Annotated in this window: 73 protein-coding genes, 1 tRNA gene and 1 pseudogene (1 of these 75 running past the window's edge); 34 read left to right on the forward strand and 41 right to left on the reverse strand. The window is 34.2% G+C overall.

What is annotated here, in order from left to right; translation table 11 throughout:
* Nucleotides 1-504 carry the 3' portion of a 3-oxoacid CoA-transferase subunit B gene (locus ACGK9U_RS02410; protein WP_394464768.1) on the forward strand. 150 nt of this gene lie to the left of the window's left edge, so only the last 504 of its 654 coding nucleotides appear in the window; its start codon lies beyond the left edge, outside the window; it ends in the stop codon at nucleotides 502-504.
* A gap of 327 nt (nucleotides 505-831) precedes the next feature.
* On the opposite strand, the gene ACGK9U_RS02415 is transcribed toward ACGK9U_RS02410, so the two are convergent.
* From ACGK9U_RS02415 to hemB, 7 genes are all read right to left on the reverse strand, one after another.
* A complete protein-coding gene (locus ACGK9U_RS02415) occupies nucleotides 832-2,511 on the reverse strand; it encodes an ABC transporter ATP-binding protein (protein WP_394464769.1) in 1,680 nt (559 codons plus the stop codon).
* Nucleotides 2,512-2,585: 74 nt separating this feature from the next.
* Nucleotides 2,586-3,299 (reverse strand): 3'-5' exonuclease, encoded by a 714-nt coding sequence (locus tag ACGK9U_RS02420; protein WP_394464770.1) that lies wholly within the window; start codon nucleotides 3,297-3,299, stop codon nucleotides 2,586-2,588.
* Nucleotides 3,296-4,441: a serine hydrolase domain-containing protein gene (locus ACGK9U_RS02425; protein ID WP_394464771.1), complete on the reverse strand. Its 1,146-nt coding sequence runs from the start codon at nucleotides 4,439-4,441 to the stop codon at nucleotides 3,296-3,298. Before ACGK9U_RS02425 ends, ACGK9U_RS02420 begins: the two co-directional genes overlap by 4 nt.
* A gap of 144 nt (nucleotides 4,442-4,585) precedes the next feature.
* Complete coding sequence (locus tag ACGK9U_RS02430; RefSeq protein WP_394464772.1) at nucleotides 4,586-5,059, reverse strand: methylated-DNA--[protein]-cysteine S-methyltransferase; 474 nt, start codon at nucleotides 5,057-5,059, stop codon at nucleotides 4,586-4,588.
* Nucleotides 5,059-6,150, reverse strand: coding sequence for a CNNM domain-containing protein (locus ACGK9U_RS02435; RefSeq protein WP_394464773.1), 1,092 nt, complete (start codon nucleotides 6,148-6,150; stop codon nucleotides 5,059-5,061). Before ACGK9U_RS02435 ends, ACGK9U_RS02430 begins: the two co-directional genes overlap by 1 nt.
* Before the next feature lie 75 nt (nucleotides 6,151-6,225).
* Nucleotides 6,226-6,636, reverse strand: coding sequence for an Lrp/AsnC family transcriptional regulator (locus tag ACGK9U_RS02440; protein WP_394464774.1), 411 nt, complete (start codon nucleotides 6,634-6,636; stop codon nucleotides 6,226-6,228).
* A gap of 86 nt (nucleotides 6,637-6,722) precedes the next feature.
* On the reverse strand, nucleotides 6,723-7,715 hold the full coding sequence (gene hemB / locus ACGK9U_RS02445) for a porphobilinogen synthase (protein WP_394464775.1): 993 nt from the start codon (nucleotides 7,713-7,715) through the stop codon (nucleotides 6,723-6,725).
* 45 nt (nucleotides 7,716-7,760) lie between these two features.
* Here hemB and ACGK9U_RS02450 point away from each other — a divergent pair, with 45 nt between their 5' ends.
* The gene (locus ACGK9U_RS02450) at nucleotides 7,761-10,388 is read left to right on the forward strand and encodes a DEAD/DEAH box helicase family protein (protein ID WP_394464776.1); all 2,628 of its coding nucleotides are present in this window, start codon (nucleotides 7,761-7,763) and stop codon (nucleotides 10,386-10,388) included.
* Between the two features lie 34 nt (nucleotides 10,389-10,422).
* Here ACGK9U_RS02450 and ACGK9U_RS02455 read toward each other — a convergent pair whose 3' ends face one another.
* From ACGK9U_RS02455 to hemA, 9 genes are all read right to left on the reverse strand, one after another.
* Entirely contained in the window at nucleotides 10,423-10,809 is a 387-nt protein-coding gene (locus ACGK9U_RS02455) for a YchJ family protein (RefSeq protein WP_394464777.1), read from the reverse strand.
* Between the two features lies 1 nt (nucleotide 10,810).
* Nucleotides 10,811-11,713 carry an oxygen-dependent coproporphyrinogen oxidase gene (gene hemF / locus ACGK9U_RS02460; RefSeq protein WP_394464856.1) on the reverse strand — a complete coding sequence of 301 codons (903 nt, stop codon included), beginning with the start codon at nucleotides 11,711-11,713 and terminating at the stop codon, nucleotides 10,811-10,813.
* Between the two features lie 730 nt (nucleotides 11,714-12,443).
* Nucleotides 12,444-13,733 (reverse strand): Na+/H+ antiporter NhaA, encoded by a 1,290-nt coding sequence (gene nhaA / locus ACGK9U_RS02465; protein ID WP_394464778.1) that lies wholly within the window; start codon nucleotides 13,731-13,733, stop codon nucleotides 12,444-12,446.
* A gap of 9 nt (nucleotides 13,734-13,742) precedes the next feature.
* Entirely contained in the window at nucleotides 13,743-14,483 is a 741-nt protein-coding gene (locus ACGK9U_RS02470; protein ID WP_394464779.1) for an EI24 domain-containing protein, read from the reverse strand.
* Between the two features lie 92 nt (nucleotides 14,484-14,575).
* Nucleotides 14,576-15,601 carry a uroporphyrinogen decarboxylase gene (gene hemE, locus ACGK9U_RS02475; RefSeq protein ID WP_394464780.1) on the reverse strand — a complete coding sequence of 342 codons (1,026 nt, stop codon included), beginning with the start codon at nucleotides 15,599-15,601 and terminating at the stop codon, nucleotides 14,576-14,578.
* On the reverse strand, nucleotides 15,601-16,317 hold the full coding sequence (locus ACGK9U_RS02480; RefSeq protein WP_394464781.1) for a potassium channel family protein: 717 nt from the start codon (nucleotides 16,315-16,317) through the stop codon (nucleotides 15,601-15,603). The genes hemE and ACGK9U_RS02480 overlap by 1 nt, the downstream gene beginning before the upstream one ends.
* Nucleotides 16,318-16,330: 13 nt before the next feature.
* A complete protein-coding gene (locus ACGK9U_RS02485) occupies nucleotides 16,331-18,073 on the reverse strand; it encodes a TrkH family potassium uptake protein (RefSeq protein WP_394464782.1) in 1,743 nt (580 codons plus the stop codon).
* Between the two features lie 102 nt (nucleotides 18,074-18,175).
* The gene (gene hemC, locus ACGK9U_RS02490; RefSeq protein WP_394464783.1) at nucleotides 18,176-19,753 is read right to left on the reverse strand and encodes a hydroxymethylbilane synthase; all 1,578 of its coding nucleotides are present in this window, start codon (nucleotides 19,751-19,753) and stop codon (nucleotides 18,176-18,178) included.
* Complete coding sequence (gene hemA, locus ACGK9U_RS02495; protein WP_394464784.1) at nucleotides 19,746-21,005, reverse strand: glutamyl-tRNA reductase; 1,260 nt, start codon at nucleotides 21,003-21,005, stop codon at nucleotides 19,746-19,748. Before hemA ends, hemC begins: the two co-directional genes overlap by 8 nt.
* A 184-nt stretch (nucleotides 21,006-21,189) precedes the next feature.
* Between hemA and ACGK9U_RS02500 the strand changes: the two genes are divergently transcribed.
* The 8 genes from ACGK9U_RS02500 (at nucleotide 21,190) to ACGK9U_RS02535 (ending at nucleotide 28,529) form a co-directional block, all read left to right on the forward strand.
* Nucleotides 21,190-22,095, forward strand: a complete 906-nt coding sequence (locus ACGK9U_RS02500; RefSeq protein WP_394464785.1) for a helix-turn-helix transcriptional regulator — start codon at nucleotides 21,190-21,192, stop codon at nucleotides 22,093-22,095.
* A gap of 5 nt (nucleotides 22,096-22,100) precedes the next feature.
* Nucleotides 22,101-22,823: a ThuA domain-containing protein gene (locus ACGK9U_RS02505; RefSeq protein ID WP_394464787.1), complete on the forward strand. Its 723-nt coding sequence runs from the start codon at nucleotides 22,101-22,103 to the stop codon at nucleotides 22,821-22,823.
* Between the two features lie 25 nt (nucleotides 22,824-22,848).
* Nucleotides 22,849-23,010, forward strand: coding sequence for a hypothetical protein (locus ACGK9U_RS02510; protein ID WP_209652542.1), 162 nt, complete (start codon nucleotides 22,849-22,851; stop codon nucleotides 23,008-23,010).
* A 63-nt stretch (nucleotides 23,011-23,073) separates the two neighbouring features.
* Nucleotides 23,074-24,108 carry a ferrochelatase gene (gene hemH / locus ACGK9U_RS02515; protein ID WP_394464788.1) on the forward strand — a complete coding sequence of 345 codons (1,035 nt, stop codon included), beginning with the start codon at nucleotides 23,074-23,076 and terminating at the stop codon, nucleotides 24,106-24,108.
* A complete protein-coding gene (locus ACGK9U_RS02520) occupies nucleotides 24,108-25,460 on the forward strand; it encodes an MATE family efflux transporter (protein WP_394464789.1) in 1,353 nt (450 codons plus the stop codon). Before hemH ends, ACGK9U_RS02520 begins: the two co-directional genes overlap by 1 nt.
* Before the next feature lie 2 nt (nucleotides 25,461-25,462).
* Nucleotides 25,463-26,011 (forward strand): CopD family protein, encoded by a 549-nt coding sequence (locus ACGK9U_RS02525; RefSeq protein ID WP_394464790.1) that lies wholly within the window; start codon nucleotides 25,463-25,465, stop codon nucleotides 26,009-26,011.
* Nucleotides 26,012-26,137: 126 nt separating this feature from the next.
* Nucleotides 26,138-27,595: an ATP-binding protein gene (locus tag ACGK9U_RS02530; RefSeq protein WP_394464791.1), complete on the forward strand. Its 1,458-nt coding sequence runs from the start codon at nucleotides 26,138-26,140 to the stop codon at nucleotides 27,593-27,595.
* A gap of 151 nt (nucleotides 27,596-27,746) precedes the next feature.
* Entirely contained in the window at nucleotides 27,747-28,529 is a 783-nt protein-coding gene (locus ACGK9U_RS02535) for an enoyl-CoA hydratase/isomerase family protein (RefSeq protein ID WP_394464793.1), read from the forward strand.
* 43 nt (nucleotides 28,530-28,572) lie between these two features.
* On the opposite strand, the gene ACGK9U_RS02540 is transcribed toward ACGK9U_RS02535, so the two are convergent.
* Together ACGK9U_RS02540 and ACGK9U_RS02545 are read right to left on the reverse strand one after the other, a co-directional pair.
* Nucleotides 28,573-28,950, reverse strand: a complete 378-nt coding sequence (locus tag ACGK9U_RS02540; protein WP_394464794.1) for a hypothetical protein — start codon at nucleotides 28,948-28,950, stop codon at nucleotides 28,573-28,575.
* 140 nt (nucleotides 28,951-29,090) lie between these two features.
* On the reverse strand, nucleotides 29,091-29,774 hold the full coding sequence (locus tag ACGK9U_RS02545; RefSeq protein WP_394464795.1) for a hypothetical protein: 684 nt from the start codon (nucleotides 29,772-29,774) through the stop codon (nucleotides 29,091-29,093).
* Nucleotides 29,775-30,071: 297 nt separating this feature from the next.
* Between ACGK9U_RS02545 and ACGK9U_RS02550 the strand changes: the two genes are divergently transcribed.
* Complete coding sequence (locus tag ACGK9U_RS02550) at nucleotides 30,072-31,145, forward strand: PA0069 family radical SAM protein (RefSeq protein WP_394464796.1); 1,074 nt, start codon at nucleotides 30,072-30,074, stop codon at nucleotides 31,143-31,145.
* Between the two features lie 60 nt (nucleotides 31,146-31,205).
* On the opposite strand, the gene ACGK9U_RS02555 is transcribed toward ACGK9U_RS02550, so the two are convergent.
* Together ACGK9U_RS02555 and ACGK9U_RS02560 are read right to left on the reverse strand one after the other, a co-directional pair.
* The gene (locus ACGK9U_RS02555) at nucleotides 31,206-31,817 is read right to left on the reverse strand and encodes a hypothetical protein (RefSeq protein ID WP_394464797.1); all 612 of its coding nucleotides are present in this window, start codon (nucleotides 31,815-31,817) and stop codon (nucleotides 31,206-31,208) included.
* A 249-nt stretch (nucleotides 31,818-32,066) separates the two neighbouring features.
* Entirely contained in the window at nucleotides 32,067-32,663 is a 597-nt protein-coding gene (locus ACGK9U_RS02560) for a hypothetical protein (protein ID WP_394464798.1), read from the reverse strand.
* Between the two features lie 572 nt (nucleotides 32,664-33,235).
* On the opposite strand from ACGK9U_RS02560, the gene ACGK9U_RS02565 reads away from it, so the two are divergent.
* The gene (locus tag ACGK9U_RS02565; RefSeq protein WP_394464799.1) at nucleotides 33,236-34,117 is read left to right on the forward strand and encodes an AraC family transcriptional regulator; all 882 of its coding nucleotides are present in this window, start codon (nucleotides 33,236-33,238) and stop codon (nucleotides 34,115-34,117) included.
* Nucleotide 34,118: 1 nt separating this feature from the next.
* Here the strand turns inward: ACGK9U_RS02565 and ACGK9U_RS02570 are convergent, their stop codons facing one another.
* The 5 genes from ACGK9U_RS02570 to ACGK9U_RS02590 all read right to left on the reverse strand — a co-directional run bounded on the left by ACGK9U_RS02570 (nucleotide 34,119) and on the right by ACGK9U_RS02590 (nucleotide 37,513).
* On the reverse strand, nucleotides 34,119-34,772 hold the full coding sequence (locus tag ACGK9U_RS02570) for an HD domain-containing protein (RefSeq protein WP_394464801.1): 654 nt from the start codon (nucleotides 34,770-34,772) through the stop codon (nucleotides 34,119-34,121).
* A 67-nt stretch (nucleotides 34,773-34,839) separates the two neighbouring features.
* Nucleotides 34,840-35,829, reverse strand: a complete 990-nt coding sequence (locus ACGK9U_RS02575; protein ID WP_394464802.1) for an acyl-ACP desaturase — start codon at nucleotides 35,827-35,829, stop codon at nucleotides 34,840-34,842.
* A 10-nt stretch (nucleotides 35,830-35,839) separates the two neighbouring features.
* Nucleotides 35,840-36,577 (reverse strand): lysophospholipid acyltransferase family protein, encoded by a 738-nt coding sequence (locus tag ACGK9U_RS02580; RefSeq protein WP_394464804.1) that lies wholly within the window; start codon nucleotides 36,575-36,577, stop codon nucleotides 35,840-35,842.
* 26 nt (nucleotides 36,578-36,603) lie between these two features.
* Complete coding sequence (locus ACGK9U_RS02585) at nucleotides 36,604-36,993, reverse strand: hypothetical protein (RefSeq protein WP_394464805.1); 390 nt, start codon at nucleotides 36,991-36,993, stop codon at nucleotides 36,604-36,606.
* A 109-nt stretch (nucleotides 36,994-37,102) separates the two neighbouring features.
* The gene (locus ACGK9U_RS02590; RefSeq protein ID WP_394464807.1) at nucleotides 37,103-37,513 is read right to left on the reverse strand and encodes a BrxA/BrxB family bacilliredoxin; all 411 of its coding nucleotides are present in this window, start codon (nucleotides 37,511-37,513) and stop codon (nucleotides 37,103-37,105) included.
* Nucleotides 37,514-37,728: 215 nt separating this feature from the next.
* On the opposite strand from ACGK9U_RS02590, the gene ACGK9U_RS02595 reads away from it, so the two are divergent.
* The gene (locus ACGK9U_RS02595) at nucleotides 37,729-38,469 is read left to right on the forward strand and encodes a TerB family tellurite resistance protein (protein ID WP_394464809.1); all 741 of its coding nucleotides are present in this window, start codon (nucleotides 37,729-37,731) and stop codon (nucleotides 38,467-38,469) included.
* Nucleotides 38,470-38,486: 17 nt separating this feature from the next.
* On the opposite strand, the gene ACGK9U_RS02600 is transcribed toward ACGK9U_RS02595, so the two are convergent.
* Nucleotides 38,487-38,666, reverse strand: coding sequence for a hypothetical protein (locus ACGK9U_RS02600; RefSeq protein ID WP_394464811.1), 180 nt, complete (start codon nucleotides 38,664-38,666; stop codon nucleotides 38,487-38,489).
* A gap of 166 nt (nucleotides 38,667-38,832) precedes the next feature.
* Complete coding sequence (locus tag ACGK9U_RS02605) at nucleotides 38,833-39,072, reverse strand: hypothetical protein (protein ID WP_394464813.1); 240 nt, start codon at nucleotides 39,070-39,072, stop codon at nucleotides 38,833-38,835.
* Nucleotides 39,073-39,259: 187 nt separating this feature from the next.
* Between ACGK9U_RS02605 and ACGK9U_RS02610 the strand changes: the two genes are divergently transcribed.
* Complete coding sequence (locus ACGK9U_RS02610; RefSeq protein WP_394464857.1) at nucleotides 39,260-40,669, forward strand: DUF4403 family protein; 1,410 nt, start codon at nucleotides 39,260-39,262, stop codon at nucleotides 40,667-40,669.
* Nucleotides 40,670-40,808: 139 nt separating this feature from the next.
* Here the strand turns inward: ACGK9U_RS02610 and ACGK9U_RS02615 are convergent, their stop codons facing one another.
* The gene (locus ACGK9U_RS02615) at nucleotides 40,809-41,459 is read right to left on the reverse strand and encodes a porin family protein (RefSeq protein ID WP_394464815.1); all 651 of its coding nucleotides are present in this window, start codon (nucleotides 41,457-41,459) and stop codon (nucleotides 40,809-40,811) included.
* A 139-nt stretch (nucleotides 41,460-41,598) separates the two neighbouring features.
* On the reverse strand, nucleotides 41,599-42,615 hold the full coding sequence (locus tag ACGK9U_RS02620; RefSeq protein WP_394464816.1) for an LD-carboxypeptidase: 1,017 nt from the start codon (nucleotides 42,613-42,615) through the stop codon (nucleotides 41,599-41,601).
* Between the two features lie 175 nt (nucleotides 42,616-42,790).
* On the opposite strand from ACGK9U_RS02620, the gene metG reads away from it, so the two are divergent.
* The 7 genes from metG (at nucleotide 42,791) to ACGK9U_RS02655 (ending at nucleotide 51,365) form a co-directional block, all read left to right on the forward strand.
* Nucleotides 42,791-44,890, forward strand: a complete 2,100-nt coding sequence (gene metG, locus ACGK9U_RS02625; protein WP_394464817.1) for a methionine--tRNA ligase — start codon at nucleotides 42,791-42,793, stop codon at nucleotides 44,888-44,890.
* A 16-nt stretch (nucleotides 44,891-44,906) separates the two neighbouring features.
* Entirely contained in the window at nucleotides 44,907-46,379 is a 1,473-nt protein-coding gene (locus tag ACGK9U_RS02630; protein WP_394464818.1) for a hypothetical protein, read from the forward strand.
* A 118-nt stretch (nucleotides 46,380-46,497) separates the two neighbouring features.
* Nucleotides 46,498-47,016, forward strand: a complete 519-nt coding sequence (locus tag ACGK9U_RS02635; protein WP_394464819.1) for a ferritin — start codon at nucleotides 46,498-46,500, stop codon at nucleotides 47,014-47,016.
* A gap of 345 nt (nucleotides 47,017-47,361) precedes the next feature.
* Entirely contained in the window at nucleotides 47,362-47,796 is a 435-nt protein-coding gene (locus tag ACGK9U_RS02640) for an META domain-containing protein (RefSeq protein WP_394464820.1), read from the forward strand.
* Between the two features lie 169 nt (nucleotides 47,797-47,965).
* Entirely contained in the window at nucleotides 47,966-48,436 is a 471-nt protein-coding gene (locus ACGK9U_RS02645) for a lipocalin family protein (RefSeq protein WP_394464821.1), read from the forward strand.
* Nucleotides 48,437-48,454: 18 nt separating this feature from the next.
* On the forward strand, nucleotides 48,455-49,159 hold the full coding sequence (locus tag ACGK9U_RS02650; RefSeq protein WP_394464822.1) for an OmpA family protein: 705 nt from the start codon (nucleotides 48,455-48,457) through the stop codon (nucleotides 49,157-49,159).
* A 79-nt stretch (nucleotides 49,160-49,238) separates the two neighbouring features.
* Nucleotides 49,239-51,365 (forward strand): Tex family protein, encoded by a 2,127-nt coding sequence (locus ACGK9U_RS02655; RefSeq protein ID WP_394464823.1) that lies wholly within the window; start codon nucleotides 49,239-49,241, stop codon nucleotides 51,363-51,365.
* Nucleotides 51,366-51,469: 104 nt separating this feature from the next.
* Here the strand turns inward: ACGK9U_RS02655 and ACGK9U_RS02660 are convergent, their stop codons facing one another.
* The 3 genes from ACGK9U_RS02660 to ACGK9U_RS02670 form a co-directional block, all read right to left on the reverse strand.
* On the reverse strand, nucleotides 51,470-51,973 hold the full coding sequence (locus ACGK9U_RS02660; RefSeq protein WP_394464824.1) for a hypothetical protein: 504 nt from the start codon (nucleotides 51,971-51,973) through the stop codon (nucleotides 51,470-51,472).
* Nucleotides 51,974-52,069: 96 nt separating this feature from the next.
* Complete coding sequence (locus tag ACGK9U_RS02665) at nucleotides 52,070-52,414, reverse strand: hypothetical protein (RefSeq protein WP_394464825.1); 345 nt, start codon at nucleotides 52,412-52,414, stop codon at nucleotides 52,070-52,072.
* Between the two features lie 120 nt (nucleotides 52,415-52,534).
* The gene (locus ACGK9U_RS02670) at nucleotides 52,535-52,966 is read right to left on the reverse strand and encodes a TerB family tellurite resistance protein (protein ID WP_394464826.1); all 432 of its coding nucleotides are present in this window, start codon (nucleotides 52,964-52,966) and stop codon (nucleotides 52,535-52,537) included.
* A gap of 411 nt (nucleotides 52,967-53,377) precedes the next feature.
* Here ACGK9U_RS02670 and mfd point away from each other — a divergent pair, with 411 nt between their 5' ends.
* The gene (gene mfd / locus ACGK9U_RS02675; protein ID WP_394464827.1) at nucleotides 53,378-56,776 is read left to right on the forward strand and encodes a transcription-repair coupling factor; all 3,399 of its coding nucleotides are present in this window, start codon (nucleotides 53,378-53,380) and stop codon (nucleotides 56,774-56,776) included.
* A gap of 40 nt (nucleotides 56,777-56,816) precedes the next feature.
* On the forward strand, nucleotides 56,817-58,145 hold the full coding sequence (locus ACGK9U_RS02680; RefSeq protein ID WP_394464828.1) for a TlpA family protein disulfide reductase: 1,329 nt from the start codon (nucleotides 56,817-56,819) through the stop codon (nucleotides 58,143-58,145).
* Between the two features lie 10 nt (nucleotides 58,146-58,155).
* Here the strand turns inward: ACGK9U_RS02680 and ACGK9U_RS02685 are convergent, their stop codons facing one another.
* Nucleotides 58,156-58,515 carry a YraN family protein gene (locus ACGK9U_RS02685; protein ID WP_394464829.1) on the reverse strand — a complete coding sequence of 120 codons (360 nt, stop codon included), beginning with the start codon at nucleotides 58,513-58,515 and terminating at the stop codon, nucleotides 58,156-58,158.
* A 145-nt stretch (nucleotides 58,516-58,660) separates the two neighbouring features.
* On the opposite strand from ACGK9U_RS02685, the gene ACGK9U_RS02690 reads away from it, so the two are divergent.
* The 3 genes and pseudogenes from ACGK9U_RS02690 (at nucleotide 58,661) to feoB (ACGK9U_RS02700) (ending at nucleotide 62,535) form a co-directional block, all read left to right on the forward strand.
* On the forward strand, nucleotides 58,661-59,314 hold the full coding sequence (locus ACGK9U_RS02690; RefSeq protein ID WP_394464830.1) for a metal-dependent transcriptional regulator: 654 nt from the start codon (nucleotides 58,661-58,663) through the stop codon (nucleotides 59,312-59,314).
* A 2-nt stretch (nucleotides 59,315-59,316) separates the two neighbouring features.
* A complete protein-coding gene (locus ACGK9U_RS02695) occupies nucleotides 59,317-60,339 on the forward strand; it encodes a DtxR family transcriptional regulator (protein WP_394464831.1) in 1,023 nt (340 codons plus the stop codon).
* Nucleotides 60,340-60,342: 3 nt separating this feature from the next.
* Nucleotides 60,343-62,535: pseudogene (gene feoB / locus ACGK9U_RS02700) on the forward strand (ferrous iron transport protein B).
* Here the strand turns inward: feoB (ACGK9U_RS02700) and ACGK9U_RS02705 are convergent.
* On the reverse strand, nucleotides 62,528-64,789 hold the full coding sequence (locus ACGK9U_RS02705) for a TonB-dependent receptor domain-containing protein (protein WP_394464832.1): 2,262 nt from the start codon (nucleotides 64,787-64,789) through the stop codon (nucleotides 62,528-62,530). The pseudogene feoB (ACGK9U_RS02700) and the gene ACGK9U_RS02705 sit on opposite strands and share 8 nt — an antisense overlap.
* Nucleotides 64,790-64,887: 98 nt before the next feature.
* Between ACGK9U_RS02705 and ACGK9U_RS02710 the strand changes: the two genes are divergently transcribed.
* Nucleotides 64,888-65,541, forward strand: coding sequence for a metal-dependent transcriptional regulator (locus ACGK9U_RS02710; RefSeq protein WP_394464858.1), 654 nt, complete (start codon nucleotides 64,888-64,890; stop codon nucleotides 65,539-65,541).
* Between the two features lie 25 nt (nucleotides 65,542-65,566).
* Here ACGK9U_RS02710 and ACGK9U_RS02715 read toward each other — a convergent pair whose 3' ends face one another.
* The 4 genes from ACGK9U_RS02715 to ACGK9U_RS02730 form a co-directional block, all read right to left on the reverse strand.
* Nucleotides 65,567-65,704, reverse strand: coding sequence for a FeoB-associated Cys-rich membrane protein (locus tag ACGK9U_RS02715; protein WP_394464833.1), 138 nt, complete (start codon nucleotides 65,702-65,704; stop codon nucleotides 65,567-65,569).
* Between the two features lie 62 nt (nucleotides 65,705-65,766).
* Nucleotides 65,767-67,866, reverse strand: a complete 2,100-nt coding sequence (feoB, locus tag ACGK9U_RS02720) for a ferrous iron transport protein B (RefSeq protein WP_394464834.1) — start codon at nucleotides 67,864-67,866, stop codon at nucleotides 65,767-65,769.
* Entirely contained in the window at nucleotides 67,863-68,093 is a 231-nt protein-coding gene (locus ACGK9U_RS02725; RefSeq protein ID WP_394464835.1) for a ferrous iron transport protein A, read from the reverse strand. The genes feoB (ACGK9U_RS02720) and ACGK9U_RS02725 overlap by 4 nt, the downstream gene beginning before the upstream one ends.
* Before the next feature lie 164 nt (nucleotides 68,094-68,257).
* Complete coding sequence (locus tag ACGK9U_RS02730; RefSeq protein WP_394464836.1) at nucleotides 68,258-68,926, reverse strand: SCO family protein; 669 nt, start codon at nucleotides 68,924-68,926, stop codon at nucleotides 68,258-68,260.
* Nucleotides 68,927-69,032: 106 nt separating this feature from the next.
* Here ACGK9U_RS02730 and ACGK9U_RS02735 point away from each other — a divergent pair, with 106 nt between their 5' ends.
* The 3 genes from ACGK9U_RS02735 (at nucleotide 69,033) to ACGK9U_RS02745 (ending at nucleotide 72,523) form a co-directional block, all read left to right on the forward strand.
* A complete protein-coding gene (locus ACGK9U_RS02735) occupies nucleotides 69,033-70,970 on the forward strand; it encodes a M1 family aminopeptidase (protein ID WP_394464837.1) in 1,938 nt (645 codons plus the stop codon).
* A gap of 73 nt (nucleotides 70,971-71,043) precedes the next feature.
* The gene (gene rseP / locus ACGK9U_RS02740; protein WP_394464838.1) at nucleotides 71,044-72,375 is read left to right on the forward strand and encodes an RIP metalloprotease RseP; all 1,332 of its coding nucleotides are present in this window, start codon (nucleotides 71,044-71,046) and stop codon (nucleotides 72,373-72,375) included.
* Nucleotides 72,376-72,449: 74 nt separating this feature from the next.
* Nucleotides 72,450-72,523, forward strand: a tRNA-Asn gene (locus ACGK9U_RS02745).
* 130 nt (nucleotides 72,524-72,653) lie between these two features.
* Here ACGK9U_RS02745 and ACGK9U_RS02750 read toward each other — a convergent pair.
* Together ACGK9U_RS02750 and ACGK9U_RS02755 are read right to left on the reverse strand one after the other, a co-directional pair.
* On the reverse strand, nucleotides 72,654-73,604 hold the full coding sequence (locus ACGK9U_RS02750; protein ID WP_394464839.1) for an NmrA/HSCARG family protein: 951 nt from the start codon (nucleotides 73,602-73,604) through the stop codon (nucleotides 72,654-72,656).
* Between the two features lie 319 nt (nucleotides 73,605-73,923).
* Nucleotides 73,924-74,466 carry a sigma-70 family RNA polymerase sigma factor gene (locus ACGK9U_RS02755; RefSeq protein WP_394464840.1) on the reverse strand — a complete coding sequence of 181 codons (543 nt, stop codon included), beginning with the start codon at nucleotides 74,464-74,466 and terminating at the stop codon, nucleotides 73,924-73,926.
* Between the two features lie 156 nt (nucleotides 74,467-74,622).
* Here ACGK9U_RS02755 and ACGK9U_RS02760 point away from each other — a divergent pair, with 156 nt between their 5' ends.
* From ACGK9U_RS02760 to ACGK9U_RS02775, 4 genes are all read left to right on the forward strand, one after another.
* A complete protein-coding gene (locus ACGK9U_RS02760; RefSeq protein WP_394464841.1) occupies nucleotides 74,623-75,774 on the forward strand; it encodes a FecR family protein in 1,152 nt (383 codons plus the stop codon).
* Between the two features lie 146 nt (nucleotides 75,775-75,920).
* On the forward strand, nucleotides 75,921-78,557 hold the full coding sequence (locus ACGK9U_RS02765; RefSeq protein WP_394464842.1) for a SusC/RagA family TonB-linked outer membrane protein: 2,637 nt from the start codon (nucleotides 75,921-75,923) through the stop codon (nucleotides 78,555-78,557).
* 46 nt (nucleotides 78,558-78,603) lie between these two features.
* Nucleotides 78,604-79,377: a hypothetical protein gene (locus ACGK9U_RS02770; protein ID WP_394464843.1), complete on the forward strand. Its 774-nt coding sequence runs from the start codon at nucleotides 78,604-78,606 to the stop codon at nucleotides 79,375-79,377.
* Nucleotides 79,378-79,390: 13 nt separating this feature from the next.
* A complete protein-coding gene (locus tag ACGK9U_RS02775; protein ID WP_394464844.1) occupies nucleotides 79,391-81,322 on the forward strand; it encodes a RagB/SusD family nutrient uptake outer membrane protein in 1,932 nt (643 codons plus the stop codon).
* Between the two features lie 78 nt (nucleotides 81,323-81,400).
* Here ACGK9U_RS02775 and ACGK9U_RS02780 read toward each other — a convergent pair whose 3' ends face one another.
* On the reverse strand, nucleotides 81,401-81,754 hold the full coding sequence (locus ACGK9U_RS02780) for an arsenate reductase family protein (RefSeq protein WP_394464845.1): 354 nt from the start codon (nucleotides 81,752-81,754) through the stop codon (nucleotides 81,401-81,403).
* Nucleotides 81,755-81,848 lie beyond the last annotated feature (94 nt).

Here is an 81,848-nt window from a genome sequence, read left to right on the forward strand (position 1 = left end):
GGCATGGGGCCTTTTCCTTTTGAAGGGGAAGAAGATGCCGATGTTATCAATGCAGGCAAACAAACCATTACAACACTACCTGGAGCGAGCTTTTTCGACTCCGCTTTAAGCTTTTCAATGATTCGGGGCAAACATGTAGACTTAACTATTTTGGGAGCCATGGAAGTAGCTGAAAATGGCGATATAGCCAATTGGAAAATACCCGGAAAAATGGTTAAAGGCATGGGTGGCGCCATGGATTTAGTGGCCAGTGCAGAAAATATCATTGTTGCCATGATGCACACCAACAAAGCAGGCGAGTCTAAATTGCTTAAAAAATGTACGTTACCATTAACGGGTGTTGGTTGTGTTAAAAAAATTGTCACCAATTTAGCCGTTATTGAAGTGACCAAACAAGGTTTTAAACTATTAGAACGTGCTCCGGGGATTTCGGTAGATGAAATTAAGAAAGCTACCGAAGGTACTTTAATTATTGAAGGCGATATTCCTGAAATGATTATTTAAATTTTTTGTGAAGAGGTGGGCATTTAAAATACTTTACAAGCGATAAAATCCGTTGAAAATCGATTAAATGTTAAAAATTTGAACACTTAATCGATTTTTTGTGTTTTTTAACTGATATATTGAAATTTTATTTCATATTAGCAGTACCCAAAGAAACCAAACAAAATAATAGATTTCCCCAAATCTACCATAAACTTGAAGCCTATGAATTTTGCAACAAATCTACCTGAACAACCTACATTAAATGAAAGTAAATTCAAGGAAACTGTTCGCGAGAATTTACAATTTTTAAGAAGTTTATTGTATTTAACTAAGAAAATTTTTATGCTATAATCCTTTAGGGATGGCGTCAATTAATTTTTTAGTATAGTCTGTTTTGGGCGATGCGTAAATGATATCTGCATCGTCCAATTCTTCTATTTTCCCCTTATTCATTACCAATAATTGGTCACTCATATATTTTACAACTGCCAAATCGTGCGATATAAAAATATAGGTAAAACCAAACGTTTCTTTAAGGGCGTTTAATAAGTTTAAAACCTGCGCCTGCACTGATATATCCAATGCTGACACCGACTCATCACACACTATCAATTTAGGTTGTAGAGCAATGGTTCTAGCTATACCAATACGTTGGCGTTGTCCGCCCGAAAACTCATGCGGATAACGGTTAAAATAATCTTCAGATAAACCTACTTTATTTAAAATTTCAATGGTTTTTTCTTTGCGTTCTGTATCATTATTATAAAGTTTATGTACTATCATGGGTTCCATAATAGCTTCACCCACAGGAATTCTCGGATTTAATGATGAATACGGATCTTGGAAAATAATTTGAATGTCTTTCCTTAGTTTTTTAATTTCTGCTTTTGAAAGCTTTGTGATATCAATACCTTTGTATAAAATTTGTCCAGCGGTGGCTTTATCCAACTGAAGGATGGCATTTCCTAAGGTCGATTTTCCACAACCCGATTCGCCTACCAAGCCCAAGGTTTCGCCTTCATATAATTTAAAACTCACATCGTTAACGGCTTTAAACGATTGTGGTTTTGTAAACCAACCCGATTTTGAAATATATTCTTTTTCAACATTTATAACTTCTAATAAAGGCGGTTTGCTGTATAGTTTTTTGTGATTTAATTGGCGCTCTTCTTGTGTTATAATTTCGTGTTTGGTGGTATTTTCCAAATAATCTTTAATAGTTGGCAATATTTTTAAGCGTGTTTTTAATGATGGACGCGAATTAATAAGTGCCTTCGTATAATTATGTTGAGGTGTTTTAAATATGGTTGAAACAGCGCCTTGTTCTACAATATCACCTTTATACATAACCAATACGCGGTTTGCTATTTCTGATATTAAAGACAAATCGTGGGTAATAAAAATAATGCTCATTTGGGTTTCAACTTGCAGTTCTTTTAGCAATTGAATGATGTTTTTTTGAACCGTAACATCCAAAGCTGTTGTAGGTTCATCGGCAATTAAAATATCGGGTTTGCAGCTAATGGCCATTGCAATCATAACCCGTTGCTTTTGTCCGCCCGAAATTTCATGTGGGTATGCATCGTAAACACGCTTAACATCAGGAAGTTTTACTTTTTCAAAAAGCGAAAGGGTTTCTATTTTTGCTTCTTGTTTTGATAATTTGGTGTGTTGTAATAGTATTTCCTGAACTTGCTTTCCGCAGGTCATGGATGGGTTTAAAGAACTCATGGGTTCCTGAAAAATCATCGCTATTTTTTTGCCTCTTATATTTTGGAATGCTTTTGATGAAAGTGTGGTTAAATCTTCATCCTTATATACAATACTTCCCGAGGTGATTTTTGAAATTTTCTTTGGAAGCAGGCCTAATATGGCGAGTGAAGACACCGATTTTCCAGAGCCCGATTCACCTACAATTCCTAATATTTCATTTTGGTTTAAATGATAGGAAATGTTATGGATCACTTCGTTTTCTCCGAAGGAAATAGAAAGGTTGTTGATCGATAAGATGGTGTTTTGAGGCATTTGCAAATAAATAGTATGGTTGCTTTTTTTATTTTAAGAAGACCTCACAGGTTTTCAAAACCTGTGAGGTCTAATTATATATGAATAATTTCGTCTTCGGTTAAAAGGTCATCACCACGTAAACGTAAAAATATTTGAGCCACGGCAATGGTGTCTTTTTCACAATAAATAATAATGCGGTCAACTTCATTTTCTTCATAATACACCCTATAAACCTCGCTGCCATCAATATCATCTTTTGGTGATGGAATGCCTAACACATTGGTTAATAATTTTAAGGATGTATAAGATTTATAATCGCCAAATTTCCACAATTCTAAGGTGTCTAAATGCGGAATTTCCCAAGGTTTTTTTCCAAAAAGGTTGAGTTTATATGGTAATTCAATGTTATTGATTATCATACGTCGGGCAATGTACGGAAAATCGAATTCCTTACCATTGTGCGCACAAAGTAAATGTTTTGTTTCACTAAAATGCGAAATGAGCAAGTTTTTAAAATCTTTTAAAATTTTAACTTCATCACCATAAAATGAGGTCACTCTAAAGTTCCTCATATCGCCACGTAAGGTAAAATAACCCACCGAAATACATACTATTTTCCCAAATTCAGCCCAAATGCCTGCACGTTCGTAAAAATCTTCGGCCGTTTCATCGTCCTTTCTTTGGTATTTCGATTTGTGTTCCCACAACGCTTGTTTTGTTTCATCTAATTCAGAAAAATATTGAACTTCTGGTACGGTTTCAATATCTAGAAATAAGATGTTTTCTAAATGGAGCTTCGAAATCATTTTTCAAGCATTTTATAAGCTTCTTCAATATAAACTGTAATGTCATTGGTAAATTGCCCCACATCTTGGTCGGGCGATTTTCTATGTCCTAAACGCACAATAATCACGTTATCGTTAGGTTCTACAATAACGTATTGTCCAAGGTGACCGCGCATCATAAAAAAATGTTTGTCACCAATATCTTTTAGCCACCAACCGTAACCGTATTGCGGACTTTCCTTAAAACGTGGTGTGATGGATTTTGCAACAAAGGCCGAATCCAATAATTGTTTACCGTTCCATTTGCCGTGGTCTTTATAGAGTTTCCCAAAGCGCGCAAAATCCCTAGCGTTGCTGGAAATACAGCAAAATGCTTTTGCTAAACGGTGTTTGCCATCATCCAATTGCCAAAGTGCATCCTCGGTAGCACCCATAGGTTCCCAGAAACTTTCAGAAAGGTAATTGGCTAACGATTTCCCCGTTGCTTTTTGAATAACCATTCCCAAAAGCTGTGTGTCGCCACTTAAATATTTAAATTTTTTACCGGGTGTTTCTACTATTTTTTGGTTTAACATGGTTTCAGCTAAATCATCGTCGTAATTAGCTCTAGCAGTAATGGAAAATGGGCCTGTATAATCTTCAACCCAATCTAGACCAGAAGCCATAGAAGCTAAATCGCCCACCGTTGTTTTGGCATCCTTATATTCTGGGTAAAAATCGCTTAAGGGTTGGTCTAAACTTTTAATATAGCCTTCCATAATGGCTTTACCTAGCAAGGAGGTTGTAATGCTTTTTGCCATGGAAAACGAGTTGGTTTTGGAATCATTACTAAATCCATTATAATAATTTTCAAACCAAATACTATCGTTTTTTATAATGAGGTAAGCAATGGTGCCCCAATCTTTATGTACTTCAGAAAGTTTTTTGGTTTCTTTGACACTGTTATATGCTTTGTGGTAAGGCCAAGGATTGGTATGGGTTCCTTTTTTAATGGTATCATTTTCAAAATAGGGGTAATCATCTATAAAAGCCGTATTGTGACCCGTAAAATAAACCACACGAACCCCTTTTAAAATATAGCTATAATCGAAAACATAAAGCAGAATTATAATGACTCCTATTGTAATAAGAAACCATTTAAGGAGTTTTTTTAAGAATTTCATATATTTTTATTGTTTTTTAAGATCATATGGTACATCCAGAGAATCATTTACATTGCTGGAACATGATTTGATCATGGATGTTTTATGTAAGTACGTTTAGTTGAATTAAATATAGGAAATATTTTATGTATTTCTAATTTGCGACTAAAATAAAGATTGTTGCTTAAAAGGGCTTTCATGCTCCAACAACCATTGCTTGCGGTGTAAGCCCCCGGCGTAACCTGTTAAACTACCATCGGTACCAATAACACGGTGGCACGGAACGATAATCCATAACGGATTTTTACCATTGGCACTAGCAACGGCTCGAATGGCTTTTACATCGCCCAATTGTTTAGAAAGTTCTAAATAAGAAATGGTTTTTCCATAAGGAATTTGCTCCAACTGTTTCCACACTTGTTTTTGAAAATCGGTACCTTCAGGATTTAATTTAAGGTCGAATTGTGTGCGAGATCCTTCAAAATATTCGTTAAGTTGAAACACGCAATCTTCCAATTCAACAGGAATGATATCAGTTATTTTTTCTTCGGAATTAAGCACAATCACTGAAGTAATACCTTCCTCATCACCAACGATTTTGGTAAAACCCAAAGGCGATTTGATGATGCAGGTTTCCATTATTTTTGGTCTTCAGATTTAGAATTGTCTTCATCATTAATCATCCCCAGGCGTTTGGCGCGTTGTTCCCAACTTTTTCGGGCTTGCAGTTGTAAGTCTTCCACATTATCACTTTCATCCATAATTTCCAACCCAAGAAGTGTTTCAATAACATCTTCCATGGTTACCAACCCTGATACTGTACCATATTCATCAACCACCAATGCCATGTGGTTTTTACTTTCTACCAATTTCTCAAATAGCGTAGGGAGGGGAAGTTTTCTTTCTACAATAATGATGTTCCTTCTAATATCGGCTAAGGTTCTTTCATCATGATCTAGCGCCATTTCTTTGTAAACATCATCTTTTAAAACCAATCCTGTAATATTATCAGGGTTCTCTGAATAAATGGGTATTCGTGAAACACGTAGGTTTTGATTTTTTTCGAAAAAGGTTTTTACCGAAGTATTTTCATCTTCTGATACCATAATGGTTCTTGGTGTCATGATGTCTTTTGCAAAAATCTTCTTGAAATTGATAAGGTTTTTAATCACCTTGCTTTCCGATTCTTGAAAAACCCCTTCTTCATGGGCAATATCTGCCATAGCTAAAAAACTATCACGACTTACGGTACTTACATGGGCATTTTTTCCACCAATTAATTTTGTTGTTAACTGCAACAACCAAAGAATGCCTGTATATTTTAAAGGAAAGATAAGAACATTGAGCGCTTTTGCCGTAAAGTTTGCCAAACCTTTCCAATAGGTAGCTCCAATGGTTTTAGGGATGATTTCCGAAAGCACCAAAATTAGAAACGTCATAACAGCCGATACAATCATGATGGCATTGTCTCCATTTCCAAAAACTATTTCTGCTTGTACACCAACCAAAATGGCACCAACAGTGTGCGCTATGGTGTTTAGCGTAAGAATGGCAATAAGTGGTTTGTCAACATCCTTTTTTAGGGCATCTAAAGTTGTTGCATAGCCTCTGCCTTCTTTCTTTTTTATGTTAATAAAAGTGGGTGTTACACATAATAAAACTGCTTCCAAAATGGAACAGAGAAATGAAAAAAAGATGGATATAATGGCGTAAATAATAAGAAGCGTCATCTGCGTAAGGTTTTTGCTAATTTAAGAATATTATGTTTTATTCTTTTAAAATTTAAGAAGGGTTGTTGAATATACTTAGGACTCCTCTAATATGATACTCGTATTGGGAACACCATATTGAGAAATTCGTTCAATGAAGGTAACCAAATCTTTATGACCCTTAAAAAAGGCTAAGATTTGTAAGCGGTCTTCACCAGTAATTCTGTCACAGCGTTGTACTTCTTCTAAATTTATGATTTGTTTGTAAGCGGTTCTTAAGGTGCTTGATTGATGGATTTTTAGAACGATATATGCTTTGGTTGTAATGCCAAATTCTTTATAATTTAATTGTAAAGAATAACCTTGAATAATACCTTTTTCTTCCAGTTGTTTAACGCGTTTACCAACTGCAGGAGCTGATAAATCAACGCTTTTTCCAATTGTGGCGAATGCTTCACGAGCATTTTTTTGAAGCATGTCTATGATTTTAATATCAATATCATCCATTTTGAATCGAAAGTATAATTGTATTTATTGGAACTAATCAAAATTAAATATAATAAAACATTTTCGATTAATAACCAAATGATCAATTATTGATTCAGGAGTCTAACAACATCTTTAGCAAAATAACTCGCAATTACATCGGCTCCAGCTCGTTTTATGGAAGTAATTTGTTCCATCATAACGGCATCATGGTCTAGCCAACCTTTTTCGGCAGCGGCTTTTAACATGGCGTATTCACCAGAAACCTGATATACTGCAACGGGAACATCTACTGCGTTTTTAATTTCGCGAACAATGTCTAAATAGCATAAGCCTGGTTTTACCATGACAATATCAGCACCTTCGTCAATATCCATTTCGGTTTCCCGTATGGCTTCAAAACGGTTGGCATAATCCATTTGATAGGTTTTTTTGTCCTTTGGAATATCCATCATATCTACAGGGGCAGAATCTAAAGCATCTCTAAACGGACCATAAAAAGCGGAGGCATATTTAGCCGAATAACTCATAATGCCTGTGTTGATATAGCCTTCATCTTCCAAAGCTTCACGAATGGTTAAAATACGACCGTCCATCATATCGCTAGGTGCTACAAAATCGGCACCAGCTTTGGCATGAGAAATGCTCATTTCTGCTAAAACATCGGCAGTTTCATCGTTCAAAATGATGCCTTTTTCAATGATGCCATCATGTCCATAAATTGAATACGGGTCGAGAGCCACATCGGTCATTACTAACATATCAGGGCACACATTTTTTACGGTTTTAATCGCACGTTGCATGAGTCCTTTTGGGTTTAAGGCTTCTTTTCCTTTATTGTCTTTTAAGTTGTCTGGTACCTTTACAAACAGTAACACCGATTTTAAACCCATGCTCCAAAGTTCCTTAACTTCTTTTTCCAATAAATCTAAACTGTAACGATAGTAATTTGGCATGGAAGGGATTTCATCCTTCACTCCTTTTCCTTCCACTACAAAAAGGGGCACTAAAAAATCGTTTGGAGTAATGATGGTTTCTCGAACTAAACTTCTTATAGATTCGTTGGTTCTTAATCGTCTGTTTCTTCTTAAAGGATACATTGTTTTTCTATATTTGATTAAAAGATAAAAATACTAATTCTTTATATGCCCTTTAAAAAACTAGAATTTATTTTTCCTTGGCGAAGTTATCAAGAAAAATTCATAAATAATATTAATAAGCATATTGATGACAATCATTTGCACGTTGTTGCACCACCTGGTTCTGGAAAAACAATTTTAGGTATTGAAATTATAAGACAAGTTGGAAAAAGGACTTTAGTTTTGGCTCCGACTCTCACGGTTAGAAACCAGTGGGAAAACAGATTGCAAACGTTTTTTATAAAGGATGGATTATTTGTCGACTTTTCCTTTGATATAAATAACCCAAAAGGAGTCACCTTCTGTACTTACCAATCGTTACACTCATTTTTTAAAAAATTTGAAAACAAAGCAGATTATTATGCTTTTTTTGAGCGTGAAAACATTGAAGCTATCGTTTTAGACGAAGCCCATCATTTAAAAAATGAATGGTGGAAATGTTTGATTGAATTAAAACAAATAAATAGTTTAACCATCGTTGCATTAACAGCTACGCCGCCTTACGATAGTGATGCATTAGAAGTTTCAAAATATTTTAATTTATGTGGTGAAATTGATGAAGAAATTGCTGTTCCTGAACTTGTGAAGGAAGGCGATTTATGCCCTCACCAAGATTTTGTTTATTTTTCGAAACCAGAAGATAAAGAGATTAATTTCATTTTTGAATATAGAATGAGAATCTCTGATTTTCTAGATGAATTGAAGCAAAATAGAGTCTTTACAGCATTTTTAAACAATCACCGATTTTTAAAATCAACCGAAACGTGTCTGAATGAAATTTATAGTAATCCTGAATATTTTTCAGCTATTTTAATTTTTTTGAACGCTGTTAATCAAGAAATTTCCAAAGAGAAATTATACATTTTAGGTTTTGAAAAAAAGGAAAAGGTGGAGTTTCCCGTTTTTACAAATGGTTGGGCTGAGGTTTTGTTTCAAAATTTAATTGTCTCAGATAGACTTAATTTAATTAAAAATGAGTTGTTTTTAAATGATTTGGAAACGAAATTAAGACGATTAAATATATTTGAAAACAAGAAAGTGGATTTAGTTGGTGATAATCAATTGTATCGTTCATTATCCAATAGTCCAAGTAAACTTAAAAGCATTGTTGCCATTATTTCAAATGAATATAAAAATTTAAAATCCGATTTACGAGCCGTAGTTTTAACCGATTATATTAAAAAAGAGTTTAAAGCAACAGCAGATAAAGATGTTAATTTAATAGACAGACTTGGTGTTATTCCCATTTTTCAACATCTAAGAACAAATGCGATTCCTAAAAAAGAAATTGCTGTGTTAACGGGAACTTTGGTTATTATTCATAAAAGTACCATTGAAGCCTTTGAGCAGATTGAACCTTTTGAAAAACATAGTTTTATTCCTTTTGAAACCGATTTAGAATATGTAGAAATAGTTCTAAAAGTTGGTGTAAATCATTTAGTGAATACCATTACTAAATTGTTTGAATTAGGAGAAATTAAAATTCTTATTGGCACAAAATCGCTTTTAGGTGAAGGTTGGGATGCGCCTTCCATAAACACATTGGTATTGGCGTCGTTTGTTGGTTCTTATGTGTCTTCTAACCAAATGCGTGGGCGTGCTATTCGAACACAAAAAGGAAATTTACATAAAACAGGAAATATTTGGCATTTGGTGTGTTTAGACCCAACAGATTCTAAAGGAGGGAAAGATATAGAAACTTTAACTAGAAGGTTTGATGCCTTTGTAGGGGTCTCAAATTCTGAAGATGATTATATTGAAAGCGGCATTAGCAGATTGAATTTGCCAACTAATTACGCCGATGTAACTATCGAATCTTTAAATGAACAAACTTTAAGTCAATCTAAAAAGCGCGAAAATTTAAAAAATAAGTGGAAACATGCCATAGGAAAAGGCACAGGTATTTCTAGAGAAATAAAACAAAATTATCTAGGAAAAGAACCGTACGACATTGAAAAAAATCAAGTTTTTAATGATGTGGTACGCTATAGCTTTTTAGAATTATCGGTAGCCCTTTCGTTTTTTTTACCTCAATTTTTAGTGAAAAACCTCAATGTTTTATTAACTAATGGTGTTATGGCTTTCATATATTCCTTATTAACAGCTTTAGGTTTGACTTTTGGATGGAAAACTTATAAATCAATAAAAAATTATATTCAATTTGGTTTGTTGCACAAAGATTTGAATAAGATTTCAAAAGCACTTTTAGACACGATGTATGATTTAAATTTAGTATCAACCAATAAGGATAAAATTTTTCTGAGTACAGATATTTTGCCAAAAGGAGAAGTTGTATGTGCGATTAAGGGTGCAAGTGAAATGGAAAGTGCACTTTTTATAAATTCCATTCAAGAAATTATTGAACCTATTAAAAACCCGAGATACTTAATTGTTAAAACGAATTGGTTTCGAAAAAACTTTGATATTCAAAATTATTATTCAGTTCCAGAATTGTTTGGCGATAAAAAGAAACGATGCGAGGTATTTCTTAAAAACTGGAAAAATCACGTAGGAGATTCAGAAGTTTTCTATACTAGACATCTGGAAGGACGGAAAATATTATTAAAGGCAAGAATGTTTCATCTCTCAAATTCGTTTAATGAAACTACTAAAAAGGCGGTCATTTGGAATTAAGTTAAGTCTCTTATAAATTAATTGGAAACATGATTTATTTACTTAATCCTAAATAGGTCCAATGGCTGTTTTCTTTTATAAAAGCTGATTTTTCATGAATTACTTCTACTTTTCCATGCTCATAAAAATAAGCATTAAATGTAACAGTTCCTTCGGTGTCTTGTGGTTTTCCTTTTGAAGTTTCTAAAACTTCCAGTTTAATCCATTGTACAGATTTTGTCCATTTAACAATAGACTTTTTCTCTTTTATTGGTCTTGTTGATGAATGATGACTTTGCATTAAATAATCGCCATTTACTAATACAAAAGCAGAATATCTGGAACGCATTAATTGTTCTGCGGTTTGTGCTTGATGGATGTCGCGATGAATTTTTTCGCAACATTCTGAATATGGTTTTTTATTTCCGCAGTAGCAATTCATTTTATACCCAATCTTTAGGATTTTTTAATACGTCTATAAGTTTTTCTTCGTCGCTTCCAGCTTTCGGATTGTGGTCGTAAACCCATTGCACGCGCGGTGGTAAACTCATTAATATACTTTCTATACGCCCGTTGGTTTTTAGTCCGAATAAGGTGCCTTTATCATGCACTAAATTAAATTCTACATAGCGTCCACGACGAATTTCCTGCCAATTTCTTTGTTCTTTTGAATAGGGTGAATCTTTGCGTTTTTCAACAATTGGTACGTAGCATTCCAGAAAGCTATTCCCAACTTCGGTTACAAAATTGTACCAGTTTTCCATGGTCATGATTTCGGTGGCTTTGCAATAATCGAAAAACAACCCACCAATGCCTCTCCCTTCATTACGGTGTGCATTGTAGAAGTATTCGTCGCAACGTTTTTTATAAGTTTTGTAAAATTCTGGATGGTGCTTATCGCAGGCGGTTTTGCATACCGCATGAAAATGAATGGCATCATCTTCAAATAGATAATAAGGTGTTAAATCTTGTCCGCCACCAAACCATTGGTCTACAATAGCGCTGTTTTTATCATACATTTCAAAGTAGCGCCAATTGGCATGTACGGTGGGCACCATTGGGTTTTTTGGGTGCAATACTAAACTTAATCCGCAGGCAAAAAAATCGGCATCTTCAACGCCAAAGTATTTTTGCATGCTGTCTGGTAGTTTTCCGTGTACACCAGATATGTTTACGCCTCCTTTTTCAAAAACATGGCCGTTTTCTATAATACGGGTGCGTCCGCCGCCGCCTTCTGGTCGCTCCCAAATGTCTTCTTTAAAAAGGGCTTTACCATCTACAGCTTCTAATTTTGACGTGATGGTGTCTTGTAAATTTTGGATGAATGAATAGAATTTATTTTTCATAGATAAAAGTGGTTGACCCACAAGGTTTTTAGAACCTTGTGGGTCTGAAGTTTTTAAACCTACAAGGTCTTCAAGACCTTGCAGGTTAGACTTAGTGGTGTTTGTGTTTTCTAGACCTGCAAGGTTTTCAAAACCTTGTAGGTCTGATTGATGTGCTAACTCAAAATTTTTTAAATCTTCAAAAAGTGTTAGTATATAATTTCTGTTTTTAGCGATAAGATTCTTAATATCATTACCCAAAAAATAACCTTTATATGATGAAAATTTATAATCTTCAAAATGTTTAACCAATTTATGGTTTTGAGGGTTTTTATGGACGTAAAGTATTAGGTTTTTCAAATAAGTCTCATCCGTTATTTTTTTTCGTTTGAAATGTTTTTCAAACAAGCTTCCCGTTCTATTTTTTTGTTTATTAAATGCTTTTGCATAAGCATTGAAAAGGTTAGAAAAAGCCTGAATAGCGATAGAACCATCTTCAATTATTTTGACAATAAGATGAAAATGGTTATTCATTAAGCAATAAGCAATTATGTCAACCTTTTCTGTTAAATGTTTTTCAATTAGATTTAAGAAATAAGACATGTTACTTTCATTCTGAAAAATAACAGAGTTGTTTATTCCCCGATTGAAAATATGATAGTAATGGTCCTTTTCTATTTTTTCTAATATCATGTTTTTTTATTTAGACCTACAAGGTTTTGAAAACCTTGCAGGTCTTTTTCTTTCATCATTATTTTTTCAAACGCAAAATAATATAGCCCATTAATGCTGCTATAACAGAGCCAATTAAAATGCCAATTTTAGCAGAATCTATATATTTTGGGCTATCGGTAAAAGCTAAACTAGCAATAAAAATAGCCATAGTAAAACCAATACCAGCTAAAAAAGAGACTCCAACAATTTGTTGGTTGCTAATATCATCTGGAACTTCAATAAGCTTTAGCTTTCTAGCAATAAAAATGATTGAGGTTATACCAATACTTTTTCCTAATACTAAACAAATACTAATATTTATTACTAGTGCCATTTCTATATCCATATCACTATTTAATATAACACCAGAATTGGCAAGGGCGAAAAGCGGAATGATGAAATAAGCAACCCAATCGTGTAAATTGTGTTCTAAATGCTGTAGTGGCGATTGGTATTTGTTGGTCCAGTCTTCTAAATCATCAATCTGTTGAATTTGTTCTTTTGATAAAATAGGCTTTTTTGAAACAGAAGCTTGTTTAATATTATTGGTGATAGTTACTAAGTTATCAATAAACTCAGGTGTTTTGATTTTTTGACGGATTGGGACTGAAAAAGCCAGTAAAATTCCCGCTAGCGTAGGGTGGATGCCCGATTTTAAAAATAAGGTCCAAATAATAATGCCTAAAAAAATCATTATAAACTTAGAGTAATAGCCTTTGAATGATAAAACATATAAAACCACCAATAACAATAATGCCATACCCAATAAACCTAATTGAATATTACTGCTATAAAATAAGGCTATCACTAAAACAGCGCCTAAATCGTCAACAATAGCAAAAGCGGTTAAAAATATTTTAAGGCTTAGTGGCACTCGGTTTCCTAGTACTTTTAAAAGTGCTAATGAAAAGGCTATATCGGTTGCCATAGGAATGCCCCAACCTTGAAGCGTTTCGGGGTTTTTATTCAGTATAAAAAAAAATAAAACAGGAACAATAATACCTCCTAAAGCACCAAAAAGCGGAAATGCTAATTTCTTCATGGAATTGAGCTCGCCAATAAGGAATTCGCGTTTAATTTCTAAACCTATTAGGAAGAAAAATATAGCCATTAAACCATCGTTTATCCATAAAATGAGTGGTTTGTTAAGTTCGAAACTTTCAGTAGTAAATCCTACTTTATACTGCCATAGCGATTGATAACTTTCTGAAAAGGGAGAATTTGCCCATATAAGCGCCAAAATAGTCGCCAGCAATAGTAGAATACCACTAAAACTTTCAATTTTAACAAATTTTTGAAAAGGGGATAATATAATTTTTTGAACCATGTTTTATATTTAATTTTTTAATTGAAGCGCCTCAACCGTTTTTACCGAAGCTGCTGTAACCGAAAGCGGCAGCACTAAAATTACCCCAATTACAGGAATTAATAAAAACAACATAAAAACAATACCATTTCCAATAGCTAAACCACGATTTCTTTTAACAAATTGAATGCTTTCATGGTATTTAAAATGGCGCTCTAGGGTATAATCCATATTTCCAAAACCAGCGTAATACGCTTGTACTAAAAACAATAAAACTGTAGAAATAATTCCTATTATCGGTATAAAACCTAAGAGTAAAATGGGAATGGTTAACAATAATTCTAAACTTAAATTTCTGATATTTATTCTAATACCGCGCCACAGTTGCTCGGAAAAATTGGTTTTTCTATGGTTGTGTTTTAAATTGCCTGTTAAATGTGCTTCAATTTTTTCAGAAACGGGACTCATAAAAGGTGCCGATAATGCCATGATGATGTGTTTGAACAGGATAAGCCCTATAAGGATGATAAACAAACCTCCAATGATATTGCCAATGGTTGCAAAAGTGGATTTTCCCCATTCCCAAACCCAAAGTTTGGATATGTAGTATCCAATATTATCGGACAAGCCATACGCCGAAATGCCTATAAGAATTGCTGTTACAAAACTGATTAGCATAGGAATAGCAAAGAATTTCCAGAGTTTTAGTTTGGAAATTAAACTAAAGGCCCCGAAATATGCTTTTATTCCCAAAATAATATTTTTAACCATAAAGTTGGTTTGCGTTAGCGATTGAGCAATTGTTGGAGCACCTCGCAGAGTGCGACTTGCGAAAGCGCGACCCTTGTGGTAACGCCCAAAAATTAAGCTTTATACTCTTTTACTGCATCTATAAAGGCTTGGGCATTTTCTAACGGAATATTAGGTAAAATGCCATGGCCAAGGTTTACAATGTATTTGTCTTTACCAAATTCGTTAATCATTTGATGCACCATTTTCTTGATTTCGGCTGGTGGCGATAACAATCTTGTAGGATCAAAATTTCCTTGAAGCGTGATGTTACCTCCAGTTAAATAACGAGCGTTTCTTGCAGAACAGGTCCAATCTACCCCTAAAGCAGAGGCGCCAGATTTGGCCATGTCGTTTAATGCAAACCAACAACCTTTACCAAAAGCAATTACAGGTGCATCGTCTTTTAAAGCATCGATAATTTGTTGAATGTATTGCCATGAAAACTCTTGATAATCGACTGGTGAAAGCATACCTCCCCAAGAATCGAATACTTGTACCGCATTGCATCCTGCTTTTACTTTTTCTTTTAAATAAGCAATGGTGGTATCGGTTATTTTTTGAAGCAATAAATGTGCAGCTACTGGGTTTGTAAAACAAAACTCTTTAGCTTTATCAAAGGTTTTACTGCCTTGACCTTGTACGCAGTAGCATAAAATGGTCCATGGTGAACCTGCAAAACCAATTAAAGGAATCTCATCATTCAATAATTCTTTAGTGGCTTTTATGGCTTGGTAAACATAGTCCAAAGCCTCTTTAACGTCTGGTACAATAACGTTTTCTACATCTTTAGATGTGCGGATTGGGTTTGGCAAATAAGGCCCAAAATTGGGTTTCATTTGCACCTCAATATTCATGGCTTGTGGAATTACCAAAATATCGCTAAATAGAATAGCGGCATCCATACCGTAACGACGGATGGGTTGCACCGTAATTTCACTGGCAATTTCTGGGGTTTGGCAACGTGTAAAGAAATCGTATTTTTCTCTAAGCACTATAAATTCTGGTAAATAGCGACCTGCTTGACGCATCATCCAAACTGGTGGACGTTGCACGGTTTCTCCTTTTAATGCTCGTAAAAATAAATCGTTTTTTATCATTATATATTCTTGTTTCTTAGATCGTATTCTTCTTCACCCATGCAATAGTTTTCAATATCTTTATTGTTCCCGTAAACCACTAAAATGTCATTGTTTAGAATTACGGTATCGGGTGATGTACGACCAATGGTTTCTTTAACAATGGTTTTCTTTCCTATTAAATTCTTTTTTTCAACTTCCCTAATAATGGTAATTAAAGTGAGGTGGTATTTGTCTATGGAATCCAATTCTTGCAATGTTTTTCCATAAAATTCTTTTTTTGCTTTAACTTCGGAAATGGTATAATTATTATCCAACTGATAGTTTTCTAAGGTGGATTTAAAGTTGATTTGCTTTGTAAGTCTATCGGCCGAATCTTGCTCGGGATGTACAATGCTGTGTATGCCCATGGCTTCCAAAACTGTATCGTGTATGGGTGATAACGCACGACTAATAATCTTAACATTGCACAGTTTTTTAATAATGGCGGCGGTAATAATGGCAGCACCCTCGTTTTCGCCAATGGCAACAATAACTTTATCGGCATCTTTTAATGGAACCGCTTCGTAAGCCAATTCGTTTGTGGAATCCATACAAATGGCGTGCGAAATTTTATCTTTTACAAGATTTATTTTATCCATTTGTTTATCGATGGCTATCACCTCGTTGCCAGTTTCAGTAAGACTAAAACATAACGACATTCCAAAATTTCCAAGTCCGAAAACAATTATTTTCATCTTGTAAAACGTATTAGTTAATTAAAATATTTTCTTTTGGATACTCATAAAATTGGTGGTTTACTTGTCGTAATAAACCAATCATCAAGTTGAGCATTCCTATTCTACCAATAAACATAACGGCTATAATTACGTATTTGCTGGCTTCGGTAAGTGTTGGAGTAAAATTTAAGCTTAAACCAACGGTACTATAAGCCGAAAAACATTCAAAAACAACGGTTAACAGCGGTGTGTCTTTGGGTTCTAAAATTAATAAAGCCATGATTGCTATACCAATTATAATTAAGGAAATACATAAAATGGCAAAAGCTCTGGAAGTTGATTCTGCCGAAAAACGTCTTCCAAAAATTTCAATTCTACTTTTTCCTCTGGCTATGGTAAATATGTTTAACGTAGCCAATGCAAAGGTACTTGTTTTTATACCACCACCGGTTGATGCTGGTGAAGCACCAATCCACATTAAAAATATAATGAATAATAGCGAAGGCACCGTCATTTGCGTATAGTCTACCACATTAAATCCAGCGGTTCTTGGTGTTACCGAATTAAAGGCGGCATTGGTAATTTTCCCAAAAATGGTTGTATGTTCTAAAAGTGTGTTGCTATATTCTGAAATGAACAAGAAAATCCATCCAACAAACAGCAATATAATTGTGGTATAAATAACTATTTTAGAGTTAAGGGTTACAATGGGAACACTTTTATGGATTCGTTTTTTGTTGAACAATTCCAAAACATACGTTTTTAAATACTTAAAAAAGTTGAATATGATGTGATGCCCGAGTCCGCCAAAAACAATAAGGACCATGATAATCCATTGAAAGGAATAATTAAAACGGATACTTTGGTCGAACAATCCCGATGGCACTATAGAAAATCCTGCATTACAAAATGCTGAGATAGAATGAAACAAGGAAAAGAAAAACTTGTTACCTATTGTTGCATTGGTGCTAATTGAAAAATAGATGAATAATGCCCCTATAATTTCTACACCCAATGTAAAAACCACCACGTTTAGTGCCACCCTAAAAACATCTTTCAAGCCTTCCTGAGCTAAAAAATCTTTAGTATTCAAACCTTCTTTAAACGAAGAACTTCCTCTAAAGAAAAAAGCAAAGAACGATGTAAATGTTAAAATACCAATACCACCTAATTGTATCAATGTTAATATAATGGATTGCCCCATTACGGTAAAATCTGTACTGGTATCAACTACCGCTAAACCTGTAACGCATACACTACTGGTAGCTGTAAATAAGGCATTTGTAAAGTTAATTCCGTTGGTAGTGGCACTTGGTAGCATAAGTAAAAATGCACCAGCCAACGCCAAGATTAAAAAACTGCCCACAAAAACAATGGCAGGGTTAAAATACACATCGTAAATATGCCTTACCAAAACAAACAACCTTAAAAGGAAGTATAATATTAAACCACCTTCCAGAATGGGTTTGATTTTTTGTAAAATATGATGGGAATCGTGCTTGATATGAACAAGAGCAATGATAAGTGAAGTTACCAGTAAAACAGAAATAATAATCATGTTTACCAGTGCTACATTTTTACTTTTTTTGATTTTATAAACAAAAAACTTAACAGCATTGAAAAACAGTAAAAAAAATGAAAGAACTATTAAACTAGATACATGTGCCGTGGTAAAATTTTCGGCAAAATCGTAACCAAAATCAAATACAATAAAGAAAAGAACAATAATATCGAAAAAGCGATATAGATAGTTGAGTAACGATTCTCCTTTCATTATAATTTTTTATTTCACTTTAAGTAAAAAATAAAGTTTTAGGTTGAAGATTCTATACTCCTTATTTAAAACTTATAAAAAATATCTAAATAGCAAGCCAATTTAAATATAATGCTCGTTTACTAATTCAATAACACTTTCAACTGTTGGAACTTTAGAAATCCTAACATCGTTAAAGTGTTTTTTTGCTTCATTAGCGGTTGTTTCGCCAATGCAAAAAGCTATAATTTCTGCTTTGTTTTTTTGAACAAAACTTTCAACTGTTGAAGGGCTGTAAAACATAACGCTTTCAACACTGTCCGCTAGTTTTAAACCGTCATATTTGGTTTGGTAAGCTTCAACCTCAGTTACTTTTATGTTGTTTTTTTCTAGAACAGTAGGTAAATCATCCAACCTTAAATCACTACAAAAATAAGTAACCTCTGTTCCTTCCATGTATTCCACTAAATAACTGGCAAGTTTTTTAGCGTTGTTTTCAAAATGTGAAACTTTGCCTATTTTTTGTTCTACCAAGCGTTTGGTACGACGCCCTACACAATAAATATTTTTAAACTGAAGTTCGATGGGAGAAAAGTTGGTAAGTAACGCCTCCACAGCATTTTTACTGGTAATAATAACGTTTTGAATCTCGTTTTTTACGAAACGTGGATGGATTCTATTCAAGCTTATTTTGATGAAATCACTACTTTCAACCGTTACTTTTTCATGGAACAACAAACGCTGTGCTTCTGTAAACGATTTGGTTGAATACACATTTGCTTTTTTATTGGCATTTTTAATGCTGTCCATAAGGCGTTTGCCACCGCGTTCAATAACAAAATTAGCGCAGAAATTGGCAATATCGTGGTGTTCGCCTAATTTTTTTACACGTGTTACATCGATGCGTTTAGAACCATCAACACTTAGCAAAACCCCTTTAAAATTTACTTCTTCATCTTTAATGTAGGCCAAAGCGCCAATGGGTGCAGTACAACCACCTTCCAATTTGTTTAAAAATTCGCGTTCGATGGAGGTGCAAATTTCGGTTTCTTCGTGGTTAAGTCCTTTACATGCTTCAAGAACAAATTCATCTTCAGCCAAAGCGGTAATCATTATGGCACCTTGTGCTGGTGCTGGAATCATCCAATCTAAATTAATGGCTTCTTCAGGTCTAATTCCTATTCTGCCAATACCAGCGGCGGCAAAAATAGCACCGTTCCAATCTTCATTTTCCTCCAGTTTTTGTAAACGGGAATTCACATTACCTCGTAAACCAACAACGGTATGCGTTGGGAAACGGTTAAGCCATTGGGCACGCCTGCGTAAACTTCCTGTGGCAATAATGGCTTCTTTAGAGCCTAAAAACTCTTCGTTGTTTTTAAAAACCAGGGTATCGTTTACGTTGCCACGTTTTAAAACGGCTGCTTGTACAATGCCTTTTGGTAAAACGGTAGGCACATCTTTTAATGAGTGCACCGCAATATCAATATCATGGTTAAGCATGGCTATGTCCAGGGTGCGTGTAAATATGCCAGTGATACCTAATTCATAAAGGGGTTTGTCTAAAACCAAATCGCCTGTAGATTTTACAGGGACCAATTGTGTTTTATAACCTAAATTTTCGAGTAGACTTTGTACTATTTTGGCTTGCCATAACGCTAATTCGCTATCGCGGGTACCAATTCTTATAATTTTAGACATGTATTGTTGTTTCTAACTGAAACACTTTTTTTATGAGTTCCAGACTTTCATCGGTAGGAATGCCATCATCTTTTAAATGATGCGCAAAATGATTTGTAATTTTTTGTATAATGTTGTTGCTTATCAACTCAGCTTGCGCTTCGTTAAAATCACTGTTTTTTTTGCGTTGTGTATCTAGTTCCGCAGTAGCAAAATCTTGCAATTTATCTTTTAAAGCTTTTATGGTTGGTGCAAATTTACGGGTTTCCAACCAATTGTTAAATTCCGCTTTTACTTCCTCAATAATAGCTTCTGCCAGTGGAATATGCGCTTTTCTAGCTTCTAAAGTTTTATCGGTAATTTGAGATAAATGATCTAAATGTACCAGTGTTACGTTATTCAACTCTTCCACATTGGCATCCACGTTTTTTGGAATAGATAAATCTAAAATTAACAATGGTTTATGTGTTTGAATAATGTGTTTATCAATAGTAGGGCGTTGTGCACCTGTAGCAACAATTAAAATATCCGACGTTTGGATTTCTTCTTGTAAATTGGCATAATCTTTAACTACTAAATTGAATTTTCCAGCAATTTGTTCTGCTTTATCTTTCGTTCTGTTAATTAAAGTAATGTGTTCGTTTTTAGTATGTTTTACTAAATTTTCACAAGTGTTTCTTCCTATTTTTCCTGTTCCAAAAAGCAAAATATTTTTGTTTGAAACATTTTCAACGGTATTAAAAATATATTGTACAGAAGCAAAAGAAACAGATGTTGCACCCGATGAAATTTCGGTTTCATTTTTAATACGTTTACTAGCTTGAATAACCGCATTTACCAAACGTTCGGTAAAATGATTTAACAATCCAAGTTTTTTGGAAGTGCGTGCACTTATTTTTAACTGACTGATAATTTCAAAGTCACCAAGAATTTGACTGTCCAAACCAGACCCTACACGAAACATGTGTGCAATAGCATCGCTATTTTTATAAACGTAAGCTACTTTTTGAAATTCTTCAACCGTGCCACGTGTATTATCGCAAAGTAATTGGATGAGTTGGAAAGGGTGTTCTGCAAACCCATAAATTTCGGTGCGGTTACATGTAGAGGTTACTACCAAACTTTCAATATCATTGTCTTTAGCTTGGTTAAGTAGTGCTAGTTTAGCAGCTTCATCCAAACTAAAGTGCCCACGTACGTCCGCATCAGCTTTTTTGTAACTTAGGCCAATGGCATAGAAGTATTTGCTTTTAGATATATTATATTGGTGCATCAGTATCTATGTAATTCAGATAGCAAATGTATGTCTATGATTAATAAAAAAATAACGCTAGAGGAACTTTTAATAACGCTTGTGGTTTTTTAATGTATAATTTGATATTTATATGTTTTTTGTCATATTTTTGCCTGTAAATAAAGAGGTTTTTAAAAATTAATTTAGAACAAATCTAAATAATATGATTGTAAATAACGATAAAAGCTCGCAAAAAAATAACGCTGTAAGTTCTTTTGACGAAACAAAAGTAGACGATGGTTTTTTGGTTTTGGTTTATAAAAATGATGGAAGCGAAACGCAAAGTCTTCTTAAAGAAATATATAGCGATTGTATCCAATTTCATTTTTGTGTAAAGGGTTCAAGCAAATTTGTTTTTAATGAAGGGCGTTATGTGCTGAATATTTTAGAAGAAAACTCATTGTTATTGTACAACCCGCAACGTGATTTGCCAATAAACCTTCAAGTAAGTCCAAATTCTTGGATGGTTTCTGTGCTGATTTCAATTAAAAAATTTCATGGATTGTTTTCACAAGAAGCCGATTATATTTCATTTTTAAATGAAGATAACAAGGATAAAAAATATTATAAAGATGGAGGCATTACGCCTTCTATGGCCATAGTGCTTAATCAATTAATCAATTACAACCTCAATCAATCCATAAAAGATTTATATTTCAAAGGAAAAGCTTATGAACTTTTAAGTTTGTATTTTAACAGAAGCGAAGATGCCAATATTGAACAATGTCCGTTTTTGGTTGATGAAACGAATGTCATTAAAATTAGAAAAGCCAAGGATATCATAATAAACCGAATGGCAGAACCACCAAGTTTACAAGAACTTGCCGATGAAATTGGGTTAAATCTAAAAAAGCTAAAAGAAGGTTTTAAGCAAATTTATGGCGATTCGGTGTTCAGTTTTCTGTTCGATTACAAAATGGAAGTAGCTAGAAAATTGTTAGAATCGGGAGAAAATAACGTGAATGAAGTCGGATTAAAAGTGGGTTACAGTACCGCAAGCCATTTTATTGCGGCTTTTAAAAAGAAATATGGCACAACGCCCAAAAAATATTTAATGTCTTTAAGCTAAATTTCATGATGAATATTTTAATAGTCTTTGTTGTGTTTTTAACACTATCATGCAAAAGCACAAATACGCCTGTTAGCCCTGAAAAGGTTCTTGTTTTTACAAAAACAAGTGGATTTAGGCATCAATCTATCGAAACAGGCGTAAAAACCATGGAAGCATTAAGCAAACAAAATAATTTTGAAATAACACACACCGAAGATGCTACGTTGTTCACCCAAAAAAATTTAAAACAGTACCAACTGGTTATTTTTCTTAACACAACGGGCGATATTTTAAATGCTGAAGAAGAAAAAGCCTTTGAAACCTTTATTAAAAATGGGGGTAGTTTTATGGGTATTCACTCAGCTACCGATACCGAATTCGATTGGGCTTGGTACGGTAAACTTGTGGGAGCTTATTTTTTAAACCACCCAAAACAATCGAGCGCAACCATAACACGCATAAACAGCACGCATCCATCAACAAAACATTTGCAAGAAAAGTGGGTTCATTTCGACGAATGGTATAACTTTAAATCCATCAATCAAGATATTAATGTATTGTTGAATTTAGACGAATCCACTTATGAAGGCGGAAAGAATGGCGCGTTTCATCCCATAGCGTGGTATCATGAGTTTGATGGTGGACGCTCGTTTTACACAGGTTTAGGTCATACCAACGAATCGTATGCAGAGCCAGAATTTAAACAACACCTTTTAGGTGGTATTTTGTATTGTTTAAAGCGGTAATTTTAGAACAATAAAAAATTAACAGATGAAGTATTTAACCCCAGAAATTGAAGCATTATCTAAAAATGCAAACACAAAATCGCTAGTGCGTTCCAGTACTTCTTGCGGTATTTTTCAAGATTGCGATTATACTGAAGAACGCCCAAAACTATACCATCAACAAAAAATTGAAGAGAATAAAGGTTGATTTTGAAAGTAGACCTCACAGGTTTTTAAAACCTGTGAGGTCTGAGAAACAATAAATTTATAAATGAAAAAAGGAATTTTACTAGTAAACCTTGGCTCACCCGATAGCCCAACCCCAAAAGACGTAAAAAAATATTTAGGCGAATTTTTAATGGATGAGCGCGTTATCGATATTCCATTGATAGCTAGAACAGCGCTTGTAAAAGGCATTATATTAAAAACACGCCCAAAACAATCGGCGGCGGCTTATAAAAAAATATGGTGGGAGGAAGGTTCTCCTTTAATTGTTCTTTCTGAAAGGCTTCAAAAGAAAATACAGAAACAGGTTGAAACGCCTGTGGCTCTAGCCATGCGTTATGGCAGTATGACCATTAAAAAAGGGCTTCAAGAATTGGTAGATAAAGGTGTTGATGAGCTGTTGCTGTTTCCGCTATATCCACAATTTGCCATGGCAACTACCGAAACCATTACAGTTTTAGCCGAGGAACTTCGCCAGCAATATTTTCCTAATTTAAAAATTGAATCGGTGCCTGCGTTTTACAACAAACCCGATTATATTGAAGTGCTTTCAGATTCCATAAAAAAACATTTGGAGGGTAAGAATTACGAACATCTATTATTTTCATATCATGGGGTTCCAGAACGGCATATTCGAAAAAGCGATGTTACAAAATCGCATTGTAAAATAGATGGTAGTTGTTGTGCAACACCAAGTAAGGCACATGAGTTTTGTTACCGCCACCAATGTTTAGAGGTTACAAGATTGGTGGCCGAAAAACTTCAATTAAAGGAAGGTTCGTATTCAACATCCTTCCAATCCCGTTTAGGATTTGACCCGTGGTTACAACCTTATACCGATAGAACCATCGAGCGGTTAGGTAAAAAAGGCCTTAAAAGTATGGCCATTGTTACCCCAGCATTTGTAAGCGACTGTTTGGAAACGCTCGAAGAAATAGCCATGGAAGGTCAGGAAATTTTCCATGAAATGGGCGGAAAGGATTTTACAACCGTACCTTGCTTAAATGATGATGATGCATGGGTAGCCTTACTTTCAAAATGGATCAATCATTGGGCAACTGCTGAAACAATAAAAGTGTAATGGCAAAAGTATCATCACAAGATTTAGGCTCGCAACCCATCGGAAAAATTTTGATCAAGCAAGCAGTTCCGGCATCTATTGGTATTTTGGTGATGTCGCTAAACATTTTGGTTGATACTATTTTTGTTGGGCATTGGATAGGCTCTACAGCCATAGCGGCCATCAATGTGGTGTTGCCTGTATCGTTTTTTATAGCAGCTTTGGGTATGGCCATTGGTATAGGTGGTTCTTCTATAATCTCTAGGGCATTGGGCTCTGGAAGTAAAGATAAAGCGCTTAAAACCTTTGGGAATCAAATTACGCTTACTTTATTGCTTACCGTTTCTTTAGTAGTTATCGGACTGTTTTTTTCAGATGCTATCATCCTATCGTTTGGTGGAAAAGGTGCTATTTTTGAACCTGCAAAAATTTACTATACCATTGTGTTGTATGGCGTGCCGTTTTTGGCATTGAGCATGATGGGGAATACGGTAATTAGGGCAGAAGGGAAGCCTAAATTTGCCATGTATGCTATGATGATCCCATCGGTAAGCAACTTACTTTTAGATTATATTTTTATAAATGTATTGGACTTTGGAATGGAAGGTGCTGCTTGGGCAACCTCCATTTCGTATATCATTTGTTTCGTTTTTATTTTTTGGTTTTTCCTTTCTAAAAACTCCGAATTAAAAATTAACGCTTTGCATTTTGGGTTAAGTCCGTCTATAGTTTTAGAAATAGCATCCTTAGGATTTGTAACCTTGGCACGACAAGCTGTAGTGAGTATTACCTATTTGTTTATGAATAATATTTTGTTCGATTTAGGTGGCGAAATCTCTGTAACAGCTTACGCCATTGTGGGGCGTATGCTCATGTTTGCCATGTTTCCGGTTTTGGGTATTACACAAGGTTTTTTGCCCATTGCAGGGTTTAACTATGGGGCTCAAAATTATCATAGGGTGCGTCAAAGCATCAATATTGCCATAAAATATGCAACCATATTATCAACCTGCATATTCATTATTTTAATGTTTTTTCCTGAAGCCATTACCCGTATGTTTACTACCGATATAGAGGTTATAAAACAAACACCAAATGATATGCGTTGGGTATTTGCCGCTACCCCAATTATAGCCATACAGCTTATTGGTGCAGCCTATTTTCAGTCTATTGGGAAAGCAATTCCTGCCTTGTTATTAACTTTAACGCGTCAAGGGTTTTTCTTTATCCCGTTAATTTTAATATTGCCAAAATTTTATGGCGAATTAGGAGTGTGGATATCCTTCCCCATTTCCGATGTACTTTCAACCATAGTAACCGCTTATTTTTTAAATAGAGAAGTAAAAACCACTTTAATCAATCAACCCGTTTAGTTATGGAGTATTACAACTACATAAAATCGTTTCATCTTATTTTTGTAATTACTTGGTTTGCAGGTTTGTTTTACATTCCACGGTTGTTTGTGTACCAAATTGAAGCGTTCCATAAGCCATCACCCGATAAAGAAATTCTAGGGAAACAGCTTAAACTTATGGCAAAACGTTTGTGGTTTATCATCACATGGCCATCGGCTATTTTAGCTACCATTTTTGCCATATGGTTGCTCGTTTTACAACCGTTTTGGTTACAACAACCTTGGATGCACGTAAAATTAGCATTCGTTTTATTGCTTATCATTTATCACCTAAAAACGCATCAATACTACAAGCAACTTCAAAATGATGTGGTAAAAAAAACATCCAGTTTTATGCGTATTTGGAATGAAGGCGCTACGTTTATCCTATTTGCCGTTGTGTTTTTGGTCATTTTAAAAAGTGCCATCAATTGGGTTTGGGGCGTTGTGGGCATTATTGTTTTGGGGGTTTTAATCATGTTAGGGTTTAAGGTTTATAAAAACATCCGAAGTAAAAATCCAGAAGCCTAATTGAAAATCCAATTTTTAAGCACTAAAATCCAATAATGACGCTTGGAATTTGGATTTTATTTATTTGAAATTTTCCCTTGTGGATTTTGGTTTGATTATTGCTATATTTAGAGCATCATTCACAACATGAAACTAAGAAAACTCTCTTTACGAACCCGCATTTTTTTAGCTATGATACTCTTGGTATTATTGGCATCCGTACTTATTTCGGCGGTAGCCATTTACCAATACAACGAACAAAGTGGCGATTACCATAAAGAGCGTTTAGAACGTAAAGAAGAGAACATTCAAACCCATTTAAGACGGGTTTTAAACGGTAGGCAAAACACTTGGGAAGTAAAAACGGAAAACATCCCCATCATTTTTAAAGAAGAAGTTTATAACATTGCCGATATCCATAAACTTCAAATTAATTTATACGATTTAGAAGGCTCTTTATTGATTTCTTCAAAAGCAGGTTTGCAAAATAATGTAGCAGACCAATGTATAGATGCCGAAATTTTAAATGCCCTATCCCATACAGCACACCACCGATATGTTTTTAAGCGAGTAGAAAATGGTGAAACCTTTCAATCATCTTACACTTACCTTGTAGACCAAAAATCTAAATCCATTGCCATATTAAATTTACCCTATTTAGAAAAGGACGATTTTTTAACCAAAGAGCTTTTGGAATTTTTAAAACGTATCGCCTTTGCCTTTATGTTTGTGTTGCTTATGGCCATTGCAATTGCGTTTTTATTATCTAAATACATTACAAAATCGTTAAAAGCCATTAGTGATAAAATCAATACCACCCGACTTGAAAAAAGCAACCAAAAAATTATAGTAAACGATACCAGTGAAGAAATTTCAACGCTAGTGAGTTCGTATAACAGTATGATTGACGAACTGGAGGAAAGTGCCATACAATTGGCACGAAGTGAGCGCGAACAGGCTTGGAGGGAAATGGCAAAACAAGTAGCGCATGAAATTAAAAACCCCTTAACTCCCATGCGATTAACGGTTCAAAACTTCCAACGGAAATTTGATCCTCAAGATGAAAATATCCATTCCAAACTAGATGAATACAGTAAAACGTTAATTCAGCAAATAGATACCATGAGTTCTATAGCATCGGCATTTTCAAATTTTGCAAATATGCCGGCGCAACAAAACGAAACTTTAAATGTGGTCAATATTGTAAGGCTTGCTTTAGAGATATTTAATGAAGATTACATCGATTTTTCAGCGGAGAAAGAAGAAATTATAGCTAAATTAGACCGAACCCAATTAATACGTGTGGTTACCAATTTGGTTAAAAATGCTATTCAATCTATACCAGATACTATAACCCCAAAAATAAGCATTAATGTATCTACCGATGCTAAGGATGTGATTATTACGGTGGCAGATAATGGTTCAGGTATTTTAGAAGAAAACGTAGATAAGGTTTTCGAACCCAAATTCACCACCAAAACCAGTGGTATGGGACTTGGTTTAGCCATGGTTAAAAACATGGTAGAAACCTATAAAGGCACCATTACATTTACAACGGAAAAAGATAAAGGTACCGTGTTTACAGTAACCTTTCCTAAGGAATAAAATGAGTCTGTCTGAAAAGTGCAGTTCTATGTCATATTGAGCTTGTCGAAATATTTCAACTCATTGATAATCAATGTCGGTTTCGACAAGTTCAACCTGACAAATAAAACATTAAACACTTTTCAGACAGCCTCATCTAAATAATATAACAATGGCATACAAAAATATTTTAGTAGAAGAAAACAATGGTATCACTACCATAACCATTAACCGTCCGAACAAATTAAACGCTTTAAACAAAGAAACGATTGAAGAATTGCACGAAGCTTTTAACGATGAGGAAGAAGATGACGACACTAAAGTTGTTATTTTAACCGGAAGCGGCGAAAAAGCCTTTGTTGCCGGTGCCGATATTAGCGAATTTGCCGATTTTAATGTAAATGAAGGCACAAAACTGGCAGCTAAAGGTCAAGAAATGCTGTTTGATTTTGTTGAAAATCTATCAAAACCCGTAATTGCTGCTGTAAATGGTTTTGCGCTTGGCGGTGGCTTGGAATTGGCCATGGCATGCCATTTTAGGGTAGCGAGCGATAATGCTAAAATGGGACTTCCAGAAGTGTCGCTTGGGGTGATTCCCGGGTATGGAGGTACACAGCGTTTGCCTCAATTAATTGGTAAAGGTCGCGCCATGGAAATGATTATGACCGCGAGTATGATTGACGCTAACCAAGCCTTAAATTATGGCTTGGTAAACCACGTAGTACCACAAGAGGAATTGCTTCCGCTTTGCGAAAAAATAGCGAATAAAATCTCAAATAATTCGTTGGTTGCCATAAGTTCTGCTATTCGAGCTATTAACGCCTATTTTGAAGATGGTGTTAATGGTTATGATGTTGAAATAGAAGAATTTGGTAGCTGTTTTGGCACTGATGATTTTACTGAGGGTACTACCGCTTTTTTACAAAAAAGGAAGGCTAATTTTCCTGGGAGGTAGGCTAGAACTAAGAGGTAATTTTAATTGATGCAGGAAAATGTTTTTATTTATAATAATATTTTCCGTTATGTAAAACCTCATATTTAGCTTGTTCGTCATAGGAAACACTCTGTACTTCAATAATCATTTTAGAAGATTTAAAAATAATATTTTCAATAATATCACTTTCTCCACTAGGAAAAGTTAGTTTAAGTTGATTTCCATTTACAATTTCCCATTCCCAAGTATCTGTTCCATCTTCAGGTAGAGTAACAGAACCTGTTCCATTACTATTAAACTTAATAATTTCTCCCTTAACAGCTAGATTTATGTCAGTTTCTATATCGGTTTTATTGTAATTTGAATTACCAGCGTCTATTATGTTTAGCATTTCATAGTGGTCAAATGTCCAAGGGCTTCCTTGAATTAATAACTCTTCCATTGTTGACTTAGGTTCATCATTATTGTCAGATGAGCAAGAAAAAATAGTTAGTGTTATTAAAAGACCTATAAATAAATTCAGTTTTTTCATAATAGAAATTTATTTTTTTAAATTATAATCAACAAGAAATAATAATAATCCTACTCATGAAAAATACTAGACTTCCCTTTTTTCTTTCTGTAAATTTTAATTGAAATAATAATAACCCAAATGACAAATAAACTTAAAAAGAAGTAAGTAGCCAACACGTAGCCGTATCTGTATTTTGGTGCTTTCCCTAAATATTGGCTAATATCGTTCTCGGTATTTATTTTAACGGAGTTGAAAAGTTCGGTTTTAACGTCGGCATTAAACTGCGTGTCGCTGGCATAGAAAAACGTGTATAAATTTTTGTTTAATAAGTAAAATTCAGCTTCGTAGGTAGGGGTTCCTAAATCGTTTTCAAATTTCAAATTATAACCCGTAAAACCATCTTTTTTTACAAGTGTCGTGTTTTTTAAATAATAAGGCACTCTATAGCGCATTCTAGCGATAACACGTTCATATTCATCTATTAAACTTGCATAATCGTAAGGCAACCTAGAAAGACTTGTTTTTTGGTCTTCATTTTCAAAAAGCACTCTTTGCGCAATAAAATCGTAAGTATCGGTTTTAAACCTAATTTGGCGTATTTGTACACCATCTACAATTGTATCAGATTCCACGAAATTTTTTGGAACATCCAAACTAACCACATCATCTAATTTATATGAGAGCATCTCTCTGTTTTGAGCGGTTAAAGTACTGGTAATTAAAACGAAAAGTAATATATAAAGCTTTTTCATAATGGTTTGTTTCTTAAAATCCCTTAATAAAGTTTAAAAAATTTGAACAAGTCTAAAATATGCATTTTTTTAACTCCATAGACAATTTAACACATATTTGATAAAACATTATGGAATCTGTTTTTAAGATCGAATTTGTGCTTATAAACTAAATGGATTTTTTTCTTTTATAAAGATAAGTTTTCTTTCAATACCTTACTTTGTTAATAACCCATAGTTGTTTTAACAGTTTTCAGTAAAAATTATAAGTAATTTTAAAGTGCTACTTTCTGCATACAATCTTTATTTTTATTAAAAATGGACTCAAAATCTACCATAAAAGGCCGTGGCGCCCAGCTTAATGTACCCAATAAATTCTTCGAATTAAGCCACGAAATGCGTGATGATTTTTTAGAATTCTGCCATAAGGAAGGAGAAGAAAGCGATAAAAACAAAACACTTTATCTAGAGGTGTTTCCTAAAACCATAGTCAATAAAGTTGAAAGTCCAGATATTGGTATGGCCTATTCCATGAATACCTACCAAGGTTGCGAACATGGATGTATTTATTGTTATGCGCGTAATAGTCACGAATTTTGGGGTTACAGTGCTGGTTTGGACTTTGAGCGTCGCATTATGGTGAAAAAAGATGCGCCAAAACTTTTAGAAGCCTTATTGAAAAAGAAAAGTTGGCAAGCGCATCCCATTGTAATGTCTGGTAATACCGATTGTTACCAACCTGCCGAAAAGCAATTTGAAATTACCAGACAATGTTTGGAAGTATTTTTAAAATATAAACACCCCGTTGCTATTATTACAAAGAATGCTTTGATTTTGAGGGACTTGGATGTTTTAAAAGAACTTTCAAAAGACAATTTAATAGGGGTTAATGTATCAATTACTTCCCTATCAGAAGAAACCAGACGTGTTTTAGAACCTAGAACTGCTACTATAAAAAGGCGTTTGGAAACCGTAAAAACTTTAAGTGAAAATGGCATTCCTGTAAATGTGATGTTGGCGCCCATAATACCATCTATAAACAGTCATGAAATATTGCCTTTGGCAAAAGCAGCTTCTGAAAATGGTGCTTTAGGCATAGCGCATACTATTGTAAGACTTAATGGTGCCATTGGGGAAATTTTTGCCGATTGGATACATAAAACCATGCCCGATAGAGCAGAAAAAGTGCTGCATCAAATAGAAAGTTGCCACGGCGGAACTTTAAACGATAGTCGTTACGGAACCAGAATGCGTGGTGAAGGTAAAATAGCCGAACAAATAAATAATCTTGTAAAACTGGCAAGACAAAAATATTTTAAAGATAAGGTGATGCCTAAGTTAAACACCAAATTGCATGAGCAGTTTAAAGATGGGCAGTTAAAACTATTTTAAATAAAAAAAAGTGAGCAAAATGCCCACTCTTTTTAAAAAATAATTAGGATTGGTTAGTTATTAAATTTCTTTTGTAAATACTCTACCTTCAGTAGTAAAAACAATTTTGTAGTTGCCTTTATCTTTGCCAGATAGTTTAAAAATTCTGTTAGCATTTTCTGTGTTTTTAACTGTTTCAGAATAAATAAGTTCTGGTGAGTTGTAAGCACTTTCACTAGCAGTAAAATAAATTGCTATTTCCATAGGCGCTTTGTTTAAAGAAAGTCTTGAAACATAAACTACATCACCTTTTATTCTAGTTACTGGTTTAAAAATGGTAGCTTCCATTTCTTTATTAAAAGTAACTGTGTTTACTGATACCGTAAAAGGGATGGTTTGTATTTCTACATCTTTATCAAGCTCAAAAATGTAACCACCGTTTGGAAGCGTGGTTAAATCAAAACCATTTGTGTAAGTTCCAGATTCTTGAATTAGCTCTTTATATAGTACAATACCATTATTATCTTTAATAGATAATAGGTTTCCTTGCTTTACATTGTTTAAAGTAAGAGAGGTCTTTTCAGCATCATTTTTAATGTTAAAAATAGATACTTCATTTGCGAAACTTAACAAGGTAGCAAATAGTGTTACCATTAAGATTCCTTTTTTTGAGTTGTTTAATACGTTTTTCATGATTTGGTTTTTTAACGTTTCACAAGACAAATATAAGGTGCTTTTATAGTTTGTAAAACACTGATATTGACTGATTTATGTGCTATTTTATCTGTTATTTTTACATCAACTTTATGTTAAATTAAAATAGAATATAATGTGGTTAATTGTGTATAAGTGGCTACTTTTTAATAAAGACCTTAAAATTGGACAAAAAAAAAGTGGGCCACCACAGCCCACTTTACCAACTAAACTAAATAAGACATTAAACTAATTATTAATGAATTTTGTGAACTCTTTGTTATTAGAGCTAATTACTATTTTATAATTTCCTTTTTCTAATTTGTAAACGCGTTCTACTGATTGAATACCTTCAATTTTTTCTGAGTGAAGTAATTCATATTCACTATTGTTGTCGGCATAAACACTAATTTTAACAGCTTCTTGGTTTGGAGACAACTTACTAACAAATAGTAAGTTTCCTTTTTGTGACACATAAGGTTTGAAACTTGTAGTTTCTTTACTTCTGTTTATTACAATGTTTTTAAAACTTACTGTAAAAGGAATGGTTTTAGTTTCTAAATCTTTATCCAATTCAAAAACATACTCTCCTTCAGGTAAAGAAGTTAAATCAAAACCTTTAATGTATATTCCAGATTTCTGTATAAGTTCACTATATAATATTTCACCGTTGGCATCCTTAATATATAATAGGTTGCCCGCTTTTACATTACTTAATGTTAGAGCCGTTGTTTTAGCGTCATCTTTAATTGTTGAAAATGATCCTTCATTTGCGAAACTTAACAAGGTAGCAAATAGTGTTACCATTAAGATTCCTTTTTTTGAGTTGTTTAATACGTTTTTCATGATTTGGTTTTTTTAACGTTTCACAAGGCAAAGATAGGGCAGGATTACAAGTAAGAAAACATTGATATTGATGGATTTGTATGCTATTTTATCTGTTAATTTAACATCAACTTTATGTTAAGTTAAAATAGCATATGTTTAGGGTAAAAATGTGCAATTGGGGACAACATGAGAAAACCTTAAAGACACTTAGATAAAAATTAGTCAAAAAAAAAGTGAGCCACCACAGCTCACTTTACCAACTAAACTAAATAAGACATTAAACTAATTATTAATGAATTTTGTGAACTCTTTTTTATCAGAGTTATTTATATGTTTTACTAATTTTTTATATTGCTTTTTTGAAAGTTAAAATCTCTAAATCTTGGAATAGATATTGTGTTAACAATCAACAGGACAAATTTACGGCTGTAGAACAGTTATTAAAACATCAAATTTAACCAATTTATATGCTATATTAACTGTTAATTCTATGTTAAAAGAATGTTGTGTTAAAATAACATACATTTAAGACAATAGAATATATGTTTTGAATTTAATATGTTGTAATTTTGTATTAGAATAAATATGTTATGATTAATAAAAAACCAACTTTTAGGAAGCTGACCCCAAGTTTCGGAAGTTCTATATTAGTTAAACAACATGTAGAAACGATAGATAAAAACGGCGCTTACTGGCATTTTCACCCAGAATTAGAGCTTATTTATATAAACAAAGGGCAAGGAAAAACACATATAGGAAACCATTTATCCTATTTTAACAATAGTCAATTGATTCTTATTGGATCTAATTTGCCGCACAATGGTTTCACAGACCGTTTAACTGCGAATGGTACCGAAACTACCATACAGTTTAAATCTAATTTTTTAGGAGACGATTTTTTGAATGTACCAGAAATGGCAAATATATTATCGTTGTTTGAAAGAGCTAAAAAAGGCATACGATTTAAAGTAGAAACAAAACAGAAAATAGGTCCGAAAATAGAAAAACTATTAGAACACGGAGGTTTAAAACGTGTTTTAAAGTTTTTAGAGGTTTTAGATTATTTGGCTAAAACCGATGATTATACCCTGTTAAATGCAGATGGTTTTGCTTTTGAAACAGAGGCTCAGGATAGTTCAAAAATTGATGTTATTTTTAAATATGTGAACAAAAACTTTCACAATCATATTACTTTAGATGAAATAGCAGATGAAGTTAGTATGACGGTGCCCGCATTTTGTAGATATTTTAAAAAGGCTACTGGAAAAACATTTACACAATTGGTAAATGAGTATCGTGTGGTACATGCTACAAAGCTACTCAACGAAAGTCAAAAAAGTATTGCGGATATTTGTTTTGAGTGCGGGTTCAATAATTTCTCGCATTTCAACAAGCAGTTTAACGAGATTACGGGTAAAAGTGCCTCAAATTATAGAAAAGAAATAAAGTTAATTATACAACAAAAGGAGTAAATTAACTTTCACCTCGCCATTCTTTATAAAACTGGGTAAGATAAGATTCCATAAAAGCGTGTCTGTCTGAAGCAATTTTTCTACCAGTTTTAGTGTTCATCTTGTCCTTTAAAAGCAGCAATTTTTCATAGAAATGATTAATTGTTGGGGCATTCGACGTTTTATATGCTTCTTTACTCATATTAAGATTCGGTTTAATATCGGGGTTATAAAGTTCCCTGTTTTTAAAACCTCCATAATTAAAACAGCGTGCAATACCAATAGCGCCAATGGCATCTAATCTATCGGCATCTTGAACAACATCCAGTTCTACCGATTTAAACTTTTGAGCTTCATTTCCACCTTTAAAAGAGATGTTTTCAATAATATGTACAACATGTTCAATGACTTGAGAATCTACATTTAGGTTAAATAAAAGCTCTCGTGCTATTTTAGGCCCAATGGTTTCATCGCCATTGTGGAATTTACTGTCGGCAATATCATGTAATAAAGCACCTAACGATACCGTAAAAACATCTACAGGCTCGTTTTTTGCTATAAGCAAAGCATTTTTATAGACTCTTTCTGTGTGAAACCAATCGTGTCCACCTTCGGCACCATCAAGTGTTTCTTTTACAAATGCAATGGTTTTATTTATTATTTCTTTTGAGGTCATAAGCGCATAAAAATAAAAATTCCTTTCGGATTAGAAAGGAATTAGTTATAAATTAAAATGCAAAGGTTTACTTAGATACTGCAGGTTCAACCCATTTAAATTGAAATGAGTTTTGTGGTATCTTGATGCGGTCTGATAAACGATACATTCTTGCAGGCAAATTCATTAAATAATCTCTAGCTTTTTCAGCTTCATCATTAAGTCCCGTAATTTTATCTATTTCCCAACGCTTAATTAGTTTGTCCAAAATATCAACATAATCGGTAGATGTGTAAACACCTATACGTTGTGCGGTATTAGAAAACTCTTCAAAAGCAGAACTGATTTTGTTGCCTGATTCTCTTAAAAAGTGCGCTGGCATGGTAATTTTAAGCTTCATCATATCATGAAATGCCATCATCATTTGGTTTGGATCTACCTTAAAAATACGCTCAACAAACTCAGAATAGGCGTGGTGGTGCCTCATTTCATCTCCAGAAATAATTTGGCACATTTTGCCTAATTGCTTGTTGCCACTTTTTTTGGCTATTTTGGCAACCCTGTTGTGCGAGATATAGGTTGCTAACTCTTGGAAGCTAGTATAAACAAAGTTTTTATACGGGTCTCTATCGGTACCAATATCAAAACCATCGGCAATTAAATACTGAGTTGTTTTTTCTATTTCGCGCATATTTACACGCCCCGAAAGGTATAAATACTTGTTAAGTACATCGCCATGGCGGTTTTCTTCTCCTGTCCAATGGCGTACCCATTTAGACCATCCGTTGCGTTCAACCTGCCCAACACCTTCTACATCCATTAACCACGATTCGTAGGTTGGCAACGCTTCTTCGGTAATCATATCGCCTACTAAAACTACCCAAAAATCATATGGTAATTCTTTTGATAATTCTCTTATTTCTCTAACTTCTTCAAAAAAAGTATCACTCTCCGAGTTTGGCAAAAAATCGGTAGGTTGCCATATGCTGTCAATGGGAATTAAATATTTTTGTATTAAAGATTCTACGTCTTTTTCCAAAAACTGCATTACTTCTAATCTTACATTTTTTAACGACATCTTTATATTTTTAATGATTTATACTGTTTTTAATAGTGATTTCAATACTATTAATAAGCTCTTCTTTGTTTACAAAGGTACTAACTTTTAAAGGCTTATGCACGGTAAAAGTTATATGTGTGCCCAAACCCATTGGAAATTTACCATATTTTAACATTTTCCATGAATTGTTTATGGTAATGGGAACCACAAGTGCTGATGGTATTTTTTTAAACAATACTTCTAGGCCTTTGGTTTGGAATGGTTTAGGTTCTCCGTTTTTGCTTCGGGTTCCTTCAGGAAAAATAACAGCAGAACGTTTGTTGGCTTCAATGTATTCGCCAAATTTCATGAGCGCGGGTAATGATTGTCGTGGGTTTTTTCTATCTATTAAGGCAGCGCCACCATGACGTAAATTGTATGATACACTGGGTATGCCTTTGCCTAATTCAATTTTGCTAATGAATTTTGGGTGGTGTTTACGCATATACCAGGTAATTGGGTATATATCGTGTAAACTTTGGTGGTTGGCAACAATTATTAAAGGTTGGTTGGTATCTATATTGTGTGGATTGGTAAATGTAAAACGTGTACCTAAAATATTTGCACAACGCATTAGGCAAAATTGTAAAGCATCCACACTTTTTTTATGAGCCTGATATCCAAATACGTTAAAACAAAACCATTGAATGGGATGAAATACAACCAGTGTTAAAAAAAAACACAGATAATAAATAACACTTAAAGGGTATGATATTAGTTTTTGCATACCCCAAAAATAAACAAAAACGGGTTTTAATAAATAGCTATACAGTTGTTATTTTCGCAATTTACGCTTGTTGGAGGTGTTACGAACATACAATCTGATGCAGCTCCCCATTTTTTATTATAATCGGCTTCATTTTTATTGTGTGTTTCAACCATTTTTTTAAGTTTTTCAGTATCTATTGAAGTTGAATACACCACATAGCCCCATGGACCACCACATGGTTTACTGCCTAAAGCAATAAATTTGCATTCATAAGTATCGTTACATACGGAAGTTGCGGCTAAATCTTCAATTGCTTTTTTAGAAGCAATTAAAGCATTTTGTTCACTTTCTTGCGTTGTAACGTTATCATCTTCACATTGAAATGCCATAAAAAACAAGCAAGTAATAAATAAAAATGGGAGTAACTTTTTCATTTGTTTATTTTATTGTTAGATGAAAGTTCACCAAAAAGGTTGCGTTATAAAACAAAAAAACCACGATTGAGTTTCGTGGTTTTTAATAATTTTATTTTTCGTCTAACGTCTAACAATACTCATTATAAGCATCGGTAAGGTTTTCTGCAATTAATTCTGCAGGTCTGCCTTCAATGTGATGACGCTCTAACATGTGTACCAATTCACCATTTTTAAACAAAGCCATGCTTGGAGAACTTGGAGGAAACGGTACCATATAACCACGAGCTGCATTAACAGCTTCTTTATCAACTCCTGCAAAAACCGTAACAATATGGTCTGGGCGTTTTGCATTTTGTAAACTCATTCTAGCTCCTGGACGTGCATTAGCTGCTGCACAACCACAAACAGAGTTAACCACAACTAGTGTTGTTCCTTCTTTTGCTAAAGCAGCATCAACAGCCTCGGCAGTATGTAATTCTTCAAAACCAACTTTGGTTAAATCTTCACGCATTGGTTTTACTAATTCTGCTGGATACATATTTTTTAAATTTTATAATTAACAATTTTAGACTGCAAAGATACAGAAAAGTATTTAGTAAGTAGTCGCAGTTTACCACCTCAGTTTACAGATGATGATTGAAATTTATCTAATTAGCGAGAAATAACTTAGTGTTTAACATCAAACTAACAAATCGTTATAAAACTCAACTAACATTGGTATATTTGAAACCTATTAAAACAAAAAGATAATACATGAGTTTTTCAAAATGGATTGGAGCAGCTTTAGGATGGTCGTTTGGGGGTCCTATTGGTGCTATTTTAGGGTTGGCATTGGGTAGTGTTTTAGACGGTATGTCTAACGGAAATGGAAATACAGTGTATAGAGAACAACCGCAACAACGCTCACAAACGCAATCGGGCGATTTTGAAGTGAGTTTACTTATTTTAGCGTCTATTGTTATAAAAGCCGATGGTAAACAAGATCAACGGGAATTGGATTTTGTGCGTTTACAGTTTGTAAACATGTATGGTAAAGAGCGCGCAAACCATGCTTTTAAGTTGTTTAAGGAAATAAATAAACAGCAAAATATCTCTACCAGGCAAGTATGTTTTCAAATTAGGCAAATGATGCAACATGCATCGCGCTTGCAACTTATACATTTTCTATTTGGTATTGCCAATGCTGATGGGAAAGTAACCGATGATGAAGCACATCAAATTTTTACCATAGCAGGTTATTTGGGGATTAACCACAACGATTATGAAAGTATAAAAGCCATGTTTTACAAAAGTACAGATAGTGCTTATAAAATACTGGAGATTGAAAAAACTGCAACTAACGATGAGATTAAAAAAGCCTACAGAACTATGGCTAAAAAATACCACCCCGATAAAGTCATCCATTTAGGGCAAGAGCACCAAAAAGGCGCTGAAGAAAAGTTTAAGCAAGTGCAAGATGCTTATGACCAATTACAGAAAGAGCGGGGATTTTAATGCTCTTATTTTTTTAATTATTGAACTTCAAAAAATACACCAGATAAAACTACAGCAGTAATTAATAATATCAAAACAATAACAATAAATAGCCCTGTTTTTTTAGTAATGCCGTCTTTTTGAAAAATGTAATTTTTTTTGTTGTTTTCTGGGTCTTTTACAATTTCAAAATCTTCTTTGCCTTGTTTCTTTTCCATAATATAAAGTTTGTTTTACAAAGATGGTGTAGATTGCATAGATATGCATTACAACATTTTTTATAATTTTTATATTATTTTCATTTGTAGGAAATTAAAATTTGCCCAATAAAAAAGTCAACCAAAACCTTAAGGTTGGTTGACTTTTAAAATTATAAAAAGTAAATTATTTACTTAAATAAACTTTATCATCATTGCCTTTTGAAAAAACGTAAACAAGTTTTTTGTCATCGTTCATGTAAATAGATTTTAATTCCCAACCTTCAATTTTTGAAGCGTCTAAAAGGCATTTACGTACATCTGGATTATAAAGGTTTAAATCTGAATTGATAATGGTGTCTGCATTTACATTTGCAGTTAACAAAAGCATCATTGCTGCAGCTAATAATTGTAATGTTTTCTTCATTTGGAGTCTGTTTTAAGATTATTAAATTCAATAGCAAGATTATAGTATAATATGATAACCCTTAAAAATAATAGACGATTGACTGTTATTAATCGTTAAGGCAATCATTTTTAAGTAAATTAGGCTTCATCATTGTTTTTTAAATAATACAATGTCTTTAATTACATTTGCCGCAAAAAGCATTAAAATGATTAAATGTGTTTTGTTTTTTCTAGGGCTATTGTGTCTTGTTTTTAATACGTCTTGCGCTTCCAAACAACAGCTCATGACACTTAAACCAGAGCCTGAAGAAGCTGTTTCGCCTTTGGTATACGATAATGTTCCATCGTTTATCAATGTTCCTGTAAGTGTTAAGTTGAAAGACATCGAAAACCAGATTAATAGCATATTGAAAGGGTTGATTTATGAAGATAAAACCATAGAAGACGATGATATTGAAATAAAAGTTTGGAAACAAGCCCCTATCACGATTCAACACGATGCTTCTTCGGGCAATAAAATTAAAACCATTCTTCCTTTAAAAGCTATTATAAAGTACCGAATTGGTACACAAACTTTGGGTGTCAATCTATATAAAACCAGCGAATTCAACCTTAATGGTGTGGTTACTTTAAGTAGCGATTTTGGTTTGTCTAACTGGAAACTAAAATCTAAAACACGTATTACAGATTTGGTTTGGAAAGAAAGTCCCTCCATGGTTGTTTATGGAAAAAATTTACCGGTTACCTACCTTGTAAACCCTGCCATAAAAATATTTAGAGCCGATATGGAAAAAAGTATTGATGCAGCCATTGAAGCATCTATGGATTTTAAACCAAACGTTTTGGAGGCCATAGAAAAGTTGACTGTGCCTTTTAAAATGAACGATGATTACGAAAGTTGGTTAAGGATTGTGCCTATTGAAATTTATAGTACCGATGCCCAACTAAAAAACGATAAGGTTTTGCTCGACATGGGAATGAAATGCGATATGGAAACCGTTATTGGGCAGCAACCCGAATCTAAATTTGATGCTAAAAAAATAGTGTTAAAGCCAGTTGCTAAAATGCCAAACCATGTAACATCCAATATTGTTGCCATATCTACTTACCAAGATGCTTCTAAAATAATGACCAAGAATTTTTCAGGTGAAGAATTTGGTTCTGGTTCAAAAAAGGTAACGGTAAAAAAGGTTGATATTTGGCATAAACAAGGAAAAATGGTAATTGCTTTAGATCTTCAAGGATCGGTAAATGGCACGATTTATTTAGAAGGCGTGCCGTTTTATAATAATGTTACCAAAGAATTGTTTTTTGATAATTTAGATTACGTTTTAGATACAAAAAGCCGATTGTTGAAAACCGCAAATTGGTTGGCAAAAGGCACGATTTTAAAACGGATACAAGAAAATTGCAGATATTCCATACAGCCTAATTTAGATGAAGGCAAAAAAACCATGTTAAACTATTTAAATAACTATTCGCCAATGCCTGGGGTTTTTGTAAAAGGTACTATGGAAGATATCGATTTTCAAAGAGTACAGTTAACCAATACTGCTATTTTGGCATTTTTAAAGGTAAAAGGTAATATCAGTGTTACTGTTGATGGTTTGAAGTAAAGTATCATTGCGAACGCAGGGAAGCAATCTGTTTATTTTTCTAAATAATAAAGACTCCAAACAATGAATTTTATTGAAAAAAATTAGTGCCCGTTTATTGACGAGCACTAACCATATATTTTCTATTTTTCACCTGCAATTAGTTTAATTGCAAGGTCAAGTACAAACTAAGGTTGCTGTTTTTTCCATCAGGAATGGTGTAAGTTTGTCCGCCAACGGTACGTTCTTTTCCAACCGTGGACAGTCCGTAATTATATCTTAGGCCAATACCAACTTTATCCAAATCAATCCCAACACCTGCAGCTATACCAGTATCAAATTTATTGAAATCGTCATTATCATAATTCTCTTCAAAATCAAAACTTCCGCTATCCGATTCGTTTGTAATTTGGGCATCTACCAAATAAGCAAAGTAAGGACCTGCATGAATGTTAAGGTTCTTTGCTAAATTAATCTTCAAAAGTACAGGTAATTCAATATAATTTAGTTTGAATTTTGCAGTTCCCGAAGCAAAAGCATTATCATAAACCAATTCAGAGCCTTTTCTGGAGTACAAGAGTTCGGGCTGAATGGCAATGAAATCATTTAAAGGAAACGTGGTGTAAATACCAGCATTAAAACTGGTTAACACATTATTATCGTCTACATCATCGGTATATAAATTTGAGAAGTTAGCACCACCTTTTATTCCAAATTGAGGGGTTTGTGCTTCGGTAACTTGTGCATTAGCTGCTGAGGTTAATCCAAATAATAAAAGCACTGCAACCGAAAATTTTCCTATGTTTTTCATGATTTTTCTGTTTTAAAATTTTACAATACAAAGATGAGGTTGTAATCATCCAAACGTGTTATAATATTTTTTGGATGTATTATAAAATTTCCATTTCACAAAAAATCAATAAAAAAAATGTAAACTTGAATACTTGGGTCTAGTTTTGAAAAACAACTGTAGACTGGTCTTTGCTAACGTTTAGCTGAACCGATCTGCCAAAAATCATGGCACGATTATCTTTTTCATGTCCTGCGGGCATATTAAAAGCTACAGGTATGTTATAATCTGCAAAAACATCAAGAATAAGTTGCTCCACAGAGCTTCCCCATAGGGTGGTGTTCCTTCTTACTTTGGTGATATCGCCAACAATAACACCTTTGCAATTTTCAAAATAACCGGCACGTTTTAAACTTTGCAACATGCGGTCTATATGGTATTCATATTCGCCAATTTCTTCAATAAATAATATGATGCCTGCGGTATCTATGCTGGTTTTAGATCCCAACATGCTGTACAAAATACTTAAATTACCACCAACCAATGGTCCCGAAGTGGTGCCTGTTTTGTTGTATTTTGAACCTTGTAAGGTATAAGATAACGGATTGCCAAAAAGGGCATCCTTAAAGGTAGCAATGGTTTCTTTGATGGTTTCATTATTATCTTGCAAACTGGTACACATCATGGCATGCAAACTTTCAAAACCTTCATTGTGAACTTGATTGTGAATTGCCGTAATATCAGAATACCCAATAATCCATTTAGGCTGTTTTCTAAACTTAGTGTAGTTCAGTTTGTCTAAAATACGCACCGCTCCGTAGCCGCCACGTGCACACCAAATAGCACTGATTTTTGGGTCGTCCATCGCTTTTTGAAAATCTTCAGCACGTTCAGCGTCTGTTCCCGCAAAGTGGTTGTTTTGGTTAAAAAGGTTTTTACCAACAACCACGTGCAAGCCCCAACTTTTAAGCAGGTTTTTTGCTTGTTCAACTTCAGCAGTTCGGTTTCTTAAAATGCCCGATGGTGCAACAATGGCAACAGTATCGCCAGTTTTCAAATAAGGTGGACGTATCAAAGTAGTAGTTTTATTAAAGGTTGTGTTTTGTGCCAAAACAGTTGTTTTTCCGCAGAAAAAAATAGCACAAAGTAGGATTGTAAATAATGTGATTCTAGACATAATGTAAATGTACATTTTTTTTCTAAATCGCAGTCAAATTGTGTACTTTTGCGGCTTATAAAATAACACGTCATTCCGAGCGAAGCGTGGGAATCTGTTTGTTTGAAGTATTAATTTAATAGATGGCTTCGTCGCTTATTCCTCGCCATGACGGTAACATATAATTTTCAGATTGATGAACAAACCAAAAAGATACACCATAACCTCTGCATTACCTTATACCAATGGACCCATTCATATTGGGCATTTAGCAGGTGTTTATGTTCCAGCCGATATTTATGCACGCTATTTACGTTTAACAGGAAACGATGTGGTTTTTATTGGGGGTAGTGATGAACACGGTGTGCCGATTACCATAAAAGCAAAAAACGAAGGTGTTACACCGCAAGATGTTGTAGATAAATACCATGCGATCATCAAGCAATCGTTTGAAGAATTTGGTATTTCGTTTGATAATTACTCACGTACTTCGGCTAAAATTCATCATGAAACAGCTTCAGAATTTTTTAAAACCTTATATGATAAAGGCGATTTTATTGAAGAAATTACCGAGCAGTTGTACGACGAAAAAGCAAACCAATTTTTAGCCGACAGATTTGTAACAGGAACCTGCCCAAAATGTGGTAACGAAGAAGCTTATGGCGACCAATGTGAAAAATGCGGCACGAGTTTAAATGCTACGGATTTAATCAATCCAAAATCAGCTTTAACAGGCAATGTACCTACGCTAAAAGAAACAAAACACTGGTTTTTACCTTTAGATAAACACGAAGCCTTTTTACGCGAGTGGATTTTAGAAGGCCATAAAAAAGATTGGAAACCCAATGTGTACGGACAAGTAAAATCTTGGATAGATGATGGTTTGCGTCCGCGTGCCGTAACCCGCGATTTAGACTGGGGTATTCCAGTACCGGTGCCAGGTGGCGAAGGCAAAGTGCTGTATGTGTGGTTCGATGCGCCTATTGGTTATATTTCATCAACCAAAGAATGGGCACAACGCGAAGGAAAGGATTGGGAACCTTATTGGAAAAGCGACGACACGAAGTTGGTGCACTTTATAGGGAAAGACAATATTGTGTTCCATTGCATCATTTTCCCAGCGATGTTAAAAGCAGAGGGGTCTTATATTTTACCTGAAAATGTGCCAGCAAACGAGTTTTTGAATTTAGAAGGGAATAAATTGTCTACCTCAAAAAATTGGGCAGTTTGGTTGCCAGAATATTTAAAAGAATTTCCAAATCAACAAGATGTGTTGCGTTATGCGCTAACCGCCAATGCGCCAGAAACTAAGGATAACGATTTTACATGGAAAGATTTTCAAGCTAGAAATAATAATGAATTGGTAGCTATTTTTGGAAATTTCATCAACCGTGTTGTGGTATTAACCAATAAATATTATAACGGCATTGTACCTGATCCAGGTACGTTTTCTCAAGTAGATGAAGAAACTTTGGCCGCTGTAAAAGCCTATCCAGAAGTGATTTCAAGTTCTATTGAGCGTTACCGCTTTAGAGAAGCCCAAACAGAACTAATGAATTTGGCTCGACTTGGAAACAAGTATCTTGCCGATGAAGAACCTTGGAAAGTGATAAAAGTAGATGAAGCCCGCACACAAACCATTATGTATGTTGCGCTTCAAATAGCATCCGCTTTAGGAACTTTAAGCGAACCGTTTTTACCGTTTACTTCTGAAAAACTGAAAAGTATTCTTAATTTGAAACTGAATCACAATAATGGAAACGCTAGTCCTGCTGAGCTTGTCGAAGCATCTCAATGGCATGATGTTTCAGTTAAAGACGCATTGCTCCCAGTCGGGCACCAAATAGGAGAAGCCGAATTGCTGTTTTCAAAAATTGAAGATGAAACCATTCAATTTCAACTAGATAAATTGGAAGCTAGCAAAAAAGCTAACGAAGCTGCAAATAAAGCTGTAGAACCTCAAAAACCGACCATTACTTTTGATGATTTTACAAAACTGGACTTTCGTGTGGGTACTATTTTGGAAGCTGAAAAAATGCCAAAAGCTAAAAAACTGTTGGTTTTAAAGGTTGACACAGGTATGGACGTACGCACCATTGTTTCGGGCATTGCAGAAAGTTTTACACCTGAAGAAGTAGTTGGAAAAAAGGTAACGGTTTTAGTAAATTTGGCTCCAAGGGAATTACGAGGAGTTGAAAGCCAAGGTATGATTTTAATGACTGAAAGCGCTGAAGGCAAATTGGTGTTTGTAAACCCTGATGACGCCCATGTGCCAAATGGTTTGTATATAAGTTAAATCAGTATTTTAATATATGAAACATAAGTATTTTTTATTTGGTGTAATTTGTTTATTTGTCAGCACTTTTTTTGCTCAAGAAAAGCTGGTTACATTTAAAAATGATTTAGATGATTCCAAATATTCCATAAAAGAGGTTATACCTGTTGTAAACCAAAATAACGATAATATTTCACTATTCTTTATGAATACCAAACGGGTATATGGATACTTGTTAAATGATAATTTCCAAGTAATTAAAAAACTTAGTTCAGAGGATAGAAGACGAAAATACAATACAATTATTGGTTATAGTGTAACGGACAGTTTAAATTATAACTTGTATCTAACCAATAATAAAAGCAATAAATTTGCTGGCATAAATTTCTCTTTTAACGGAGGAAATTCTTTACTTAATGAATTTGAGTTTCAAAATTCCAACGAAAAATTTGTTCAAACGGTAACAATCAAAAATAGTTGTTATTTAATATCAATACTAAGTGAAAGTTCAGTTTTAAAGATATATAAGTTAGATGGTATTAGTTCGCCAAAACCATATTCTATTGATTTGAAGAATGAATTTTTTTTAGGTAGGGATGATGATAAAGTGCCTCTTTATAGCTTATTTAAAATTAAAAGTAACGGCCTATTTGTTGGAATAGAAACAGATAAAATTGAAGATGATACACCAAACTCCATAGAAGTCGTTTCAGAAGAAAAAAAGCTATATATTATTGATGATAAAATTGTTTTCACTTTTGATAACAATAAAAATGTTACTCAAATTTTAACCATCAATCCTATGGATTATAGTTATGATATAAAATCGTATCAGAAACCATTATTAAAAATTAAACCACACCAGAAAAAGAGTAATTCATTCATCTCTGACGATAAAATATTTACAATCGCATCAACAAATGATTCTTTAGGTTTCATGATTCAAGATTTTAAAACAAGGAAGGTTTTAAAAGAATTTTTGGTAACTAAAGAAGATTCCATAACTTTTAAAAACACACCAATAATTCAAGAAGGAGGTGTTTATGATAAATATAGAGAATTGGAAGGTTCGCGAAAATTTCTAAGAAAATTAACATCTGCCGATTTAGGAATTTCTGCATATAAGCAAAGAGATGATTATTTAATTACAATAGGCAGTAAAAAAGAAATTAAAGTCGGTGGCGGTAGCGGTATGATGATGCCTATGGGAGGTTTTGGTGGTATCCCAATAGCTTCCATTGGTTCTGCAAACATATTCTTCAACCCCACTTTTTATGCCTATAATTCATATTCAACTACAAAATCTGTTCATATAAAATCTTTATTTGATTCGGATTTTAATCATGTTAAAGGAGCTATTAAAGACAATTCTTTTGATAAAATAAAGAACCACTCAGAGCCAGGAAACTTGCTGGGAGGAAAAACTATTTTTAAATATAAAAACTATTTTATTCTTGGTAATTATATTTCAAAGTCTAAATCATATATTTTAAAAAGGTTTAATGATTGATAGTTATTAGATTAAATAGACTTAATCTTATTAAAAATTTGATTTACACAAAATTATTGTGTTAGACCAACTTTGAAGACCTTAAAGAATTCATTAACTTTACAAAAAACGCAAAATTATGTTATCAAAAAATATAGAAAAAGCACTTAATAACCAGATTAAAATAGAAGCAGAATCATCTCAAATATATTTAGCAATGGCATGTTGGGCAGAAGTGAAAGGACTTGAAGGTGTTGCAGGGTTTATGTACAAGCAATCGCAAGAAGAGCGCGACCACATGCTTAAATTGATTAAGTATGTAAACGAACGCGGAGGGCATGCGCAAGTTTCGGCACTTTCAGCACCAAACGTAACGTTTAAATCGTTTAAAGAGATGTTTGAAGAACTTTATAAGCATGAAGTTTTTGTTTCAGAAAGCATCAACGAGTTGGTTCATATCAGTCTACAAGAAAAAGATTATTCTACGCATAACTTTTTACAATGGTATGTTGCTGAGCAAATAGAAGAAGAAGCGATGGCACGTACTATTTTAGACAAGATTAACTTAATTGGCGATGATAAAGGTGGTTTGTACTTGTTTGATAGAGATATACAAAATTTAACGGTTAGCACTGCAGCTTCAACTACGCCAAAGTAATTTTAACATTTAATCTTATTTAGATTTAATTAAAATAACTATTTTTGCCCATCATTTATTTATAAATAAGTCTCTTGGGCAAGAAGAAACAAAAAAAGGCGCTTAAAAAACTTGAAAAAGCTGGGATTAAACTTCCTAGTAAAGTAAAAAGTAGTTGCTGCGAAAAATATAAGAAAGGTGAGAACAAGCGTTGTGGAAAATGCCCTTGCTTCGATTTACTTAAAAAAGTAGCTTAGTTTCCTAAAAGAAGAATCAAACTCATAATGATTAATATAAAGCAGACCATATTTTAAAATATGGTCTGCTTTTTGCTTTATTCAGAAGAATTATTAATCAAAATACCTTATGAAATTAATTACTTTAAACATTTTTGCAATACTTATGCTATTCACAAGTTGTCATACTTCTAAAACAGCAACTGCTACAGCATCAAAAGAAATCACATCTATTGAAAATATTAGATGGAAGCTAGTAACATTAATGGGTAAAGATGTAAGTGATAAAAATGCGTTCATCACATTTTCCAGGGATGATGATAAAGTTTTTGGCAATGGTAGTTGCAACAACTTTAACGGAACGTATCAAATTAAAGAAGGAAACCAAATAACGTTGTCTAAAATAGCAGCTACTTTAATGGCCTGTATTGATATGGACGTTGAAACCCAATTTATTGAAGTTTTAGAAAAAGCAGACAACTATTCACTTAATCGTGGCACAATGACTTTAAACAAAGCAAGAATGGCACCTTTAGCTATTTTTGAAGCTGTTGAAACTGAATAAAATTTTTATACATAAAATTAGATTAATAATCTTTCCTTTTTCATTAAATAGGTTTTCTATACCGATAAACTAAGATAAGTGGAAATTTTATAATCAAAATTGACAATCGTATAACAAAAATGTCAGACTAGTGTTGCATCTTTGTAATGTAATTTAATGTAAAATATTTATGAAAAAGTTAATATTATTATGCTTAGCCATTAGTTTGGTGAGTTGCGGTGCTTCTAAAACCGTTAGAGTATCAAAAAAAGTTATTAAAGGAGATTGGGTTTTAAATTCAGTAACCTATAACCAAGCGGGAAATTATAATGTCACTTTACTTAACGACGCATCAAAAGCATGTTTTGAAGGTAGTACTTGGCAATTTGTACCTAATAACAATACGGGAGTTTACAGCATTAACGATGCTAGTTGTGCAACAGGTGAAAGACATTTTGTATTCACCATTCAAGAAGTAGATGCTGAAACTGGTCTATATGATTTTTTACTTAAACCTACCGATGAAAAGCACAAATCGGAAACCAATCAAGGTTTTAGATTAAAATTGGCTACATTGTCTGATGATACTATGCAGTGGCAACAAACAGTAAGTGTAGCAGGTAGTACGCTTACTTTAAACATGAATTTTTCAAAACAATAAAATAAATACCAAACAAAGATGAAAACAATTATAAATAAAGCAGGAATTTTACTTTTCACATTTGTTCTAGCTATAAGTTTAACAAACTGTAAAGCGATACAAAATGCAAATAACAAACAAAAAGGTGCCGTTATTGGTGCCACTGGTGGTGCTATTTTAGGAGCCATTATAGGAAACAATGTTGGTAAAGGTGGTAATGGCGAATTGGGTGCTGTTATTGGTGGCGTTGTAGGTGGTGGTGCAGGTATTCTTATTGGAAACAAGATGGATAAACAGGCACAAAAAATTGAAGAAGAAATACCAGGGGCACAAGTAGAGCGTATAGATGATGGTATTGTAGTAACTTTTGACGAAGGTAGCGGTGTGTATTTTGACACTAATAAGTATAACATTAACACGGCGTCTCAACAAAGTTTAAATAAGTTAATAAATGTTTTTAAAGAATATCCAGATACCAATATTTTAGTTGTTGGACATACCGATAGCCAAGGTTCAGAAGCGTATAATATGACGCTTTCTAAAAACAGAGCCTATGCAGTAAGTAATTATTTATCAAGTAATGGGATCTCTTCAGGACGTTTAACTACCAATTGGTTTGGAGAAACACAACCATTGCACGACAATGCAACTGCTGAAGGACGCGCCAAAAACAGACGTGTAAACGTTGCTATTTTGCCTAATGAAAAAATGATTCAAGACGCAAAAGCCCAAGCTGGAAATTAATTATTTTCAATATAAATTTGTAAAAATCTCGTTTTCAATGTTACTTTGAAAACGAGATTTTTCATTTAAAATAAAGTTAATGAACCAATTATTACAATACATAATTTCCCATACACAACTTTCCGAAGTTTCTATTAAAAATACAGTTGAATTATTAAATGAAGATTGCACCATTCCGTTCATTTCTCGCTACAGAAAAGAGCGCACAGGAAATTTGGATGAGGTTCAAATAGGTGATATTGTAAAGTTTAAAGAGCAATTTGAAACTTTAGAAAAACGAAAAGTCACTATTTTAAAAGCTTTGGAAGAGCAAGAAGTTTTAACTTCAGAATTAAAACAAAAAATTAAAGCGACCCAAGATTTAACAACGCTTGAAGATTTATATCTACCATTCAAGAAAAGCCGAAAAACAAAGGCTGAAACGGCAAGACAAAACGGATTGGAACCATTGGCGAAAATAATTATGAGCCAAAATGCGAACGATATTGAATCGGTAGCATATAAGTATGTAAAAGGTGAAATTAAGTCGGTTGAAGATGCGTTAGAAGGCGCACGTCATATTATTTCAGAATGGATTAATGAGCGCCCAGATATTCGAAATAATATCCGCCAGCAATTGGAACGTTTTGCTATGATTTCCACGAAAGTGGTAAAAACAAAAGCAGAAGATGAAAATGCTCAAAAATTTAGAGATTATTTTGAATGGGAAGAAGCTTTAAGCAGAATTCCTTCCCACCGATTACTCGCTATTTTAAGAGCTGAAAGCGAAGGTTTTATAAAAGTGAAAATTGAAATTGATGACGAAAAAGCCTTAACAAAAATTGAAGACCGCATCATACGCTCCCACAACGATTGTAGTGAGCAAATTCGAATAGCTATACAAGATGCCTACAAACGTTTATTGTTGCCGTCACTTTCAAACGAAGCATTGCAAAATGCAAAAACCAAAGCCGATGAAGCTGCTATATCAGTTTTTGCAAAAAATTTGAAACAACTTTTGTTAGGGTCGCCATTAGGTGAAAAACGTGTTTTGGCAATCGACCCTGGGTTTCGAACCGGTTGTAAAGTGGTGTGTTTAGATGCGCAAGGAGGTTTGTTGTATAATGAAACCATCTATCCGCATCCGCCAAAAAGCGATACAATGGGCGCTATGAAAAAGTTAAGTTCCTTAACTGAGGCGTATCAAATTGAAGCTATTGCTATTGGAAACGGAACTGCATCTAGAGAAACTGAAGCGGTTATCAGAAAAATTCATTTCAAGAATGATGTACAGGTGTTTGTGGTAAGTGAGGCGGGCGTTAGTATTTATTCGGCATCAAAAATAGCACGTGATGAATTCCCTAATTACGATGTCACTGTTCGTGGTTCGGTATCTATTGGCAGACGCTTGCAAGATCCCTTGGCAGAATTGGTTAAAATTGATGCCAAATCTATTGGCGTTGGGCAGTACCAACACGATGTTGATCAAACCAAACTCAAAAAAGAGTTGGATGTGGTAGTTGAAAGTTGCGTAAATGCCGTTGGTGTAAACTTAAACACCGCAAGTACAAGTTTGTTAAGTTATGTGTCGGGTATTGGGCCAAAACTAGCCGAAAATATTGTAGCATATCGCGATGAAAACGGGGCATTTACTTCTAGAAACGAGATTAAAAAAGTGCCACGTTTGGGCGGAAAAGCGTTCGAACAAGGGGCCGTTTTTTTAAGAATTAAAGAGGCTAAAAACCCGTTAGACGATTCGGCGGTACATCCTGAAAGTTATGCCATAGTTGAAAAAATGGCGAAAGATTTAGGCAAGCATGTATCCGATTTAATTGGAAACAAGGATCAACTTCAAAAAATAGATTTAAAAAAATACTGTACGGAAACCGTTGGGTTACCTACGCTTCAAGATATCATAAACGAACTTGAAAAACCGGGTTTAGATATTCGGGAGCAAGCCAAAGTATTTACCTTTAATCAAAATATTAAAACCATTAACGATTTAAAAGAAGGGCAATTGCTTCCGGGTATTGTGAACAACATTACCAATTTTGGCTGTTTCGTAGATGTGGGCATCAAAGAAAGCGGCCTTATTCACGTTTCAAATCTATCCGATAGTTTTGTGAAAGATGTGAACGAGCATGTAAGCCTGCACCAACAAGTTATCGTAAAGGTTTTAGAGGTTGATGTTCAGCGAAAGCGTATTCAATTGAAATTGCATAAGTAATGTAAATGTCCGTTCGAGCGCTCCCGTTAGATATTGGGACGAGACCTCATGGTGTTGCTTGGAAGTTCTCGACTTCGCTCAAACGGACATTACTCTAGGTTATATTAAGACGCCATCTTAACAATTTGAGGACTTGAGATGGCATTTTTAATCAATTCATGCCATTTCTCAATACGTTGCAATTCAAAGTCTTCGCTAAAATCTTCATCAATATCAAAAAAGTTGATGATAACATTTGGTTTTGCAGATGATTTATAAACCAATTCCAATCCTAAATTTTTTAAAGACAGCGATTTGTTTGCACCATTGTTATAGTTTTTAATAATGTTACATTGCTTTACCTCGTTGAGGTTAATGTCGCTAACAACACTAGGGTTTTTCGTATTGAATTTTATAGATGTTAACGCCTTATTATCGCTGCTAATGCCTATAAAATTTTTACGCCAAACCTCTTTTTGGCTATATGTAATACCATTGTTTTTTACTAGGGCATTGGCTTGTTTTTTTATACTAACTGTATTTTTTGTTCCGTTGTAAATAAATAAAATAAAAGGAAGGAATACGCTTAAAACTAAAAGCGTAGAAATAATTATTAATGAAATTTTCATCTTTCTGTATGTTTTTAATTAATTTTTGTGAATGGAAAAACCAATCATTAAATGTTTAATGATTCATTTTTAATTGTGTTCAGTAAAATTTATTCACTACAAAAAGGAATGAAAAGGGTAAATAATACTCCGGGTAGTTAAATTTAAATCTAAAAAATCGCAAACTTTTAAATATTGAAAATCGCTTTCTAAAACTTTTTCAGAGATAGGTTTTTTAGCAAAAAAATTATTGTCAAAAGTTTGTTCTTTTTCCTTTTCAAAACCTGCCAATTCAAGGAAAGAATTATTCGTAGAAATGGCTAAGGTATTATAGGAATGATCAATTTTTAGATCGTGTGTGTGCGTAATTTTTTTAGTAGCCAAATCACCCTTAGATTCAGAAACGAACAAGGTAAATAAACTTAACGCAAGCGTTAAAATTAAGCCGTTAAATTTTAGCATTTTAGTTAAAATTACAAAGTGTAAATGTATAAATAAAGTGTGTTAAAAAAGTAATAAAATTTATAAAACAAAAAATGCGAGCCCTTAAGCTCGCATTTTATAAACTAAAACAAGTATAAATTACTTGTTCATGTTTTTAATTTCTTTTACAAACGTATCTAAATCAACGCCATTACCCACTAAGGTTAAAGCTTTGTCTACAATATATTTTACGTTTACAGCATGAAACCCTAAGCCAACACCAATTTTGTTTAAAAGTTTGTGTTCTGGATCGCCATCTATTTGGTCAACATGTACCATACGCACCAAATCATACAAACGCTCTAAACGTCTATCATATTCAACTGGCGGATTAATTGGGTGCGATTTATAATCTTCTAAAATTATAGCATAATCTGCTTCGCTAATATCTAAATTACGAGCTAAACGGTCTAAAAACGCTTTTTCATCATCACTAATTACACCATCATCCATCGCTACACGAACAATAGCTGCAAAATGGTCTTCATTACGCTTTTTAAATCCACTATCAAATAAATCTGAAAACGACATATCTTTTTTTGTTTTAAGAGTGCAAACCTACATATTTTTTTCGTTTTTTCTGTAATTACAAAAGTGAAAAAACATTAAAAAAATTCCTTTAATCTAAGTTAGTCAATAAAAATCATTTTTAAAAATCTATTAAAACCCTTTTTTGGGTATTATTATAAAGTTTGCGTTTTGAGTTTAGCCTGTGTGCAGTCTAAGAGCTATATCTTCTTACTTTTGATGGCAAAAAGGAAGCCGTTTTAAATTGTGATACATTCACGATTTCAATCTAAAATAGAATGTATGAGTAATCGCTAATGTAACTACAGAAGAACTAGCAACATTTCAAAAAGCAAAAACATTTGTGAATTCTAGTCAAAATATGAAAAGAATCATCTTAAGCCTTATATTTGCACTTCAAAAACCGATTTTTAGGTGAGTAAAACTACACTTTCTCAAACCTATGCACAGACTTTGCAAACGCAAAATCTGCAAAATGCTATTGCCCAAACTAAAAGTAGAACACATTTAAAAGGACTTACGGGTTCTTCGTTTTCCTTTGTTGTTTCAAGTCTTTTCAATCAAAATGAATTGCCTTTTCTACTTGTCTTTAACGACAAAGAAGAGGCCGCTTTTTATCTAAATGATTTAGAACAACTTTGTAACGATAAAGATGTGTTGTTTTACCCAGGCAGTTATCGCAGGCCTTACCAAATTGAGGAAACCGATAACGCTAATGTGCTATTGCGTGCCGAGGTTTTAAACCGCATCAATTCCCGAAAAAAACCGGCTATTATTGTTACGTATCCAGATGCCCTTTTTGAACAAGTTGTTACTAGAAAAGAGTTGGAAAGAAACACTTTAAAAGTGTCTGTAAGCGATAAATTATCCATCGATTTTGTAAACGAAGTATTGTTTGAATACCAATTTAAGCGTGTCGATTTTGTTACTGAACCCGGTGAATTCTCCGTGCGTGGTGGCATTGTAGATGTGTTTTCGTTTTCAAACGATGAACCTTACCGCATCGAATTTTTTGGCGATGAGGTTGATAGTATTAGAACCTTTGATGTGGAAACGCAACTTTCCATAGAGCAGATTAAAAAAATAAACATCATACCTAATGTAGCCAACAAATTGTTGCAAGATAGTAGGCAAAGCTTTTTGGAATACATGGCGCAAAAAACGGTAGTTTGTTTTAAAAATGTCGATTTATTCTTTTCAAGAATTGACGATTTTTATGCCAAAGCTGAAGAAGCTTTTAAAACACTGTCCTCAGATATCAAACACGCAGAACCCGAAGCTTTATTCTGTAATTCAACGGTGTTAAAAAAGCAATTATTGGATTTTTCAATTGTTGAATTTGGTACTACGGCATTTTTTAAATCTAATGTTACGTCGAGCGCAGTCGAGACGTCCCAAGATGCGATTCTGAAACAAGTTCAGAATGACGCCATCATCTTCAACACCTCTCCACAACCTTCTTTCAACAAACAATTCGATTTGTTAATTGAAGATTTAAACAGCAATTGCGACAAGGGTTATATCAATTATATAGCCTGCGTGAGCGAGCAACAGGCAAAACGTTTTCACGATATTTTTGACGATTCGCATTTGGAAGTGAAGCCTTATAAAACCATAGTACTATCATTACATCAAGGTTTTATAGACCACGACAATCAAATAGTTTGTTATACCGATCATCAAATTTTTGAGCGTTACCACAAGTTTCTTGTTAAAAATGGTTATGCCAAAAAGCAAGCCATCACTTTAAAGGAACTTACCAATTTAGATATTGGCGATTATGTAACGCATATCGATCATGGTATTGGGCGTTTTGGTGGACTTCAAAAAATAGATGTTGAAGGCAAAAAGCAAGAAGCCATTAAATTGGTTTATGGCGAACGCGATGTGTTGTATTTGAGTATTCACTCTCTGCATAAAATTACCAAGTTTAATGGTAAGGATGGGAAACCACCAAAAATTTACAAACTAGGTAGTACCGCGTGGAAAACGCTGAAAGAGAAAACAAAATCTAGGGTTAAACATGTAGCATTTAATCTGATAAAACTTTACGCAAAACGTAAAACTGAAAAAGGCTATCAATATAACCCCGATAGTTATATGCAACACGAGTTGGAAGCCTCTTTTATTTACGAGGATACACCCGACCAAAGCACCGCAACGGCCGATATTAAAGCTGATATGGAAAGCGAACGCCCCATGGATAGATTGGTGTGTGGTGATGTTGGGTTTGGCAAAACCGAAGTTGCCATTCGTGCAGCGTTTAAAGCGGTTGATAATGGTAAACAAGTGGCTGTTTTGGTGCCAACTACCATTTTGGCATATCAACACTCCAGAACTTTTGCAGAGCGTTTAAAAGATTTCCCGGTAACGGTAGATTATGTTAATCGTTTTAGAACTGCCAAAGAAAAACGAGAAACCCTCGAAAATTTAGAAAACGGTAAAGTCGATATCATTATAGGTACGCATCAATTGGTTAACAAAACCGTGAAATTTAAAGATTTAGGCTTGCTTATTGTTGATGAGGAACAAAAATTCGGCGTCGCAGTAAAAGAAAAGCTAAAAACCTTAAAAGATAATGTGGATGTGTTGACTTTAACCGCAACACCCATCCCTAGAACACTTCAATTTAGCTTGATGGCGGCACGCGATTTATCGGTCATCACCACGCCACCACCAAACCGTTATCCTATTGAAAGTCATGTGATTCGTTTTAATGAAGAAACCATTCGCGATGCTGTGAGCTATGAAATTGAACGTGGCGGACAAATTTTCTTCATCCACAACCGTATAGAAAACATTAAGGAAGTTGCAGGTTTAATTCAGCGCTTAGTGCCCGATGCTAAAATTGGTATTGGTCATGGGCAAATGGACGGTAAAAAACTTGAAGAATTGACGTTGGCATTTATGAACGGTGCTTTTGATGTGTTGGTAAGTACAACCATTGTGGAAAGTGGTTTAGACGTGCCAAATGCGAATACCATTTTTATAAACAATGCCAATAATTTCGGTTTGAGCGATTTACACCAAATGCGTGGTAGGGTAGGACGTAGCAACAAGAAAGCATTTTGTTATTTTATCACGCCTGAGTATTCAGCTATGACCGATGATGCCCGAAAACGTATCACCGCTTTAGAACAATTTACCGAATTGGGCAGTGGTTTTAATATTGCTATGAAAGATTTGGAAATTCGGGGAGCTGGCGACTTGTTGGGTGGCGAACAAAGCGGATTCATCAATGAAATAGGTTTCGATACCTATCAAAAAATACTAAACGAAGCTATTGAAGAACTCAAGGAAAATGAGTTTAAAGATTTATATGAAGACTATAAAATTGAAAAAGTCTATGTTAAAGATGTAACTATCGATACAGATTTTGAATTGCTTTTCCCTGATGATTACGTAAATAATATTGCTGAACGTTTAAGTTTATACACCAAACTTAACGACATTAAAACCGAAGAAGAATTAGAGAAATTTGAAACCGAATTAATAGACCGTTTTGGTGAATTGCCAAAACAAGTAAACGATCTGCTGGATAGCGTTCAAATTAAATGGATTGCTACCAAAGCTGGTTTTGAGAAAATTGTTATGAAACAAGGGAAGCTTATTGGATATTTCATAAACGATCAACAAAGTAGTTTTTACCAAAGTAGTAACTTTACACGGGTATTACAATTTGTACAATCTAATTCAAACACTTGTAAAATGAAGGAGAAACAAACCCGAAACGGTTTACGCCTTATGCTCACTTTTGAAAATATAAAATCGGTAAAACAAGCATTGAAAGTATTACAACCTATTGTGGTGTAATTATTGTACCTATTAAATGGAAGATTAGAAACTTAAACACATGTTATTTAGAATTGTTGCTTTATTAATATTGCTACCAAATGTTCTTTTGGCGCAACACACCATTAAAGGCGTGTTTACACCAGCTAAAGATTACAAGGTGGTTTTGTTGTATAAAGTAACGCCAACAGTATCAGAATATATTACCAATACCGAAGTGCAAAAGGATGGAAGCTTTCAGTTTCAATTAGATGCTTCCGCAGAAAAAGGTATTTATAGGATTGTTTATGCGGTTCCACAAGAAGACTATAATTTCGATGTTATTTACAACGGAAAAGAAGATGTTGTGCTAGCTTTTAATTCTGAAACGGGTGTTTCGTTTAAATCTTCTACCGAAAATAAACTGCTAGCATCATATACAAGTAGCATGTCGGCAATTACTAAAAGTATTAATAATTATTTCAGGGAAGGCCGTAAAGACACTTTGGCTTTGAAAACCATTTTTAAAACACAACGAGAAGCACAAACCCGTTACGAAAAACTGGCTGATAATACCATTACACTACATTTTATTAAGGCAAATAGGCCTTACATTCCAAAAAAGTATGAAGATGTAAAAACCTATGTAAAGAATTTAAAAATCCATTATTTTGATAATATAGATTTTAACAACAAAATACTTCAAAGTTCTAGTTTTTTACAAGAACGCATGCTTAATTATGTATTTGGAATATCTACCGATGGAAAGGACGATATTACCAATTATAAAAACAATATTGATGTGTTTTGTGATGCGATTAAAACAGTTCCGGCCAATGTTAAACGCATTTTATTAACTGATTTATGGCAAGAAATGGTGGATTTGGGTCTGGAACCCGTTGCAAATCATATTTCAAATCATTATTTATTAGACGTTGCCAAACTTTTAAAAGATAATGAACTTGTTGATGCTTTGATACAGTATACCAACCTATCTATTGGACATAAAGCTCCCGATTTTTCTTTTGTAGTTGAAAAAGACAAACAAAAAACAACTAAAAAGTTGAGCGAATTAAACAGCGCCGAAAAGTATATCGTCTTGTTTTGGAGCAGCACGTGTTCGCATTGTTTAGATGAAATTCCGCAATTGCAAAAATTTTTAAAAACACGCACCAAAGAAAAAATTAAAGTAATTGCCATTGGTTTAGAAGACGATAATAAAATTTGGAAAGAGAAAATTAAAGCTTTTCCAGAATTTATCCATGTACTTGGATTGGGTAAATGGGAAAATCCTATTGGTAATAAATACGGCGTAACAGCAACCCCTACTTATTTTTTACTTAATAAGGAAAAGCGCATTATCAATAAGCCTGAAAATTTTGAGGCTTTAAAAGCAGTTTTAGTCAAATAGAACTTAACAATTAAAAATGAAAAAAAGCATCTTCAATATGCTCAATGTTAAATGCGTTTTTCTCTTTCACAATAGCGATTATATCAAAGCGGACTTCAACATCTAGCGCGTTTTCTGTTACGTATGCATCAACTGCTTTTACCAAGCGTTGTATTTGTTTAGGTTTCACAAAATCTTGGGGGTTGCCAAAATCTGAAGTCGAACGTGTTTTTACTTCAATAATGGCTAATATTTGGTCTTTTATAGCAATAATATCAACTTCAGCCTTATCAAAGCGGAAATTACGCTCCATAACGGCATAGCCGTTTTTCAATAGAAAATCTACTGCCATTTGTTCGCCTTTTTTACCAAGTTCGTTGTGTTGTGCCATTATAGTTTCCTGTGAAAGTTGAGGTCTAAAAAATTAAAAAATCTAAAATACATAAAATATCATTCATTTGTCATTTTTTAGACAAGGCTAAAAAATTATTTACTTCTAAGTAAAAATGAGTATATTTGTAGTCTAAAGTTAACGTATGACCACATTATCTGAAGAAAATTATTTAAAAGCCATATATCATTTAGGTAAACAGGGCACAGAGGCGGTAAGTACCAATGCCATTGCCGAAAAAATAGAATCCAAAGCCTCTTCGGTAACCGATATGGTAAAGAAATTAGCCGATAAGGACTTAGCGAATTATGTTAAGTACCAAGGGGTTAGTTTGACGAACAATGGACGTTTGGCGGCAGCTTTGGTTGTTAGAAAACACCGTCTATGGGAAGTGTTTTTAGTTGAAAAGCTCAACTTTTCTTGGGATGAGGTACATGATGTTGCAGAACAGTTGGAGCATATCAAATCGTTAAAATTGGTAAACGAATTGGATGCATTTTTAGGTTTCCCAACACACGACCCTCATGGAGATCCTATACCAGATAAAGACGGAAACTATGCCCAAACAAAAAGCGTTAGCATTTTAGAAATGGAAATTGGTGCCCAAGGTGTTTTATCGCTGGTTAAAGATGCTTCAGATGTGTTTTTGAAATATTTGAACAAAAATAATTTGGCTTTGGGAGATGTTATTAAAGTTTTAGATTTTGAACCGTTTGACGATTCGGTTACCATTCAAACTAAAGGCAAACAAATCATCATCTCTAAAGAAGTTGCCAAAAATTTATACTTAAGTCAGTAATTATGAATACTTATAACCCTATAAATACGCTTATCCTGTTTTTTATAATAGTCGGTGTTTTATTTGTGCTTTTTCGTCCTATAAAAGGCTGGTTCTGGATTATAAAGAACAATTTTAAAAGCAACGAAAAGGTGGTTATTGAAGATATTTTAAAGCAGCTCTACCATTTCGAAAACTCAGGAAACAAAGTAGATACCAAAACATTGGTGCAGGTATTAAAATTCAATAACAATCAAATTATTGAAGTCATAAAAAAAATGACCATTAATAATTTGATTTATTTTGATTCGGACGTTTTGAAATTAACCGAAACGGGAAGGGATTATGCCGTTAGAATTGTGCGTGTTCATAGGCTTTGGGAACGTTATTTGGCAGATAAAACAGGCTTTAAAAGAGAAGAATGGCATGATAGAGCAGAACTGATGGAGCATAAGTTAAACCATGAAGAAGTTGAAAAACTATCGGCACATTTAGGGAACCCTAAATTCGATCCACATGGCGATCCTATTCCAACCAAAACAGGAAAAATGGCAAAAGTAAATGGTGTTGAATTACCATTATTGCCAGTAAACACCATTGGTAGAATTACACATATTGAAGACGAGCCTGAAATTATCTATAAACAGATTTTAGCTGAGAATATTCACATTGGGTCGCTTATTAGAGTTATTGAAAACAATACCACAAGAATTGTTTTTCAATCGGAGGGTGAAGAATTTAAACTGGCGCCCATAGTTGCTGCAAATTTAACAGTAGCCCCTTTTGAAAAGGAAACAGTTATTGAAGATAATATTGCCAGATTATCAAGTTTAAAAGTAGAAGAAACGGCAAAAATTATAGGGATTTCAAAAGAAAGTAGGGGAGAAAGCAGAAGGCGCTTGTTAGATTTAGGCTTTGTAAAAGGAGCCGATATAAAAATAGATTTAATGAATCCGCTAGGAGAACCAAACGCTTATTTAATTAAAGGGACTTCTATTGCCTTACGAAAAGACCAAGCGGCTAAAATTCTCATTAAAAAAGATTAAATCATGGAAACTAAAGTAAAAAGTGCTTGCGAAACATGTACTCATTTTAATGCCGAAGGATTAAAAAAACTAGGGGTAAATACTAGCAATATAGATTTTGTAGTGGCTTTAGCCGGCAACCCCAATACAGGAAAAAGTACGGTTTTTAATGCCTTAACAGGTTTGCGCCAACATACTGGAAACTGGCCAGGGAAAACCGTTACAAGGGCCGAAGGTGGTTTTGAATACAATAAGCAAAAATTCAAGTTGGTAGATTTACCAGGAACTTATTCCTTGCTTTCAACATCTGAAGATGAAGAAGCTGCAAGGGATTTTATTCTCTTTGGAAAACCCGATGTTACCGTTATAGTAGTGGATGCAAACCGATTGGAACGTAACTTAAATTTGGTGCTTCAAATTTTAGAAATTACAGATAAAGCGGTACTGTGTTTAAATTTAATGGACGAAGCTAAACGTAACCATATAACCATTGACGAAAGAACCTTGGCGCGTGATTTAGGAATTCCCGTAGTAGCTACCAGTGCTAGATTCAGTAAAGGCATTCCCGAGTTAATCCATACCATTAGTGAGATTGCCAATGGGAATATTGTTTGTAAACCACACCGAATTAAAAATGTACCAAGCAATATTGAAAATGCAGTTAAAACACTTTCGGCTGAAATTGAAAAGGAATTTCCAAACATCCCGAACAGTAGATGGATTGCTTTCCGATTGTTGGAGGGCGATACTCAAATTATAAATGCGTTAAGAACTGGCGAACTTGTTTAAAATCTTATTATGGCAAATAAAAATATAGAGCATATTTTAGAATTATCGAATGAATTACGTTGGCAAATTGGTGACGATTTTCATGATAATTTAACCGAAGGCATTTATGCTGATGCGGCTCAAATTGTGAGTGATACGGTACAGGTTGATGATTCAAAAAAACGTTTTCGATTAGATAGACAAATTGATAAAATAGTAACCAGCAAAACTTTTGGCTTTCCCATCATGTTTCTAATATTGGCAACGGTACTTTGGTTAACTATTATTGGGGCAAATTACCCATCATCATTATTAGCACAACTTTTATTGGATAATATACATCCAGCATTAAAAACTTTTGCGGCAAGTATTAATATGCCGTGGTGGTTAGATGGCTTTTTAATTGATGGTGTGTATTTGGCAGTGGCTTGGGTTATTGCAGTAATGTTGCCGCCCATGGCCATATTTTTCCCCATGTTTACACTTTTGGAAGATTTTGGTTATTTACCCCGTGTTGCTTTTAATTTGGATAGTTTATTTAATAAATCGGGTGCCCACGGAAAACAAGCCTTAACTATGACCATGGGCTTTGGGTGTAACGCCGCAGGCGTTGTAGCCACCCGTATCATCGATAGCCCTAGAGAGCGATTAATTGCTATTATTACCAATAATTTTTCGCTTTGCAACGGGCGTTGGCCTACGCAAATTTTAATTGCAACCATATTTATTGGTGTGGTAGTGCCATCGGCATTTTCTAGCTTAATTTCACTATTGGCTGTTATTGGTATTGCGGTTTTGGGTATGGCATTTATGTTTGGAACTTCTTGGGCTTTATCCAAAACATTGTTAAAAGGAGAAGTGTCCACTTTTAATTTAGAATTGCCACCCTACCGTCCACCACGTTTTTGGAAAACCATTTACACGTCTCTAATCGATAGAACATTAATTGTTTTATGGCGAGCCATTGTATTTGCTGCACCCGCTGGCGCAGTAATCTGGTTAATTTCTAATATTTATATTGGGAATGAAAGTGTCGCCGCATGGGCCATACATTCGTTAGATGGTTTTGGGTTTCTTTTAGGTTTGAACGGTGTTATTTTATTAGCATACATTGTAGCAATTCCTGCAAATGAAATCGTAATCCCAACCATATTGATGCTAACTGTTTTGGTAACCGGTATCGATGGAGGTGCGGGAGCAGGCGTCATGTTTGAACTTGATTCTGCTAATGCTACTGCCAATGTTTTAAAGGCAGGAGGCTGGACTTTATTAACAGCTATTAACCTCATGATTTTCAGTTTGTTGCATAACCCATGTAGTACCACCATTTATACTATTTACAAAGAAACTAAAAGTGCCAAGTGGACTGCTTTTGCATCCATAATGCCAGTAATTTTAGGATTCATTGTTACCTTTTTAGTGGCTCAAGTTTGGAGAATTATTAGTTAAGAGAATATCGTAATCCCAAAAACAAACGTATTCCTTGATTTGGGCCATACACATAAGATGGGTCGAACGTTAATCCGTATGGGTTATATTTAGGACTATTAGGATCATCATTTACCAAAGCATTGCCATTGCTATCAAAATCAACATTTTTATCGAACGGATCGTGTGCTCTAGCAATAATAAAAGGGTTCCCTTTATTGGGGGTCCAGTTTAATAGGTTTTTTACGCCACCGTATATTTCGAAATTATTTAAACCATCAAAGGTTAATTGAATATTTTGAATACTCCAAACAGGCGAATTCTCTTTCCGAGGATCCAAATCACCTAACAAAGGCAAACGCATAGGACCATAAATATTGCCAGTATAATCTAAAGTTAGGTTATATTTATAAATTTTATAGGATGCAGCCCAAGTTCCTGTAAAGCGTTCGGTTAAAATTTGACGTTTTGTAATATTGTTTTCTGTTTGAGATACGTCTTGAAATGTGCCTCCAACCAATAGTTTTACTCCACTAGTAATAATAGCATCGTAATTAATACTTATGCCTTTTGTAACAGCTTTTCCGTTTAGGTTGTCATAAATTATTTCATTAGGATTTGTGTCGTAATCTGGAAGAATTAAATTGGTGAAATGGGTATACCAAGCAGAAACGTCTAATCCCATAATCATACCATTTTTGGTATAAAATTTCTTTAAATAATTTATGTTTACATTGTAAGAACGTTCGGGTTTTAGAGCCTCAGCTATTACTACATTTCTGGCTCCTGTTAATGCGGCATGTTCTTCAGTAAAAATATTAACAACTCTAAAGCCTGTACCAGCATTTAATCTTAAAATATCATTTGCGGTAGGTTTAAATTTGTATGCTATTCGGGGGGTAAATATATTGCCATGCCTTTTATCAAAATCATAACGGGTTCCTAATAACATGGTATGCTTGTCATTAAATTTTATTTCATCTTGTAAAAACACAGAAGGAATCACAACTTTATCCGCTTCTTTAGTAGCAGGGGTGTTATCATCATAAAAATTATAGCGCAATGCCGTTCCAAATAAAAGGTCATGATTTTTTAAGTTTTTATCCCAAGTAAATTGTCCAAAACCAATACGTTGTTGAGCCAAATAGGGAACATTGCCATAAACCGAATTTTGATCATGATCGGTATATGAAAACTGAAACAATATTTTTTCCTCAACAGGTAGTTGATATTTTCCTAAAGCTTCAAAGCGTGATGTATAAATGCTTTCTCCATAAATCTCATCGCCACCTCTATATGAAGGATTCCATTGCATTTCACCTCCCCATCGGTCTTCGTAAAAATAACGTCCTACAAGAGAAAATTCTCTTTGATTTTTTCGTTCAAAATCCCATTTTTGAAATATTGAAATTCTATTTTGAAGGGTTAGATCCGTAAAATTATCATTGTTATTATCTACGGGGTTATTGTAATTAAAATAATTGATTCCAGTAAGAAGACTGGCTTTCGACCCTACATTGGTTTTATATCCTAAATCCAGATTGACTTCTCCCCAACCAGTGACATAGCTATCTGCAAAAAAGCGAGGGGCATTTTCTGGAAGCTTGGTTATGATGTTAATAAGACCACCAACAGCCTCACTTCCATATAGAGAAGAAGCAGGCCCTTTTACTATTTCAATTTGTTCTATAAGTGAGTTAGGGATGCCTGATAGGCCATACACTGTTGATAACCCACTTACAATGGGCATGCCATCTATAAGAACCAAGGTATAGGGACCTTCTAGACCATTAATATGAATATCGCCCGTATTGCATACATTACAGTTAATTTGAGGGCGTACACCATTTACGTTTTGTAGTGCTTCAAAAATATTGGGAGTTGGATTTTTTTTAAAAAAAGCAGGGGTGTATACTTCTACTGGAACGGGGCTTTCCAATCGAGACACCGCTTTTAGGGTTCCTGTAACTACTACCTCATCGAGTAATTCAGATTCTGGTAAATCGAAATTTATAATGCTAGGCTTCGATGAAACAGCTATGTTTTTTCTTTGGGTTACATATCCTGTAAATGAAGCCAAAATAGTATAGGCTCCTGCATCAACTGCATTAATTTTGTAAAATCCATTTTCATCGGTTGTGGTGCCTTTAGATGTTCCTTTAAGATAAACATTTGCATAAGGCAATGGTTCGCCGTCTGAAAACACATTTCCGGATATTTCTTGAGCACTTACCGATGTTGCGTATATGCTTAAAAATAGTATTATATATTTCATAAATATAATTTTTTACAAATATAAATATTAATTTAGATTAATCTAAAAATTAAATTTAAAATAATAAACTATATTAGCGGTATAATTCTGTATTTATGATTACCCTAACGGAAGAAAACTATATAAAAACCATATATCAATTAGGAAAATATGGCGTGCATACTGTAAGCACAAATAGCATTGCAGATGCACTGGATACCAAAGCATCTTCGGTTACAGATATGATGAAAAAATTGGCTGAAAAGGGATATGTTAACTATAAAAAATATCAAGGGGTCACGCTTTCTGAAACAGGAAAAAAAATAGCAGCTGAGATTGTTAGAAAACACCGCTTGTGGGAAGTTTTTTTAGTTGAAAAACTTAATTTTTTTTGGGATGAGGTACATGAGATTGCGGAACAACTTGAGCATATAAAGTCAGAGAAACTTATTAATGAATTGGATAAATTATTGGATTATCCTACACATGACCCACATGGCGATCCCATTCCAGATAAATCCGGGGATATAAAAAAGACCGATAAAGTCTTGCTTTTTAATTTGGAGGCTAATACAAAAGGTATTTGTGTGGGGGTTAAAGACACGTCTTCTGTGTTTTTAAAATATTTAGATAAGCAGAAAATAGCATTGGGCTCAGAAATAACCATTTTATCCAGAGAAGATTTTGATGATTCCATGGTCATTAAAATTGGAGAGACTTCAATGACGATATCTCAAACAGTAGCAAGTAATCTGTTTGTAAAAAAAGTGTAAAAAAGCTGTAAGCTAAGTAATTATTTCAATGGCACCCGCAACCATCATCGCCACCACAGGATTTTTTAGAAGCAGGTTTTTTCCAAAAGAATTTTTTAATCAAAAAGATTAATGCAAATCCAATGGCGATAAAAACCAATATGTTTTGAATGATGGTGTTCATAGTTATTTGGTCGACGTTACTTTAGTTTCATTTCAAAAGATTCCTGATTTCCCAAGAATTTGTTATTTCAATAATTGGTAAGCTATTAAAGCAACAATGTATGCAAAGCCACTCATTATAAATAATTGTAATGTGGGCCATTTCCAACTGTTGGTTTCTTTTTTAACAATAGCAAGCGTACTCATGCACTGCATAGCAAAAGCATAAAAGAGCAGCAATGAAATACCCGATGCAAAATTAAATAAAGGCCCTCCAAGAATGGGGTTTACTTCGGCAGCCATACGGTTTTTTATGGTGGCTTCATCATCATTTCCAACGCTGTAAATAGTTGCCAATGTTCCAACAAATACTTCACGGGCAGCAAAACTACTTACTATGGCAATGCCTATTTTCCAATCGTAACCCAAAGGTCTTATAGCGGGTTCTATAGCGCGACCTGTGATACCTATATAGGAATGCTCTAACTTATATGAAGCAATATGTTGATTTATTTCTTCTTCAGATAATTGTTGGGATGCATATTCGGTTTTAATGATTGATTCTGCATTGTTAAAATCATCACCAGGGCCATAAGACGCTAAAAACCATAGAATAATAGAGATGGCAAGAATAATTTTTCCTGCACCAAATACAAATGATTTTGTTTTTTCCAACACCGTTAACGCCACATTTTTAAACATGGGGAGCTTATAATTTGGCATTTCAACCACAAAAAATGTTTTGCTTTTTATTTTTAAAACTTTGTTTAAAATTTTCGCTGCAAGCACTGCAGTTGCAAATCCGATAAAATATAAAAGCATGAGGGTTAAAGCTTGATAGCCCAATCCTAAAAAACGCCCTTTTGGAATGACGAGCGATATGATAATTAAATATACGGGTAAGCGCGCAGAACAGGTTGTAAAAGGTGTTACCAAAATGGTTATTAAACGCTCTTTCCAGCTTTCAATATTTCGGGTTGCCATAATAGCAGGAATCGCACAGGCGGTACCAGAAATTAAGGGTACCACACTTTTTCCACTTAAACCAAAACGGCGCATGATTCTGTCCATTAAAAATACCACGCGACTCATATAACCGCTTTCTTCCAATACCGAAATAAACAAGAATAAAAAGGCAATTTGCGGAATGAAAATAACAATACCACCAAGCCCTGGGATAATACCTTCGGCCAACAAGCTGGTAAAAGCGCCTTCTGGCATTTGGTTTTTTGTCCATTCACTTAAAGAAGCAAAAGCACTGTCTATAAAGTCCATTGGGACGCTAGACCAATCGTAGATAGCTTGAAATATGGTTAACAAGATGACAAAGAAAATAGCATAACCCCAAACTTTATGGGTTAAAATGCGGTCTAGTTTCGAGCGTAAATCTTTGGCTTGCGATGCATCAATAGTTTGCCCATGTTTAAGCACGTTGTTTATAAACTGATAGCGTTTTATAGTCTCTTTTTGCTGTAATCGTTTTAAATCGGCTTTACTTTTAGTTTTAAAATTGGCAACTGCCTCTATTTCTTTCCGGTCTGTTTTTCCGAAGTTAACATCTTGGGTAATAACCAACCATAGTTTGTATAGAAGCTGATTAGGAAATGCTTTTTGCAGATTTTCAAAGTATTCCTTATCAATGTCTGATGCCTTAATGCACGGTGTAACAGAAACATCCTTGTAATTGGCAATTAAGTGTTTTAAGTTTTCAATGCCTTCTTTTTTCCTGGTACTAATTAAGGCTATTTTAGTTTGAAGGTGTGCCTCTAAATAATCGATGTCTAATGAGATGCCTTTATAACGCATTCTATCGGCCATATTAATAACCAATAGGGTAGGGATTTCTAAATCTTTAATCTGTGTGAAAAGTAACAGGTTGCGCTTTAGATTTTCAACATCTGTAACAACAACAGCAATGTCTGGAAAATCTTTGTCGTTTTTGTTCAGAAGCAGTTCAATAACAACATTTTCATCTAATGATGATGCATTTAAGCTATAAGTACCCGGTAAATCTATAATATGCGCCTTAACGCCACGAGGCAATTTGCATATACCTTCCTTTTTTTCAACCGTAATACCCGGATAATTTCCAACTTTTTGGTTTAAACCAGTAAGCGCGTTAAAAACCGAGGTTTTCCCCGTATTTGGGTTGCCAATTAAGGCTACATTTATTTGCTTGCTCATATTTCTTTTTCAATTAAAATATGAATAGCCGTTTCTTTTCTGATCGCTAAATGTGTGCCATTGATGTTTAAATACATGGGGTCTTGGAAAGGTGCCAATTGAACAAGTTCTACCAAATTACCAGGCAAACAGCCCATTTCTAAAAGTTTTAATGGAATATGAATGGAAGAAACATCAACAATAGTAGCGCGTTCCCCTCGTTTTAATTCAGCTAATGTATTTTGCAACTTATTTAGATTGATTTTAAAGAAGCAAAAGTACCTAAAAAGTTTAAAGTTAAAAAGTTTAAGGTTTAAAAGTTTCAAGAAGTTTAGTCGTTTGTTGTTCGTTGTTAAGTTGTATGTTGTTAAGCTGTGAATCAACTAAACAACTCCACTACAAACAGCAAACATCATTTCTCTTTTTTCAAAATCTCAATATCATCAAGCAATCGACTTATGTCTTCAGAATTGGTACCATCATAAAACCCACGAATTTGACGCTTTTTATCAATAAGCATAAAGTTTTCGGTGTGTATCATATCAAAAGGGCCACCATCACCAAAATCTTTAACGGCTAAATAGCTTTTTCTTGCCAATTCGTATATTTGTTTTTTGTCGCCTGTAACCAAATTCCATTTGGCGTCCATCACACCTTTTTCCAAAGCATAACGTTTTAATTGTGCCACGGTATCAATTTCTGGCGTTACGGTGTGCGATAGCAGCATCACAGCATCATCATTCTTAATTTTATCTTGTATTTGCGCCATGTGGTTTGTCATAATCGGACAAATGGTTTGGCAAGTTGTAAAAAAGAAATCGGCCACATAAATTTTATCCTTATAATCGTTTTGGGTAATGGTTTTCCCGTTTTGATTGATAAGCTTAAAATCGGCTATTCTATGATATTTTTTTTGATATTGAATGGTGCTATCCACCAACTCGGTGCTTACCATGGCAGGTTGGTAAACAGGTAGCGGTTGGTACACATTTAATGTGTTGTAAATTATTGTAACAATGATGATGGATAAGATCAAAAATACAATTCCAAACGTTTTATAGTCTTTAAAAAAAGAAAGCATTCAATTATAATTTAAGGCTTTAGTAAGTATAAGTGGCAAAAATACGACACATAAATAATAAATTGGTATTTTTAACAATACTTAAATGCTTTAAAAAATCATATAAATGAAAATACGGCTATTATTTGTATTCTATTTGTTTTCATTGGCTTTTTTCGGACAGGATTTTAATGAAACATTAAAGGCTATCAGAACTGCTGAAGCTACATCTGCCATGAAAAAAATGCTTCAAAAAGCCAATGCAAATACAGGGAATTATGATGTGAAATACCACCGTTTGGAGTTTAGTTTAGACCCATCGGTAGCTTTTATTTCGGGAGCCGTTACTACCTATTTTGAAGCTAAAACAAACTTAAACCAAGTGACTTTCGATTTGGCAAATAACATGACAGTTTCACAGGTAACACAACGCGGAAACACGATTTCGTTTACTCAAAATACCAATGACGAGTTGGTTATAGCCTTGCCAACCATTCAAAGCACAGGCGTTTTAGATTCGTTAACCATAAGCTATTCTGGAAACCCAATCAGTTCCGGTTTTGGCTCTTTTGAACAAACCCAACATGAAGGTGACCCTGTAATTTGGACGCTTTCAGAGCCCTATGGCGCCAAAGGCTGGTGGCCGTGTAAACAAGATTTAAACGATAAAATTGATAATATTGATGTGTACATTACAACACCTCAGTTCAATCCTTCAAACGAAGAATACATGGCGGTTTCAAATGGTTTAGAGCAAAGTCAAAAAATTAATGGAAGCAATAAAACCACACATTTCAAACACGGTTACCCAATTCCTGCCTATTTAATAGCGATAGCTGTAACCAATTACGAAGTGTATGCGCATACAGTACCAAACAATGGAAATCCTTTTGATGTTGTAAACTATGTGTATCCTGAAAACCTAGGTTATGCCCAAGCCAGCACGCCCATAGCGGTTGATATTATGAACCTATTCACTAATTTGTTTGAAGAATACCCGTTTGCAAACGAAAAATATGGCCATGCGCAATTTGGTTGGGGTGGCGGTATGGAGCACACAACGGTATCGTTTATGGGGAATTTTAGCAGAAATTTAATTGCCCACGAACTGGCGCATCAATGGTTTGGAAATAAAATAACCTGCGGTAGTTGGAAAGATATTTGGCTGAACGAAGGATTTGCCACCTATTTATCCGGCTTAACAATTGAAAACCTTGATGGCAATAATGCTTTTACAACTTGGAAACAAGAACGCAATGTATCCATTACATCGGCAACTAACGGTGCGGTATATTTAACAGATGCTGATACAACTAATGTGGGTAGAATTTTTAGTGGTAGATTAACTTATAATAAAGGGGCTATGGTTTTACATATGTTAAGAAAGAAACTGGGTGATGTTAACTTTTTTCAAGGAGTAAAAAATTATTTAAGCAACCCAAACCACGCCTATGCCTATGCAAAAACACCCGATTTTATAAGTATTATGGAAACTGCAAGCGGTGAAAACTTAACCGAGTTTTTTAACGATTGGTTATATAATCAGGGGTATCCATCGTACACAGTACAGTGGAACCAACCCAACTCTAATCAGGTTTCAATTAATATTTCGCAAACGCAAAGTGATGCTTCTGTTAATTTTTTTGAAGCACCGGTAACTTTACGGCTAACAGGAACTTTAGGCGAAACGCTAGATGTAACCCTTAACAACACGGTTAATAATCAAACTTTTTTAAGCGCGGTTAATTTTACGGTAGCATCCATTCAATTTGATCCAGAATCAGATCTAATTTCAAAAAACAACAATGTTTCTTTAGGAATCAACCACACAGATTTTCAATCGGAATTTGTAATTCACCCAAATCCTTCAACCAATGCGTTTTATGTAGTTAAACCCGAGAATGTTGAGGTAAATGAAGTAAGGATATTCAATACACTTGGTCAACTTTTAAATAAAACCAATTGGTCGCCCATAATCAATGTATCACCATTTGCTTCAGGTTTGCTTTTTGTTCAGTTTCATACCAATACAGGCATAATTAATAAAACGGTGTTAAAAAATTAGCAATACTTCGTATTATGTTTTCTAAATGGTCTTAAAAGCTTACTTTTGTCCGATTATAAAAAAAACGTAATACATGTCTGTATTTTTAATAAAAGCGGCTCAATTATTATTAAGCCTTTCCATATTGGTAGTTTTACACGAATTGGGGCATTTTATCCCAGCAAAATTGTTTAAAACAAGAGTAGAAAAATTCTATTTGTTTTTTGATGTTAAGTTTTCACTTTTTAAAAAGAAAATAGGCGATACAGTTTACGGTATTGGTTGGTTGCCATTGGGTGGCTATGTAAAAATATCTGGAATGATAGACGAAAGCATGGATACCGAGCAAATGGCTTTACCACCACAACCTTGGGAATTTCGTTCAAAACCTGCATGGCAACGCCTTATTATTATGCTAGGTGGTGTAACGGTGAATTTTATTTTAGCGTTCTTTTTATTTATAATGATGCTTTTTGTTTGGGGTACCAACTACACAACAAAAGATGATATTAAATATGGTTTTGGTGTAGCAAAAACGTTGGAATCTTACGGTTTTCAGCAAGGCGATAAAATTATATCTGTTGATGGAAAGCCTTACGAAGATCTAACAATAGATATCAATAAATATATCATGTTTAGAGAAGTTGGGTCTATTAAAGTAGAACATCCTGATGGAACGGTTGCCGATATTCAACTTCCAGAAGATATAGGTACGAAACTTTTTGAAGCAGGCGATATACCAGCTATGGCACCTCGTTATCCGTTTCAGTTAGATTCAGTAGTTGCAGATTCGCCAGCAGATAAAGCAGGATTAAAAGCTAACGATAAGATTGTTGCAGTAAACGGTCAGCCTGTAGAGTATTATTCCGATTTAACCTATCAGATAAAGAATAATACCGATAACACCCTAAACGTTGAAATAGAACGTAATAATGAAATTAAAAGTTTAAGTATAACACGAGCTGAAGATAAAACGATTGGAATCCTATCAACGGTATCCGATTTGGATTATATCACAGTACAAAATAAAGAATATAGTTTATCTGAAAGTATTTCAGGAGGCATAAGCAAAGGATATTGGGAGGTTAAAGATTATTTAGCGCAGTTTAAATACATCTTTACTAAAAAAGGAGCTTCTCAAATAGGTGGTTTTGCTGCTATTGGCAACATGTTTCCTGCACAATGGAACTGGCAGGCCTTTTGGTATTTAACAGCGTTTTTATCCATTATGTTGGCGGTATTGAATTTATTACCTATTCCTGCGTTAGATGGTGGACATGTTATGTTTTTACTTTATGAAATGGTTTCAGGAAGAAAGCCGGGAGATAAGTTTATGGAGTACGCACAAATGGTAGGTTTCTTTATATTAATAGCTTTAGTTTTATTCGCAAACGGTAACGATATTTTTAAAGCAATTTTTAATTAAAATTTTTTTAAAAAATGTTTGCAGTAATTAAAAAGATATATATATTTGCGCTCGCTTAGGCGAAAAACAAACACTCCTCCTTAGCTCAGTTGGTTAGAGCATTTGACTGTTAATCAAAGGGTCCTTGGTTCGAGCCCAAGAGGGGGAGCAAAAACAAGAAAAAGACTTTACAGAAATGTAAGGTCTTTTTTGGTTTTATACGGTATCTACAAGGGATTTGATGTATTATCGTTATTTGAAAAGATTAAAAAAGCGACTGAATACCACGGCATCACTGTTTATTTTAATGGTATACGTGATCCATTTTGAGAAAGCCAATTATCAAAATTTTGAATTTCAGGATTCAGTTGCAATGACAAAGTTTCATCACGAATGGCATTAAAATCATCATTGAAATCTCTTTTAAACTGAAACATGTTTCCCAGATCGTCGGCTCCTGGAAAACCAAAACCACGGTAGATGTCTGGACTTACGTTATTATATATTACATTAATATTTAAGGCTTTGGATAGTTTGGCAGCCATATCATTTCCAGTTAACTTTTCACCAACAATGCCAATGGTTTTACCAATTAGTTCACTGCCCTTTTTGAATATCCCATAAGCACATTTACCAATATCTTCGGCAGCCATACCTGCCAGTGTTTTATCATCCATTGGAAAGGCAATATAGTAATTTCCGTCCTCACCTTTTTGTGGACCCATCCCGAAATGGATAAAGTTATCCCAATAGAAGGAGGTTCTCAAAAAAGTAACCGGTAAACCAGCTTCTGAAAAAAGATGGTCTGCTTCACCCTTACTATCAAAATGGGGTACCTTGTATTGGCCTTGCAGTGTTGGCATACGGTCGTCATCCAATGACACCCAGTTTCTGGTATCCTCTAGTGTTGACCAAACGATATGCTCTAAATCAGCTCCTTTGGCAGCCTGAATAAAGTTTTTTATTTGTTGATACTCTTTTTCAGCTGAAAAATGTTCCCAAAAGAAGGTGACAAAGTATACGGCTTTAGCTCCCTCCAAAGCATTTTCAATACTCTTTATATCGTTAATGTCTGCTTCTACTACTTCCGCTCCCATTTGTGCCAGTGCCATCGCGCTTTCAGAACCAGCGTTTCTAGTTACGGCTCTTACTTTATACCGTGAAAGGCTATCTGCTAGAATAGCGCGTACAAGTCCACCTCCTTGGGCTCCTGTTGCCCCAAATACTGTAATAATTTTTTTGTTTTCCATTTTAATTTTTTGTTTAGTTACTCTTTTGCACTTTTACTATTTATGGATTCTAAAATAGAAGGTTTAAGTGGCCATACATATTTGGGATGCTTGTGTAAAAGATTGAGTACTAATTTAATGAAAAATAGCATGCCATAAAAGTGCTATTGAAGCATTTTTTGACCAACAAGTGTTTAGAAAAGGAACTTTATTTTTGTAGATTAAGAGCTTTAGAAAGATTCCGATTTATTATAGTTTTACAGAAATGTAAGGTCTTTTTTTGCTTTACTGGTGTAGTTAACAAGTTTGAAACCAAAGTATTAGTTTATCAATTCGAGGTTTATTTCTTTATGAATAGGAATAAAAACAACCATACTAATGAAGTGTTGTTCATTTCCCCTCGAATAAAAGCATAAACACGCTTCATTTGCGTTTTTACAGTATTAATAGAAATATTTTGGTTTTCGGCAATTTCGTTATAGCTTAAACCGTCTATAACATGAGAGATGAATATTTTTTTTCTAGCTTCAGGAAGTTTATCTAATAATTTAAGGACTTTAGTAATTTTACTGTCATCGCCTTTTTCGAGGTTTATAGGCTGTTCATAGTTTGGAATTGGCAGGTTACCTTCTTCTAAAACAATTTTTTTAGTTTTTTCAACATGTTTTAAGCTTAAATTTTTAACTGCTTTATTCGCATAAGCTTTAAATGATGTATTAAAAATTATAGGTTCATTTTTATTCCATAGGTAAACAAAAAAATCTTGTACTATATCTTTAGCGGCATCCTTGTCTTTAGTTATTTGGAAAGAAACCAAAGACAAAAACACAAAATACTCTTTATATAAGCATTCAAACTTATTTATATCTTTTTGATAAGACATTTTTATGGAATAAAAATTTGACTAAAAAACTAGTTAGGATTTGCATATATAACAAAAAACATACATAAATATAATGTATTTGATATTTTTTTTCAAAATTAGTGTCACCCTAAATTAACATTAAGTGAACATGTAGATAACAAACAAGTTGTTTTTATGAGAATTGACTACAATATAATTGAGATTTTAAAGAAAATAAATAGAACAGGAAGTCTTGATTCTAAGGATTTAAAACGATTGAGCCCAGAAGAAAAGGAACTTATTGAAAATATTTATAATAGTGGTCTAGTTAAAGAAGCATTAATTTTTTCAGAATCCATAGACAGCGAAGGAAGTTGGCAAGAAATAAAAACCAAACTTAAACAGCATACTTACACCAAAACCATTCCTTTGTGGAAAAGGGCGTATAAGTATGCCGCAATTTTTATAGGTATTATAGGACTTGTTTTCTTTTATCAAGAAATGGCAAGTTCTGAGCCAGAAAATAAAATAGTAACCGATTCTATAGAGCTCATTTTAGATAATGGTGATGTACAAATTATTTCAGCAAGTGGCGAGAAGCAAATAATAAATAAAAATGGGCAAGTAATAGGTAAACAAAGCGGTGACAAAATAGACTATAGTTCAAACACAGCGGTAGATAAATTAGTTTACAATAAACTTAAGATCCCTAACGGACGAACTTTTAATATCACATTGTCCGATGGTACAGTTGTATATTTAAATTCAGGCTCAAGTTTAAAATACCCTGTTAAGTTTTTAAATGGGATGAAGCGAGAAGTGTTTTTAGAAGGTGAAGCTTATTTTGAAGTAAGTAAAGATAAATTGCATCCATTTATTGTAAACGCTAGCGAAATGAATGTGAAAGTTTTAGGCACAAAGTTTAATGTGTCTTCATATAAAAACGATACTGAAATAAGTGCTGTTTTGGTTGAAGGATCGGTTAGTTTATCAAACGATTTAAAACCAAAAAATGAAGCTATTTTAACACCAGGATCTAAAGGTGTTTTAACTAAGTCTAATTTAGAATCAGACATTTCTTTAGAAAAAGTAGATACGAGTCTATATACAGGATGGATTAAAGGCGATTTGCTTTTTAGAAAATCATCATTTAACGATATGGCAAAAAAATTGGAACGAAGCTACAATGTTAAAATAACAAACCATAATCAATTACTAAATACATTAAAGTTTAACGCATCTTTTAATGTAAACATTGAAAACATAGAAGATGTTATGACAGCCTTAAGCCATATTCACCCATTTATATATAAAATCAATAACAGAAATATAACTATAACCAACTAAAAACATTAGCCAATGAAGTAAAAGTGAAACACATTACCAACTAAGTTCACTTTAAAAAAAAAACCGGAAAATACTACCAATATTTTCCGATTCACTAAGTGGATTAAACGAAGAACTAAATAAATCATTTAAAACCAATCAAAATTATGAAAAAAATAATTAAGAGGAGTTTGGCAGAGCCTTATTTCCCTAAAATTAGTCTAAAAATGAAGCTAACCACCATACTACTTATTGTTTCGTTATTTAGGGTTCAAGCAAATACTTATTCTCAAAACACCAAGCTTACATTAAATGTTAAAGATGTAACTGTAGGATATGTTTTTAATCAAATAGAATCGATGTCTGAATTCAGATTTTTATTTGAAAGCGATAAGATAGATTTAAACCGTAAAGTAAGCTTAGATGTTCAAAAGAAAAAAATAGACGATATTTTAAAAGTGTTATTTAGTGGAACAAACATTGAATATAAAACGAATAATCGTCAAATTTTGCTTACGGTAAAGAAAACCCTTCCTACTACTATTAAAACATCAGCTATCGATCCGGTAGAAGTCATTATTCAGCAACACCAAATTAAGGGGCAGATTATAGATATTAATCGACAACCATTAGCAGGAGCAAATATTATTGAAAAAGGCACTAATAATGGTACACAAGCAGATTTCGACGGAAATTTTTCATTAACGGTTTCAAATGAAAATGCAACACTTGTTGTTTCGTATTTGGGTTTTACTACGGTTGAAATTCCTGTAAAAGGACAAAGAATAATACAAGTTACTTTAAATGAAGATGTTTCAGGTTTAGATGAAGTTGTTGTTATTGGGTACGGCACTGTAAAAAAACGTGATTTAACTGGTGCTGTGTCTTCGGTAAATAGCGAGGATATTGCCATTGCGCCTGTAGTTAGCCCTATTGAAGCAATTCAAGGAAGGGTTGCTGGTATAGATATTTCACGTAATGATGGACGTGCTGGTTCAGGATTTAATATCATACTTCGTGGAAATAAATCGCTTACACGCGATAGTAACCCTATTTATATTATTGATGGAATTCAAGGGAATATTAATAATTTAAACCCTAACGACATTGCTTCCATTGATGTGCTAAAAGATGCCTCATCAACCGCCATTTATGGTATATCGGGTGCCAACGGTGTTATCATCATTACTACTAAAAAAGGAGAAAAAGGTAAAATTCAGGTGGATGCTAACTCATATATAAGTATCAATGCGAATCCATCTTACCCAAGCCCTTTGCAGGGAGATGCTTGGTTTAATTATCTTGAAGATGGTTACAAGGCATCCAACAACGGCAATTCTTCTCCAGATAGGGATGCATTACTTGCTGCTTGGGGCTTATCAACAACAGATCTTAACCCTTATATTGATAGCGGAAAATATGTGGATTGGACAGATGAAACCTTTAGAACAGGTATTCAAACCAATAATAACATCTCAATACGTGGGGGTAATGATAATTTACAGGGAAGCCTTTCTGCGGGACTTAACAAAACAGAAGGTATTTATCCTGGAGATGATATTAAAGTATATACCATGCGTAGCAATTTAAATATTAAAGCAACAAAATGGATGGAATTTGGAGTTGTTACTGGCTTAATATTCAAAGACCAAAACCAAAATAGAAGTCGTGTAAACAGGGCTTTTGGCTGGGTGCCTCTTGGTGATGTTTACGATGCAGATGGTCAAATTAACAAATATCCTATTGCAGGTGATCAAGAGCCAAGTATACTCGCTAATAATATTCCAGGAGCTTTTTTAAACAATAGTAAGTCGACAATTTTTACAGCAAATCCATATGTTGATTTTGACTTGGCAAAAGGCTTAACGCTTAAGTCTATTTTGGGGGTAACTTTATCCAACTCTCGTAGTGGACAATATGAAAGTGATGAAACTTATTTAAAGCTTACAGGGAGTTCTTCTCCTGAAAGGACCGGATCCTATAATACTAATTTTGGTTATGGATACAACTGGGAAAATATTTTAAATTATGAAACCACCATTGCCAACAATCATAACTTAGGAGGTACCTTTATAACTTCCTATATGTATAATCAAAGTGAGAATGCAGAAATCTTTGGTTCTGGGTTTACTTCAGACAACAGCTTATGGTATAATTTAAGGGCTGCCCCCAACCAAATCCTTAATACAGGTTATAGTATGAATAAACGCATGTCTTACGCAGGAAGGTTAAATTATAATTATAAAGGAAAATATTTTATAACCGGTTCTGTAAGGTCCGATGGGGCTTCTGAATTGGCTGAGGGCAATAAATGGGATGTATTTCCTGCTGGAGCTGTTGCTTGGAGAATTTCTGATGAAAATTTTATGGCAGGTATTAATTGGTTAAGCAATTTAAAGCTGCGTATTGGCTACGGGGTTGCAGGAAGTAGAAACGTAGGGCCATATACAACGCTTTCAGGGGTTACTAACGGATTAGATTTATTGGATCTTGGTGGCGGACAAGTGCAAACATTTATTCCAACAGAAACCGTTGGAAATACAGACCTTGGATGGGAGAAATCATATAATACTAATATAGGTCTTGATTTTGGTTTTCTTAAAAACAGAATTAATGGATCTATCGAATATTATGATACAGATTCAAAAGATTTAATCTATCCAAGACCTCTTCCTACAACAGTTGGTGGTGTAGGACCAAAGAGATCATTCATTCAGGAAGCAAATCTTGCATCAATGAACAATAAAGGTATTGAATTAACATTAAACACAAAATATTCAAACCAAAGATTTCCAATGGTCTAGCACACTAACTTTTGCTAAGAATACGGAGAAAGTAACCGAAGTTAATTTGGGAAATGTAGAGGTTGAGGATTTAGTTTCCCTTGGTTTATTTATAGGGGAACAAAGCAGAGTATTTTATGACTATAAAAAAATTGGTGTTTGGCAATTAAGAGAGGAAGCTGATGCCGCTGTATTTGGTTTGCAGCCTGGCGATGTAAAGATTCAGTCTAGTTTAACCAGACAATCTGAAGGTGTGTGGACAAGAACCATTACTGATGCTAACGGCGTTACTACTGAGGAAACATATACTGCCGCCGCTCCTTATACTATAAATGCCAATGAAGACCGCCAAGTTATTGGCCATAGGGCTCCTGATTGGACCGCTGGGTTAAATAACACTTTTGTGTACAAATCATTTGATTTAAGCATCTTTGCAACAGCACGTTATGGCCAAATGATTGAAGGAGAATTATTAGGATATATGAGGTATGGAGCATTAAATTTACCAGATAACTATAATTATTGGACTCCTACCAACGCAACAAACGATTTTCCACGACCTTACATTACTAGAAGCACCAACAATTCTCAGCCTCTTCAAGGCCTTACCAATGTAGATGGTTCTTATTTCAAAATCAAGAACATAACACTTGGTTATACAGTTCCTGAACGTTTTGCAAGTAAAGTTGGATTGACTAATTTAAGAGTTTACGGTACCGTTTATAATTCATTAATTATTGTAAAAAGCCACTTATTAGATGGATTAGACCCTGAATCAGGAGCTTCTGATTCGTTCCCATTATACAAGCAAATGGTATTTGGTTTAAATGTATCATTTTAAAAAATTGAGAAAGATGAAAAAAATATTAAATTTAAAAAGATCGCTAGCAGTAATATCCTTACTGCTAGTAACAATGTCTTGTGATATAGATGAAGTGAATCGTGAGGTTCAAGATACTAATTTGGTCTATACCTCTGTTGTAGGTTATGAAGGTCTTATTAACTATGCTTATAATAGTTTATATTATTTCTATGGCAAATTAGATGGCATTGGAGCACAGGAGCTGGGCACCGATTTATGGTGGTCTGAATCCTATTTAGCACCCTATACGCAATACGGTAGCGAGCTTACCACAACACAGGGTCAAAACAGAGTGTTTTGGGATGGGTTTTATGCCGCTGTTAACTACTCCAACCTTGCGATTTATTATGCCGATAAGGTTACTGATTATACTGAAGATCAAAAAAAAGCCAAAGTAGCTGAGGCGCATTTTATTAGAGGATGGTCTTATTTACAGATTGTTGAACAATATGGAGGCGTAGTACTGCGTACATTACCTTCATCAATTGATTCAGAAAAAGAAAATTTCCCAATTCGTAGTAGTGAGGAAAAAATATATGAATTAATATTAAGCGATTTAGAATTTGCAGCAGAAAACCTTCCCGTTAGCCAGGGTACCGAAAGAGGACGTGCTTCAAAAAAAGCCGCATTAGGCATGCTTGCTAAAGCTTATCTTCAAAGAACCCGTTTAGGAGACGAAGTCACATATGCAACCAAAGCCTTAGCTGTTGCAAAAGACCTTATAGACAACCAAGTGGCTTATGGATGTGCGCTTTATACCAGTGATCCTACAACATCAGGATATGCCAAATTATGGGACGGTCTTAATAACAAAATGAATACGGAATTTTTGTTTTTAGAATCTATTGACCCGGTTCTCGAAACACTAGCAAACCCTGAAGGTTCAAATCGCGGTCGTACCCGTCAATATTATGAGATGGATTTAAGACACGTAGGTGAAGATTGGGGAACAACACAATCAGAAGATCAGTGGTATGGGAGAGCAAATAGTAGAGGTCTTAAACCTACTAAGTATTTATTAACAGAAATATTTACACCTGAAAAAGATCCTGCTGATACACGTTTTGAAAACACATTCTTTACTGAGTACTATAATTCCAGGAGAAGTGGATCATCATTCCAGAATTGGACACTAACTGCAAACGTTATAAATAAATATGTGAAAGACCCAGCTTTAGTAGGGCACGTAATTAAAGGCACTTTAGGAACTTATACAGAAGGCCAAGTGCACTATGGGGGAAAAACAAACTTTTATGGGTTTGTAAGAGCGTCTCAACATTCTAATATGGTAGATAATGATAACGATGGTTGGTTAGACGGTCTTTCAATATTTACTCCAAACTACGCCATGACTGCCTCAGAAAAGTATTCACTACCTTTCCTTATTGTAACTCCAGATGAAATGTTTGAACCAAATGGTAAGTGGGTTACAGCAACTTCCTTAGGGGGATTGGGGGCTTATTATAAAGATTGCCACCCGTCTCTTAATAAATTCTCATCTATCCATTGGATTTTTAATAATCAAAGATGGATGGGCGATGTACCAATTTTACGCTTAGGAGATGTTTATTTACTGGCCGCTGAAGCTGTGCTTCGTTCAGGTGGAAGTCAAACAACAGCCGCAGAGTATATAAATACGTTACGCAAACGTGCTGCAATTACCAGTCGTGAAAACGAAATGATTATTGCCCCAGGTGAAGTTACTTTAGATTTTATTTTAGCTGAACGAGCACGTGAATTGGCAGGCGAACAAGTGCGTTGGGAAGATTTAAAAAGATTTGGAAAACTTAACAATGCCTATTTGAATGTTACTAACCCAGACATTACAGGTTTTGTTGATGGAAAACATATAATAAGACCAATTCCTCAAACATTTCTTGATGCTATCGGAAATGCCGATGAATTTGGCACCAATGGATATTAATAGTTAGTTTAGTTGTTTATTAGGAAAACCCATGTAGTTGCAATAAAATGCAAGTTGCATGGGTTTTATGTTTTGTAACTATTTATTTAATATTTTTTTTGTGGCTTCAACCACGTTTTTAGAATTCCCAATAAAAATATTATCATCAACAATAATAACAGGTCTGCTTAAAAACGTGTAATGTTCCAATATATAGTGTTTATAATCGCGTTCTTCAAGTTTTTGGTTTTTTAAATCCATTTCCTTGTACAGTTTAGAACGTTTGCTAAAAAGCGCTTCATAGCTTCCTGCAAGCACTTTCATTTCCTCTAACTGTTTAACGGTTATTGCTTCGGTTTTTATATCCTGTAACACAAATTCAGAGGGTAGGTTTAATTCTTTTAAAATTCTAACACATGTACTGCATGTTTTTAAGTAGTATACCTTTTTCATCTGCTTATTTTATTTGTTTTTTATTTCAGTCTAAAAAACCACCGTCTTTGACGGTGGTCATGTTTTAAAGGCTTCGCCATTTTTTAGGTTTACC

The organism is Mariniflexile sp. HNIBRBA6329, assembly GCF_043558645.1.
Lineage (GTDB): Bacteria > Bacteroidota > Bacteroidia > Flavobacteriales > Flavobacteriaceae > Mariniflexile.

Bases quoted from the DNA above. Each gene is read 5' to 3' on its own strand.
- ACGK9U_RS02730 (WP_394464836.1), bottom strand. From the start codon at position 68,926: ATGCTTTCTTTTTTTAAAGACTATAAAACGTTTGGAATTGTATTTTTG.
- ACGK9U_RS02580 (WP_394464804.1), bottom strand. From the start codon at position 36,577: ATGCAAAAACTAATATCATACCCTTTAAGTGTTATTTATTATCTGTGT.
- ACGK9U_RS02520 (WP_394464789.1), top strand. From the start codon at position 24,108: ATGGCAAAAGTATCATCACAAGATTTAGGCTCGCAACCCATCGGAAAA.
- ACGK9U_RS02590 (WP_394464807.1), bottom strand. From the start codon at position 37,513: ATGTATCCAGCAGAATTAGTAAAACCAATGCGTGAAGATTTAACCAAA.
- hemC (WP_394464783.1), bottom strand. From the start codon at position 19,753: ATGTCTAAAATTATAAGAATTGGTACCCGCGATAGCGAATTAGCGTTA.
- ACGK9U_RS02500 (WP_394464785.1), top strand. From the start codon at position 21,190: ATGATTGTAAATAACGATAAAAGCTCGCAAAAAAATAACGCTGTAAGT.
- ACGK9U_RS02610 (WP_394464857.1), top strand. From the start codon at position 39,260: ATGATTAAATGTGTTTTGTTTTTTCTAGGGCTATTGTGTCTTGTTTTT.
- hemF (WP_394464856.1), bottom strand. From the start codon at position 11,713: ATGAAAAATAAATTCTATTCATTCATCCAAAATTTACAAGACACCATC.
- ACGK9U_RS02690 (WP_394464830.1), top strand. From the start codon at position 58,661: ATGACCACATTATCTGAAGAAAATTATTTAAAAGCCATATATCATTTA.
- ACGK9U_RS02505 (WP_394464787.1), top strand. From the start codon at position 22,101: ATGATGAATATTTTAATAGTCTTTGTTGTGTTTTTAACACTATCATGC.
- ACGK9U_RS02435 (WP_394464773.1), bottom strand. From the start codon at position 6,150: ATGACGCTTCTTATTATTTACGCCATTATATCCATCTTTTTTTCATTT.
- ACGK9U_RS02555 (WP_394464797.1), bottom strand. From the start codon at position 31,817: ATGAAAAACGTATTAAACAACTCAAAAAAAGGAATCTTAATGGTAACA.
- ACGK9U_RS02585 (WP_394464805.1), bottom strand. From the start codon at position 36,993: ATGAAAAAGTTACTCCCATTTTTATTTATTACTTGCTTGTTTTTTATG.
- ACGK9U_RS02755 (WP_394464840.1), bottom strand. From the start codon at position 74,466: ATGTCTTATCAAAAAGATATAAATAAGTTTGAATGCTTATATAAAGAG.
- ACGK9U_RS02685 (WP_394464829.1), bottom strand. From the start codon at position 58,515: ATGGCACAACACAACGAACTTGGTAAAAAAGGCGAACAAATGGCAGTA.
- ACGK9U_RS02660 (WP_394464824.1), bottom strand. From the start codon at position 51,973: ATGAAAATTTCATTAATAATTATTTCTACGCTTTTAGTTTTAAGCGTA.
- metG (WP_394464817.1), top strand. From the start codon at position 42,791: ATGAACAAACCAAAAAGATACACCATAACCTCTGCATTACCTTATACC.
- ACGK9U_RS02600 (WP_394464811.1), bottom strand. From the start codon at position 38,666: ATGGAAAAGAAACAAGGCAAAGAAGATTTTGAAATTGTAAAAGACCCA.
- ACGK9U_RS02440 (WP_394464774.1), bottom strand. From the start codon at position 6,636: ATGGATGATATTGATATTAAAATCATAGACATGCTTCAAAAAAATGCT.
- ACGK9U_RS02715 (WP_394464833.1), bottom strand. From the start codon at position 65,704: ATGAACACCATCATTCAAAACATATTGGTTTTTATCGCCATTGGATTT.
- ACGK9U_RS02655 (WP_394464823.1), top strand. From the start codon at position 49,239: ATGAACCAATTATTACAATACATAATTTCCCATACACAACTTTCCGAA.
- ACGK9U_RS02640 (WP_394464820.1), top strand. From the start codon at position 47,362: ATGAAATTAATTACTTTAAACATTTTTGCAATACTTATGCTATTCACA.
- ACGK9U_RS02485 (WP_394464782.1), bottom strand. From the start codon at position 18,073: ATGAAAGGAGAATCGTTACTCAACTATCTATATCGCTTTTTCGATATT.
- rseP (WP_394464838.1), top strand. From the start codon at position 71,044: ATGTCTGTATTTTTAATAAAAGCGGCTCAATTATTATTAAGCCTTTCC.
- ACGK9U_RS02545 (WP_394464795.1), bottom strand. From the start codon at position 29,774: ATGAAAAAGCTTTATATATTACTTTTCGTTTTAATTACCAGTACTTTA.
- ACGK9U_RS02750 (WP_394464839.1), bottom strand. From the start codon at position 73,604: ATGGAAAACAAAAAAATTATTACAGTATTTGGGGCAACAGGAGCCCAA.
- ACGK9U_RS02575 (WP_394464802.1), bottom strand. From the start codon at position 35,829: ATGTCGTTAAAAAATGTAAGATTAGAAGTAATGCAGTTTTTGGAAAAA.
- ACGK9U_RS02510 (WP_209652542.1), top strand. From the start codon at position 22,849: ATGAAGTATTTAACCCCAGAAATTGAAGCATTATCTAAAAATGCAAAC.
- hemE (WP_394464780.1), bottom strand. From the start codon at position 15,601: ATGATAAAAAACGATTTATTTTTACGAGCATTAAAAGGAGAAACCGTG.
- hemB (WP_394464775.1), bottom strand. From the start codon at position 7,715: ATGTATCCTTTAAGAAGAAACAGACGATTAAGAACCAACGAATCTATA.
- ACGK9U_RS02735 (WP_394464837.1), top strand. From the start codon at position 69,033: ATGAAAATACGGCTATTATTTGTATTCTATTTGTTTTCATTGGCTTTT.
- ACGK9U_RS02665 (WP_394464825.1), bottom strand. From the start codon at position 52,414: ATGCTAAAATTTAACGGCTTAATTTTAACGCTTGCGTTAAGTTTATTT.
- ACGK9U_RS02480 (WP_394464781.1), bottom strand. From the start codon at position 16,317: ATGAAAATAATTGTTTTCGGACTTGGAAATTTTGGAATGTCGTTATGT.
- ACGK9U_RS02615 (WP_394464815.1), bottom strand. From the start codon at position 41,459: ATGAAAAACATAGGAAAATTTTCGGTTGCAGTGCTTTTATTATTTGGA.
- ACGK9U_RS02780 (WP_394464845.1), bottom strand. From the start codon at position 81,754: ATGAAAAAGGTATACTACTTAAAAACATGCAGTACATGTGTTAGAATT.
- ACGK9U_RS02630 (WP_394464818.1), top strand. From the start codon at position 44,907: ATGAAACATAAGTATTTTTTATTTGGTGTAATTTGTTTATTTGTCAGC.
- ACGK9U_RS02525 (WP_394464790.1), top strand. From the start codon at position 25,463: ATGGAGTATTACAACTACATAAAATCGTTTCATCTTATTTTTGTAATT.
- ACGK9U_RS02765 (WP_394464842.1), top strand. From the start codon at position 75,921: ATGAAAAAAATAATTAAGAGGAGTTTGGCAGAGCCTTATTTCCCTAAA.
- ACGK9U_RS02635 (WP_394464819.1), top strand. From the start codon at position 46,498: ATGTTATCAAAAAATATAGAAAAAGCACTTAATAACCAGATTAAAATA.
- ACGK9U_RS02425 (WP_394464771.1), bottom strand. From the start codon at position 4,441: ATGAAATTCTTAAAAAAACTCCTTAAATGGTTTCTTATTACAATAGGA.
- ACGK9U_RS02470 (WP_394464779.1), bottom strand. From the start codon at position 14,483: ATGGTTAAAAATATTATTTTGGGAATAAAAGCATATTTCGGGGCCTTT.
- hemH (WP_394464788.1), top strand. From the start codon at position 23,074: ATGAAAAAAGGAATTTTACTAGTAAACCTTGGCTCACCCGATAGCCCA.
- ACGK9U_RS02650 (WP_394464822.1), top strand. From the start codon at position 48,455: ATGAAAACAATTATAAATAAAGCAGGAATTTTACTTTTCACATTTGTT.
- ACGK9U_RS02450 (WP_394464776.1), top strand. From the start codon at position 7,761: ATGCCCTTTAAAAAACTAGAATTTATTTTTCCTTGGCGAAGTTATCAA.
- feoB (WP_394464834.1), bottom strand. From the start codon at position 67,866: ATGAGCAAGCAAATAAATGTAGCCTTAATTGGCAACCCAAATACGGGG.
- ACGK9U_RS02570 (WP_394464801.1), bottom strand. From the start codon at position 34,772: ATGACCTCAAAAGAAATAATAAATAAAACCATTGCATTTGTAAAAGAA.
- ACGK9U_RS02620 (WP_394464816.1), bottom strand. From the start codon at position 42,615: ATGTCTAGAATCACATTATTTACAATCCTACTTTGTGCTATTTTTTTC.
- ACGK9U_RS02535 (WP_394464793.1), top strand. From the start codon at position 27,747: ATGGCATACAAAAATATTTTAGTAGAAGAAAACAATGGTATCACTACC.
- ACGK9U_RS02680 (WP_394464828.1), top strand. From the start codon at position 56,817: ATGTTATTTAGAATTGTTGCTTTATTAATATTGCTACCAAATGTTCTT.
- ACGK9U_RS02595 (WP_394464809.1), top strand. From the start codon at position 37,729: ATGAGTTTTTCAAAATGGATTGGAGCAGCTTTAGGATGGTCGTTTGGG.
- ACGK9U_RS02565 (WP_394464799.1), top strand. From the start codon at position 33,236: ATGATTAATAAAAAACCAACTTTTAGGAAGCTGACCCCAAGTTTCGGA.
- ACGK9U_RS02645 (WP_394464821.1), top strand. From the start codon at position 47,966: ATGAAAAAGTTAATATTATTATGCTTAGCCATTAGTTTGGTGAGTTGC.
- ACGK9U_RS02530 (WP_394464791.1), top strand. From the start codon at position 26,138: ATGAAACTAAGAAAACTCTCTTTACGAACCCGCATTTTTTTAGCTATG.
- ACGK9U_RS02550 (WP_394464796.1), top strand. From the start codon at position 30,072: ATGGACTCAAAATCTACCATAAAAGGCCGTGGCGCCCAGCTTAATGTA.
- ACGK9U_RS02605 (WP_394464813.1), bottom strand. From the start codon at position 39,072: ATGAAGAAAACATTACAATTATTAGCTGCAGCAATGATGCTTTTGTTA.
- ACGK9U_RS02415 (WP_394464769.1), bottom strand. From the start codon at position 2,511: ATGCCTCAAAACACCATCTTATCGATCAACAACCTTTCTATTTCCTTC.
- ACGK9U_RS02540 (WP_394464794.1), bottom strand. From the start codon at position 28,950: ATGGAAGAGTTATTAATTCAAGGAAGCCCTTGGACATTTGACCACTAT.
- ACGK9U_RS02455 (WP_394464777.1), bottom strand. From the start codon at position 10,809: ATGAATTGCTACTGCGGAAATAAAAAACCATATTCAGAATGTTGCGAA.
- ACGK9U_RS02760 (WP_394464841.1), top strand. From the start codon at position 74,623: ATGAGAATTGACTACAATATAATTGAGATTTTAAAGAAAATAAATAGA.
- ACGK9U_RS02560 (WP_394464798.1), bottom strand. From the start codon at position 32,663: ATGAAAAACGTATTAAACAACTCAAAAAAAGGAATCTTAATGGTAACA.
- ACGK9U_RS02775 (WP_394464844.1), top strand. From the start codon at position 79,391: ATGAAAAAAATATTAAATTTAAAAAGATCGCTAGCAGTAATATCCTTA.
- ACGK9U_RS02430 (WP_394464772.1), bottom strand. From the start codon at position 5,059: ATGGAAACCTGCATCATCAAATCGCCTTTGGGTTTTACCAAAATCGTT.
- nhaA (WP_394464778.1), bottom strand. From the start codon at position 13,733: ATGGTTCAAAAAATTATATTATCCCCTTTTCAAAAATTTGTTAAAATT.
- ACGK9U_RS02705 (WP_394464832.1), bottom strand. From the start codon at position 64,789: ATGAAATATATAATACTATTTTTAAGCATATACGCAACATCGGTAAGT.
- hemA (WP_394464784.1), bottom strand. From the start codon at position 21,005: ATGCACCAATATAATATATCTAAAAGCAAATACTTCTATGCCATTGGC.
- ACGK9U_RS02695 (WP_394464831.1), top strand. From the start codon at position 59,317: ATGAATACTTATAACCCTATAAATACGCTTATCCTGTTTTTTATAATA.
- ACGK9U_RS02670 (WP_394464826.1), bottom strand. From the start codon at position 52,966: ATGTCGTTTTCAGATTTATTTGATAGTGGATTTAAAAAGCGTAATGAA.
- ACGK9U_RS02420 (WP_394464770.1), bottom strand. From the start codon at position 3,299: ATGATTTCGAAGCTCCATTTAGAAAACATCTTATTTCTAGATATTGAA.